The following is a 113,799-nucleotide window of genomic DNA, read 5'->3' on the forward strand; positions in this document are numbered from 1 at the left end:
GCCGAGCGATGCCCGCGACTGGCCCTGGCCGCTGGACGACTATCGGGTCGCCCGCGCCTTCGGCCAGGACAGCCGCGGCACCCTGCAACCCATGCTGCTGGCCACCGACCAGGGCGCCCGCGCCAAGTCCGTGGCCGACGGCGAGGTCCGCTTCGCCGACAGCATGCGTCAGCTCGGCCGGGTGGTGATCGTGCACCATGCGGACAACCTGCAGAGCGTCTACGCCATGTGCGACAGCCTGCTGGTGGACAGCGGCACCCGGGTCAGCCAGGGCACGCCGCTGTGCACCGTGAGCCGACATGCCTCCACCGGGCGCTATGACCTGCTGTTCGACATGCGTCACGGCGGCAAGCCCATCGACCCCCGCACCGTGCTGCGTTGACTTGGTCGAAAGCCGCGACGACTGTCATCGCGGCGTCATGACGATGTCGCGGTGCTGTCACCCCGCCCGGCCATCCTGAATCGTCAACGGGGCCACTCCGGCCACCGACGTCACGAGGATGGACATGCGCATCTGCCTGGTCAGCGAAACCTGGACGCCGGACATCAACGGCGTGGCCCACACCCTGGCCCAGCTCAGCGGCCAGCTGCGGGAACGCGGCTTCTCGTTGCAGCTGGTGCGTCCGCGCCCCGCCAACGGCGAGCATCGCGCCGAGGGCATGGACAGCGAACTCCAGGTGCGCGGCGCCTCCGTGCCGGGCTATCGCGAGGTGCGCCTCGGCTTTCCCTCCGGCGGCCGCATCCGTCGGCTGTGGCAGGCCGAGCGCCCCGACGTCGTCTACGTGGCCACCGAGGGCCCGCTCGGCTGGTCGGCGCTGACCGCCGCCGAGAAGCTGGGCATTCCCGTGGTCAGCGGCTGGCACACCAACTTCGATCACTACTGCCGGGACTACGGCGTCGACTGGCTGCGCCCGCTGGTCACCCAGCGCCTGCGCCGCTTCCACAACCGCTGCGGCGCCACTCTGGTGCCGACCCACGCCCAGGCCCGCGACCTCGGCCAGCGCGGCTTCGAGCGGGTCAAGGTGATGGCGCGCGGCATCGACGGCGAACGCTTCTCCCCGGCCCATCGCGACCCGGCCCTGCGCGAGCAATGGGGCGCCGACGAGCACCGCCCGGTGGCGCTGTACGTGGGCCGACTGGCGCCGGAGAAGAACCTCGACCTGCTGCGCGACACCTTCGCCGCCATGCTCGACGCCCATCCCGGCCTCACGCTGGTGGTGGTCGGCGACGGCCCCGGCCGCGCCAACCTCGAGCGCGCCCTGCCCCAGGCCCACTTCGCCGGCTTCGTCTCGCCGGACGACCTGATCCGCTACTACGCCAGCGCCGACCTGTTCGTCTTCCCGTCGATCTCCGAGACCTGGGGCAACGTGCTGCTCGAGGCCATGGCCAGCGGCCTGGCGACCGTCGCCTTCCGCCACGCCGCCGGCGCGGAGCTGATCGAGGACGACGTCAACGGCGTGCATCTGGCGGTCGGCGACGAGGCCGGCTTCCGCGACGCCGCGGTGGCGCTGTGCCAGCAGCCGGCCCGCTACGGCCGCCTCGGCCGCGCCGCCCGCCAGCGCGCCCTTGGCTACCGCTGGCCCGCCATCACCGATGACTTTCTCGCCGCCCTGACCCACGCCCGGGAGATGTCCGATGAAACCTCGCGCCCCTGCCGTGTTTGACCGCCTGGATACGCTCGAATGGCACCTCTGCCAGCGCCTGGCCGGGTTCAGCATCCACCGCCCCTGGCTGTGGTCGCTGCGCCTGGCCAGCAAGGCCGGCGACTGGCCGATCTGGGTGGCGCTGATCGCCGGCCAACCCTGGCTGCACGGCCGCGACGAGGGCTGGCGACTGACCTTCCACTACACCCTGACCGCGCTGGTGGCGATCGCCTTCTACCGGCTGGTGAAGACGCGGCTGTGCCGCGAGCGCCCCTTCATCACCTTCTCGAGCATCGCCTGCCAGGAGCCGGCCCGGGATCGCTACAGCTTTCCCAGCGGCCATACCATGCACGCGGTGATGTTCTGCACCCTGGTCGCGGCGCACTCGCCCTGGCTGCTGCCGGCGCTGATCCCGGTCGCCGCCCTGATCGCGATCTCCCGGGTCGGCCTCGGCCTGCACTACATCAGCGATGTCATCGCCGGCGCCGCCATCGGCTATGCCATGGCGCTGGCAAGCCTGGCGCTGATTGCCTGACTACCGGGCTGCACCCTCCGGATATGAACTTCTCTTAGGGGTCAGACCCCTCAATCTGCTTAGAGCAGTCTGCCCCCTCAATTGCCAGATCTACTGGCAATGGTTTCCTGACACCTGGGCTGGCACCCTAAGGGGATGGATCTGTTTTCTCCCTCCGCCGATGACGGCGAGCGGCTGCTCGAGCGTCCACCGCTGCATCGCTTCGCCCGTCTGCTGGGCAGCGATGCCGCCGACGCGGCGCTGGCCCGGCTCGACGCCGAACTGGACTGGCAGCGCCCGACGCTGCACCTCTACGGCCGCGATCACCCGATTCCCCGCCGCCAGGTGTGGATGGGCGACGCCGACTACCGCTACTCGGGCCAGCACTTCGCGCCGACGCCCTGGCATCCCGTCGCGCTGGCGATTCGTGACGCCGCCGTGGCGCGACTGGCTCGCACCGGCATCGAGACCCATTTCAACAGCGTGCTGCTCAACCGCTATGCCGACGGCGACGAGCGCATGGGCTGGCACAGCGACGACGAGCCGGAGCTCGGCGAGGCGCCGCTGATCGCCGCCGTCAGCCTCGGCGCCGACCGCGCGCTGCGTTTTCGCTGGAAGGATCGCCGCGCCCCGGCCTTCAACGTCGACCAGCCCCACGACAGCCTGCTGCTGATGGGACCCGGCACACAGGCCGACCTGGAGCATGCCCTGCTGCCGAGGCGCGCTCACGGCCTGCGGATCAGCCTGACGTTTCGCTGGGTGCGGGACGACTGACGCTCCCTCTCCTTGGCCGCTCAGCCCTGGCCCATTCTCCACACACCATCCGCACGACGCGCACAAAAAACGGCCACCCCTTCGGGATGGCCGTCTCTGACTCGACGCACCTGCGAAACACGGCTTCGTCGATGCACTCAGTCCAGGAGGCTGAGATAACGGTATAACATCAGCCTCGATGGTAGCCCGGGGTAACGAAGGGCATCTTGCTGACCACCATCGGCAGGCGCTTGCCGCGCACCTCGGCGAAGACCGTGGTGCCGGCCTCGGCCCGGTCGATGGTCACGTAGCCCATCGCCACCGGCTTGCCGACGCTGGGGCCGAAGCCGCCGGAGGTCACCACGCCCACGGCATTGCCCTGGTCGTCGAACAGCTCGGCGCCCTCGCGCACCGGAGCACGCCCCTCGCCGAGCAGGCCCACACGCTTGCGGCGATGATCCTTCTCGGCCACCTGATGCAGGATCAGATCAGCGCCGGGGAAGCCGCCGGCCCGCTCGCCGCCGCGGCGGCGCGGCTTGCCGATGGCCCAGATCAGGCCGCCCTCCACCGGGGTGGTCGCGGTGTCGATATCGTGGCCGTAGAGACACAGCCCGGCCTCGAGGCGCAGCGAATCGCGCGCCCCCAACCCGATCGGCTCGACCTCCTCCTCGGCCAGCAGGCGACGCGCCAGGGCCTCGGTGTCCTCGGCGGCCACCGAGATCTCGAAGCCGTCCTCCCCGGTGTAGCCGCTGCGGCTGACCCAGGTCTCGATGCCGTCGAGGGTGAAGCGGCCGTGTTGCATGAACACCATCTCGCAGGCCTCGGGACACAGGCGCGCCATGACGTCGGCCGCCTTCGGCCCCTGCAGCGCCAGCAGGCCACGATCCAGCACCTCGACCTCGTGACCGGCCAGGCCACGACGCAGGTGAGCGATGTCCTGTTCCTTGCAGGCCGCATTGACGACCAGATAGAGGTGATCGCCGCCATTGACGATCATCAGGTCGTCGAGGATGCCCCCCTCCTCGGAGGTGAACAGCCCATAGCGCTGCTGCCCCTCGGCCAGGCCGACCAGGTCGGCGGGGACCAGGGTCTCCAGCGCCTGGGCCGGCTCGGGGCCACGTACCAGCACCTGCCCCATGTGCGAGACATCGAACAGGCCGCAGGCCTGACGGGTATGCTCGTGCTCCTTCTTGACGCCCAGCGCGTACTGCACCGGCATGCTGTAGCCGGCGAAGGGCACCATCTTGGCACCGAGTTCGAGATGGAGATCGTGAAGCGGCGTCTGGCGTTGTTCGTTCATCGCGGTCGTATCACTCCCATGAAAGCGAGGGCGCGGGCCGGAGAACGGTCCCGCGCCGCATGTTGTTTACTTGTTGAGGTCTTCGCCCGGCAGCACTTCCTTGCCGTCGAAGTAGTCGCGGGTCAGCTTGAACACCACCGGCGACAGCAGCGCCAGGGCAATCAGGTTCGGGATCGCCATCATGGCGTTGAACACGCTGGCCAGCAGCCACACGAAGCCGAGCGGCAGCACCGAGCCGACAAAGATGGCCAGGATGTAGATCACCCGGTAGTACTTGATGGCGCCCACGCCGAACAGGTACTCGAAGCACTTCTCACCGTAGAAGGCCCAGCCGAGGATGGTGGTGAAGGCAAACACCGCCAGGGCGAAGGACACCACGTACTGGCCGATGCCCGGCAGCGCCTCGTTGAACGACAGCGTGGTCAGGGCCGCGCCGGTCTCGCCGGAGGTCCAGGCGGTGGTGAGGATCGCCAGCGCGGTGATCGAGCACACCACGATGGTGTCGATGAAGGTGCCGAGCATGGCGATCAGACCCTGGCGGACCGGGTTCTTGGTCTGCGCCGCGGCGTGGGCGATCGGCGCGCTGCCGAGGCCGGCCTCGTTGGAGAACACGCCGCGGGCGACGCCGAACTGGATCGCCTTGGCCACGGCCGCACCGGCGAAGCCGCCCGCCGCGGAGATCGGCGTGAAGGCATGGCCGAAGATCAGGCCCAGGGCGTGGCCGATCTGGTCGGCGTTGATGATCAGCACCAGCAGCCCGCAGACGATGTAGGCCACGGCCATGATCGGCACCAGCTTGCCCGCCACCTTGGCGATGCGCTTGATGCCGCCGAGGATGACCGCGCCGGCCAGCACCATGATCACCAGGCCGGTGATCCAGTGCGGCAGGCCGAGGGATTCGCCCAGGCCGTCGGCCACCGAGTTGGACTGCACGGTGTTGCCGATGCCGAAGGCTGCCACGGCGCCGAACAGCGCGAAGGCGCCGCCCATCCAGGCCCACTTCTGACCCAGGCCGTTGCGGATGTAGTACATCGGACCGCCGACGTGATCGCCGGCCTCGTCGACCTGGCGATAGCGCACGGCCAGCACCGCCTCGGAGAACTTGGTGGCCATGCCCACCAGGGCGGTGATCCACATCCAGAACACCGCGCCGGGACCGCCGAGGAAGATGGCGGTCGCCACACCGGCGATGTTACCGGTGCCGATGGTCGCGGACAGTGAGGTCATCAGCGCATTGAACGGCGAGACCTCGCCTTCGCCCTCTTCACCCTTCTCGGTGCTGCGCCCTTTCCACAGCAGCTTGAAGCCCGTGCCCAGCTTGCGGATGGGCATCGCCTTCAGGCCGGCCTGCAGATAGAGGCCGACCCCCAGCAGCAGCACCAGCATCAAGGGGCCCCACACGACCCCTTCGATGGCCGATAGAAAATTGGTCAAGGTTTCCACGTCTTGTCTCCCTAAAGCTTGTTGTTATGCACCAACGTGCAATGTCTTGCGGGCGAGTGATACCAACGATGATACGAACTCGCGTACCATAGCGGATCATTCCGTTGGTGCTCTAGTCTCCTATAGGAAAATACGGCAATTTCGCCAGCTCACAGCATGAAGCATAGCCGAGATCGCATCTGACACCGGACGCACCGGCGCCAGCGCGGCCACACCCGCCGCACTCGGAGAAACTTGTTTCTTATCGGAAACAGGCGCCACTCTAGCCGCCTGCCACCAGGGGAGCAAGCCCGGCTCCGTTACGGCCCGCACACTCGGCATACGGCGCCGAGCAGGCTCACGCCATGACAAACGAGCAGGAATCCCCGGCCCGGCCTACGCTGGGAGGGGCGTTCACGCATCCCCCCCGCAATGCCCCATGGCGTCCGGGGCTCGCCAAACGCCGCCGGGGGCGTTAGGATGCCCCCACACCAGAAACCTTTTTCGTATAGGAAAACGTCATGAGTGCTATCCCCGCCAACCTGCGCTACGCCGAAAGCCACGAGTGGATCCTCGACAACGGCGACGGCACGGTGACCATCGGCATCACCGACCACGCCCAGCAGTCCCTCGGCGACGTGGTCTTCGTCGAGCTGCCCGAGGTGGGTGCCGCCCTGGCCAAGGGCGACGAGTTCGGCGTGGTCGAGTCGGTCAAGGCCGCCTCCGATCTCTACGCCCCGCTGTCCGGCGAGGTCGTCGCGGTCAACGAGGAACTCGAGGACGCGCCCGAGACCCTGAACGAATCGCCCTATGAAGACGGCTGGATCCTGAAGCTGCGCCTCGAGGAAACCAGCGCTCTCGACGACCTGCTCGACGCCGACGCTTACCAGGCGCTGGCCGACGCCGAGGACTGATCCGACCCCGTCGGTCCCGGCGGCGGGGCATGGCCGCCCAGGGCACCCCTGGCGCCGTGCCCCGCGTTCCCCTCTTCCCTTTATTCCTGCCCGCATCGGGCGCGACCGCAATAGGGTATTCCATGGCTTTCGAACAACGCCGCCTGGCCGAACTGGCCAACCATGACGCCTTCCTCCGTCGCCACAACGGCCCGGAGGCCTCCGACGTGGCCACCATGCTGGACACTCTGGGCATGGACAGCCTGGCCAGCCTGCTCGAGCGCACCCTGCCGGCCGGCATCCGCCTGGGCCGCGAGCTGGACCTGGACCCGCCGCGCAGCGAAGCCGAAGCCCTGGACTACCTTCATCGCCTGGCTCGCCAGAACCGCGTGGCCCGGAGCTACATCGGGCAGGGGTACTACGACACCCACCTGCCGGCGGTCATCCAGCGCAACGTGCTGGAGAACCCCGGCTGGTACACCGCCTATACCCCGTATCAGCCGGAGATCTCCCAGGGGCGCCTGGAAGGCCTGCTCAACTTCCAGCAGATGGTCATGGACCTCACCGGCATGAGCCTGGCCAACGCCTCGCTGCTGGATGAGGCCACCGCCGCCGCCGAAGCCATGGCGCTGTGCCGTCGCGCCAACAAGAAGGCCAAGACCAACGCCTTCTTCGTCGCCGACGACGTCTTCCCGCAGACCCTCGACGTGGTGCGCACCCGCGCCCACTACTTCGACTTCGAGCTGATCGTCGCCCCGGCCGCGGAAGTCGCCGAGCACGATGTCTTCGGCGCTCTGCTGCAGTACCCGGGCGACGGCGGCCGCGTTCACGACCTGGCACCGCTGCTCAAAGCCGCCAAGGGCAAGGGCATCATGACCTGCGTGGCCGCCGACATCCTGTCGCTGGTGCTGCTCAAGGAACCGGGCGCGATGGGCGCCGACATGGTGGTCGGCTCCGCCCAGCGCTTCGGCGTGCCGATGGGCTTCGGCGGCCCGCATGCCGCCTTCTTCGCCACCACCGACAAGCTCAAGCGCTCGATCCCGGGTCGCATCATCGGCGTCTCGCAGGACAGCCGCGGCGAGACCGCGCTGCGCATGGCCATGCAGACCCGCGAGCAGCATATCCGCCGCGAGAAGGCCACCTCCAACATCTGCACCGCCCAGGCGCTGCTGGCCAACATCGCCGGTTTCTATGCCGTCTACCACGGCGCCGAAGGCCTGCGCACCATCGCCGGCCGCGTGCATCGCCTGACCACCATCCTCGCCGAGGGCCTGACCCGCGGCGGCGTGAGCCTGGCCCACGACAGCTGGTTCGACACCCTGCGCCTGACAGGCGTGGATGCGCGCAAGATCCACGGCCGCGCCATGGCCCATGACGTCAACCTGCGCTACTTCGACAACGGCGACATCGGCGTCAGCCTCGACGAGACCACCACCGCCCACGATCTGGACTTGCTGTTCGACGTGCTGCTCGACGCCGAGCACGGCCAGGCGGTGTCGGTGCTCGATGCCGAGGTCGTCGAGGCCGGCAGGAGCGGCATCCCGGCGGGCAGCCAGCGCGAGTCCGAGTTCCTGACGCATCCGACCTTCCGGCGCTATCACAGCGAGACGGAGATGCTGCGCTACCTCAAGCGCCTCGAGAACAAGGACCTGTCGCTGGCCCATGCCATGATCCCGCTGGGCTCATGCACCATGAAGCTCAACGCCACCAGCGAGATGATCCCCATCACCTGGCCGGAACTGGCGCGTATCCACCCCTTCGCGCCCAAGGACCAGGTGGCCGGCTACCAGCAGATCATCGACGAGCTGGCCGACTTCCTGGTGGAGATCACCGGCTACGACCACATCTCCATGCAGCCGAACTCCGGCGCCCAGGGTGAGTACGCCGGCCTGGTGGCGATCCGCCGCTACCAGCAGGCCGAAGGCCAGGGGCACCGCGACGTCTGTCTGATCCCGAGCTCCGCCCACGGCACCAACCCGGCGTCCGCGGCCATGGCGCACATGAAGGTCGTGGTAGTGGAGTGCGACGACGACGGCAACATCGATCTCGCCGACCTGCGTGACAAGGCCGAACAGCACGCCGAGTCGCTGTCGGCGATCATGCTCACCTACCCCTCCACCCATGGCGTGTTCGAGGAAGGCGTGCGCGAGGCCTGCGACATCGTCCACGGCCACGGCGGCCAGGTGTACATCGACGGCGCCAACATGAACGCCCAGGTCGGTCTGGCCCGCCCCGGCGACTTCGGCGGCGACGTCAGCCACCTGAACCTGCACAAGACCTTCTGCATTCCCCACGGTGGTGGCGGCCCGGGCATGGGCCCGATCGGCGTCAAGTCGCACCTGGCACCCTACGTGTCCAACCACGTGGTGCGTCCGCTGGACGGCGTCGAGGCCGGCAGCGGCGCGGTGGCGGCTGCGCCCTTCGGCAGCGCCTCGATCCTCCCCATCTCCTGGGCCTACATCAAGATGATGGGCGCCCGCGGCCTGCGCGAGGCCACCGAGCTCGCCATCCTAGGCGCCAACTACATCGCCGCCCGCCTGGGCGAGCACTATCCGGTGCTCTACAAGGGCGCCAACGACACCGTGGCCCACGAGTGCATCATCGACATCCGCCCGCTCAAGGCCGACTCCGGCATCAGCGAGGAAGACATCGCCAAGCGCCTGATGGACTACGGCTTCCATGCGCCGACCATGTCCTTCCCGGTGCCCGGCACGCTGATGATCGAGCCGACGGAGTCCGAGTCGCTGTACGAGCTCGACCGCTTCTGCGACGCCATGATCGCGATCCGCGAGGAGGTGGCCCGAGTCGAGGCCGGCGAATGGCCTGCCGACAACAATCCGCTGGTCAACGCGCCGCACACCATGGCCGACCTGATGGACGCCGACTGGGAGCGCCCCTACTCGCGCGAGCTGGGCGCCTTCCCCTCCGAGGCGGTGAAGGCGGCCAAGTACTGGCCGACCGTCAACCGGGTCGACAACGTGCTCGGCGACCGCCAGCTGATCTGCTCCTGCCCGAGCATCGACGCCTACCGGGAGTGATCCCGCGCGTCCGACGCCACGCAAGCAAGCGCCCCGCCATTCGGCGGGGCGCTGTCGTTTCGGGATCAGAATGGTGCGGTGAGCGACCTGGGCCGCCGGGACTCAGCCGTGCGGGCCGCCGGCGCCCGGCACCTCGCCGAGATCGGCAAGGCCGGGCTCGCCGTGGCCATAGCGTTCGTGGTGACGATGCTCTCGGAACGCCTCGAGCAGACGTGTATAGCGCCGCGGCATGCGCATGCCGCGCCGGGTGACCAGGTAGAGCGTTTCCTGCACCGGATTCGGCAACGACAGCTCGCGCACCTGGCGCTGCCAGGGCGAGGTCTCGAGCACCAGCCGCGAGACCACGGTGAAGCCCAGCCCCCGGGCCACGGCGTCGAGCACCATGCTGGCCTCGTTGGTGAAGCCCTGGCGCGGGAAGTGGCTCATCGAGCGAAACTCGCCGGGGAAGTTCTGGCGCAACACCCCGCCGGCGCGGTTGACGCCATCGGCATAGCCGATGAAGCCCAGCGCCATCAGGTCGGCCAGGCCGGTGCCGGTGAAGTCCGCCGGCACCACCAGGCACAGCGGCTCCTGGTGCCAGGCCTCGCAGTCGATCTCGGGGTGGCGCACCGCCTCGGTGACGATGCCCAAGTCATGCCGGCCGGCCTGCACGTCGGTGACGATCTCGTGGTTGAAGGCGAAGCTGTAGCTCACCGTCAGCCCCGGATGCATCTGCTGCTGGCCGAGGATGAAGGGATAGAACATCAGCCCCACGCTGCCCGGCGAGGCGATGCGGCACTCGCCGCTGTCGAGGCTCTCGTCGTCCAGGGAGTGGCGAAACTGCTCGTGTTCGGCGAACAGCTTGAGGGCGTAGTCATAGGCCCGCCGACCGGCTTCTGTCAGCACGAAACGACGCCCCTGGCGGTCGAGCAGCGACTTGTCGAGGTAGCGCTCCAGCTTGCGGATGTGCTGGCTGACGCCGGGCTGGGTCATCTCCAGGCGCTGGGCGGTCCGGGTGAAGCTGCCGGTCTCGACGAGCGTGATGAAGGTACGGAAATACAGGGCGTTGAACATGACGGAAGGCATCTTGACCAGAAGGACCGGGCCTGAAGATTCTACCAGTTCCCCCCGAGGCGCGCAGCGCTGCGCCTTCGCCGGGGGCGTGGTAGCATCGAAGGAGACGGCCGCGAGCCGTCATCCAGGCGCGATCCGACGCGCCGGCAAGCGAAGGCCAGGCACGATCGGACACCGCCGCTCCCTTTCCAGTGACACGGACGCGCTGCATGGCCAATACCATTTCCAGCACCATCTCCCCGGAAGGCAGCCTCGAGATCCTCTCCCAGCACGAGGTCAACCGGCTGCATGACACCTCCCGCAGCGGGCTCCATGAGCTGCTGCGCAGCTGCGCCCTGGCGGTGCTGAATTCCGGCAACCCGACCGACGATGGCCTGGCCCTGATGGAGACCTATCCCGATTTCGACATCGAGGTCATCCAGCAGGACCGCGGGGTTCGCCTCAAGCTGACGAACGCCCCCGCAGAGGCCTTCGTCGACGGCAAGATGATCCGCGGCATCCGCGAGCACCTCTCCTCGGTGCTGCGCGACATCGTTTACGTCTACAACGAGATCCAGACCCACCAGCGCTTCGATCTGACCACCGGCGAAGGCACCACCAACGCCGTCTTTCATATCCTGCGCAAGGCCGGCACCCTGCACCCCAGCCGCGACCCGAGCATGGTGGTGTGCTGGGGCGGCCATTCGATCTCCCGCGAGGAATACGACTACACCAAGCACGTCGGCTACCAGCTGGGGCTGCGCGAGCTGGATATCTGCACCGGCTGCGGCCCCGGCGCCATGAAGGGGCCGATGAAGGGTGCCAACGTGGCCCACGCCAAGCAGCGCCGCGCCGAAGGCCGCTACCTGGGCGTCTCCGAGCCTGGCATCATCGCCGCCGAGGCGCCCAACCCCATCGTCAACGAGCTGGTGGTGATGCCGGACATCGAGAAGCGCCTGGAGGCCTTCGTGCGCCTGGGCCACGGCATCATCGTGTTCCCCGGCGGGGTCGGCACCGCCGAGGAGATCCTCTACCTGCTCGGCATCCTGCTCCACCCGGACAACGCCGACATGCAGCTGCCGGTGATTCTCACCGGTCCCGCCGATTCCGCCGACTACTTCAAGCGCATCGAAGAGTTCCTGGTCTACACCCTGGGCGACTCCGTGCGCGAGCTCTACGACATCATCATCGACGACCCGGTCGAGGTGGCACGCACCATGCGCAAGGGCATCGACGGCGTCACCGAGTATCGCCGCCGGCGCCAGGACGCCTTCTACTACAACTGGCGCCTGACCGTGGCCCGCGACTTCCAGGCGCCCTTCGATCCGACCCACGAGACCATGGCCAATCTCGCCCTGCATCGCGAACAGCCGGTGCACGAACTGGCCGCCAACCTGCGCCGCGCCTTCTCCGGCATCGTGGCCGGCAACGTCAAGGAACGCGGCATCCGGCTGATCGAGGCCCACGGCCCCTTCCGCCTCAACGCCGAGCCCGAACTCATGGCCCGACTCGACGAGCTGCTGAACTCCTTCGTCGCCCAGGGCCGCATGAAGCTGGCCGGCGAATACGAGCCCTGCTACACGCTGAACTGAGCGCCGGAGAAGCCGCCAACGAAAAGCCCCGCCGGCATCCGCCGGCGGGGCTTCTTCGTCTGGCATGGGCAGGCGCTCAGTCGCGCAGGGGCTTGAGCCAGATAGCGATCGCATGCAGCAGCAGCCCCAGGGTCGTGCCGTGGGAAGCCAGCAGCGCCCAGCCGCTCCAGCCGGCGACGAGGCCCTGCCAGGCCGCCATCGCCACCAGCCCCGCCGCCAGGAAGACCACCAGCCGGCGCAGCAGTACCGGCAGCCTGGGACGGGCCTCGGCGGCCAGCAGCCGCCACTGGGCCAGCGCCACGCCAAGCACCGCGACGATCGCGAACGTCAGCAGGATCAGGCGCGTCTGATAGCCACCGATCAGATAGCGCGGCAGGGTCGCCGCCATCATCACCGCCAGCCCGACCAGCAGACTGAGCCGCTCGGGGCTCGAGGTCGCGCCCATCAGGCCACCTTCAGCTGCTGGGTGGCGATCCACTCCTCGACCCAGGGTATCGCGGCATCATCGGCCATGAAGGTCTCCATGGCGTCGATCTCGAGGCGCTCGCCCAGACGCGTGGCGCCCTGCCCCTGAAGCCGCTCGTCGAGGGAGCGCCCGGCGCCGCAGAAAGAATCGACGTAGGAACCGTCGCCCAGGGCGATCATGCCGTAGCGCAGCTCGGTGAGCCCGGGGCTACGGGCATCCAGCTCGCGCACGAAGGGCACCATATTGCCGGGCACGTCGCCGCTGCCGGTGGTGGAGACGCAGAACAGCGCCAGATCGGTGGGCGTGTCGGTCAGGTCGGCCAGGGTCGGCTGGTCGAAGATCTCGACCTCATAGCCGGCGTCCTCGAACAGCGGCTGAACCTGCTCGGCCACATCCAGGGCGCCGCCATACATGGTGCCGACGAATATCTTGAGCTTGGGCATGTCATGGATTTGCCTGAGAAATTTGATCGGATGTTAACACGGCCGCCGGCATGACCGCACCCTCGCCCCACTGCGGACCAGGGCGCCAGACCGTATACTGGCCACCCCGCCCACCTCATCTCCGGGAGCCCTCATGACCCACACCTTCGAAGCCTGGATCACCCCCCTGATGATCGGCGGCCTGATGCTGTTCATGTGCTTCATCATCTGGGACCTGGCCAGGCAGTCGAAGGCCGGGCGCTTCGGCACCCTGATGCTGTTCGTGGTTCTCGGCGCCGGCATGCTGGGCTATGTGCTCAAGGTGGTGATCACCTGGTGGCTGGAGAGGGGCGCACTCTAGCGGCAGCTTCGACAGGCACAAAAAAGCCGACGCCACCCCGGAGGGTGGCGTCGGCATATCGCATGAAGGAGGCCTGGTCAGCCTTCCTCGGGATGGTACTCCTCGACCTGCGTCTTGAGCTTCTGGCCCGGCCGGAAGGTCACCACACGCCGGGCGGAGATCGGAATCTCCTCCCCCGTCTTGGGGTTACGGCCCGGCCGCTCGCTCTTGTCCCTGAGGTCGAAGTTCCCGAAGCCCGACAGCTTGACCTGCTCGTTCTCACGCAGGCAGGCGCGGATCTCCTCGAAGAAGGCTTCCACCATGGACTTGGCCTCACGCTTGGAGAGACCGAGGTCGGCGTGCAGATGTTCGGCCAGTTCGGCCTTGGTCAACGCCCCCATGTCGCTTCCCTCTCGCTGCTGGTCGAGCCCGGAATCCCTCATGCGCGAAGCTCGGCGCCCAGATGCAGCCGCGACTCCTCGACGATGGCATCGACCAAGTGGTTGATTTCCTCGTCATTTAGCGTGCGCGAAGGATGCTGCCAGGTCAAGCCCAGGGCGACGCTCTTGCGACCCTCGGCCACGCCCTTGCCCTGATAGACGTCGAACAGGCGCACATCCACCAGCCATTCGCCGGCCTGGGCGTGGACGGTGTCGAGCAGCGCCTGGACCGGGCGCTCGGCGTCGACCAGGAAGGCCAGGTCACGACGCACCTCGGGATAGCGCGACAGCGGCGCGAAGGCCGGCACCTGGCCCTGGGTCAGCGCCTCGAGACGCACCTCGAACATCACCGCATCGACCTTCAGGCCCAGCTCGGCGCGTACCGCCGGATGCAGGGTGCCGATCCAGCCGGTCTCCTCGCCGCGGTACAGCACCCGCGCGCACTGGCCGGGATGCAGGGCCGGATGCTCGGCCGGCTCGAAGCGCCAGGCCTCGGGCTCGCCGCCCATGGCCAGCAGGGTCTCCAGGTCGCCCTTCAGGTCGAAGAAGTCGACCTTGTCCTTGCCGCCGTTCCAGCCTTCCGGATCGCGGGCGCCGCAGACCAGGGCACCGAGCATCGGCACCTGATGCAGGCCGTCCAGCTCGCCGCGGAACACCAGGCCGGTCTCGAACAGCCGCACCCGGGTCTGCTGGCGATTGAGGTTGTGCTGCAGCGCACGCACCAGGCCCGGAAACAGGCTCGCCCGCATCACCGACAGGTCGCTGGAGATCGGGTTGGCCAGCGTCGGGGATACCGATTCCGGCAGCAGCGTGGACTGCAGCTCCGGCGCCACGAAGCTGTAGGTCACCGCCTCGAAGTAGCCGCGCGCGACCATCTGGTTGCGCAGGCGGGACAGCGGCGTGCGCGCCTCGTGATCGGGCTCGAGGCCCAGGCGGGCCTGGGGACGACGCACCGGCAGGCGGTTGTAGCCATGGATGCGCGCTACTTCCTCGATCAGGTCTTCCTCGATGGCCAGATCGAAGCGCCAGCTCGGAATGCGCGCCTGCCAGCCCGCCTCGACGCTCTCGACCGCGAGGCCGAGACGCTCGAGGATCTCGCCGACCTCTTCGCCGTCGAGTACCTTGTCCAGGGCCTGATCCAGACGCTCGCGACGCAGCAGCACCTCACGGTCGCCGGGCAGGCGCTCGGCGTCGACCACCTCGACCAGCGGGCCGGGCTCGCCGCCGACGATCTCCAGCAGCAGCGCGGTGGCGCGCTCGGCGGCCTCGCGGGCCAGCGCCGGGTCCACGCCGCGCTCGAAGCGGTGGGAGGCGTCGGTGTGCAGACCGTAGGAGCGCGCCTGACCGGCCACCGCCAGCGGCGAGAAGTGCGCCGCCTCGAGGAAGATGTCGCGGGTCTCGGCGCTGACGCCGGAGTGCTCACCGCCCATCACGCCGGCGATGGCCAGGGGGCCGCGCTCGTCGGCGATCACCAGGGTGCCGTCGCCCAGGGTGATCTCCTGACCGTCGAGCAGCACCAGCCGCTCGCCCTCACGGGCGCGACGCACCACCACGGCTTCACTGAGGTTGGCGCGATCGAAGGCGTGCAGCGGCTGGCCGAGCTCGAGCATCACGTAGTTGGTGACGTCGACCACCGGGTCGATGGTACGAATGCCGCTGCGACGCAGGCGCTCGACCATCCACAGCGGCGTCTCGGCGGTCACGTCGACGCCCTTGATCACCCGCCCCAGATAGCGCGGACAGCCGTCGGCGTCCTCGACGCGCACCGGGAAGGTCTCGTCGTGGCTCGCCGCCACCGGCGCGATGGCCGGGCCTTCGACCGGCAGGCGGTTGAGCACGCCGACCTCGCGGGCCATGCCCTTGACGCTCAGGCAGTCGCCGCGGTTCGGGGTCAGGTCGACCTCGATGGTGTGGTCGTCCAGGCCCAGGTAGTCGCGCACGCCCTCGCCCACCGGCGCGTCGACCGGCAGCACCAGGATGCCCGGCGACGCCTCTTCCTCGAGACCGAGCTCGGAGGAGGCGCAGATCATGCCGCGAGACTCGACGCCGCGCAGCTTGGCCTTCTTGATCTTGAAGTCGCCGGGCAGCACCGCGCCGACCCGGGCGAAGGGCACCTTCTGGCCGACGTCGACGTTGGGCGCGCCGCAGACGACCTGGACGCGCTCGCCGCTGCCGTCCTCGACCTGGCAGACGTTGAGCTTGTCGGCGTCGGGATGCTGTTCGCGGGCGACGACCTCGGCCACCACCACGTCGGTGAACTCGGCCGCCACCGGCTCGATGGCATCGACCTCGAGGCCGGCCATGGTGACCTGGTCGGCCAGTGCCTGGGTCGCCAGCGCCGGGGAGACCCATTCACGCAGCCACTGTTCGGAAAATTTCATGTCAGTTCCTGTTTCCGCGTAGTCGGTGGTCGATCAGGCGAACTGCTTGAGGAAGCGCAGGTCGTTGTCGAAGAACAGCCGCAGGTCGTTGACGCCGTAGCGCAGCATGGCCAGGCGCTCGGCGCCCATGCCGAAGGCGAAGCCCTTGTATCGCTCGCTGTCGATGCCGGCGTGGCGGAACACCTCGGGGTGCACCATGCCGCAGCCCATCACCTCGAGCCAGCCGGTGTGCGAGCACACGCGGCAGCCGTCGCCGCTGCACATCACGCACTCGATGTCGACCTCGGCGGAGGGCTCGGTGAACGGGAAGTAGGACGGGCGGAAACGGACCGAGAGGTCGTCACGCTCGAAGAAGGCGTGCAGGAAGTCCTCGACGGTGCCCTTGAGGTCGGAGAACCGTACGTCCTCGTCGACCAGCAACCCTTCCACCTGGTGGAACATGGGCGTGTGGGTCAGGTCCGAGTCGCTGCGATAGACGCGGCCCGGGCAGACGATGCGGATCGGCGGCTCCTGGTCCTTCATGGTGCGCACCTGGACCGGCGAGGTGTGGGTACGCAGCAGCCGGGTGGCGTCGAAATAGAAGGTATCGGCCATGCCCCGCGCCGGGTGATGGGCGGGAATGTTGAGGGCCTCGAAGTTGTGGTAGTCGTCCTCGATTTCCGGACCGACCGCCACGTCGAAGCCGACGCGGGTGAACAGTCCCTCGATGCGCTCCAGGGTGCGAGTCACCGGGTGCAGGCCGCCGCTGGGCTGGCCACGGCCGGGCAGGGTCACGTCGAGGCGCTCGGCGGCCAGACGCGCTTCCAGTGCGGCCTTCTCCAGGGCCTGGCGGCGAGCATCGATCTCCTGGGACAGCGCCTGCTTGGCCTCGTTGATGCGCTCGCCGGCCGCCGGGCGCTCCTCGGGGGGCAGCTTGCCGAGGCCCTTGAGCAGCGCGGTGATCTCGCCCTTCTTGCCGAGGTAGCGCACTCGCAGCTCGTCCAGGGCGGCCATGCTCTCGGCGGCCTGAACGGCGTCGCGGGCCTCGGCGACCAGAGTGGGAAGGTGGTCCATCCGTTGTGCTCCGATGTCTTGATCAGGGGGGTCACATGCCAAAAAAACAGGGGAAGAGCGGCTGCTCTTCCCCTGCGACGATCCGTGGCATGGCGCGCTCACGAGAAGCCCACCATGCCGTCACGAGATCACTTACTGGGCAGCCTTGGCCTTCTCGACGATAGCGGCAAAGGCAGCCTTTTCGTTGACGGCCAGATCGGCCAGGACCTTGCGGTCGATCTCGATGCCGGCCTTCTTCAGGCCACCGACGAAGCGGCTGTAGGACAGACCGTGCTGACGGGCACCGGCGTTGATACGCTGGATCCACAGGGCACGGAACTGACGCTTGCGCTGGCGACGGTCACGGTAGGCGTACTGACCGGCCTTGATGACGGCCTGCTTGGCAACGCGGAAGACGCGTGAACGGGCACCGTAGTAACCCTTGGCCTGGCTGAGAATCTTCTTGTGACGACGACGTGCGACGACACCACGCTTGACGCGAGTCATGGCTTACTCCTGACGTTTAAAAATGGTCTACCAAGGATTACAGGTTCGGCAGCATGCGCTGCACGAGCTGCTTGTCGGCGTCGTGGACCTGCTGCATACCACGCAGCTGACGCTTACGCTTGGTGGACTTCTTGGTCAGGATGTGGCTACGGAACGACTGCTTGTGCTTGAAGCCGTTGGCCGTCTTCTTGAAGCGCTTGGCAGCGCCGCTGTTGCTCTTGATTTTCGGCATGAGAATACACTCCGCTCGAGGTTTTTGAGAAAATCCGGGGCCAATGGCCGGCTATACGCCGGCCATCCGTTTGACGGGCCGTCGGATCACTTCTTCTTGGGGGCAATGATCATGATCATCTGCCGCCCTTCCATCTTCGGGAAGGACTCCACGGTGCCGAGATCTTCGAGATCGGCGGCGATCCGTTCCATCAGTTTACGACCGAGGTCCTGATGGGCCATTTCGCGCCCGCGGAAGCGCAGCGTGACCTTGCCCTTGTCGCCACCTTCGAGGAAACGTGTCAGGTTCTTCATCTTGACCTGATAGTCGCCCTCGTCGGTGCCAGGCCGGAACTTGACTTCCTTGACCTGAATCTGCTTCTGCTTCTTCTTCTGTGCCGCCTTCTGCTTCTTCTGCTCAAAGACGAACTTGCCGTAATCCATGATCTTGCAGACGATCGGATCGGCATTGGAAATCTGGACCAGGTCCATACCGGCGGCTTCCGCGCGCTCCAGGGCATCGCGAGTCGGCATGACGCCGAGCTGCTCGCCGTCGCTGTCGATCAGGCGAACCTCATCTACGGTAATCCGCTCGTTCATCGGGGGCCGCTTGTCCTGCGGACGCCCTCTGGGGTTGCTTCGCTTGATGGTTCCGTCTCCACTTTAGTCTTGGAAGATGTCGTTATAACCGTTCGGCCAGCACCTTGTCGATGAAGGTCTCCACCGTCATGGTGCCGAGGTCTTCGCCGGTGCGGGTGCGCACCGCGATGGAATCGGCTTCGACTTCCTTATCTCCCACCACCAGGAGATAGGGGACCTTCTGCAACGTATGCTCGCGAATTTTAAAGCCGATCTTCTCGTTCCTCAAGTCCGCCTTGACGCGCATGCCGATTTTCTGCAAGCGGCGTTCGAGATTTTCGACGAAATCCCGCTGCGAATCGGTGATGTTGAGGATCACGGCCTGCTCCGGCGCGAGCCACAGCGGCATGGCCCCGGCGTAGTGCTCGATGAGGATGCCGAGGAAGCGCTCGAAGGACCCAAGGATAGCACGGTGCAGCATCACCGGCGTCTTGCGATCGCCGTGCTCGTCGACGAACTGGGCGCCCAGGCGGCCCGGCAGGTTGAAGTCGAGCTGCAGGGTGCCGCACTGCCAGACGCGGTTCAGGCAGTCACGCAGCGAGAACTCGATCTTGGGCCCGTAGAAGGCGCCCTCGCCGGGCTGCAGGTCCCAGTCCAGGCCAGTGCTGTTCAGCGCGGCCTCGAGACCGGCCTCGGCGCGATCCCACAGCTCGGCCTCGCCCATGAAGTCATCCGGACGGGTGGACAGCTTGAGCTCGACGTCCTCGAAGCCCAGCTCCTTGTAGACCTGCAGCGTCAGCGCGATGAAGGCCTCGGCCTCGGACTGGATCTGCCCCTCGGTGCAGAAGATGTGCGCATCGTCCTGGGTGAAGCCACGCACGCGCATCAGGCCGTGCAGCGAGCCGGAGGGCTCATTGCGGTGGCAGCTGCCGAACTCGGCCAGGCGCAGCGGCAGATCGCGGTAGCTCTTCAGGCCCTGGTTGAACACCTGCACATGGCAGGGGCAGTTCATCGGCTTGACCGCGTATTCGCGCTTTTCCGACTCGGTGGTGAACATCAGGTCGCTGTAGTGACCCCAGTGACCGGACGCCTTCCACAGCGAGAGATCGACCACCTGGGGCGTCTTGATCTCCTGATAGCCGTGCTCGATCTGCACCCGACGCATGTACTGCTCCAGCGCCTGGTACATGGTCCAGCCGTTGGGGTGCCAGAAGACCATGCCCGGGGCCTCTTCCTGCAAGTGGAAGAGATCCATCTTCTTGGCCAGCTTGCGATGATCGCGCTTCTCGGCTTCCTCGAGACGCTTGAGGTAAGCCTTGAGCTGCTTCTTGTCGCCCCAGGCGGTGCCGTAGATGCGGGTCAGCATCGGGCGCTCGGCGTCACCGCGCCAGTAGGCACCGGCCAGCTTGGTGAGCTTGAAGGCCTTGAGGTGACGCGTGTTCGGCACGTGCGGGCCGCGGCACATGTCGGTGTATTCCTGGTGATGGTAGAGACGAATGGTCTCGCCATCGGGAATCTCGCGCACGATCTCCTGCTTGTAGGGCTCGTCACGATGCAGGAAGGTCAGCATGGCCTTGTCGCGGTCGACGTACTCGCGCACCACGTCGTAGCCGGTGTCGATCAGCGCCTTCATGCGCTGCTCGATGGCCTCGAGGTCCTCGGGAGTCGCCGAGCGGCCGAAGTCGACGTCATAGTAGAAGCCGTCGTCGATCACCGGACCGATCGCCATCTTGGCATCGGGATAGAGCTGCTTTACCGCATGCCCGATCAGGTGGGCGCAGGAGTGGCGGATGATCTCCAGGCCGGCCTCGTCGCGCGCGGTGATGATGGCCACCTCGGCGTCACGGTCGATGACGTCCGCGGCGTCCACCAGCTCGCCGTCGATGCGGCCGGCCACGCAGGCCTTGGCCAGGCCGGTGCCGATGCTCTCGGCCACCTGCATCACGGTGAGCGGTTCGTCGTAGGTTCTCTGGCTGCCGTCCGGCAGGGTCACGATGGGCATGATGAAGAATTTCCTTGTGCGCAGTGGTGATCCATACCAGGGATCACATGCCGCCAGAAGAAGAATGGTCGTCGGAAGCGCTTACGAAAGCGCGACTAGCCTAGCAGACGGCGCCGGCACGAGGCCATGCCGTCGCGGCGAAACATGTTGCCACAACGAAAAGAGGCGCCCGAAGGCGCCTCTTTCACTCTCGAGATGCCCCGGCAGGCCGGGGCGAGGGCTCAGTCGGAGATCACTCCCACTCGCCCAGCTCGACGCGACGGTTCTCGGCACGGCCGGCGTCGGTCTCGTTGGAGGCAACCGGCTGGGACTCGCCGTAGCCGATGGTACGCATGCGGTTGCGATCGACGCCCTGGGATGCCAGGTAGTCGGCCACGGAATCCGCACGGCGCTGAGACAGGTCCTGGTTGTAGGCTGCACTGCCCACGGCGTCGGTGTGACCTTCGATGCGAACGCGGACGTTCTCGTTGGCCACCAGCTTGTCGGCGACGTCGTCGAGGATGCCCTCGGCGCCCATGGTCAGGGTCGCGGAGTCGAACTCGAAGTTGACGTCACGCAGCACCAGGTCTTCCACGCAGCCCAGGGCGTTGACTTCGGCACCCGCGGGGGTACCCGGGCACTGGTCCTGGTAGTCCGGCACGCCGTCACCATCGGAGTCCAGCGGGCAGCCCACGGCATCCACGGCCACGCCGGCCGGAGTGCCCGGGCACTGATCGTTGGCGTCGATCACGCCGTCACCGTCGGTGTCACGGGGTGCCGGCTCGGCCGCCTTGTTGGGCTCGGCGCACAGCAGGGCGCCGATGGTGGCGCCGGCAGTGCCGCCCAGGGCCGCACCGGTGTCCTCGTCGGATTCACTGGAGGAGGCATAGCCGATACCGCCACCGATCAGACCACCGGCCAGACCGCAAACCGCCGGATGCTGGTACCAGGCACGATCGGAAGAGGCGCTGTCGCCCATGCCGGAAGATTGAGAAGCCGAGCTCGCGCAGCCGGAGAGGCCAACGACGAGAGCGGAACCGAGCAGCAAGCCAGTCGTAGATTTTTTCATGTAAGACTCCTTCTTCACACAAATCTGCATGGCCATCGTGGGGACGCCATCCAGGAGGTCCGATGGTACATAGCCAGCGGCAGCGAACAGCGTTCGCCTACATCGTTAAGAAAGCACGAAAATGTGGTTTCAGCCAGCAGAGACCGTGATATGACGCTGGCATCCTTCCGCATATGAGCCATTCACGGTGCGATGACAAGCTTGCCGAAGCTGACCGCGGGATGCAAACCATACGTTGTCAGCGATCGCCTACAAGATACGCCTCAGTGAAGCGAACCGGGCCAGTCTCGGCGGAACTGCAGCACGGCGCCAGCCGCCTCGAGCACGGCCTCGCGCATCTCGTCCTCCACGGCCAGGCGCTCACGGTCCTCCTGGAAACGCGCCTTCGGCGTCAGTGCCTGGCGCGCGGAGTGCGTATGCAGGTGGCGGGTACGACCATGCACCTCACCGAAGGCGCGAAACTCCGGGCGCTCGACCAGGCTCGGGTCGAGGATGTCGAGCAGCGTCTTGCAGCGCCAGGCACCCTCGGTGATATCGACCTGCTTCTGCTGCAGGGCCGCAGCCACCAGCTCCAGGTTCTCCAGGCAGTTCTCATGAGCGCGACGCAGCTCATCCTCGCGGAAGGCCCGGCGGCGGCGCACCTCGCGCCACAGTGTCACGGCATAGGCTGCCAGGCCGGCCACGATGGCCAGGGCAATGCCCAGCAGGATCAGCGCGGTAGTAAGGGACATGCAGACTCCCGGAAACATCGAAGGGTAAGGACACGCATTTTATACTCTGCCCCGCACGGCCCCAATCCCCCCAGGGCCTTCACGGCAAGGAGCCAGGCATGAGCGATTCGGAAAGTCCCCCCACCACCGCGGCCCGCATCGGGCTGATCCTCGGCCCGCTGTGGCTGTTGATGACGCTGACACTGCCGCCGCCTGGCGGCATGAACGAGAGCGCCTGGGCCTGCGCCGGGCTGGCGCTGCTGATGGCCACCTGGTGGTCGACCGAGGCGATCCCGATTCCCGCCACCTCGCTGGTGCCGCTGGTGCTGATCCCGGCCCTGGGTCTCGGCGACATCAAGCAGGCCGCCGCGAGCTACGCCAACCCGATCATCTATCTGTTCCTGGGCGGTTTCCTGCTCGGCATCGCCATGCAGCGCTGGAACCTGCATCGACGCATCGCATTGCACGTGCTGCGCGTGGTTGGCCACGAGCCACGCCGCCAGATCGGCGGCTTCATGCTGGCCACCGGCTTTCTCAGCATGTGGGTCTCCAATACCGCCACGGCGATCATGATGCTGCCCATCGGCATGTCGGTGATCAGCCTGCTGGACGACAGCGACCCCGACGAGCTCGCCCGCTACGCGACCGCCCTGCTGCTGGCCATCGCCTACTCCGCCAGCATCGGCGGCATCGCCACCCTGATCGGCACCCCGCCCAACGCGCTGCTGGCCGGCTATCTGGCCGACAGCCGCGGCATCGACCTCGGCTTCGCCCAGTGGATGCTGGTCGGCCTGCCGGTCAGCGTGACGATGATGGCATGCGCCTGGTGGTGGCTGACACGCCGCCGCTTCCATCTGGCGGGCGGCGAAGACAGCGCCGGCATGGTGCGCCGCGAGCTGGCGAAGCTTGGCCGCACCAGCGCCGCCGAGCGTCGGGTCGGCCTGATCTTCCTGCTGGCCGCCCTCGCCTGGGTGTGTCGCCCGCTGCTCAACCAAGCCGGCCTCGACTGGCTGTCGGACACCGGCATTGCCATCGCCGCCGGCATCGCGCTGTTTCTGGCGCCCTCGGGTGACGGCAGCGGCGAGCGGCTGATGACCTGGGACGCGGCCCAGTCGCTGCCCTGGGGCATCCTGCTGCTGTTCGGCGGCGGCCTGACCCTGGCCGGCGCCATCAGCCGCTCGGGACTCGCCGAGTGGATCGCCCAGCGCCTCGAGATCTTCGGCGCCTTTCCGCTGCTGGTCCTGATCGGGGTGGTGGTGCTGGTCATCATCTTCCTCACCGAGGTGACCTCCAACACCGCCACCGCGGCCGCCTTCCTGCCGCTGCTCGGCGCGCTGGCCGTGTCGCTGGGTATCTCGCCGCTGCTGATCACCGTGCCCGCCGCCATCGCCGCGAGCTGCGCCTTCATGATGCCGGTGGCCACGCCACCCAACGCCATCGTGTTCGCCACCGGGCACCTGCGCATCCAGTCGATGATCCGCGCCGGCTTCGCCCTCAACCTGATCGGCACCCTGCTGGTCAGCCTGCTGGCCTATCCGCTGCTGATGCTGTTCTGGTAGACGCCCTCCGCGATGAAGAGACAAGGGCCCCGCGGGGCCCTTGTCTCACCTGTTCCATGACCTCATCGTCGCGCGGTGTCACACCCGAACCCAGGCCCTGTCGTGCCGACCGCTCGTCGCCGGCGCCAACGACGGCCAGCGCCAGCGCCACGCCGCCAGCGCCAGGCTGACCACCAGACAGGCGGCCCCCGCCGTATGCAGCAGCGCCAGCCACAGCGGCAGCCACAGCAGCACGTTGGCCACGCCCAGCGCCGCCTGACCGAGCCCGGTGGCGACCGCCAGCGCCAGCCAGGGCCGCATCGCCCGTTCGCGGCCATAGCGCCAGCCCAGCATCAACAGGCAGGCCAGCAATGCGCCGGCCCCCAGCCGATGGCCGACCTGAATTGCGCTGCGCGCCTCGGCGTGCAGCTGACCGTAGAGATAGCTGGGACCCACCGCCTGGGTCAGGTGAAATCCCTCGCCCCAGTCCAGCGACTCGACCCAGCGGCCGTTACAGGAAGGAAAGCCCTGACAGGCGATACCGGCGTAGTTGCTCGAGGTCCAGCCGCCCAGCGCCAGCTGCAGCACCAGCGCCAGCAGCGTCGCCCGCCACAGCATCGTCATCCGGCGCGGACGCTGGAGCACGGGCTCTCCCGCCGCCAGGCGCCGCAGCCGCAGGTGCAGCCACAGGAACATCGCCATCACCGAGAGCCCGCCCAGCAGATGCAGCGTCACCACCTGGGGCCATAGCTTGAAGGTCACGGTAAAGGCGCCGAAGGCGCCCTGCACCGCCAGAGCCGCCAGCAGCCCCAGCGTCAGCCGCCAGGGGTAACCGTCGTGGCGGCGGCGCAGGCCAAGCCCGCGCCATGCCAGCAGCAGCGCCATGATCACCAGCGCCGCCGCCAGATAGCGATGCCCCATTTCCATCCACGCCTTGGTGGCCTCGAACGGGAGATGGGGACTATGCGCCAGGGCATGATCGGCATCGGGCACCAGCGGCGCGCCGTAGCACCCCGGCCAATCGGGGCAGCCGAGGCCGGCATCCATCAACCGGGTCGCCGCCCCGACCAGCACCACCAGCGCACAGAGCCCGGTACCGACGAGACTGAGCCGCAGCACGCTGCGCCATGCAGGAGACGCCTGGGAAAGTCGCATCGCCATCCTCCTCTCTCCATCCCGCCGTCACTCGTTCCCCGCTGCCATGCCATCACTTCTTGTGGATCATTCCCTGTTCGTGATCACTCTGCCTGAAGGCGCGCCATGGGCGGCTCCGGATTGCGTTCGAGCAGCAGCTCGAGGTCCTCGAGCACCTGTGCCGTCTCGACATCCGGCGCATAGGCCAGCACCGCCCGCCCCTCGGGGTCGAACACCCACAGCCGGCCCGGCGAACGCCACGGCGCCGCCCCCGTCCACGCCACCGCCGCGGCGCCGGGCAGCGCCTCGCCACCGCCACCGAGACGCAGCCGGCTGATGCGATGAGCCTCGCGCCCCAGCGCCCGATGCAGGCGCCACCAGCGATCGGCCTGCTCGTCGCAGGCGGCCGGGCAGTCGAAGGCCAGCACCCAGTCGTCGGCGCCCTGCTTGTCCATGCCGGCGAGCGGCCATTCCGCCAGCGCGGGCACCTCCGGCGTCAGCTGGCCATGGGCGGTGCGGCCCTCGGGAATGCCCAGCCGCCACTCGACCATGCCCCAGGCCACCGCCATGGGCAGAAGGAACACCGCGAACAGCGCCAGCAGCTTGAAACGCGACGAGACGGAAGAAACGGGAGACTCGACGGACATCGCATCACTCCTCGTGGTCAGGCCTGACATTGACAGATGACAAGCGACGATCGCGGGCCAGCCGGCGGCCGCCCAGCACCATCACCACCAGGGCGGCGAGGGCCAGCCCCCACCACTGGAAGGCGTAGCCCAGATGGCGCTCCGGCGGTAGCACCGCGGGCGTCCACCAGGAATCGAGGTGGCCTGGCCCGTCTTCCAGATGCAGCCAGCCGGCATGGGCGAAGCCCTCCAGCTCCGGCCAGGCGGACAGCGCGATGCGCTGCAGGCGCTTGCCCTCGCGATTGGGGCCGAACAGCGGAGCGCTGTCGCCTGCGACCTGCCAGCGTCCGGACAGCGTCACCTTGCCCCCGGGCGTGGTCACCGTCGGCGTCTCCCGGCGGGTGCCGGTGGGCAGAAATCCACGCTCCACCAGCCACAGCCGCCCATCGTCGCCGCGCAGCGGGGTCAGTGCCGCCACGCCCAGGCGCCCCGCGTGGGTACGGTTGTCGAGAAACAGCGTCTCGGCGGCCAGATACTCGCCGTGCAGGGTCAGCCGGGCGCCTCCCGGCGGCGCGGCGGCGGGGGCCTCCAGGCTGGGCGCCGTCTCGAAGCGTGCCAGCAGCTCGCGCTTGTCGGCGGCCCGCTGCCACTGCCATAGTCCCAGTGCCAGCCCGAGCGCCACCACCAGGCTCCAGCACAGCAACCAGAGCCCCAGGCGGCGGCCCCCGCGTCGTGCGGCGCCCGCGCCAGTGGCGTCCTTCGTGGAGTGAGAGATGCTACTCAAGACTCTGATTGCCCTCGTCTTCCTGGCCATGGTGGCGAGCCTTGCCGCCGGCGCCGGTTATCTGATCAGAGATGGCGGCCGCTCGCGGCGGGTGCTCGTCTTGCTCAAGCTGCGCGTCGCCCTGGCGGCGCTGCTGCTGGCCCTGCTTATCTATGGCTTCACCGTCGGCGATCTCGGCGGCTGAGGCGTTCAGAACACACGCGCTTAGAACACATAGACGAAGGTGAACAGCCCGATCCACACCACGTCGACGAAGTGCCAGTACCAGGCCGCCGCCTCGAAGCCGAAATGGTCGTCACGTGAGAAGTGGCCGCGCACCACCCGCCCCAGGATGGCGATCAGGATGATGGTGCCGATGATCACGTGCAGGCCGTGAAAGCCGGTCATCAGGAAGAAGGTGGCGCCGTAGATGCCCGCCTGAAGGGTGATGCCGTAGTGGGCGTAGGCCTCGTAGTACTCGAAGCCCTGGATGGTGATGAAGCACAGCCCCAGCAGCACGGTGCCGGCCAGCCAGTGTCGCGCCGTGGTGCGATAGCCTTCCTTGAGTGCTTCGTGGGCCACCGTCAGGGTGATGCTGGAACCGACCAGGATCAGGGTATTCACCAGCGGCAACTGCCAGGGCGACAGCACCGCACGGGGCCCTTCGATGCCCTCGCCGGGGGGCTCGAGCAACGGCCAGGAGGCGGTGAAGTCGGGCCACAGCAGGGCTGCCACGCCCTTGGCGCCCTCCCCGTCCAGCCATGGCAGCGCGAAGGTGCGTACGTAGAACAACGTGCCGAAGAAGGCCGCGAAGAACATCACCTCCGAGAAGATGAACCAGCCCATGCCCCAGCGGAAGGAGCGATCCATCTGGGCGTCGTATAACCCGCTGCGCGACTCGCGAATGACGTCCCGGAACCACAGCGTCATCACCCCCAGCACGGCCAGCAGGCCGACCACCATCACCGGCATGCCGGCCACCCCGAAGACCAGCAGGGTGCCGGTGCCGACCATCATCGCGCCGAGTGCCAGCGACGCCAGCACCGGCCACTTGCTCGACGCGGGCACGTAGTAGCTTCCACCGCTCATGTTCGACCTCCTCCGCCGGAGCCGGCTCAGTGACGCCGCGGCTCGAAATCGGGTGGCGTCTCGAAGGTGTGCAGCGGCGCCGGACTCGGCACCGTCCATTCCAGGTCCTCGGCGCCATCCCAGGCGCAGGCCGGCGCCTTCTCGCCGCCGCGCACGCACATCGTTACCACCACCACGAACAGCAGCTGGGACAGCCCGAACAGGAAGGCGCCGATGCTGGTGATCATGTTGAAGTCGGCGAACTGCAGCGCGTAGTCGGGGATCCGTCTCGGCATCCCGGCCAGCCCGGCGAAATGCATGGGGAAGAAGGTCAGGTTGACGCCGATCACCGAGAGCCAGAAGTGCCACTGGGACAGCCGCAGGTGCGGATAGTGGCCGGTCCACTTGGGCAGCCAGTAGTAGACGCCGGCCATGATCGCGAACACCGCGCCGGGCACCAGCACGTAGTGGAAATGCGCGACCACGAAGTAGGTGTCGTGATACTGGAAGTCCGCCGGGGAGATCGCCAGCATCAGCCCCGAGAAGCCGCCGATGGTGAACAGCACCACGAAGGCCAGGGCGAACAGCATCGGCGGCTCGAAGGTGATCGAGCCGCGGAACAGCGTGGTCACCCAGTTGAAGACCTTCACCCCGGTCGGCACCGCGATCAGCATGGTGCTGTACATGAAGAACAGCTCGGCCACCAGCGGCAGGCCCACCGTGAACATGTGGTGCGCCCAGACCAGGAACGACAGGATGGCGATGGAGGCCGTGGCATAGACCATGGAGGCGTAGCCGAACAGCGGCTTGCGCGCGAAGGTCGGGATGATCACCGAGACGATACCGAAGGCCGGGAGGATCATGATGTAGACCTCCGGATGGCCGAAGAACCAGAACAGGTGCTGGAACAGCACCGGGTCGCCACCGCCGGCGGCATCGAAGAAGCTGGTGCCGAAGTTGATGTCCAGCAGCATCATGGTGATCACCCCGGCCAGCACCGGCATCACCGCGATCAGCAGGAAGGCGGTGATCAGCCAGGTCCACACGAACAGCGACATGTCCATCAGCCGCATGCCCGGCGCTCGCAGATTGAGAATGGTGGCGATGATGTTGATCGCCCCGAGGATCGAGCTGATGCCCGCCAGGTGCAGCGAGAGGATGAAGAAGGTGGTGGACGGCGGCGAATAGGTGGTGGACAGCGGCGCGTAGGAGGTCCAGCCGAAGTTGGGCGCCCCGCCGGGCATGAAGAAGGTCGACAGCAGCAGTGAGAAGGCCACCGGCAGCAGCCAGAAGCTGAAGTTGTTGAGCCGCGGCAGCGCCATGTCCGGTGCGCCGATCTGCAACGGCACCATCCAGTTGGCCAGCCCGACAAAGGCCGGCATCACCGCGCCGAAGATCATGATCAGCCCGTGCATGGTGGTCATCTGGTTGAAGAACTCGGGTTCGACCAGTTGCAGCCCCGGCTGGAACAGCTCGGCGCGGACGACCATGGCGAACAGGCCGCCGATGAAGAACATCGCCAGCGACAGCAGCATGTAGAGCGTGCCGATGTCCTTGTGGTTGGTGGTCAGCAGCCAGCGCTTGAGCCCCCCCGGCGGCGAGTGCGGCTCGGCGGCCACCCCCGCGGAGGCGGGCTGGCCGTGCTGCGTGGTCGACTTGGGAGGCAGGTGCGAAGCCATCGTGGTTCCCCCTGGTTGGCGCCCCGAGGACGCGCCCGTCGAAAGAAGTACCGCCACCGTGTCTAGTCGGCGAGCCGCTCGGCGATCGCCGAGGGCTGAACGCTGTCGCCGGCCTCGTTGCCCCAGGCGTTGCGCTCGTAGGTGATCACGGCGGCGATCTCCGCCGGATCCAGCGTGTTGGCAAAGCCCGGCATGGCGCTGCCCGCGATGCCATCGATCACCGTCTCGATGTGTCGCTCACGGTCATCCAGCAGCGCCTGGTTGCCGGCCAGGGCCGGGAACACCGGTGGGTTGCCACTCCCATCGGGCTGGTGACAGGACGCGCAGATGGTGCCGTAGACCTGCTCGCCGCGCGCCATCAGTTCCTCCATGGCCCACTCCCGATCGAGCCCCATGGCGGCCTCGGCGGCCTCTGCCTGGCGCTCGGCCAGCCAGGCATCGAAACGTTCGGGCTCCACCGCCTCGACGACGACCGGCATGAAACCGTGGTCGCGGCCACATAGCTCGGCGCACTGGCCGCGGTAGATACCCGGCTCGTTGATGCGTACCCAGTTCTCGTTGACGAAGCCCGGAATGGCATCCTGCTTGACGCCGAGTTCCGGGACCCACCAGGAATGGATCACGTCATCGGAGGTCAGCAGCAGGCGCACCTTGCGGTCGACCGGCAGTACCAGCGGCCGGTCGACCTCGAGCAGATAGTGCTCGCCCTTGGCCTGCTGGCCGGCGATCTGCTCGCGCGGAGTCGCCAGGCTGGAGAGGAAGGCAACCTCCTCGTCGCGGTATTCGTAGCGCCAGCGCCACTGCTGGCCGGTAATCATCACCTCCATGTCGGCCTCGGAGGCGTCGTACATCGACTTGAGCGTGGCCGTCGCAGGCACCGCCATCGCCACCAGGATCAGCAGTGGCACGACCGTCCAGATCACCTCGACCGTGGTGTGCTCGTGGAAACGCGCGGGTTGGGCGCCGCGGGAGCGGCGATAGCGAAAGAGCGAATAGAAGAGCGCTCCGAAGACAACGATGCCGATGACCACGCATATCCAGAAGATGGCCATGTGCAGACCATGGATATCACGGCTCAGATCGGTGACCCCGACTGGCATGTTCCAGCCGTTGGCCAACGCCGCCGTGGCCGGCATGACCAGGACGGCCCCGCTCATCGTCCAAACGAGCCGCTTGCGCATCCGCATCGCCCCCTCCTGAACGTCGACGTGCATCCACCACGCCTGGATCGAGTATAGGTTCCCGCTGCTCGCTGACCGCGAGGCCAGTGCCCTGTTCACCAACGAGCCCTTCAACGCAGCCGGGATCCCTCAGCGAGCCGCCAGCATCGCCACCACGGCGATCAGCACCACCAGCGCGGCGGCAAGCAGCACACCCGCGACGATAAAGGGCCCCGCCCCGCCACGGGAGAAATCTTCCTTGCGCCTCGCCTCCTTCTGTACACCGAAGAAGGCTGCCAGTACCGATGAGATGACGCGCCACATGGACATGCCCTCCGATCGACTCGTCCCTAGACCGTAGACCAGGGATCGCCGATATGCGCACTCCCTGATCCGCATCAAGTGGAAAAAGGAAAGCCCGGCCATGAACCTCGACCGGGCCAGGAGCGCCTATACTTCGAACATGGCAGCGACTGTCGCGGACGGCGCTGCACCATCCTGTCACCGTGCGATTCGGGAGGTTCGAGATGACCCAGTCAACGGGAGACACCCCCCATGTGTTCCCGCCCGCCAGCGAGGCCATGCTGCAGTGGTGGAACCCGCAGCTGATCCAGGGCCCGATGCCCCTGGTACGGATGCAGTTCGCCTGGCTGGAGAGTCTGGCGGAGGCCATGCAGTTCGAGGCCAAGTGCCTGCGCGCCCTGGCCGAGAGCGGCGAGCGCATGACCGGCTGCTACTGCGAAGAGGCGGATCCCCAGGCGCTGCAGGCGTGCTATCAGCGGCTCATGCAGGACGTTGCCCGGACACATTGGCAGCGGCTCGAGAAAGTCGCCGAACTCTCCGAGGACTTCCGCAAGCGCCTGTGGGAAGAGATTTGAACGGCCAGCCGAACGGGCACCCCTCCGGTGCCCGTGTCTTTTGGCTCAGCCCAGCCCCAGCAGATGCACCAGCGGCGGCAGCAGGAAGGCCGTCAGCAACCCGGTGATCCCCATCGCCAGCCCCGAGAAAGCACCGGCCACCGCGCCGAGGCGAGCAAACGCCTGGGCGGTGCCGAACCCATGTGCTGACAGCCCCATGGCGAAGCCCTGTATCGCCGGGTCCTGGATACGCAACAAGCGGAAGATTACCGGTCCCAACGCACAGCCGATGGCGCCGGTCAGCAGCACCAGTCCGGCCGCCAGTGACGGGATGCCGCCAATCTGCTCGGCGATGCCCATGGCGATGGGCGACGTCACCGACCGCGGCGCGAGCGACATCAGGGTCTCATGTCGGGCCCCCAGCACCAGCGCCAGTCCCAGGGTGCTGGCGACCGCGGTCACGATGCCGGTCACACAGGCCAACACCAGCGGCACCAGCAGGCGACGGACGCGCTCGCGATGGTCATAAAGCGGGATGGCCAGCGCTACCGTCGCCGGCCCCAGCAGGAAGTGGATGAACTGCGCACCCTCGAAATAGGTGGCGTAATCCATGTCGAGCAGCAGCAGGCTGCCGATCAGCAGGACGATCGACAGCATCACCGGATGCAACAGCGGCGTGCCACCCAGCGCCTTGTTGATCCTCACCGCGAGGGCGAAAGCCACCAGGGTCAGCAACAGCGACAGCAGCGGATTGCCGGACAGATAGACCCACAGCTGGTCCAGACGCGCGACGTTCATCCGCGACCTCCCTTGCCGAGCCGCCCCTGGAGGCGCGACAGCACCCAGGCCGTGACGCCCAGCGTCAGTGCGGTGGAGACGACCAGCGTCAGCAGAATCGGCAGGATGTCCCGACCGATCAGCGCCCCGTGCACCATCACCCCGACGCCGGCCGGCACGAACAGCAGCGTCAGGTAACGCAGCAGGCCCTCGCCGGAGGTTCGCAGGCTATCGGGCACCTTGCCACGCACCAGCAGGGCCACCAGCAGGATCACCATGCCAAGCACGGGCCCGGGGATCGGTACCGCCAGCCCCCGCGCCAGCAGCTCACCCAACATCTGGCACGCCAGCAGCATGCTCATCCCCAATATCAGCGGCATCGTCGTTCTCCCTGTCCGTATCCCCCTATTCTACAAAGCGCGTGGCGCGAGGGCAGTTCTCCAAGCGGGGAGCCAACCTTTTGAAAAAAAGCGCAAAAAGGACTTTTCATTTCCGGGGGAGCGAGGTAATATACGCCTCGTTCTCGGGGGACGCGCCCAACGGCGACAAGCCCAAACGAGAACGTCGGAGCGTGGCGCAGCTTGGTAGCGCGTTGCAATGGGGTTGCAAAGGTCGCTGGTTCGAATCCAGTCGCTCCGACCATGAACATCAGGAGAAACGGTCACTTAGCTCATCAGAGCGGTGGCCGTTTTTTCGTTGCTGGGCATCCAAGTGTAACCGCGCGGCGCCTTTGGCATTTTATTGCGCCCTAATTGGCACTGGCGGAAAAAGAGAAGCAGAAGCGGCATAGCGCCACCTTTGGCACAAGCAGCTAAACCACCATAGGTCCTCGCCTACTGGATGGCGGGCGCTTCTTTTTGCCCGCGAGGTACTTGCAAGAAGGACACCTGTACCAGTACTCGTCCTCAGTCATGACTGAAACGCGTTTGTCTTCCTTGCACACGGGGCAGATGACGTGCGCGGGCTCGTCGCTGGTGATGTGCTCATCTTTGAGAGGCATGACTATGTCACCAGTTGGGGTGCGCTCTAGACGTAAGCGCTCGAACCGCGCTTCCTTAGCCAACTCCTCCTTCAATTGCCTGTTCTTCCTCCACCAGTTCCTGCTGCTGGACGACCATCGATAGCAGGTCTGTCTGTACAGTGGTCAGCTTTTCCATGATCTCGCTTACCGCCGCGTCGAGCTGTGCCTGGCTATGAACATCCTTGGCCGCTCTGGCGGCGTCGAGCGCCGTTTTGATGGCTGTAACAGCTGCTCCGACTTCCATCCCCACCTCCTAGTCTCGGGTCAGTGCCTTCCCATTCTACCTGTCGGCTCCCACCACGACGCCCCGGTGGCATTTCCCGACAGCATGCGAATCCTCGATGCCACGCTCACCCGACGCACACTCCGGCGACATCCTCGGCCCTAGCCAACGGGTCGATGTGATGACGGCCCTCAAGGCGATGACGATCTGGCCCGCCTGGCAGCAGTTCGAGGAGGCCGACAAGGGCAGTATCGTCCCCGGCAAGCGTGCCGATTTCGTGATCCTCTCCGGCGACCGACTGCCGTCGATCCCGAGACCCTCGATCAGCTGCAGGTACTGGCGACCATCAATGACGGCGACGTCATCTACGAGGCACCGCAAGACGAGAGCCTTGCGAGGCCCTACCGGCCGCGCTGTCGACCGATCAGGGAACCGCCGAGCGGCTCCTGCATGCCATGAGCGAGGGGTTCGGCGCCGAGGCGAGCCGGTGACGTGCGGCATGCCCCGCCACTGAGGCGTCAGCGGCGGCCGAGCGCCACCCTGTACAGGCGCCGCGTCAGGCGTCTGGGGCCTGGTCGGCGATCAGACGGTCGACGGACGAGGTGACATCCGAAGCGCCTCGCCGAATCTCGCCGACCAGTCGCTCGATGTCCGTCACATGGGCATGGATCTGCTGGCTCTTGTCCACGGCCGACCGCATCTGCTCGCTTGCCTGGGCCACCATGGCGGCGTTGTCGGCGAGCACGTCGTCGATCCGCCCCACCGATTCGCTCGCCCGATGGGCCAGCTGGCGAACCTCGCCCGCCACCACAGCGAAGCCCCTGCCGTGCTCTCCCGCATGAGCCGCTTCGATGGTGGCGTTCAGCGACAGCAGATTGGTCTGCTCGGCGATTCGCGCGATCTCCGAGGTGATGCCGTTGATGCGTTCCGCCTGGGCCACGAGTGCCTGCACGGCCTCCCGGGCGCTTCCCATCTCGTCGACGGACGCCATGCACTCGCGAACGATATCCTGCAGCTGCGCCATGCCACTGGCCGTGATCTGCTCCGTCTGGGCCGATGTCTCCCGGGCCGAGACGACGGCAGCACGGGTGGCCTCGGCGGCCTGCACGTCGGCCGTGACATCGGTGGCGAACTTCACGACCCGTACCACCCTGCCATCGGCATCGAAGACCGGGTTGTAGGTGGCCTCCAGCCACAGCGGCTCTCCGAAGGCCGTGACCCGTTCGAACTTGCCCTGACGGAACTCGCCCTGGGCCAGACGCTGCCAGAAGTCCGGATGCTGCTCGTAGAAGGCCTCGTGGCAGAACAGGCGGTGGTGCTGGCCCAGGACCTGTTCACGCTCATAGCCGGTCGCGGCCAGGAAGTTGGGGTTGGCATCGAGCACGACACCCTCCGGCGTGAACTCGATCACGGCCATGGACTGACCGAGTGCCTCGACCAGTGCCGCGCGCGACATCGCCGCCTGGTGCTTTTCGGTGACATCGCTGGCGATCTTGATCACATGGTCGACATGCTTGCCGCTCCGATTCATCACCGGCAGATAAGTGGCCTCGATCCAGACCTCGCGCCCCCGCTTGTCGAGGCGTCGGAAGGTGCCGGCCCGGTGCTCGCCTCGGGCCAGGGCCGCCCAGAACTCTCCGTATTCCCGGCCGTTCACCGTTTCCGGGTCGCAGAACATCCGATGGTGGCGGCCCAGCACCTCCGAGGCCTGATAGCCGAGAACCGACAGGAAAGCCCGGCTCGCCTGACGGATGATGCCCTCGGGGGTGAACGTCACCGTGGCCGTATGCCGGTGCAGGGCAGCGGCCAGGGGCGACCGGGGCTTGCGCGATTCGAGCGCGGGGGACGAGAGAAGCGTGACGAGGGAAGCCAGCATGGCGTTTCGATCTCCAGCCAGGAAAATATTGCACAGAAAGTTATACTATATGTTCTTTTTGTACAAATATTGTATCTAGTATGGCACCTCCTCCATGGCTGGCCCCAGGCTGGGCGATCAGGGGAAGCCAACAGGAACGACAGGAAGAACGACAGGGGGAAGAGATACCAAAACGAAAACCGGGAGCCCCATGGGGCTCCCGGTTCACATGCTCGATGGCGAGTGTCGGCCTGGCCTGTCTGACCTCGGCCGAGATCGCCTCAACCCATGTAATGGGCAATGGCCTTCTCGGCCTCGTTCTTGGCGGCCGCCACGGCGGTCCAGTGATCGAGCACTTCGGGGGTCAGGGAAGTGGGCATGTCAGACTCCTGTTTCAAACGCATGACTCGACGCACAAGATTACCCACGGCGCCTGCAAGGCACCATTCGCCTTTCGGCTAGCCGCTTGCAATACTGCAGGAAGTCCAGCCATGCGAGGATCCAACGTGCGCCACTACGAACAGACCCACATCGGCTTCGACGAGCACGGCAACGAGTACGTCATCGACGAGTACCACGACCTGCCCGACCTGGAGGACTTACAGCATGGAGGCGCCATCAGCCGTGGCCTGCCGAACTTCAAGACCCGTGACGGTCACGAGGTGGAGCGTCTCGGCCCGGGAGAATTCTCGGTCCGTGTGCCCGGTGAAGAACGCGGCGTCTCGGTGTGGACCCACGATCCCGAGCATGTCTGATAGGCTGGGCGCTCCTCAGAAGGAGCCCGACATGCCACGACGCGTCCCAACCGCCCTGCTCTGCCTCGCCCTGCTGGCCACCCTCGGCGGCTGCACCACCTACACCTGGCCCGATGGCCACCGCGAGACGGTGTGGGGCGTGCCCGCCGAAGACGAGACCAAGACCGACCAGCAAAGGCGCACCGAAGGCGTGCAGTATCGCCAGCCGGGCGAAGTACCCGAATAACGCCGTTGGCACGGCCGGGGCGTCACCCGCCTGCCACGACGCCCTGACTCACGCCTCCTACGCCAGCCCCTTTCTCCATACCAGGCAGAGGTTGTTGGCCGGCATCTCGACCAGGCGCTCGAGCCAGAGGCCGTATCGCTCTGCCTCCGCGCTCACGTCCGCCAGATCGCGGATCCCCCAGCGCGGGTCCCGCGACCGCAGATCGGCGTCGAATGCCAGGTTGCTGGCCGCGGTCGGTTGATCCACGCGCAGGTAGGGGCCGTAAAGCAGCAACGTACCGCCTTCCTCGAGACGCTCTCCGGCCCGCGCCATCAGGGCCTCGGTCACCGCCCAGGGCGAGATATGGATCAGGTTGATGGCCACGATCGCCTCGAAGCGGCCCGCTGGCCAGTCACCGGTAGCATCCAGCGCCAGCGGCGACCGCAGGTTGGGCAGCTCGACCACCTCACGCCAGGCCGCGATGGAAGCCCGAGCCTCCGGGGTCGGGTCGCTGGGCTGCCAGTCCCAGTCAGGCCGGGCCGCGGCGAAGTGGCAGGCATGCTCGCCGCTCCCGGAGGCCAGCTCGAGCACCCGGGCCGGGCCGGGCAGTGCCTCGGCCAGCACCTCGAGAATCGGCTGGCGGTTGCGGGCCGCGGCAGGGCTGTAACGTCGAGCATCGGTCATGGCGTGCCTCTGGCGAAAGCGTGAACAAATGAAACCGCGCCGATGATAGCCCCATCGCCCCTCGCGCCTCCAGGCCGTATGCCCTCAGAGCGCCGTGTCTCGTGTCATCGGCGAAGCGTTGAGCAGCCGATGCAGCACCGCCATCGCCACCAGGGTGACGACCATCGCCACGCTCATGGAACTGAACCGGTACAGGGCGGCATAGACGAAATCCTGATTCGGGCCCAGGTACTGGCCATAGAGGATGCCCAGGGTGGTCAGGGCACCGAAGCCGACGCCCGATCCTCCGCCCTCGAGCAGATGGATGCGCGCGAAGAGCATCAATCCGACCCAGTAGCTGAGCATCACCAGCAGCAGATGGTCGGCCTGGGTGAACAGCAGCAGCTGCATCAGGATCGCCATGTTGCAGCCCAGCAGCGCCCCGACCCCGCGCTTGACCGCCGACACCCTGGCGTTGGGGTAACCCAGCGCGAAGAGGATCAGGATGGTGGCCATCTGCGCCGACAGCGAGTCCCTCAGGTCCAGGATCTGAAAGACCGCGAAGGACAGCGTGGCGATGATGGCGCCGATCAGCGTCTGGTGTCGCACCAGGGAAGCCGGCTTGTCGACCGTCGGCGGCGGCCGGCGCGCCTCTCGATCGGGAAACAGCAGGTGCATCAACGCCGCCAGGCACACGGCCAGCACGCTGGCCACCACGTTATGGGTCAGCAGATCGAAGAGATCGACCTCGGGATAGCTGGCGAAGTGCAACAGCACGCTGAGCGTCAGCACGCCGTTGGCGCCGAACAGGAACAGCGGCCCCTTCGCCATCAGCCGGAAACGCGAATAGAACAGCAGGAACGCCAGTCCCGTCATTACCACCGGCATGTGCTGGGTCAACCCGACCACCAGCGACACCTCGACCACGTTGAGGCAGGCGTTGCCCAGGAACTGGCGCACCACGTGCGCATTGAAGACCGGTATCATGCCGACCAGGAACATGGGATAGACGGTGAAGAAGACCCCATAGTCCCAGTGCATGAAGTGGCTGATGGCGAAGCCGATCATGCCCGCAAAAGCCACGCGCAGGCACTGCCGCATGTCGTTGGACGAAAAGCGAGACTCCCCGGCTTCCTGCTCCTCCGGGCCATGACCGCGATGCGGCAGCACCAGTCCTGCGGAGCGCAGCAGCAGCCGTCTCACCCGATGCACCAGCTCGCGCCACGTTTCCGATGCCGTAGGGTCGTCGCCCTGCCCAGGCCGATCTGGCCGATCAATAGACATAGTGCAGCCAGGACATCAGCCGGATCTGCAGGCCGCCGAACAGGGTCGCCAGTGGATTCGCCTCGGGCAGCAGCTGCACGGTGGCCCGCGCGCCGCTGACGGGCAGCGGCTCGGGCGGATCCTCCACCTCGAGGTGGAGGCGAACGCGCTGGGCGTCGCGTACCCAGCGGTCGGTCGCCGGAATGTCCGCCAGCGTGCCGTCCGCGGCCAGCTGACCATCCTGCACGCCGGCATCCCGCGAGGCCACGCGCGCCTCGAACACCCTTCCCGGGAGGGCGTCGAAGACCACCCGGGCCGATTCCCCTTCGCGCACGTGTCGAAGGCTCTTCTCGCGCAGGTCGGCGACCAGATCGAGCCCCTCGCCCACCACCGCCAGCGCCGGCTGTCCGCGGGTGACGTAATCGCCCTGGCGCAGCTGAAGGTTGGTCACCACGCCGTCGCGCTCGGCGCGCACCAGAGTGTGCGACAGGTCGAGCTCGGCCTGGTCGATGGCGTTATCCGCCTGGCGCAGCTGCAGGTTGCCGTCGCCGCGTTCGCCGAGCTGCACCTCCAGCTGACGGATGCGGGCCTGGGCCGCCGCCACCGAGGAACGCGCCTGGCGCTCCTCGGCCACGATGCTGTCGACCCGCTGCCGGGAGATGCTGTGGCGACTGAGCATCGTCTCGGCTCGACGGCGCTCCCCGGCCAGCTCGTCGGCGGAGGCCCGGGCCGCATCGAGATCGGCATGCGCCTCGGCGAGATCGGCCTCGAGCAGCGCGTTGTCGCGGACCGCCGCCTCTCGGGCAAGCCGGGCCTGGTGCAGCGCCAGTTCGAAGGGCGCGCGATCGAGCGAGAACAGCACGTCGCCGCGTTCGACCCGTTGATTGTTGGTCACGGCCACCGCCTCGACGCGGGCCGACACCTCCGGCGCGACCCGCACCACGGGGCGTAGCACCCGGGCCTGGGGGGTCATCGGCATGAAGGTGTCGGCGATGATGAAGTAGACGAACAGCACGCCGAAGGCCGCCAGCGCGACCCGGACCCAGCGCGCGAAACTCTGATCTGGAGTCATGGACTCGCTCCCGTCGATGCCACCGGCCAGGACGACCGGATGGGGCAAAAGGCCGAGATGATAGCAATTCTTTTAGCAAGCTAAAAGATGCCATGCAATCGTAACTGTCCCCTCGCCCCGCCACTCTCGGGCCCTCGATGGCCCGATCGGCGCGGCATGCCTGGCATCGCCAGCCGAGATGACTACAATGGGCGGCTTGATTTTCCGCCCATTCCTCCGACGCTCCCGCAAGGAACCCTCATGAACGCCATCGTGCTTGCCATCCTGGTCATGGTCACCCTGAGCCTGATGCGGGTGTCCGTGGTCTTCGCGCTGATCGCCGCCACCCTGGTCGGCGGCCTCTATGCCGGCATGCCGATCGGCGAGATCATGGACGCCTTCAACGACGGCCTGGGCAACGGGGCCACCGTGGCCATCTCCTACGCCGTGCTCGGCGCCTTCGCGGTGGCCCTGTCACGCTCGGGCATCACCCAGCTCCTGTCCCAGAAGGCCATCGCCGGTCTCCGGCTGGACCAGGGAATCCCCCACCGCCGCACCATCGTCTATGTGCTGCTCGGCGTGCTGCTGGCCTTCTCGGTCAGCTCGCAGAACCTGATCCCGGTGCACATCGCCTTCATCCCGGTGCTGGTGCCGCCACTGCTCAAGCTGATGAACCACCTGAAGCTCGACCGTCGCGCCGTGGCCTGCGTGATCACCTTCGGTATCACCGCACCGTACATGCTGCTGCCGGTAGGCTTCGGCTCGATCTTTCTCCACGACATCCTGCTGACCAACCTCAACGACAACGGCCTCGACGTGACCGCCGCCATGGTGCCCACGGCGATGATCGTGCCGATCGGCGGCATGGCGATCGGCCTGGTCGTGGCGATCCTGTTCAGCTATCGCGGCAAGCGCAGCTACGAAGACCGCGACCTGGCCCACGGCGACGAGACACCCGCCGAGGCCGCCGGCCACCTCAAGCCCTGGCAGATCGCCGTGCTCGGCCTGTCGCTGGTCGGCACCGTGGTGGTACAGCTGGTCAGCGGTTCCATGGTGCTCGGCGGCCTGTTCGGCTTCGCCGTACTCTCCGTCAGCGGCGTGTTCCACTGGCACGAGCAGGACGACATCTTCACCGAAGGCATGCGCATGATGGCGCTGGTCGGCTTCATCATGATCGCGGCCGCCGGCTTCGCCAGCGTCATGCAGGCCAGCGGCCAGGTCGAGAGCCTGGTGGAAAGCTCCACCGCCCTGATCGGCGACCACAAGGGCTTGGCCGCCCTGGTCATGCTGCTGGTGGGCCTGTTCATCACCATGGGCATCGGCTCGTCGTTCTCGACCATCCCGATCATCGCCTCGATCTACGTGCCGCTGGCGATCGGCTTCGGCTTCTCGCCGATGGCCACCATCGCCCTGGTCGGCACCGCCGCCGCCCTGGGCGACGCCGGCTCACCGGCCTCGGACTCCACCCTCGGCCCGACCGCCGGCCTCAACGCCGACGGCCAGCACGACCACATCTGGGACAGCGTGGTGCCGACCTTCCTGCACTACAATATCCCGCTGATCGGCTTCGGCTGGCTCGCCGCCATGATGCTCTGAACCCGGGCGGTGCCCGGGAGCGGCAAGCCGAAAGCTTGAAGCTAAAAGACACAACAGCCCCGCCGGCATATACCGGCGGGGCTGTTGTATTTCATGCCGGCCATCCGGCCAACAGGGGGATTAGCCTCGAACGCAGCAGGCCTTGCCCTTCTTCCCGCTCCCACACGGGCAGGGATCGTTGCGCCCCGGCTTGAGCCGGGTCACCGAGGGCTCGCCGTCCACGTAGACCCAGCGGCCCGCCTCGCGCCGAAAGCGCGACCGCTCCTCCAGAGCGCCCCAGCGGCGCCCCTCACGGAAGGTGGCGCGAAAGTGCACCCTGCCGGTATCGCCGTCCTCGCCGTGATCGAGGATCTCGAGGTGCACCCACTGGGTCGGATCGTCGTCCGGCAAGGCCGTCGGACGCGTCTCGGGCGCCCAGCTCTCCAGCAGATAGTCGTTCAGGCCCAGGGCGAAGGCGCTGTAGCGCGAGCGCATCAGCGCCTCGGGCGTCGGCGCCGGCTCTCCGTCATGGTAGCGGCCACAGCAGGCCGTAAGCGGCAGGCCAGTGCCGCAGGGGCAGGGTTCGGCGTCTTTCATGGCATTGATCCAGGTCAAGGGGTGAACCGGACATGATAGCGAATCGTGTCCGCCACTTGCCGCCTCCGCTGCGCTGCAGCATTCTCATCACACGCCCTCGCCACGGAGGCCAAGGCATGGACGTCGCCTATCACTCCCCGACCACATCCTGGCACGCCCTGAGTGCCGAAGAGGCCCTCGATCGCCAACAGAGCCATCCGCGCGGCCTGACCGACGAGGCCGTCGCCGAGCGCCAGCGACGCTTCGGTCCCAACCGCCTGCCCCAGGCACGCCCTCGCTCCGCCTGGCGCAGGCTGGCGTCACAGTTCGCGAACCTGCTGATCGTCATTCTGATCGTCGCGGCCCTCGGCAGCCTGGCCCTTGGCGCCATCGTGGATGCCATTGCCATCCTCTCCGTGGTCGCCATCATCGCACTGGTCGGCTACGTCCAGGAAGGCCGTGCCGAGCAGGCGCTGGCCCGCATTCGCGACCTGCTCGCCCCAAGCGCCCAGGTACTGCGCGGCGGCCGCCGCCAGGAAGTGCCTGCCGAGGCACTGGTGCCGGGAGACATCGTCCTGCTGGAGAGCGGCGATCGAGTGCCTGCCGACCTGCGCCTGCTGGAGGCACGTCGGCTGCGACACCAGGAGGCCACACTGACCGGCGAGTCGTTACCCGTGGACAAGGGCACCGCAGCGGTGGCGGAAAACGCCGAGCTCGGCGATCGCAGCAGCATGGCCTATGCCGGCACCCTGGTGGCGCAGGGCAGCGCCCGGGGGCTGGTGGTGGCGATCGGAGCGGACACCGAACTCGGCCGCATCTCCGCGCTGCTGGGCAGGGTCGAGCCACTGCGCACGCCGCTGCTGCGCCAGCTCGACCGCGCCGGACGGGTACTGGCAACGCTGATCCTGGCATGCGCGATCGCCACGGCGCTGGTCGGCGTGCTGCTGCACGGGAGTCCCTGGCCGACGATGTTCATGGCCGCGGTAGGCCTCGCGGTCGCGGCCATCCCGGAGGGGCTGCCGGCCATCGTCACCATCGGCCTGGCGCTGGGAGTTCAGGCCATGGCCCGCTCGCGAGCCATCATCCGCCGTCTTCCCGCGGTGGAGACCCTGGGGTCAGTATCGACGATCTGCTCGGACAAGACCGGCACCCTGACCCGCAACGAGATGACCGCCCAGGCGATCTGGCTGCCCGAAGGCGAGTTTCACCTCGACGGCATCGGCTTCGCCCCCGAGGGCGCATTCCACCGCGTCGACGACGGCAAGACCAGCCCGGCCCCGCTCGACCTCGATGACCAGCATGCCCTGCGTCACTTCCTGAACGTCGGCGTACTGTGCAACGACGCCGAGCTGGTCCACGAAGACGAGACATGGCGCATCCATGGCGACCCTACCGAGGGGGCGCTGGTGGTGGCCGCCGCCAAGGCCGGCCTGCCGGTGGTGCAGACGCGCCGTCATCATATCCGACACGACGCCATCCCCTTCGACGCCGGACGTCAGTACATGGCCACCCTCCACGACATGGAAGGGAGTCCCCGCCTGCTGGTCAAGGGCGCGCCGGACAGGCTGCTGGCGATGTGTCACCGGGTGCGCACCGACCGGGGCGAGGACTCACTGGAACTTTCTCTCTGGGAGCAACGCCTCCATGCCCTGTCCGACAGGGGCCTGCGTGTGCTGGCCCTGGCCGAGAAACCGCTGTCCTCACGCCTGAAGCTGACCGACGAGCACGCCGAGTCGGAACTGGTACTGCTGGGTCTGGTGGGCATGCTCGACCCGCCCCGGGAGGAAGCCATCGCCGCGGTGGCCGAGTGCCGGGCCGCGGGCATTCGTCCGGTCATGATCACCGGCGACCACGGCGTCACCGCGCGCGCCATCGCCGAGCGGCTGGGCTTCGCCAACACGGGCCGGGTGATCAGCGGCCACGAGATCGAGAGCATGTCCGAGGCGGCGCTGATCGACAGCGTCATGACGGTAGACGTCTTCGCAAGAGCCACCCCCGAGCACAAGCTACGGCTGATCGAGGCCCTGCAGTCATGCGGTGAGGTCTGCGCGATGACCGGCGATGGCGTCAACGACGGCCCGGCCCTCAAGCGCGCCGACGTGGGCGTAGCCATGGGGCGACAGGGCACGGCGGCGGCTCAGGAGGCCGCGGAGATGGTCCTGGCCGACGACAACTTCGCCACCATCGTCGCCGCCATCCGCGAGGGCCGTAAGGTCTACGACAACATCCGCAAGACCATCACCTTCCTGCTGCCCACCAACGGCGCCCAGGGCCTGGCCATCATGGTCGCGGTGCTGTGCGGGGCGCTGCTGCCGGTGAGCCCGCTCCAGGCGCTGTGGGTCAACATGGCCGTGGCGGTGACCCTGGGCCTCGCCCTGGCCTTCGAACCCGGCGAACACGACCTGATGCGACGCCCACCAAGGAAACCGGACGCCGCCCTGCTGGACCTCTTCCTGCTGTGGCGGGTGATCTTCGTCTCGACGCTGCTGCTGCTGGCCACCTATGGCATTTTCACCTGGATCCACGACATGCAAGGCGGCGCGCTCGAGCAGGCCAGATCCGGTGCGGTCAACATGCTGGTCGCGGGCTCCGCCGCCTACCTGGTCAACAGCCGCTACCTGATCCAGGGGGTGCTCTCATGGCGGGGCCTGTTCGGCAGTCGTCCGGTATGGGTGGCCATCGGCCTGATTGCCGTCATCCAGCTGGCCTGGACCTACGTGCCCGTCCTGCAACGCCTGTTCGGCGCCGCAGGCCTGGCGCCGATGCACTGGGTCGTGATCCTGGCCACTGCGCTGGCCGTACTGCTGATCGTCGAGGGGGAAAAGGCGCTGTGGCGCCGTCGAGCCTGACCCCGGGGACGACTCAGCTTCGCCGCTTGGTCCGTGCGCTGGCTTGGGCCGACCACGGATCCTCCGGCCAGGGATGCTTGGGATAGCGACCGCGCATGTCCTTGCGCACCTCGGCGTAGCCGTTGGCCCAGAAGCTCGTCAGGTCTGCGGTGACCTGCAGCAGGCGCCGCGCCGGCGACAGCAGATGCAGCAGCGGCGCGACCCGGCCGTCGACCAGACGCGGCGCGGCCTCCCAGCCGAACACCTCCTGCAGCTTCACCGCCAGCACCGGCGTCTCGCCGCGATAGTCCAGCGCCACCCGCGAGCCGCTGGGCACCGTCAGGTGGGTCGGCGCCAGGGCGTCGATCCGTGCCGACTGGCCGCCGGCCAGGCCGTCTCTGAGGATGCGCGCGAACGGCAGCGCCTCGACCTCGTCGAGGCGCGACAGCCCGGCCAGGTAGGGGCCGAGCCAGGCGTCCAGGTCGTCGAGCAGCGCCTCGTCGGACCAGTCCGGCCAGTCGTCGCCCAGGGTGCGGCGCAGCAGCGCGACCCGGGCGCGCAGCTGCTCGGTGGCCTCGTCGAACGGCAACCCGCGCCGGCGTACCGCCTCGAGCAGCGCCTGCTGGGCGGCCTCCGGCGGCAGCGACGTCAGTGGCCGGCGCTCGAGCACCACGGCACCGAGCCCACGGCGGCGTTCGCCGACCAGCCGCCCGCGCTCGTCGGACCATTCGAGATGATCGCGCCACTGGCCGGCCTCGGGATGCAGCGCCGTCAGCCGCGCCTCGTCCAGAGCCGCGGCGCGGAAGATCCGCCCGCCGCCGCCCTCGCCGTCCAGGGCCACCGCCACCAGCAGCTCGGCGTGGGCCAGCGGGTGCGACTCGGGCAGCGTGCCCTGCCCGCCGCCGGCCAGCCGGAAGCGCCCCGGCGAGAGCCGCTGGGCGATGCGCTCGGGCCAGGCCAGCGCCAGCAGCTCGCCGAGCGCCTCGAACCGCGGCGACGACAGCCGGCAGCCCATCAGGCTCGCCAGGCGTTTGGCATCGCGCTGCCAGGCGCGATCCTCGCCGGGGCTGGCGAAGCGTTTCTCCAGTGCCGCGGCCAGGTCGCGCTCGTCGTCGGCACCGCGACCCTCGAGCAGCGCCGCCAGGCCGCAGGCCAGGGCCGCCGCGTCGAGCTCGGACGCGCGCTGAAGCATCACCGCCAGCCGTGGGTGGGTCGGCCAGCGCGCGCAGGCGCGGCCCAGCGCCGTCAGGCGATGGGCATCGTCCAGCACGCCGAGGCCGCGCAGCAGCTCGCGCCCGGCGGAAAGCGCCCCCGCCGGCGGCGGCGTGATCCAGGACAGCGACTGCGGCTCGGTGATGCCCCAGCGCGCCAGCTCGAAGGCCAGCGGGGCCAGGTCGGCCTGGCGGATCTCCGGCTCGCGGTCCGGCACCAGTGGCTGCTCCTCGGCCCACAGCCGGTAGCAGACGCCGGGGCCCTGGCGGCCGGCGCGGCCGCGGCGCTGATCGGCGCTGGCCCGGTTAAGCCGGCGGGTCTCGAGGCGCGTCAGGCCGGTGCGCGGCTGGAACACCGGCAGCCGCTCCAGCCCGGCGTCGATCACCAGCCGCACGCCGGGCACGGTGACGCTCGACTCGGCAATGGCGGTCGCCAGCACCACCCGGCGGCGGCCTTCGGCGTCGGGGGCCAGCGCGCGACGCTGGGCGTCCAGCGGCAGCCGGCCGTGAAGCTCGTGGATCGCGGCATCGGGCAGCCGATCGGACAGTGCCCGCGCCAGCCGGCGGATCTCGCCGACGCCCGGCAGGATCACCAGGGCATCGCCTTCGTCGGCCGCCAGCGCCTCGGCGACCACCGCCGCCTGATGGCGCGCGGCCTCGTCATGGGGCTTGAGCGAGCGATTCGGCGGCCGGTGATGGGTGGCGACCGGGAACTGACGCCCCTCGCACTCGATCACCGGCGTTGCCTCGCCGAGCACGGCGGTCAGCGAGGCCACGTCCAGGGTCGCCGACATCACCAGCAGGCGCAGGTCGTCGCGCACCGACTGGGCGTCGAGGGTCAGCGCCAGCCCGAGGTCGGCCTCGAGGCTGCGCTCGTGGAACTCGTCGAAGATCACCCCGGCCACGCCCTCGAGCAGCGGGTCCTCCTGGAGCATGCGCGTCAGCACGCCCTGGGTGACCACCTCGAGACGCGTCTCGGTCCCGACGCGGGACTCGCCGCGCATCCGGTAGCCCACCGTCTGCCCCACGGCTTCGCCCAGGGCGTCGGCCATGTGGCCCGCCGCCAGCCGGGCGGCCACGCGGCGGGGTTCGAGCAGCAGCAGGCGCTGCCCGCGGCACCAGTCGGCCTCGAGCAGCGCCAGCGGCACCCGGGTGGTCTTGCCGGCGCCGGGCTCGGCCACCAGCAGGGCGCGGGCATGCCCGGCCAGTGCGGCCTGGATGTCATCAAGCCTCGCCTCGATGGGCAGGCCGGTCGGAGAAGCGTCATTCACGCCTGTGGTCATGCTCGTCTCTTGTCGTCTCGTCTGTCGTCGCTCTTGCCTTCCGCCGCGGGGCGCGCGGTTCACGACGCCCCGGGCATATGACGCGTTGACCGGGTGCCGCCGGCCCGACGCTTGCACGCCGGCGAACCAGCGGCTAGCCTTGGTTTTCGCTGATCTTGACCAAAAGGTCAGAAAAAATCTGCCTCACACCACCCACAACAACAACAGGGTATCGGCATGCAACAGACTTCCCCCCGCGCCGACGGGGCACTCCACGCGGACGCACCCTCGCGGCAGGCCAGCCTGCCTCTCCTCGATCGGTGGTTCGGCGTCACCCGCCGCGGCTCGACGCTGAAGACCGAGATCCTGGCCGGCATCGCCACCTTCCTGGCCGGGATGTACATCATCGTGGTCAACCCCGCCGTGCTCTCGGACGCCGGCATTCCCTTCTCCGCGGCGCTCTCCGCCACCGTGCTGATCAGCTTCATGAGCAGCCTGGCGATGGGCCTCTACGCCCGCAACCCCATCCTGGTCGCCCCGGGCATGGGCATGAACGCGCTGTTCACCTACACCCTGGTGCTGGGCGCCGGCCTCAGCTGGGAAGTCGCGCTGGGCTGCGTGTTCTGGTCGGGGATGCTGTTCGCCCTGCTGGCGGTGTTCAACGTCCGCCGCGCCATCATCGAGGCCATACCCGCCTCGCTGCGCTATGCCATCACCTGCGGCATCGGGCTGTTCATCACCTTCATCGGGCTGCAGAACGCCGGCTTCATCGTCGGCAGCGACGCCACCCTGGTATCGCTCGGCACCATGGACGCCCATCTCGCCACCTTCTTCCTCGGCCTGGTGGCCACCGCGGTGTTCGTGATCCTGCGCTTCAACGGCGCGCTGATCATGGGCATCGCCCTGACCACGCTGCTGGCCGCGCCCATGGGACGGCTGTGGGGCGACGAGGTGATGGTGGCCTGGAACGGCCTGGCCGCCTGGCCGGACTTCAGCGCCGTGATGCAGGTCGACATCCTCGGCGCGCTGAAGGTCGCCTACCTGCCGTTCATCTTCGTGATGCTGTTCACCAACTTCTTCGACGCCCTGTCGTGCTTCATGGCGCTGTCGGAATCGGCGGACCTCAAGGACGAGGACGGCAATCCGCGCAACCTCAAGCGCTCGATGACGGTGGACGCCTTCGCCTCGATGATCGCCGCACCGCTGGGCACCAGCGCCGCCCAGACCTTCATCGAGTCCGGCGCCGGCGTCGCCCAGGGCGGCCGCACCGGCCTGGTGGCGGTGGTGATCGCGCTGCTGTTCCTGCCTTTCCTGTTCCTCTCGCCGCTGCTGTCGCTGGTCCCCGGCATTGCCACCGCCCCGGCGCTGGTGCTGGTCGGCCTGTTCATGATGGCCCCCATCGGAAAGATCGACTGGCAGCGCTTCGACCAGGCCTTCCCCGCCTTCCTGGCCATCATCCTGATGCCGTTGACCTACTCGATCACCCTGGGCATCGCCTTCGGCTTCATGAGCTTCGTGCTGATCAAGGTGGCCACCGGACGCCTAGCGGACATCCGCCCGGCGATGTGGGTGTCGGCGGCGCTGTCGGTGCTGCTGCTGGTCACCGCTCAGTAAGCGGTGCCTCGTCGGCCGGTGCACGGTCGGCGGGGTGCTTCACCCCGCAGCCCTTGATCACCACCTGGGTCAGGAACTCGGTGATGCGCTCGATATCCTCGTCGGAGAGCGCCTCGCTTCCGGTGATGCCGGTGACCTGGGCCTCGAAGTCGGCGTAGTGCTGGGTCGAGGACCAGATCAGGAAGATCAGCCACACCGGGTCGACCGGGTCCATCAGGCCCCGCTCGGCCCACTGGCGGAACACCGCCGCGCGGCTGTGCACCCAGTCGCGCAGCTCGCCGCTCAGATACTCCTGCAGGAAGGGCGCGCCGCCGATGATCTCGCTGGCGAACAGCCGCGAGCCCTCGGGGTGCCGGCGTGACATCCACATCTTCGAGCGAATGAAAGCCGACAGCACCTCGGCCGGATCGTCATCGGCCGAGATGTCGTCGAGCATGGCGTTCCAGCGCTCCATCACCTGTTCCAGCAGGCGCACGTAGAGCCTGCGCTTGCTGCCCATGTAATAGAGGACGTTGGACTTGGGCAGCCCCGCCTGCTCGGCGATCTCCTGCACGCTGGCCCCGCGATAGCCGTGCCGGGCGAAGACCCGCTCCGCCGCCGCCAGGATCGCCTGCTCGTTGCGCCGGCGGATGGCGCCGCCTTCCTGTTCACTGCCGTTGTCTGCCTTGGCCATGGGCCCTCGCTGTCGGTACCGATCTGGGGCCAAAGAGTGCCTCAGAGCCCGGCACCAAGGCAATTCGGCATCACCGCCAACGCGCGATCGGCGTATAAAAAGTGGAGAGAGGCGCCGCGGCACTTGCCAAAGCTGACCACATGGTCAAGAATTAAGTCATTCCACGATTCCCGGCCACTACAACCACAATCGGAGCCGACACCCATGATCGACTTCTACCTCAACGGCAGGCGCCAGCGCTGTCGCGACGTCAGCGCGGACACCAGCACCCTCGAGCTGCTGCGCGACCGGCTCGGCCAGACCGGCACCAAGGAAGGCTGCGCCTCCGGCGACTGCGGCGCCTGCACCGTGGCGATCGGCGAGCCCGGCGACGACGGCGAGCTGGTCTATCACAACGCCAACGCCTGCCTGACCCCGGCCCACCAGCTCGACGGCTGCCACCTGGTCACCGTCGAGGGGCTGGCCGCCGACGAGCGTCTTCACCCCGCCCAGGCGGCGATGGTCGACTGCCACGGCAGCCAGTGCGGCTTCTGCACCCCGGGCATCGTGATGTCGCTGTTCACCCTCTACGAGGATCAGCGTCGCCGGCCTGCCCCGCTCACCCAGGCGCGCCTGGAAGAGGCCCTGGGCGGCAACCTGTGCCGCTGCACCGGCTACCGCCCGATCCGTGACGCCGCCCTCGGCATGGGCGACTACCCCGCGGCCAATCCCGCCTGGGCCGAGGACGCCGGGCTTGCCGGCAACGTCGCCTGGCTGCGCCAGCCCCGCGACGGCGAGCCCGCCGCCGAGGGCCACGACGTCAGCCATTACGTCACGCCCCAGGACATCGCCGCCCTGCGCTCCCTCAAGGCCGAGCGCCCCGACGCCAGGCTGGTGGCCGGCGGCACCGACCTGTGGCTCGAGGCCACCCAGCAGCTCAAGGCGCTGGACGATCTGATCGACGTGCGCCAGGTCGCCGAATTGAATGCCATCGAGGAAGTGGATAGCGGCTGGTGGATCGGCGCCTCGGTCACCCTGGCCCGGCTGACGCCGCTGCTGGATGCGCCCTACCCGGCCTTCGCACACCTGATGCACCGCTTCGCCTCCTCGCAGATCCGAAACCGCGCCACGCTCGGCGGCAACATCGCCAACGCCTCGCCGATCGGCGACACTCCGCCGGTGCTGCTGGCCCTGGACGCCCGGCTGCGTCTCGACGGCCCCCGCGGCCCCCGCGAGCTGCCGCTGTCCGACTTCTTCCTCGGCTACCGCAAGACAGCGCTGGCCGAGGACGAATTCATCGGCGCCGTCTTCCTGCCGCGCCCCGGCGCGGCGCAGAATCTCAAGGTCTGGAAGCTGTCGAAACGACGTGAGGACGACATTTCCGCGGTGCTGGCCGCCTTCGCCTGGCGCCTGGAGGACGGCGTGATGCGCGACGTGCGGCTGGCCTTCGGCGGCATGGCGGCCGTGCCCCGCCGCGCGCCCGCTGCCGAGGCCGCCCTGGAGGGCCGCGCCCCGGAGGCCGAGGCCTTCGCCGCCGCCCGCGCCGCGCTCGGCGAGGAGCTCGCGCCGATGTCCGACGTCCGCGGCAGCGCCGATTACCGGCGCCTGGCCGCCGGCAACCTGCTCGAGCGGCTGCGGCTGATGATCGCCGCCGAACAGGCCGCCAACGACAACAACGATTCCGCGACCAAGGTGACTCTCGATGCGTACGCTCACTAGGCTTTCCAACTCGCCCGAAGCCGCTCGTGCTTCAGAGACGTCTACGGCCAGCGCTTCCCGGGAGGCGTCCGGCCATGCCCGCGCCCACGAGAGCGCCGTCAAGCACGTGACCGGCCGCGCGCCCTATATCGACGACATCGCCACGCCGGCCAACGCCCTGCACGTGGCGGTGGGCTTCTCGCCGGTGGCCCACGGCCGCCTGACCCGGCTCGACCTGGAAAAGGTACGCCAAGCGCCGGGCGTGGTGGACGTGATCACCCTGGCCGACGTGCCCGGCCATACCGACATCGGCCCGGTGTTCCCGGGCGACCCGATCTTCGCCGACGACGAGATCAGCTACCTCGGCCAGAGCCTGTTCGCGGTGGCGGCAGAAAGCCACCGCGAGGCCCGGCTGGCGGTCAAGGAGGCGATCGTCGAGATCGACGAGCAGCCGGCGTCGCTGGACCCGGTGGCCGCCGCCGAGCGCGAGGAGTTCGTGCGCCCCACCCACGTGCACGAGCGCGGCGACTGGCAGACGGCCCTCGAGCGGGCGCCCCACGTGCTGGAGGGCGAGCAGTTCGTCGGCGGTCAGGAGCACTTCTACCTCGAGGGCCAGGCCTGCCTGGTGGTGCCCTCCGAGGACGAGGGCGTGATGGTCTACACCTCCAACCAGCACCCCAGCGAGAGCCAGAAGCTGGTCGCCGAGGTACTCGGCGTGCCCTTCCACGCGGTGACCATGGAGATGCGCCGCATGGGCGGCGGCTTCGGCGGCAAGGAGACCCAGGCCTCGCCCTGGGCCTGCATCGCCGCGCTGATCGCCCGGCGCACCAACCGCCCGGCCAAGCTGCGCCTGCCCCGCGCCGAGGACCTGCGCGCCACCGGCAAGCGCCACCCCTTCCACAACCGCTATCGGCTCGGCTTCGACGAGCACGGCGTGCTCGCCGGCGGCGACATCACCGTGATCGGCGACTGCGGCTATTCGCCGGACCTGTCCGAGGCGATCGTCGACCGCGCCATGTTCCACGCCGACAACGCCTACTCGCTGGGCGAGGCCCGGGTGACCGGCCAGCGCGCCCGCACCCACAAGGCGTCCAACACCGCCTTCCGCGGCTTCGGCGGCCCCCAGGGCATGATGATCATCGAGCGCGCCATGGACGACATCGCCCGCCATCTCGGCGAGGACCCGCTGACCGTGCGCAAGCGCAACCTCTACCGCGCCAAGGGCGAGGACGGCACGCCGCTGGACGTGACCCGCGATATCACCCACTACGGCCAGCGCGTCGAGCAGCTCACCCTGCTGCACGACCTGATCGGCCAGCTCGAACAGAGCAGCGACTACTGGGTCCGGCGCCGCGAGATCACCGCCTTCAACGCGGCAAGCCCGATCATCAAGCGCGGCCTGGCGCTGACGCCGGTGAAGTTCGGTATCTCCTTCACCGCCCAGCACCTCAATCAGGCCGGCGCGCTGCTGCACGTCTATACCGACGGCAGCGTGCTGATCAACCACGGCGGCACCGAGATGGGCCAGGGCCTGCACACCAAGGTGTGCCAGGTGGTGGCCCGGGAGCTGGGCCTCGACCTGGAACGCGTGCGCATCAGCGCCACCCGCACCGACAAGGTGCCCAACACCTCGCCCACCGCCGCTTCCAGCGGCGCCGACCTCAACGGCCAGGCGGCCCGCGACGCGGCGAGCAAGCTGCGCGAGCGGCTGTTCGACTTCGCCGCCGGCCACTTCGACCAGGAGGCGGGCGGGCTCGACCGCGAGACCATGCGCCTGGAGGACGGCCAGCTGGTGGCCGGGCTCGGCGAGGCCGAGACGCGTATCCCCTGGGGCGAGCTGGTCCAGGCCGCCTATATCGGCCGCGTCTCGCTCTCCGAGAAGGGCTTCTACGCCACGCCCCTGATCCACTACGACCGCGCCACCGGCCGCGGCCGCCCCTTCTACTACTACGCCTTTGGGGCCGCCGTGGCCGAGGTCGAGGTCGACACGCTCTCCGGCGAGTACCGCGTCAGCCGCGCCGACATCCTCCACGACGTGGGCGATTCGCTGAACCCGGCCATCGACATCGGCCAGATCGAGGGCGGCTTCATTCAGGGCATGGGCTGGCTGACCAGCGAGGAGCTGGTCTGGAACGAGGCCGGCCGGCTGGTCTCCGACGGCCCGGCCACCTACAAGATTCCGGCCTTCGGCGACCTGCCCGAGACCTTCAACGTCGAGCTGATGCAGGGCCATCCCAACTCCCAGGCCAGCATCTACCGCTCCAAGGCCGTGGGCGAGCCGCCCTTCATGCTCGGCATCTCGGTGTGGTCGGCGCTGCGCGACGCCCTGGCGAGCCTCGCCGACTACCGCGTCAGCCCGGCGCTGGACACGCCCGCCACCCCGGAGCGGGTACTGATGGCCGCCGAGGCCCTGCGAAAGGCCCACACCACCGCCGATGCCGACCTGGATGCCGATCGTGACGAGAGGCCTGACCATGCACCCGCCTGAACCCTGGTACGCGGCGCTCGCCCGCCTGCAGCGCGAGGCGCGCCCTCACGCCCTGGCCAGCGTGGTGGGCGTGGCCGGCTCCACCCCGCGGGAGCCCGGCGCCAAGATGGTGATCACCGCCGACGACGTCCATGACACCCTGGGCGGCGGTCACTTCGAGCAGCAGGTGATCGAGGCCGCCCGCGAGGCGCTGGCCAGCGGCCGCACCGACACCCGGCTGGAGGCCTTCCCGCTGGGCGGACGATCCGGCCAGTGCTGCGGCGGCTACGTGCACGTGCTGATCGAGCCGTTCGCCGGCGCCGAGATGGACATCGCGCTGTTCGGCGCTGGCCACGTCGGCCGGGCGCTGGTCCAGGCGCTGGCGCCGCTGCCTTGGCGCGTGTGGTGGTTCGACAGCCGCGAGCACGCCTTCCCCGACGACGCTCGCGACCGCGACCGACTGCATCTCATGCAGCCGGCAGCCGGCGCCGAGGGCGCGGACGTAGAGGCCGCGGTGGCCTCGCTGCCGGCCGGCTGCCACGCCCTGGTGATGACCCACGATCACGCCGAGGATCGCGCCCTGGTCGACGCCCTGCTCCGACGCGGCGACTTCGCCTCGATCGGCATGATCGGCTCCGACAGCAAATGGGCGAGCTTCAGGAGCCGGCTGCGCGACGCCGGCCACGACGAGACAGCACTGGCAACGGTACGCTGCCCGATCGGCGTGCCCGGTGCCCACGGCAAGCGGCCCTGCGAGATCGCCCTGGCGGTGGCCGCCGAGCTGCTGACGCTCAAGCCCGACACTGCGCGCGACGACCGCCGCGGCGTCGCCCCGGAGACGCTGCGCCAGGCGTTTCCCTCGGATGGCTAAGCGCCACCTCTATCGCAGATAGACGAGCTTTTCTGGCGACATGCTATCGCGAGGCGCTGTGAACCCATCCCTGGGCGCTACTTTTGCCCTGCGGTGCTCTCGCATCCTGCTTCGCTTGCAGGACCGGTGCTGGCCATCCATGGCCAACCCGTTCGGCGAGGATCGCCTCACCCATGGCAAAAACCCTCGCTCCTGCATGCCCCCAGCGCTCGTCTTCTATCGACGCCCGAACATATCGCGCTACCCTCATGATGCGCTCACTGGAGAAATTGATGACGACCTCAAGTGCCTCGATGCGCCTGCTGCGCGGCCCGCTGCTGAGCTTCGACGCCGACCCGGGCGAAGGCGACACCCCGGCCGCGGGCAGCGTGCGCCATCTGGAAGACGGCGCCGTCTGGCTGGTCGATGGCCACATCCACGCCGTGGCCGACCACGCCGAGCTGGCCCCCCGCCTGCCGCCGGACATCGAGACGGTGGACTACGGCGACAAGCTGATGATGCCGGGCTTCATCGACAGCCACGTGCACTATGCCCAGCTCGACATCATGGCCTCCTACGGCCGCCAGCTGCTCGACTGGCTCAACGACTACACCTTCCCCGAGGAGTGTCGCTTCGCCGAGCGCGCCCACGCCGAGGCGGTGGCCGAGGCCTTCCTCGACGAGACCCTGCGCGCCGGCACCACCACCGCCCAGGTGTTCTGCACCTCGCACCCCGGCTCGGTGGATGCCTTCTTCGGCGCCGCGAAGGCGCGCGGCCTGCGGATGCTGGCCGGCAAGGTGCTTATGGATCGCCACGCCCCCGAGGCGCTGGTCGACGATCCCCTCGGGGGGCTGGCCGACAGCGAGCGGCTGATCGGCGACTGGCACGGCCGGGACCGCCTCGGCTACAGCCTGACCCCGCGCTTCGCGCCCACCTCGAGCCGCGAACAGCTCGAAGCCACCGGCGCGGTGCTGCGCAATGCCCCGGACCTGCACCTGCAGACCCATCTGTCGGAGAACGAGGGCGAGATCGCCTGGGTCGCCGAGCTGTTTCCCGAGTGCCAGGACTACCTGGGCGTCTACGAGCGCTACGGGCTGGTGGGCCCGCGCAGCACCTTCGCCCACGGCATCCATCTCGACCAACCGATGCGCCGCCGGCTGGCAGTGGCCGGCGCCAACGTCGCCTTCTGCCCGACCTCCAACCTGTTCCTCGGCAGCGGGCTGTTCGACCGCCTGGCCTGCCGCGAGGCGGGGCTCGCCACCACACTCGCCAGCGACGTGGGCGCCGGCACCGATCTCTCGGGGCTCGCCACGCTCAAGGCCGCCTACCAGGTCGGCCAGCTGCGCGGCCAGCCGCTCACCGCCTGGCAGGGCTTCTACCGGCTGACGCTGGGCAACGCCCGGGCCCTGCATCTGGACGATCGCATCGGCCGCCTGCGCCAGGGTGGAGAGGCCGATATCGTGGTGCTCGACCCGCAGGCCACGCCGCTGCTGGCCCGGCGCACCGCACGCTGCCGCACGCTGGCCGAGACGCTGTTCGCGCTGATGATGCTGGGCGACGACCGCACCGTGTACGCCACCTGGGCCAACGGCCGCCGAGTCCATCAGCGAGACGCCTGATCGCGCTTCCAGGCACGCATCAGGTGCAAGGCAGGTACGAAAAGGGCGGCTCCTCGGAGCCGCCCTTTTCTCATGGATTACCGCCGAGATCAGCCGCAGGCCGCCAGCCGCTGACGCAGCTCCGCGCGGCGCGCCTCGCTCATGAAGGCCGCCTCGATGGCGTTGCCGGCGAGCCGGGCGAAGGTCTCGCGGGACCAGCCGAAGGCGCGCTGGCAGGCGAGGAAGTTCTCCAGCATGCCGCCGCCGAAGTAGGCCGGATCGTCGGAGTTCAGCGTCAGGTTGAGCCCGGCCTCGAGCATCGCCGGCAGCGGATGCGCCTCCATGCGCTCGACCACCTTGAGCCGCAGGTTCGAGAGCGGGCACACGGTCAGCACCATGGCCTCGTCGCGCAGCCGCGCGACCAGCGCCTCGTCTTCCAGGCAGCGCACGCCGTGATCGATGCGGCAGACGTCGAGCACGTCCAGCGCCTCATGAATATAGGCCGGCGGCCCCTCCTCGCCGGCGTGGGCGACCCGCGCCAGGCCGAGCTCGGCGGCGCGGCGGAACGCCTGAGTGAACTTGCTCGGCGGATGGCCGACCTCGGCGCTGTCGAGGCCCACGGCATCGACCCGGTCGAGATAGGGCGCGGCCTGCTCCAGCAGCGCCTCGGCCTCCTCGGCAGGCCGGTCGCGCAGGAAGGCGAGGATCATCGCCGTGGACAGGTCCAGCTCGTCCTCGGCGCGACGGCGGGCGCGCTCGAGCCCCTCCATCACCGCCTCCAGCGCCACGCCCCGCGACAGATGCGCCTGGGGATCGACGTGCATCTCCACGTGCACCACGCCCTCGGCGGCGGCGCGCTGGAAGTAGTCCATCGCCAGATCCTCGAAGTCCCGGGCGGTGAGCAGCACGCTCATGCCCTGGAAATAGAGGTCCAGGAAGGACTGCAGATCGGCGAAGTCGTAGGCGGCGCGCACCTCCTCCACCGAGGCGTAGGGCAGCGTCACGCCGTTGCGCTCGGCGAGCGCCATCATCAGTTCGGGTTCCAGGGTGCCCTCGATGTGCAAATGCAGCTCGGCCTTGGGCAGGGCCTTCAGGAAATCCCGCATGAATCACCTCGTATCAATGCTTTGCCCTATCCTGAAAGATTCCGCGCGGCGGCGCAAAGTCCTTCTCCGGCAGCAGGCTCAGGGCCTGCCAGCGATCGACGCCGGGCAGCGCCGTCTGTTCGGCCCGCTCGTGCACCAGATAGAGCACGCTGCGCCCGGCGAGCCAGCCATCGAGACGCTCGGCGATGCGCACGGCCAGCGCCGGATCGAGGCCGGCGAAGGGCTCGTCGAGGATCACCAGGCCGGGGTCGCGCAGCAGCAGCCGGGCCAGTGCCACCCGACGCGCCTGGCCGCCGGAGAGCCGGCGACCGCCCTCGCCCACCCGGGTGTCGAGCCCGCGGGGCAGCGCTTCCGCCCAGTCGGCCAGCTCCACCGTCTCGAGCACGGCCCACAGCCGCGCGTCATCGGCCTCGGGCGCGGCCAGAAGCAGGTTCGCCGCCAGGCTGTCGTCGAACAACTCGGTATGCTGGGTCAGGCAGGCGACCCGCTCGGCCAGCGCCTCAGGAGCGATCTCGCCGACCGGCGCCTCGTTCAGCCGCACGCGGCCCGCGTCGGGCGCGAGCTGGCCGGTGACCAGCGCCGCCAGGCTCGACTTGCCGCTGCCGGAGACGCCGTGCACGGCCAGCCGCTCCCCGGGTGCCAGCGCCAGCGAGAAGCCGTCGAACACCGGCGTCAGGGCCCCGGGATAGCGCAGCGCGACCTCTTCGAAGGCGAGCGCCAGGGCGCCGGAGCTCAGCAATGCCACGCTCACGCCGGCATCGTCGCGACGGGCGTCCTCCAGCGCATTGAGCCGCTCGGCGGCGGCCAGGGTGGCGCCGAACTGGGTGAAGGCCATGGGCAGCGCGGCCAGCGCCTCGCTCATTGCCATCACCGCCAGCGGCATCATCACCATCAGCGGGCCGGACAGCGTCCCGGCCTGCCAGGCCAGCGCCGCCAGCCACAGCGCCGAGAGCCAGCCGAGCCCGACGGCCAGCCCGGCCACCGCCGTGCCCAGGGCCGAGAACCGCCCCAGGCGGCGCTGATCGGCGTAGAGCCGCTCCTCGATGGCCTCGAGGCGCCGCCGCTGGCCGGCCAGGGTGCCGTAGGTCTCGAGCTCGGCGAGCCCCTGGAGCTGTTCGATCAGCCGGCCGCGCAGGCGCTCCAGCTCATCGACCCGTTGCCGGCTGGCGGCGAGCCCCAGGCGCGCCTGGCCCAGCGTCAGCCAGCCCCAGGCGGCGCCGAGCAGCCCCGCCACCGCCAGGGCCGCCGCCGGCGACCAGATCGCCAGCAAGCCGGCCAGGGCGAGGATCGCCAGCAGCGCCACCGCCGCCGGCGCCAGCAGGCGCAGGAACAGGCTGTCCAGGGTGTCGATGTCGGCGGTCAGCCGGTTCAGCCAGTCGCTGGCCCGGCGCCGCGACAGCGTCTGGGCGTCGAGGCCGGCCAGCACCGCGAACATCCGCCCGCGCAGGTCGGCCAGCAGGCGCAGCACCGTGTCGTGGTTGTAGAGCCGCTCGACGTAGCGCGCCACGGTGCGGGTCACGGCGAAGCCGCGGATGCCGCTGCCGGGCACGTAGACGTCCAGGGTCATGGCCGCCCCGGCGGCCAGGGCGATGCCGGCCAGGCCGGTGGCGGTGATGAACCAGCCGGACAGCGCCAGCAGGCCGATCGCCGAGGCCAGCGCCAGCGCCATCAGCGCGGCGCCGGCCAACAGGCGGCCGCGGCGGTGGCCGAGCAGGCGCAGCCAGGGCGCGAGGGTCGCGATCACGCCGCGTCGCTCAGTCATGGGTCACCTCCTCCAGACGGCCGTCGCGCAGCGTCAGGTGCCGATCGGCGCAGGCCAGCGGCGCGGCCCGATGGCTGGCGATGACCAGGCTGCGTCCCTCGGCGGCCAGGGCCAGCAGCGCCTCGATGACGACCACCTCGCTCTCGGCATCGAGACTGGCGGTGGGCTCGTCGAGCAGCACCAGCCGCGCCTCGGAGAGGAACACCCGCGCCAGCGCCAGACGCTGGGCCTGGCCGCCGGAGAGGCCCACCCCGCGCTCGCCGAGCCGGGTGTCGAGGCCGTCAGGCAGGCCGGCCACCAGCTCGCCCAGCCCGGCGGCCGTGAGCGCCCGGTGCAGGGCCGCATCATCGGCTTCCGGTGCCGACAGGCGCAGATTGTCGGCCAGGCTGCCATGCACCAGCAGCGGGCGCTGGTCCATCCAGGCCACATGAAGCGACGCGGCGAGGCGACGCTCGCCGGCGTCCGGATCGAGGAACCCCGCCAGCAGCTGCAGCAGGGTCGACTTGCCGACGCCGGAGGGTCCGCTGATCGCCAGCACCTCGCCCGGCGCCAGCGCCAGGTCCAGCGGCCCCAGCACCCGCCCTCGCTCGGGATGCGACACCGCGACCGCCTCCAGCTCGGCCACCGCACGAGCGGTATGGGGCGCGGCCGGCGTCAGGCCGCTGCGGCGCGGCGTCTCGTCGAGCAGCGCCACCATGCCCTCGGCCGCCCCCAGGGCCGAGGCCCGGTCATGATAGTGCTGGGCCAGGCTTCTCAGCGGCTGGAAGAACTCCGGCGCCAGCAGCAGCACCAGCAGCCCCGAGAACAGCGTCAGCTGATCGGACGGCCCATAGGTGATGTAGCCGAGCAGGCCGAAGCCCACGTAGATCGCCACCACGGCGATCGACACGGCGGCGAAGAACTCCAGCACCGCCGAGGAAAGAAAGGCCAGCCGCAGCGGACGCAGGGTACGCCGCCGATAGTCGTCGGCGGCGGCCTGCACCTCCCCGGTGGCCGCCGCGGTGCGACCGAACAGCTGCAGGGTGGTGATGCCGCGGACCCGGTCGATGAAGTGGCGCGACAGCCGCGCCACGGCATCGAACTGCTCCTCGTTCAGTCGCTCGGCGCCCATGCCCACCAGGGCCATGAACAGCGGGATCAGCGGCGCCGCCAGCAGCAGGAAGACGGCCGCCAGCCAGTCGAGCCAGGCCACCACCGCCAGGATCACCAGCGGCAGCAGCACGGCAAGATAGCGCTGCGGCAGGAAGCGGGCCACATAGCCGTCCAGCGCCTCGACCTGATCCACCGCCCGCTGCGCCAGGCTGGCGCTGTGATGGCCGGTGAGGCCCACCGGCCCGAGCCGTTCCAGGTGATCGAGCAACTCGCGCCGAGCCCGGCGGCGCAGCCGCAGGCTGGCGGCCAGGCCCAGGGTCTCCTGGCCCCACTGGGCCAGGGCGCGCAGCCCCATCAGCCCCGCCAGGACAGCGAAGGCCGGAAACAGCGTGGAGGGCGCGCGGCCCTCCACCAGGAGTGATGTCACCAGCCAGGCCAGCAGCACCAGCTGAGCGACGGTGGCGAGGCCGGCGACCAGGCCGCAGCCCACGGCCAGCCCCAATCGTCCTCGTTCGGCGCGCGCCAGGCCGGCGAGCCAGGCGCGCGATGTCGATGCCTGCGTCATCGTCTCAGTGGTACCCCTCGCCCACGCGGACCTTGCCGCGGAACACCCAGTAGCTCCAGGCGGTGTAGGCCAGCACGATGGGGATCACGAACAGCACCCCGAGCAGCAGGAACAGCTGGGACTCCGGCGCCGAGGCCACGTCCCAGAGGGTGTAGTTCGGCGGCACGATCACCGGCCACTTGCTGACCACCAGCCCCAGGTAGGTGAAGACGAACAGCCCCAGGGTGGCGATGAACGGCTGGCCCTCGCGGCGCGCCTGCACCGAGCGCCACAGCCAGAAGGCACACAGCAGGGCCAGCGCCGGGAACACCCACAGCAGGTGCAGGTGGCCGAACCAGCGCTCGCGCACCGCGTCGTCCACGAAGGGGGTCCACAGGCTGATGATGGCGAACACCGCCAGCACCGCGACCAGCAGGCGCGGCGCCAGGCGGTAGGCCCAGGCCTGGGTGTGTCCCTCGCTCTTCATGATCAGCCAGGTGGCGCCGAGCAGCGCATAGCCGGCCACCAAACCGATGCCGGTCAGCACCGAGAACGGGGTCAGCCAGTCCAGGGCACCGCCGACATAGACGAAGTCCTCGACCGGGAAGCCCTGGATGTAGGCGCCGACCACGGCCCCCTGGGCGAAGGCCGCCACGGTGGAGCCCCAGCTGAAGGCCCGGTTCCACCAGTGGCGATTGCGATGCGACTTGAAGCGGAACTCGAAGGCGATGCCGCGGAAGATCAGCCCCGCCAGCATCAGGAAGACGCCAATGTAGAGCGCCGGCAGGAACACCGAGTAGACCACCGGGAAGGCCGCCAGCAACCCGGCCCCACCGAGTACCAGCCAGGTTTCGTTGCCGTCCCAGATCGGTGCCACCGAGTTCATCAGCACGTCGCGGCTGTCCTCGTCCGGGGCGAACGGAAAGAGAATGCCCACGCCCAGGTCGAAGCCATCCATCAGCACGTACATGATCACACCGAAGCCGATGATGCCGGCCCAGATCAGTGTCAGATCGAACATTTCCATGGTTCAGCTCCTTCCCGGCTGGTTGGCGGCATCTTCGAAGGGCACGTGGGCGGCGGACAGCGGACGCTTGGGTCGCTCCACCTCGTCGTCGTGGGGCGGCTCGGGGAGCATGCCCTGACGCACGACCCGGGTCAGATACAGAGTGCCGGCGTAGAAGACCACGGCGTAGACCAGGACATAGCCGATCAGGGTGAACAGCGCCATGCCACCGGTCAGCGACGGCGTCACCGCCTCTTCCTGGGTCATGAGACCGTACACCAGCCAGGGCGCGCGACCGATCTCGGTGACGAACCAGCCGGCCAGGACCGCCAGGAAGGGGGCGATCGTCATCACTCGCATGAACTGCAGGTAGCCGCGACTCTCATAGAGCCGCCCCCGCGCGCGCAGCCAGGCGCCGATCAGCGCCGCGACGATCATCGCCAGGCCCATGGCGACCATCACGCGGAACGACCAGAACACCCACCACACCGGCGGCTGCTCCTCCGGCGGCACCGCGCTGACGCCCGGTACCTCGCCGTCCAGATCATGGGTCAGGATCAGGCTGGCGAGCCCCGGAATGCCGATCTCGAGGTGGTTCTCCTGGGCCTGCTGGTCGGGCCAGGCGAACAGCAGCAGCGGCGTCCGCGACTGGGTCTCCCAGTTGCCCTCCATGGCCGCCACCTTGGTGGGCTGGTGTTCCAGGGTGTTCAGGCCATGCTCGTCGCCGATCCAGGCCTGGGCCGGCGCCAGCACCAGCAGCATCCACAGGCACATGGAGAAGGCCTTGCGATTGGCCTCGACGTCACGGCCGATCAGCAGATACCAGGCGCTGACGCCGGCCACCACGAAGCCGCCGGTCAGGAAGGACGCCATCACGAAGTGCACGAAGCGATACGGGAAGGAGGCGGTGAAGATCGCCTCGCTCCAGTCGGTGACGTGGAAGCGCCCGTCGATCAGCTCGGTGCCGGCCGGCGTCTGCATCCAGCTGTTGGACACCAGGATCCAGAATGCCGAGATGAAGGTCCCCAACGCCACCATGATCGAGGCGAACAGGTGCACGCCCTGGGGCACCTTGCCGCGCCCGAACAGCAGCACGCCGAGGAAGGCCGCCTCGAGGAAGAAGGCGGTCACCACTTCGTAGCTCAGCATCGGGCCGAGCAGGTTGGAGGCCGCCAGCGAGAAGTTGCTCCAGTTGGTGCCGAACTGGAAGGCCATGACGATGCCGGAGACCACCCCCATGCCGAAGACCACGGCGAACACCCGGGCCCAGAAGTTAGCCAGGCGTTCCCAGGCGGGATTGGCGGTGCGATAGAAGAGACCGTTGAGCACGGCCAGATAGGATGCCAATCCGATCGTGAAGACCGGAAAGATGGCATGGAAGGACACCACGAAGGCGAACTGCAGCCGAGACAGCAGCAGAGGATCCAGTTCCATGAGGTACACCTCGTTCCTGCGGATCGATGAACGTGATGCGAAGGCACTCTCCGTGCTCTTGATCGTCGGGCGCGACGCGCCCTGCCGCATTCTTCCCTTGCCCGTCCCAGCCTAGCCGAATCCCCGGCCGCTGGAACAGGCAACGAAGTCATCTTATCGCGCCGAGATGTCGCTCGTGTGTGTCGCGATGTCGCAGTGCATCATGCGCCGCCGGCGTCTACCACCAGATGCACCATGAAGCCGATATAAGCCACGTACATGGCCAGCAGCACGCCACCCTCGAGGCGGTTGATGCGCCCCTGGCGACCGCGGCGCCCCAGGGCGAAGACCAGCATCAGCATGGTCATCGCCGCCATCATGCTCCAGTCGCGCAGCAGCACCTCGCGCCCCGTCTCGATCGGCGCGATCACCGCGGCCAGCCCGACCACGCCGAGGGTATTGAAGAGGTTGGAGCCCACCACGTTGCCCAGCACCAGGTCATGCTCGCCTCGACGCAGGGCACTGATCGCCGACGCCAGTTCGGGCAGCGAGGTGCCCACCGCCACCACCGTCAGGCCGATCACCAGGTCGCTGACGCCGAGACTCTGGGCGATGTCCACCGCGCCCCACACCAGCAGCCGCGAACTGGCCACCAGCAGCACCAGACCCAGCAGCGTCCACCCCAGGGCGGCCTTCAGCGACATCGGATGCGTGGCCAGCTCGGCCTCGGTGTCCGCCGACAGCGGATCGGTGCCATCGCGCAGGCCGCGAATCACGCTATAGGCCATGAAGGCCACCAGCACCAGCAGCAGCAGCGCGCCCTCGAGGCGCACCACGCCACCCAGCAGCAATACCGCCGACAATGCCGTCGCGCCGCCCAGCACCGGCAGCTCGCGCCGCACCATGCCGGAATGCACCGCCAGCGGTGCGATCAGCGCCACCAGGCCCAGGATCAGGCCGATATTGGCGATGTTCGAGCCGAAGGCGTTGCCCAGCGCCAGGCCGGGATTGCCCTGCCCGGCGGCGATGGCCGAGACCACCAGCTCCGGTGCCGAGGTGCCGAAGCCGATCACCAGCATGCCGATCAGCAAGGGGGATAGACCGAGTCGGGCGGACGTGGCCGCCGCGCCGTCAACGAAGCGCTCGGCGCTCCAGACCAGCAGGATCAGGCCTGCCACCACCGCCAGGGCGGGAAGCATCATGGTGTCTCCATCGGAACAAATGAGACGCGCATGGTTGACTATGGTGCCCCCCGCGTCAACGTGACACACTTCAGGTCAAGCCGCTGGATCGTCAGGAGGACGCCATCGCCGTGCCAAGGCCGGCCTTTCGCCATCTCGCCCTGCCCACCCAGGCGCCCTACGTCGACCGCATGCCGCCGGAGGCCCGCGCCACCCGGCGACGCCTGCGCGCCTGCCACGAATGCGACTGGCTGATGGCGCTGCCGCCGTTGCATTCCGGCGAGCAGGCGGTATGCCCTCGCTGCGGCCACGCCGAGGTGCGCCGCCATCGCTATCCGGCCCAGCGCAGCCTGGCGCTGGCGATCGCCGCGCTGGCATGCCTGGCGATCGCCGCGTCCTTCCCTTTCCTGGCGTTCAGCGTGCGCGGCGTGGGCCACGGCATCGACCTGCCCCAGACCGCCACCGACCTGATCGCGCACCATGCTCCCCTGGTAGCCATGGTGGTGCTGCTGACCATCCTGGTGCTGCCGGTCCTCTACCTGCTGGCCGTGGTGTGGCTGCAGATCGGCCTGCTGGGCGGCAGGCCGCTGCCGGCCAGCCGCAGCGCGGCTCGTGCCCTGGCCCACCTGCAGCCCTGGATGATGGCCGACGTGTTCCTGATCGGCACCCTGGTCAGCCTGATCAAGATCGTCGGGCTCGCCCAGATCGCGCTCGGGCCGGCCTTCTGGGCCTTCGGCGCCTTCGCGCTGCTGCTGCTGGCGACCAACCAGTCCGTGGACCGCGACTGGCTGTGGTTCGCGCTGGCCGGCGAACCGCCGGCGCCGGAGGGCAGCCAGACCGGCCGCCCCGCCGCCCCCCAGGGACTCACCGGCTGTCACACCTGCGGCCTGGTGGGCCGTCTGGATGCCGCCGGCCATGGCCAGTGCCGGCGCTGCGGCGAGCCGCTGCATGCGCGCCGCCCCCACAGCCTGCAACGTACCTGGGCGCTGCTGGCCGCGGCGGCGGTGCTCTACGTGCCGGCCAACGTCTATCCGATCATGACCACCGTCAGCCTGGGGCGGGCCAGCCCCAGCACCATCATCGGCGGCATCGTCGAGCTGATCGAGATGGGCTCCTGGCCGGTGGCCCTGGTGATCCTGGTCGCCAGCGTGATCGTGCCCATCGGCAAGCTGCTGGCGCTGGTCTGGCTATGCCTGGTGGCGCCGCGCGCCCGCGGCGACCGCTCCCTGACGCGTACCCGCATGTATCGCCTGACCGAGTTCATCGGCCGCTGGTCGATGGTCGACATCTTCGTGGTCGCGATCCTGGTGGCGCTGATCCGCGCCGGCAACCTGATGGCGGTCGAGCCCGGCCCCGCGGCCGTGGCCTTCGGCGGCGTGGTGGTGCTCACCATGCTCGCCGCCATGAGCTTCGACCCCCGGTTGATCTGGGACACGCCCACTTCCACAGCGGATGAGGAAGCCCCGCAATGAACGACACGCCCCCTGACGCCGCGCCCGATAACGAGCACCGCGCCCGGGCCACCCGCCAGGCACCGCTGTCGCCGATCTGGATCGTGCCCATCGTGGCGCTGCTGATCGGTGCCTGGCTGGTCTACGACAGCTACCTGAGCCGCGGGCCCCTGATCACCCTGACCATGGAGAGCGCCGACGGCATCGAGGCCGGCAGCACCCTGATCAAGACCCGCAACGTCGAGATCGGCCAGGTGACCTCGGTGAACCTGTCCGAGGACCTGTCCGAGGTGGTGCTGACCGCTCGCATGACGCCCGAGGCTGCGCCAATGCTGGTCGAGGACAGTACTTTCTGGGTGGTCAAGCCTCGCATCGGTCGCGAGGGCATCAGCGGGCTCAATACCGTGCTGTCAGGGGCCTACCTGCAGCTCGAACCCGGCCAGAGCGAGGAGGAGGCGGAGCGGTTCACGGTCAGCGAACAGCCGCCGGTGGCACCCCCCGGGGCCGAGGGGCTGCGCATCAACCTGCTCAGCGAGGCGGGCAACGGCCTCACCGTCGGCGATCCGGTGACCTACCAGGGCTTCACCGTGGGCCGGGTCGAGGAGTCCGAGTTCGACGTCGAGACCCGGCGCATGCGCCACCGCATCTTCATCGAGAGCCCCTATCACCGACTGGTCACCGACAACACCCGCTTCTGGGGCTCCAGCGGCGTCGACCTGCGGCTCGACTCCGAGGGCGTGCGCGTCAGGCTCGACTCGCTGGAGGCCATGGTCAGCGGCGGCGTCACCTTCGGCGTCCCGGAGGACCTGCCGCGTGGCCTTCAGGCCGAGCCCGACAGCACCTTCACCCTCTACGCCGACGAGGACAGCGCGCGCGAGGGCACCTTCGACCGCTACCTGGAGTACGTGCTGCTCATCGAGGACACGGTGCGCGGCCTGTCCCGGGGCGCCCCGGTGGAATTCCGCGGTGTGCGCATCGGTACCGTGGCCAGCGTGCCCTGGAACTTCACCTCGCCCCAGCCCGAGCGCGATGCCCGCCTGGCCATCCCGGTGCTGATCCGTATCGAACCCCAGCGGCTCGGCATCGACAGCCAGACCCTCGACATGGACGAGTGGCGAGCGCGTTTCGAACGGCTGTTCCAGCGCGGCCTGCGGGCCTCGCTCAAGAGCGGCAACCTGCTCACCGGGGCGCTGTTCGTCGACCTCGGCCTGGACGCCGAGCGAGCCGACGACTACACCCCCGAGACCTTCGCCGAGCGCACCGTCTTCCCCACCACTTCCGGCGGGCTGGCACAGATCCAGGCCCAGGTCACCGCGCTGCTCGACAAGTTCAACGACCTGGAGCTCGAACCGATCCTCGCGGGCCTGGAGACCAACCTGGCCACGTCGGAAGCCACCCTGGAGCAGGTACGTCAGCTCACCGCCGGCGTCCAGTCGCTGCTCGACGATCCCGAGACCCGCGCCCTGCCCGGCGAACTCAACAGCACCCTGTCGGCGCTGCGCGGCACCCTCGAGGGCGTCTCCCCCGGGGCTCCCGCCTACCGGGATATCACCGAGACCCTGGACCAGCTCGAGCGCCTGCTGCGAGACCTCCAGCCGGCCGCCCGCCGCCTCGGCGACAATCCCGGCGCCCTGCTGTTCGACAGCCTGGACGCCGACGATCCCATGCCCCGCGCCCCGACCGACAGGAGTTCACCATGACCGCGCCGCGCGCCCTGCTGGCCCTGCTGGCCCTGCTCTGGCTCACCGGCTGTGCCCTGGGGGGCACACCGGCGACCCGCTACACCCTGCCCGATGCCGACGCGCCGGCCGCCGCCGGGTCGAACGCCACGCATGCCCTGGTGCTGCGGCCGCTACGCCTGGCGCCGCTGCTGGACGCAGAGGGCATCGTCGTTCAGCTCGACGATATCACCCTGCGCGAGGCCGGCGGCCACCGCTGGGCCGAGCCGCTGGGCCGTCAGCTCGAGCGCGGCCTGCGCGATCGCCTGACCGGTGCCTTGCCCGATACCCGAGTGCTGCTCGACACCGAGGCCGGCATCTCCACCGACCCGCTGCAGCTGAGGGTCACGGTGGACCGCTTCCAGGGGCGCCCCGACGGCCAGGCCCTGGCGGCCGGACGCTGGCAGCTGCTCGACGCCGATCAGTCGCTGCTGGATGCGGCGACCTTCCGCGTCACCACGCCCCTGGCCGAGGACGGCTACCCCGCCCTGGTCCGGGCCCTGGGCCGCAGCTGGGACGCCGCCGCCGAGCAGATCGCGTCGGCGGTCGCGCGCCAGCAGCGCCGCGCGACACCCTGACACGCCCCCGCGCCGGCTGCGCCGCTTTCAGCGCTATGGCATACTGACGCCTCTCGCGGCCGCCTCCCGCCGCCGCGATTCACCTCATTCCCTCGTTCCGTCTCGATCCGACCGCCCCGCGCGACGGATCGGGCGGGACGTTGCCGCGGAGACTGCATGACCTTTTCCGACCTTGGCCTGTGCCCCGAGCTGCTGCGCGCCATCGACGCCCAGGGCTATACCACCCCGACTCCTATCCAGAGCCAGGCCATCCCCGCCGTCCTCGGCGGCGGCGACCTGCTGGGCAGCGCCCAGACCGGTACCGGCAAGACTGCCGGCTTCACCCTGCCCATGCTGCAGCGCCTCAAGGACGGCCGTCGCCCGGCCAAGCGCGGCGTGCGCGCCCTGGTGCTGACCCCGACCCGCGAGCTGGCCGCCCAGGTCGGCGACAGCGTGCGCGACTACGGACAACACCTGCCGCTGACCTCCCACGTGATCTTCGGCGGCGTCGGCCAGCAGCCCCAGGTGGATGCCATCCGCCCGGGCCTGGACATTCTGGTGGCCACCCCCGGCCGTCTGCTCGACCTGCAGCAGCAGGGCCACGTCGACCTCTCCGGGGTCGAGATCCTGGTGCTGGACGAAGCCGACCGCATGCTCGACATGGGCTTCATCCACGACATCAAGAAGGTGCTGAAGCTGCTCCCCGAGCAGCGCCAGAACCTGCTGTTCTCGGCGACCTTCTCCAAGGAGATCCAGGCGCTGGCCAACAAGCTGCTCGACGATCCGACGCTGATCGAGGTGGCGCGCCGCAACACTCCCGCCGAGACCGTGGACCAGGCCGTCTACCGGGTCGACCGCGAACGCAAGCGTGATCTGCTCACCCACCTGATCAGCAGCCGCCAGTGGTTCCAGGTGCTGGTCTTCACCCGTACCAAGCACGGCGCCAACCGCCTGGCCGAGCACCTCGACAAGCGTGACATCTCGGCCATGGCGATCCACGGCAACAAGAGCCAGTCGGCCCGCACCCGCGCGCTGACCGCCTTCAAATCCGGCGACCTGCAGGTGCTGGTGGCCACCGACATCGCCGCCCGCGGCCTGGACATCGACGAGCTGCCCCACGTGGTCAACTTCGAGCTGCCCAACGTGGCCGAAGATTACGTGCACCGCATCGGCCGCACCGGTCGCGCCGGTCACGACGGCCAGGCCGTATCGCTGGTGTGCGTCGACGAGCATGGTCTGCTCGGCAACATCGAGAAGCTGATGAAGCGCGACCTGACCAAGCACGTCGAGCCCGGCTTCGAGCCCGACCCCAACGCCAAGCCCGAGCCGATCGAGAACGGCCGCAATCGTGGCCGTGGCGGCAATGGCCGTGGTGGCAACGGTCGCGGCAACGGCGGCGGTGGTCGCAGCGGTAACGGTGGCAACCGCAGCAGCGCCGGCGGTAACCATGGCGGAAACGGCGGCGACCGCGACGGCCAGTCACCGGGGCGGCGCCGGCGTCGGCGCGGCGGACAGGATCGCCAGCGCACTGGCAATTGATATCCGATAATGCGAATGTATTCGCCTTATCGGCCGACACGACGCCTGCAAGGATGCCCATGGACACGCGAGAGCTGATCAACGACTACCGACTCTGGCAGCGCTTTCAGCGCCAGGCACAACTCGACCGCGAGCATCGCGCGGCCTGGCAGCAGCTGGAATCCGCCGGGGTCTCGGCCCAGCGCACCACCGAAGCCTACCGCAGCATGGCCGACAAGGCCGCGACCCAGGGGGCCTGCTATCGCACCCTCTTCCAGCGTGAGCTCGAATCGGGGGAGCGGCTGGCCTGCGAGGGCTGGCTGTTCGTGCGCCGGGTCCTCGCCGAGGGCGGCGCCACCCGCGTACGCGCCGCCCTGCTGCCGAGCTTCACCCTGACCGACGGCACCCTGCCGCCGGCAGAGGCCGGCGTCGAATCCATCACGCTGGAGATCTTCGACCAGCTGCTGGTCGATCGCAGCCTGGCCAGCATGGCGCGGGTCGATCGCATCGATGCCAGCGGCGACAGCCACTTCATCACCCTGATCGACAGTGTGAGAGGCGACCTGCGTCAACATATGAGCTGAACCATGTGGAAGCGACTGTTCGGCAAGCCCCCGATTCGCGTCTGGGTCATCAAGCAGGTCGACGGCGACCTGCTGCACTTGTGCGGCGAGGGCAGGATCACTCCCGAGGGCAAGCGGGCCCGTGACGACATGCTCAGCGCCCTGAAGCGGGGCGAGTACCAGGGCCCCGTGGAAATGATCGACAACGGCCTGGTGCTCAACGCCCGTCTGTTCGCGGCCCTGCTGCCGGACGACGCCTTCCGGCTCGACGCCGACGGCATCGCCCACTGGCAGGGCCAGCGGTGGCACGTCTCCAAGGTTCCCCAGCGCTGCTGGACCTACGACGGGCCGCTGGTCGCGCACACCATGACCCACGGCGACTTCGATCTGGTCAGCAGCGAGGACGTCAGCGGCATCCGCCAGCGTGCCAACAGCGACGCCCAGTCCGACGGGCGGCACCTGCAGTTCGGCGCGGCCGATGAGCTCGAGGGTGAGGCCGAATTCGCCGCACGCTGGCAGCGCCGTCGACAGACGGAGGAGCCGGATGGCGATCACTGACGGCGCGCGCCGACGGGCCGCGCCTTCCTCCCTGGCATTCATCGCCCTGATGGTGCTGGTCGGGCTCAACCTGCGGCCGGCACTATCGTCACTGGCCCCACTGCTCCCTCGCATCGAAGCCGACAGCGGCCTGCCGGTGCTGGCCATCGGCGCCCTGACCACCCTGCCCGTACTCTGCCTCGGACTCTTCGCCCCCTTGGCGCCCTGGCTGTCAGGACGCCTGGGCCCCGAGCGCACCCTGTCGCTGGCCTTGCTGATCCTGGCCGTCGGCCTCGCCCTGCGCGGACTGGCCGCACCGGCGTGGCTGTTCGGCGGTACCCTGCTGGTGGGCGCCGCCATCGGCGTCGCCGGCACGCTGCTGCCCGGGCTGGTCAAGCGAGAGCTTCCCGACAGCGCCGACCTGATGACCGGTGTCTACACCATGGCGCTGTGCCTGGGAGGCGCCCTGGGTGCCGGCCTCAGCATCCCCCTGGCCGAGACGCTGGACGGCTGGGCGCCGGCGCTCACCAGCTGGGCGGCGCTCGCGGCGATCAGCCTGATCGCCTGGCAGACGCTGATGCCGGCATCACCGCCACCGCGGAGGCAAGCCTCGGCCCGCGGCGATACCGGCGCGCTGCTGCGCCAGCCACTGGCCTGGCAGGTCACCCTCTACATGGGCTGTCAGTCCTCGCTGGCCTACATCGTCTTCGGCTGGCTGCCGACCCTGCTGGTGGAACGCGGCTACGACGACGCCGAGGCCGGCTGGATGACCGGCGCCTCGGTGATGCTGCAGCTGGGCGCGGCGCTGTCCGCCCCCTGGCTGGCCCGCCTCGGCCGCGACCAGCGACCGGCGCTGATGCTGGTGCTGAGCCTGATCGCCGGCGGTTTCTGGGTACTGCTGCAGGGACCGATCGAGTGGCGCTGGGCCGGCGTGGCGCTGCTCGGCTTCGGCCAGGGTGGCGGCTTCAGCCTGGCGCTGTCGCTCATCGTGCTGCGTACCGCGGATGCCCGACTGGCCGGCAAGCTCTCCGGCATGGTGCAGGGCGTGGGCTACGCCCTGGCCTCGCTGGGCCCGCTGGGCATCGGCGTGATGCTCGAGCTAGACCTGGGGCTGCCAGGCATCACCCTGGCGTTGACGGCCGTGACTGCCGCCGCCATGGTCTTCGCCCTGCTGGCCGGACGCGATCGTCGCCTGGCCAGCGACGAGACCGGCCACCTCGTGGTGCGCTGACCCCGCCCCACCCCAGGCCCTCTTGTGTGCCGGCGCCGGCGCCCTATCATGGTGGGTGTCTTCCGCCTGGAGCTCCCATGACGTCAACCGCTTCTTCCCTGCTGGTGATCTACACCGGTGGCACGTTCGGCATGGTGGACAGTCCCTACGGACTGATCCCCGGCCACGACATCGAGTCGCGCCTGCGTCGCACCCTGGCGACCCTGCCCCCGGCGCGCCAGGCCGGACTGGCCGACTTCCGACTCATCGCCACGCCGACGCCCATCGACTCGAGCGCCGCCACCCCCGCGGACTGGCAGCGCCTGGCCGGGCTGATCGCCGAACACTACGCCGACCATGCCGGCATTGTGGTGATCCACGGCACCGATACTCTGGCCTGGACCGCCGCCAGCCTGGCCTATCAGCTGCAGGGGCTGGACCGCCCGGTGGTGATCACCGGCGCCATGCAGCCGCTGGAAGCGCCCGGCAGCGATGCGCTGACCAACGTCGAGGCGGCGCTGCGCTTCGCCGCCGATCCGCGGCTGCAGGAGGTGGCGATCTGCTTCGCCGGCCGCCTGCTGCGCGGTGCACGCAGCCGCAAGTGGCAGGCTCGCGAGGCCGACGCCTTCGTCAGCCCCAACCACCCGCCGCTCGGCGAATGGGTCGACGACGACGCCGTGCTCTACCCCGGCCGCGGCCTGGAGCGTGCCCAGCGCGGCGCGCCACGCTTCGAACTGCCCGACTATGCGCCGCTGGCCGCCGGCGCGGTGCCGCGCATCGTGCTGTGGCCGGGGCTCGCCGCCTGGCAGCTCGAGGCCTGGCTGCTGGACGATCGCGTCAAGGGCGCGCTGTTGGAGGTCTGGGGCGGCGGCAACGTGCCCGACGATCCGCGCCTGGCCGGCGTACTGGCCCAGGCCGTCGGCGAGGGCAAGCTGCTCGCCGCCATCAGCCAGTGCCCCCACGGGGCGGTGGCCATCGGCCACTACGCCGCCGGTCAGGCGCTGTCCGATGCCGGCGTGCTGTCCGGCGACGACATGACGCCGGAAGCCGCCGTGGCCAAGCTGGTCCACCTGCTGGCCCAGCCGCTCCCCGATGAGGAACGGCGCCGGCGCTTCCTGACCCCGCTGGTCGGCGAGCGTGCCGCCCCCTGAGGCGGAACGGGGGACCGAGCGTTGAAGACGCCTCGACCGCACCATCGCCATGACGGGGCCCGAACGGCTAGAGTGGAGACACACGTCCGCCCGCACAGGTGCCCTGCCATGGAACATCCCGATCATCCGTTCAGCGAACTCTTCGAACAGCTCGGCCTGGCCTCGGAGCCGGCGGCCATCCAGCGCTTCATCGAGCGCCACTCGCCGCTGCCCGAGAACGTGGAACTGCCCGACGCGCCTTGCTGGAACGAAGGCCAGGCGGAGTTCCTGCGCGAGGCGCTCGAAGCCGACGCCGACTGGGCCGAGGTGGTCGACCATCTCAATGCCTCGCTGCGCAAGGGCTGACCAGGCAGCGCCGGAAAGTGCCTGGAACAAAGCAAAGCCACCAAACGAGAACGCCGCCCGGATGGGCGGCGTTCTCGCTTTCGGATCACGCTATAGTCTGGCCGCGACGCGGTCGAGAATCTGCTGGCTGACGCGATTGACCAACGGTGTCACCGCGCGCTTGACCGCCTTTTCGACCAGCCGGTTATGAATCTCGTACTCCAGGGTCAGCGCCACCTCGGTGCCTTCGGGCACCGGCGTCAGCCGATAGCGGCCTCGGTTCCACACCCCGCTGAGCGATTCCCAGGCCAGCACCTCGGGCGGCTGATGCTCGGTGATCGCCACCTCGAAGGTCCAGTCCATGCGCACCGCGTGCACGTGCCAGCGATAGCGCCCCTCGCCCAGCGGCTCGATGCGCTCGATCAGGTCCGAATAGTCGACGAAGTCCTCGACCCGCTCGAGCAGGGCGAAGACACGCTCGGGCGGCGCCTCGAGAATGGCGCGATGTTCGATGGTGGCCATGCCGGTTCCTTGTGCTGGGGGCCTGTGCTGCCGTGTCAGCTTCACCGAAGGTCCCGGGTGGTGTCCAGCCCGGCACGGCCTCAGGCGAGGTCGCGCATCAGCAGGCCATACGCGAGACGCTCTGGCGCGATGGCGTCGCCCGGCACGGGGATGCGCACCACGTGACCCGATCCCGGGGCCACGCCCACCGCTTCGCCGCGCTTGTTCTCGATGCGTTCGAGGGCGAAACGGCGGTTGCCGCCAGGCAGCATCAGCTCCATGCCGTCACCGACCTCGAAGCGGTTCTTGACGTCGACCTCCAGCACGCCGAGGTCGGGATCGTAACCCAGCACCTCGCCGACGTACTGCTGGTGCACGCCCATCGAGTGGCCCTGCTCGTAGTTCTGGTACAGGTCGTGGACATGGCGGCGATAGAAGCCTTCGGTGTAGCCACGGTTGGCCAGGTTCTCGAGTTCGTCCATCAGGCGCATGTCGAAGGCTCGACCGGCCACGGCATCGTCGATGGCGCGACGATAGACCTGGGCGGTGCGCGCCACATAGTAGGGTGACTTGGTGCGCCCCTCGATCTTCAGCGAGGCCACGCCCATCTCGGCAAGCCTCGGGACGTGCTGAACGGCGCGCAGGTCCTTGGAGTTCATGATGTAGGTGCCGTGCTCATCCTCATGGACCGGCATCAGCTCGCCCGGGCGCGAGCGGTCCTCGATCAGCGCCGTGAGCGTGTCCTGGCCCTCCCTGCCACCGGCGGAGGCGATCATGCCGCCGTCCTGCCTCCTGTCTTGACCCGGTGTCCAGATGCCGCTGGCGTCGTGGGCGGCATTGGCCGGCACCAGGTCGCCGGTCTCGTCCTCGGCGGCCGTCACCTTGCGGTACTTCCAGCGGCAGGCGTTGGTGCAGGTGCCCTGGTTCGGGTCGCGGCGGTTAAAGTACCCGGAGAGCAGGCAGCGCCCGGAGTAGGCGATGCACAGCGCGCCGTGCACGAAGGTCTCGATCTCGAGGTCGGGGCACTCGGCGCGGATCTGGCCGATCTCCTGCAGCGACAGCTCGCGGGACAGGATGATGCGGCGGATGCCCTGCTGCTGCCAGAACGTCGCCGCCGCATAGTTGACGACGTTGGACTGCACCGACAGGTGGATCACCTGATCGGGCCAGCGCTCGCGAATCATCATGATCAGCCCGGGATCCGACATGATCAGGGCGTCGGGACCGGCCTCGATCACCGGCTCCATGTCGCGCAGGTAGGTCCTGAGCTTGCTGTTGTGCGGCGCGGTGTTGGAGGCCACATAGAACGCCTTGCCCCGCTCGTGGGCATAGGCGATGCCCTCGTGCAGGTTGTCGACTCTGAAATCGTTGTTGCGCACGCGCAGCGAGTAGCGCGGCTGCCCGGCATAAACCGCATCGGCGCCGTAGGCGAAGGCGTAGCGCATGTTCTTGACGGTGCCGGCGGGCGACAGCAGTTCGGGGGCTTCCATGAGGCTCACATCACCGGCGGCAAAGGGGCGAAGTCTAGCAACGTCGCCTGTCCACGCTGAATGACATGGATCAGCGTCCTTGGCGCCTGTCCCGTTGGTCAAGTACACTGTGCGCCCCTGCCGGACCGGACCCCGGCCAAGGTCCCGCCGCGCCCGTGACGCGCGCCGGGCAGACAAATTCTCCGCCCCACAGGTATCCCATGTCAGAATCCGCCGCACCGGCCACCGTGGTGATCTACTCCGGTGGCATGGACTCCTTTACCGTGCTGCATCGCGCCCTGCGCGAAGGCCGCGAGGTCCACGCCCTGTCCTTCGACTACGGCCAGCGTCATGCCCGCGAGCTCGCGGTCGCCCGCGAGGTCTGCCGCGAGCTGGGCGTGCCCCACCAGGTGGTCGACATCACCGCCATCCATGGCCTGATCGACGCCTCGGCGCTCACCGACTCCAGCCAGGAGCTGCCCGACGCCGACTACGCCGAGGCCAACCTCAAGGCCACCGTGGTCCCCAACCGCAACATGATCCTGCTGTCGCTGGCGATCGCCAAGGCGGTCAACATCGGCGCCGATCGGGTCGACTACGGCGCCCATGGCGGCGATCACGTGCTCTACCCGGACTGCCGCCCCGAGTTCGTCGAGGCCATGAACGACGTCGCCGGCATCGCCAACTTCGAGCCGGTGACCCTGCACGCGCCCTACCTGCGCGCCGGCAAGGACGAGATCCTCGCCGAGGGCCTGGCCATGGGGCTCGACTACGCCAGGACCTGGACCTGCTACCGTGGTGAAGCCCTGGCCTGCGGCCGCTGCGGCAGCTGCCGCGAACGGCTTTCGGCCTTCGCCGCCAACGGCGCCGTCGACCCCATCGCTTATGACACCACCGGCGACGAGGCCGACGTCTCTTCACAGCGGCCCGATGCCGCCGCCGACGCCGCCGAAGGGTCCGACCATGTATAGCGTCAAGGAAGCCTTCTACTCGCTGCAGGGCGAAGGCGGCCAGGCCGGACGCGCCAGCGTGTTCTGCCGCTTCAGCGGCTGCAACCTGTGGTCCGGGCGCGAGGCCGATCGCGCCGCCGCGGCCTGCCGCTTCTGCGATACCGACATCCGCGGCACCGACGGCCAGCACGGCGGACGCTTCCATGATGCCGAGGCCCTGGTCGATCATCTGACCGCGCTGTGGCCGGATGCCCCGGGCACCGCCACGCCCCAGGTGATCTTCACCGGCGGCGAGCCGCTGTTGCAGCTCGACGAGCCCCTGATCGCCGCCATGCACGAGCGCGGCTTCGACGTCGCCGTGGAGACCAACGGCACCCTGCCGGCCCCGCCGGGCATCGACTGGCTGTGCGTCAGCCCCAAGGGCGAGAGCGTGCTGGCCCAGACCTCCGGCGACGAGCTCAAGCTGGTCTATCCGCAGAGCGACGCCCCGCCCGAGCGCTTCACCGACCTGGACTTCCATCATTTCTTCCTTCAGCCGATGGACACCGCAGCGGTCGGCGGCGGTGACGTCACGGCCGAGACCGTGGCCTACTGCCTGAGCCATCCGCAGTGGCGGCTCTCACTGCAGACCCACAAGATCACGGGGATCGACTGATGACGCTGTTCGTCAACCGCCTCACCCATCTCGACGCCTCCCTGTGGTGCCCCGAACGCGGGCTGATCGGCGCCAGCTGGCGGGTCGACGCCGAACTCGACGGCGAGCTCGGCGAGGACGGCATGCTGTTCGACTTCGGCGAGGTCAAGCCGTGGATCAAGTCGCGCATCGACCAGGGCCCCGATCACACCCTGCTGGTGCCCACCGAGGCGCCCGGCATCAGCGTCCATGAGTGCGCCGAGGGCGTGTGCGTGCGCGCCGAGTCGCCCTACCCGTTCGAGGTCCGCGGCCCGCGCCAGGCTTTCGCCCTGCTGCCCTGGCCGGCCATCACCGCCGAGCGCCTGGCCGAGCACCTGTCGGCCTCGCTCAGCCGCCAGCCGCCGGCCCGGGTCGAGGCGATCCGCCTGACGCTGACCGACGAGGCCATCGACGGCGCCGCCTACACCTACAGCCACGGCCTCAAGCGCCACGCCGGCAACTGCCAGCGCATCGCCCACGGCCACCGCTCGCGGCTGCACGTGTGGCAGGACGGCGAACGGTGCCCGGCGCTCGAGACCGAGTGGGCCGAACGCCTCGCGGATCGCTACCTGGTGGACGAGGCCGACGTGGTCGAGGGCCTGGATGCCGCCTTCACCGGCCGCCTGACCACGCGCTACACGGCCGAACAGGGGCGTTTCGCCCTGACCCTGCCGCGGGAGCGCTGCATCCCGATGCCGACGCCGACCACGGTGGAACATATCGCCGCCTGGCTGGCCGGCGAGATCGCCCGCGAGACCGGCCGCGCCACCCGCGTGCAGGCCTTCGAGGGCATCGACAAGGGGGCGCTGGCGGAGGCCGAGGCGTGAGCTCGCGCCCGGCCATGAGCGAAGAACAGGACGCCGGCGGCTGCCGCCCCGGCTGCGGCGCCTGCTGCATCGCGCCGTCGATCAGCTCGCCGATCCCCGGCATGCCGGACGGCAAGCCCGCCGGGGTGCGCTGCGCCCAGCTCGACGACGACAACCTGTGCCGGCTGTTCGGCCGGCCCGAGCGGCCAGCGGTCTGCGCCCGCTTCGATTACGACCGCGAACTGTGCGGCGACCACCGCGATCAGGCGCTGGCGCGGATCGCCGCGCTGGAAGTCGCCACCTGAGCCTCGACGCCTCGCGCTTCCAAAGGTTCTCTCACACGACCTCCCGCACGACACAAAACGCCCGGCGACGCTCGTCTCTCGAGCCTCGCCGGGCGTTTTGCTTCTTCCATGGCACCTCAGGCGTGTGCGCCGTCAGTCCTCCAGGTCGGCGGTATGCGGCAGCCGCTTGTCGAGCAGGGTCCGCCAGCGCACCAGCACCGGGGCATCGCTGTGACTAACCTCGCCCAGCAGGCCCCGGAAGGCCATGCGCGCGTCCTCATCCTCCGGATCGACCATCGTCAGCCAGGCTTCCAGGGCGCACAGCTGCTGGTGCAGGTTGCCGTCGCCGCGTGCCTGCTCGAGCGCCTGCTCGATCAGACCGCGCACTTCCTCGGCGGGATGCCCCAGGCGGTGGCGCACCTTCGCCAGGTGCACCGCCAGTTCGGCGACGAACAGCGTGGTCCGCTCACGGGCAATCAGCAGGCACTGGTCAAGATAGTCCTCGGCCCGGGCCAGCTCGCCCAGCGACGTACAGGCGTCCACCCACCACAGCGAGGGCCGCTGGTAGGGATCGCGACCGGTGACCTCGACGAACTCCTCCTGGGCCGCCTCGATGCGCTTGAGTCCTTCGCGATCGCCGGACAGCGCCCGCTGCCAGCCCAGCACCTGCCGCGCCGAGACCTGCCACAGCTGCAGGTCCGGCGTGCCGGTGATCTCGTAGGCGCGCTCGGCGCGCTGGGACGCCAGATGCTCGTGTCCCACCTGGCGATAGAGCGCCGCGGCATACATCAGCGCCATGGCCAGGCTGCCCGGGTGATTGATGCGCTCGGCCAGGCGGATCGCCGACTCCACCTGCTGCTGAGCGCGATGATAGTCGCCGCGCAGGCACAGCGCCCAGCTCTGGAAGCAGGTGGCCGCCACCTGGGGATGATCGGAGAACGGCAGCCACTCGATCATCATCGGCGAATTGAGCGGGTCGATCTCCTCGAGATGCTCGTAGGCCTGCTGGATGCGGCCGGCCCAGTACTCGCAGCTGGCCCGGGCGAAATCGGCCAGGCGCCGGTAGCGCGGGTCCTCGAGCCGCGCGGCCAGGTCCGCCAACCGCGAGGCCAGCAGGAAGGCATCGGCGTGGGCGTTGCGCTGGCTGCAGCCGACCCACAGGCCCCACTTGACCAGAAACACCTGCTCCAGGTCCTCGCTGTCTTCCGGCACCTCATCGGTACAGGTCAGCAGCTCTCGGGCACGCACGAAGCTCTCGTGGGCGGTGGGTGAGGCGTGCCCTTCCAGAGCGAAGGCGGCCTGGCCACGCACCGTGTGCAGGCTGACCTCGCGTTCTTCCTGGCCTTCCACGTGACGCAGGCTGGCCAGCCCGAAGTCGGCCATGCGCAGCGCGGTGCGGTTGGCGCTGACCTTGAGCGCCTCGCGGGCGGCAAGCTCGAAGTAGCGCGCCCCGCGGGCATGGTGGCCGCTGCGCCGCAGATGGACGGCGAAATCGCCCGGGTGGCGGCTGATCCACACCGGAAAGCGCTCCTCGATCAGCGACACGACCTGGCGATGCAGGGCCACACGCACGTCCCGCGGGCAGGACAGGTAGGCCGCTTCCTGCAGCAGCTGATGGGTGAACTGATACTCGCGCCCCTCTTCCGTCTCGTCGACCGGCTCGACGATCTCCAGGCGGATCATCTGCTCCAGCGCCGCATTCAGCTGCGGCATCTCCCGGTCGCTGCACTCGGCGAGGAAATCGAGCCGGAAGCGGCGGCCGAGCACGGCCGCCACGTGGGCGACCTCGCGGTCGGCGTCGAGCTGGTCGATGCGGCTGGCCAGCAGCCCCAGCAGGCCCCGCGGCAGCTCGTCGAGGTCGACCTGGCGCCCCTCGCGGCGATCCAGGTCGACGCGGCGGCAGATTTCCTGCAGGTACAGCGGCACGCCGTCGCAGCGCTCGACGATCTGGCTGCGCAGGCGCGGGCTGAGCTGCAGCCGATAGCGCCGGGCCAGCTGGGTGAGCAGCCGGGACGACTGCATGGGGTCGAGCCGGCCGAGGGTGATCTGCTGATCCCAGTCGAGCGAGGTCGGCAGCGCTTCGCGGCCGTGGTGGCTGGCCACCATCAGGAAAGGACAGTTGATCGGCAGGCGCGCCTGGAGGCCGGCCAGCACCTTGAAGGAGGGCTCGTCGAGCCATTGCAGGTCGTCGACCATCAGCACCAGGGTGCGCGACTCGGTGAGACGTTCGATCAGGCGCTGCAGCACCCCGACCACCAGCTCCACGGCCTCGCCGTTCTGGGTGAGCATGGCCACCTCGCGGGGCTCGCAGACGCCGAGCGCTTCCTCCAGCAGCAGCCGCGACTCGTCGCCGAGGTCTTCCGGCATCAGCGACGCCAGTCGCTCGGCATCGACGTCATCGCCGAAGTGCCAGTGCAGCAGCTGCCGAGCCACGCCATAGGGCTCCTGGATCGACAGCCGGGTGGTGGGCTGCCAGCAGATCGCCGCCTCGCGGCTCTGTTCGAGATGGCGGAAGCCGACCAGCAGCGCCGACTTGCCGAGCCCCGAAGGGCCCCGAACCAGCACGCTCTGGCGCAGCCCGATGCCGGCCCGGGCCAGGGCATCGCGCAGCGTGCGCAGCGCCCCCTCGCGACCGATCAGGCTCGGCGGCAGCGCCTCGCGCCCACCTTCATTCGCCCCGAGGACCAGCGCCCGCAGCCACACACGGCCGTCGCTGGCCACCAACCGCGAGGAAAGCCGCGGCTGAAGGTCGAGCGCCGGCGGCATGTGCTGGCTGGCCTGCTGGGAAATCACCAGCTCGCTGCCCTGGGAGGCGGCCATCAGTTCCAGCGCGCCCTGGGTCACCTCGCCCAGCGGGTCGACCAGGTGGCGCTCCGGCAGGTAGACCACCTGGCCGCTGTTGAGGCCGGCGGCGAGGCAGATGCCCGGCGGCTCGCCCTCCCCGCTCCAGTGACGGACGCACTCGTCTGAGAGCGAGCGCTGGCAGTGTTCGTAGAGCGCCACCAGCTCGGCGAGCTGGTGGGCCGGACCGTGGGTGCCGAAGCAGGCCAGCCCGATGCCGCCGGCGGCACCGGGCAGCCAGAAGCCGCCCAGGTGATGGCACTGCTGCTCGAGCCAGCGCATCAGCTCGATCTGCAGGGTTAGGCAGGCCCGGGTCTCACCGCGGGTGGAAAGATCCGCGTCCAGCTCCAGGCGAATCGCCATCACCGACAGCTGACGCATCTCGATCTCGTCGTCGCGCAGCGGCGCGCTGTCCGCGGCCAGGGTACGCGAGAAGCCGACGCCGGGGGCGTTGGCCTCGTCGGGGACGCCATCCGACCAGTAGCGCGCCAGCTGAAGGAAGGCGGGGTCCGGCTGCTGGCCGGTCAGCGCCAGCAGCTGAAGGTAGGCGTTGTACTGCTCGTGGGCGGCGGCCAGCTGGCCCTGCTCGGCGAGCTGGCGCACCAGCCGCTCGTGAAAGGGCCCGTAGCCGGAGAAACGGCTGACCAAGGTTTCCAGCAGCGAATCGGGCAGCGGCTCGGACTGTTCCAGCACCGCCTCGGCGTAGCGGATCACGCGCTGACGCCACTCGTTGCGGACCTGGACCAGCCAGCGCTGGAACTCGGCGCAGGCGGCGAGCTGCAGCTCCTCCACCAGGTCACCCTGGTAGCACTCCAGGATGTCTTCCAGGGTCGCCACCTCGGCGGGTGCCTCGAGCATCGACTGGAGCTCGTGGAGGTCGAACCGCCACGCCTCGGGCAGCTCGAAGGCGATGGTCTGGCGGGATACCGACAGCACCTCCTCGGCCTGCTCACCGAGCGACTGACGCAGGCAGTGCAAGGCATGCCGCAGGTTGGTCCGCCCCGAGGAGAGGCCCTGGTCGGGCCACAGCAGTTCGGCGAGGGTCGCGCGGTTGACCGGCTGCTCGTGCAGCAGCAGGTAGACCAGCAGCGCCTTGACCTTGTCGTAACTGAAATGGGTCAGCGCATCGTCGCCTAGGGTCAGCGAAAAATGACCGAATAACGCCAGGCGATCTTGTTCTTCACGGGTTACGGCGTCGGAAGCATCCCGCATGATTGTTAGGCCCTGCTGGGCGGCGCCCCGAACTCAGGCGGGAACACCGCTGTGAAAACGAAATGCCGTATCCGGCATGGTGATCAGCTCGGCTTCTCGCGCGGCGAGGAAGGCGATGCGATCGTCGATGGCCTCCGGGGCGGCCCGGCGGGCCAGCATCAGGTAATCCTCATAGTGACGCCCTTCCGACTTAACCAGACTGCGATAGAACTTGGCAAGCTCATCGTCAAGGTGAGGAATCAAACGGGCGAAGCGCTCGCAGCTGCGGGCCTCGATCAGCGCGCCCACGATCAGGATATCGATCAGCCGCTCGGGATCTTCAGTGCGCACATGGCGCCGCAGCCCCTCGGCATAGCGCGAGGCCGACAGGTGACGATAGACGATGCCACGTTCCTCCATCAGCTTGACCACCTGCTCGAAGTGCAGCAGCTCCTCGCGGGCCAGCTGGCACATCTTGGTCAGCAGCAGCGGGTGATCCACGTAGCGGTAGAGCAGGCTCATGGCCGTGGAGGCGGCCTTCTTCTCGCACTGGGCGTGGTCGATCAGCAGCAGCTCGGGGTTGTCGAGGGCCCAGTCGATCCAGGCATCGGGGGTCGGGCAGTGAAGAAAGGCGAGCAGCCCCTCGGGCAACAGGTCAACGGGGGATGGAGCGTCGGCAATGGCGGTCATCGAAGGGTCCGGCGGTTCGTGTCTGAAAGCATCAGGAGTGCGAGGCTCTGGCCTCGCGGCGCGCCTCGGCGGCGGCCATCAGATCGGCGGCGAGACGGGCGTGCAGGGTCGTGGCATCGAGCGGCTCGAGCGGCGCCAGGCCGTAACGCGACAGGTCGCGGATACGGTCGCGTCCGACGCGCAGCAGCTCCACCGCCCGGGACAGCGGCGGTTGCTCCGCGCGAAAGCGAATCCGGTGGCGCACCAGCTGGGCTTCCAGGGCGTCGGCATCGACCACGCTCAGATGACGCCCGGCCACGTCGACGCGCAGGGCATCCAGCTCGGCCATGCGCTGCTCCCGCTCGTCGCCGCCCAGGGCCGGCCAGTCGCGAATCTCGTCGTCGATGCGTTGACAGCCGCGGCAGACGCGATCGCCCACCGTCGTCGAACACAGGCCCACACAGGGGGAAGCAACACGCCCCGCCATCGGCACTCCTCTGCGTTGATGAAAGTCGCACCATGGTAACGCGACGCCCGCACACTGGCACCCCGAAGGCGCTCGGACATGACCAGAGACCAAAGTTCGACCCCCGCCATGGCCGGGATTCTTAACATTGTCGACAGTTTCTCCTAGAATAGCGCCACCGTTGACCGTGCTGATTCCGACGAGCCGAGCGACTCGCCGCGGCGTCATCGCCGCCGCAGGACGCTCGGCCACTACCAACCAATGAGGGCCACCACGTGCTTGAAGCCTATCGCCAACATGTCGAGGAGCGCGCCCAGGCGGGCGTTCCGCCGAAGCCGCTGAACGCCGAGCAGACGGCTGCCCTGGTCGAACTGCTGAAGAATCCGCCCGCCGGCGAGGAAGAGGCCATCCTCGACCTGCTGACCAACCGCGTGCCGCCGGGCGTCGACGAGGCCGCCTACGTCAAGGCCGGCTTCCTGACCGCCATCGCCAAGGGCGAGGCCGAGTCCCCGCTGATCGACCGGATCCACGCCGTCAAGCTGCTGGGCACCATGCAGGGCGGCTACAACATCGCCTCGCTGGTCGAGCTGCTGGACGACGACTCGCTGGCCAAGGAAGTGGGCGAGCAGCTCAAGCACACCCTGCTGATGTTCGACGCCTTCCACGACGTGGAAGAGCGCGCCAAGGCCGGTAACGCCGTGGCCAAGGAGATCATCGAGTCCTGGGCCGAGGCCGAGTGGTTCCTCGCAAAGCCCAAGCTGGCCGACAAGATCACCCTGACCGTGTTCAAGGTGCCCGGCGAGACCAACACCGACGACCTCTCCCCGGCCCCGGATGCCTGGTCGCGCCCGGACATCCCGCTGCATGCCAACGCCATGCTCAAGAACCCGCGCGACGGCATCGAGCCGGTCGAGCCCGGCGTCACCGGTCCGCTCAAGCAGATCGAGGAAGTGAAGGCCAAGGGTCACCAGGTGGTCTACGTCGGCGACGTGGTCGGCACCGGCTCCTCGCGCAAGTCCGCCACCAACTCCGTGCTGTGGTTCTTCGGCGACGACATCCCCAACGTGCCGAACAAGCGCGCCGGCGGCTTCTGCTTCGGCGGCAAGATCGCGCCGATCTTCTTCAACACCATGGAAGATTCCGGCGCCCTGCCGGTCGAGATGGACGTCGAGAACCTCGAGATGGGTGACGTCATCGACGTCTACCCGTATGAAGGCAAGGTCTGCAAGCACGGCACCGACGAGGTGCTGACCACCTTCGAGCTCAAGACCCAGCTGCTGCTCGACGAGGCGCGCGCCGGCGGCCGTATCCCGCTGATCATCGGCCGCGGCCTGACCGCCAAGGCCCGCGAATCCCTGGGCCTGGCCCCGTCCGACGTCTTCCGCCTGTCCGAGCAGCCGGCCGACACCGGCAAGGGCTTCACCCTGGCCCAGAAGATGGTCGGCAAGGCCTGCGGCATGGAAGGCGTGCGCCCGGGCATGTACTGCGAGCCGAAGATGACCACCGTGGGCTCCCAGGACACCACCGGTCCGATGACCCGCGACGAGCTCAAGGACCTGGCCTGCCTCGGTTTCCAGGCCGACCTGGTGATGCAGTCCTTCTGCCACACCAGCGCCTATCCGAAGCCGGTCGACGTGGAGACCCACCACACCCTGCCCGACTTCATCATGAACCGCGGCGGCGTCTCGCTGCGCCCGGGCGACGGCATCATCCACAGTTGGCTCAACCGCATGCTGCTGCCCGACACCGTGGGCACCGGCGGCGACTCCCACACCCGCTTCCCGATGGGCATATCCTTCCCTGCCGGCTCCGGCCTGGTGGCCTTCGCCGCCGCCACCGGCGTGATGCCGCTGGACATGCCGGAATCGGTGCTGGTGCGCTTCAAGGGCCAGCGTCAACCCGGCGTCACCCTGCGTGACCTGGTCCACGCCATCCCCTACTACGCCATCCAGCAGGGGCTGCTGACCGTCGAGAAGTCCGGCAAGAAGAACGCCTTCTCCGGCCGCGTGCTGGAAATCGAGGGCCTCGAGGACCTCACCGTCGAGCAGGCCTTCGAACTCTCCGACGCCTCCGCCGAGCGTTCCGCCGCCGGCTGCACCATCACCCTCTCCGAGGACAGCGTCAGCGAGTACCTGAAGTCCAACATCACCCTGCTCAAGTGGATGATCGCCAACGGCTATGGCGACGCGCGCACCATCGAGCGCCGCATCAAGGGCATGGAAGAGTGGCTCGAGAACCCGAGCCTGATGCGCGCCGACAAGGACGCCGAGTACGCCGAGGTGATCGAGATCGACCTCGACCAGCTCGACCAGCCGGTGCTGTGCGCCCCGAACGACCCGGACGACGCCCGCCTGCTCTCCGACGTGGCCGGCCAGTCCATCGACGAGGTGTTCATCGGCTCTTGCATGACCAACATCGGCCACTTCCGCGCCGCCGGCAAGCTGCTCGAGAAGCAGCCCGCAGGCAGCCTGAAGACCAAGCTGTGGCTGGCACCGCCGACCAAGATGGACCAGCACCAGCTGACCGAGGAAGGCTACTACGGCATCTACGGCCGCGCCGGCGCACGCATGGAAATGCCGGGCTGCTCGCTGTGCATGGGTAACCAGGCCCGCGTCGCCGCCAAGAGCACCGTGGTCTCCACCTCCACGCGCAACTTCCCCAACCGCCTGGGCGACGGCGCCGACGTCTTCCTGGCGTCCGCCGAGCTGGCCGCCGTGGCCGCGGTCGAGGGTCGCCTGCCGAGCGTCAGCGAATATCGCCGCTACATGAGCGAGTTCGACGCCATGGCCGGCGAGATCTATCGTTACATGAACTTCCACGAAATCGAGGAATTCCAGAAGGCCGCCTCGAACGTGATCCCGGTGAGCCAGGAAGCCTGATCACCGCCATCGTCACCGATGCTCGCAACATCGCAGGCCCGCCGTCCGGCGGGCCGTCGACGACCGAAGCGCCCCGCCCCGTGCAGGGCGCTTTTTTGTGCGCCCTGCCCGCGTCGCGATTCCTCTCAAGGGGGACTTTCCTCATCGCCTGACTGTGGCATCATCGAGGGTACATCGACCGAGGAGACACCCCGTCATGCCTGCCATCGTCACCCCCGATCTGTGCGACGCCTATCCCGAAGTGGCCGTGCTCGAGCCGATGTTCGTCAACTTCGGCGGCCATGAGGCCTTCTTCGGCCCGGTGCGCACCGTCAAGTGCTTCGAGGACAACTCGCTGGTGCGACAGACCGTCAACGAGCCCGGCGACGGCGCCGTGCTGGTGGTCGACGCCGGCGGTTCCACCCGCTGCGCCATGCTCGGCGACCGTCTCGCCGAACAGGCCGCCGGCAACGGCTGGGCGGGCGTGGTGATGTACGGCTGCGTGCGCGACGTGGACGAGCTGGCCGAGACCGAGCTCGGCATCCAGGCCCTGGCCGCCCATCCGCGCAAGAGCGAGAAGCACGGCGAGGGCCAGCGGGACATTCCGGTCAGCTTCGGCGGTGCGACCATCGAACCGGGCCAGTGGCTCTACGCCGACAACAACGGCATCCTGATCGCCGACGACCGCCTCGTGCTGGACTGACCCCCCGGTGGACACGGTCCGGCGGCTTGCCGCCCGACTGACTCGGCTGGCAGGGTGAGAGCATGCTCCACGACATGCCACCATCATGCTGACCACGCCTCGCCTGAGCGGCGATGTGCTGCGCAGCCTCAAGCACCATCTGCGTCCGCTGATCGCCTTTCACGCCTTCTTCACCCTGCTCGCCTCCAGCCTGCTGCTGCCGGCGGCGGGCTGGGGCCTGGCCCGGATGCTGGGGCGCCTCGACCGCCCGCTGATCACCCTCGAGGCCCTGTTCGCGGTGCTGGGGACACCGGGCGGTATGGCCTGGCTGCTGGCCACGCTGGCCGTCACCTTCCTGATCCTCTACCTGCAGCAGGCCGGCATGACGCTGGTCGCGGTGCGTCCCCGTGACAACCATCTTCGCCTGGCCGCCGAGGCGCTATGGCAGAGCCTGCGACGGCTGCCTGCGCTGTCCGGCCTGGCCCTGCTCCAGGTCGGCACGCAGCTGCTGCTGATACTGCCCGTGGCCGGCATCGTGGTGACGCTCCACGGCCGCCTGCTTGGCGACCTTGATCCCTATTATGTCCAGCAGGTGCGCCCCCCGGTACTGTGGGCCTTCCTCGCCACGATCGGCCCGGTGGTGCTGGGCTGGGCCGCCCTGGCCGCCACCCTCTACACCCGCTGGCATCTGGCCCTGCCGGCGCTGATCCTGGAAGGCGTCGGCCCGCTTCGCGCCCTGAAGCGCAGCGCCCGGCTGACCCACGGCTGCCGCACCGGCATCGCGACATCGATCCTGGTGCTGCTGGCGGCGATCCTGCTACTGCCCCTTGGGGTCGGGGCCCTCTTCAACGCCCTCTTCACCCCGCTGCTGGGCCATCTCCCCGAGCGTCGCGAGATACTGCTACCCGCCATGCTCGGCTATGTCACCGCCTACGGCCTGGTGACCCTGGCCGCGGTCTTCGTCGGCATCGCCGCCAACGCCTTGCTGGGAAGCTGCCTCTACCTGCGCCTGGCGCACCGCGAGCCTCGTCCGCCGGCGCCGGCAGCCGCACACCCCGGGCGCCTGGCCTGGGGCGTGGAGTTCGGCGTTCTCGCCTTCGCCATCGCCCAGGCCTGGTGGGTCGTCCAGGACACCACGATCCGCGAGGAGGTCGACAACATCGCCCACCGCGGCAGCTCGATGGCAGCCCCGGAGAACACCCTGCCGGCCATCGAACAGGCGATCCATGACGGCGCCGACCTGATCGAGGTCGATGCCCGGCTCACCGCCGAGGCCGAGGTGGTGCTCTACCACGACGCCACCCTGTCCCGCCTGGCCGGCGACAAGCGCCGCATCTCCGACCTCGATCGCGGCTTCCTCGACGACGTGGACGCGGGCGGGTGGTTCGGCGACCCCTTCGTGGGCACGCGGATTCCCGGCCTGAAGGAGACCCTGGAGAGGGTCAGGGGGCGTGCGGGGCTGGTGATAGAGCTCAAGCCGGACCCGGGCCGCCGCCAGCGGCTCGTGAGCCGGGTAGTGGCGATACTGGAGGCCGAGGCACGGGCACGGCGAGACTGCCGGAACCGCGCGCCGGACGGTGTCCGCCGCGCGGCCTGCGGCGAGCCCGACCTGAGCTCGAGAATATGGCTGGCCGCCCAGTCCTATGAGCTGCTCGACGAGGTCGCCCGCCAGGCGCCCGCGATGCACCGCATCCTGCTGGCCCAGCTGACGCTAAGGGGCGCCCTTCCCCGGCGCGGCTACGATGCCCTGGCGCTGCGTCACAACCGCATCGACGACCGCGAGGTGAGGCTCGCTCACCGTCACGGCTACGCCCTGATGGCCTGGACCGTCAACGACCCGGCCCGCATGTCCCGACTGATCGACCTCGGCGTGGATGGCATCATCACCGATCGCCCGGCCGCGCTGCGCCGGCTGCTCACCGAGCGCCGTTCGCTGGGCGACGGCGCCCTGCTGCTGCTGAAACTGCGTCACTGGCTGCGTGATTAGGCGTGACGCCGACAGCGCCAGCTCGCCAACAGGCCGACCAGCGCGACACCGACCAACGCCATCGCGCCCCAGCCCACGGCCTCGACCAGCTGGCGAAAGACATCGGGGGCGTGCTGGGGCCGGGCCACCATGCCATGGGCGACCAGCCGCCCGCCGCCGTACAACGCGGCGAGCAGCACGGCCAGGGGCCAGGCGCCGCGCAGCGGTGCCAGCGCCATGGTCAGCCGCCACGGCGGCGACGGCTCCGCCTTCTTGTCGCGGCGCGCGGCATCCTTTCCAGCGGCGGCGGCGTCACGGCGTGACGACGACGCTCGCCCCTTTTCCTTGGACGGTGCCTTGCTTGACGCCCTGGCCGACGCCTTGGCGGCCGCCTGCCTGCCCTGCGACGCCCTGGCAGCCGTCTTCTTCTTTCTTCCGGCCGGCGCACGGCGCCCCAGACGCGCGAAGGCCCAGCGCAGCATCCGCCAGACGATCCATCCGAAGGTGAAGCACACGGTCAGGGCCAGCCCGCCCATTACCAGAAAATACGCCATCGGGCGGCTCCTCGAGACAATCAACCGCCCATGATGCCAAAAGCCGCGCCCTCTGTGGGGCTTCAGGGCAGCACGATCACCGGAATCGTCGGCCGCGACAGCCAGTCGGCGTCCTCCGCCAGCAGCGCCCGCAGCGTCTCCCGGCGCATCAGCAGCGCACCACCGCGACAGGTCGCCAGCCGACGCGACAGCGCGGCCGCGCCCTCGAACCTCAGCGGCATGGCCTCGCCGAACAGAGCCCGCAGCGGATCGGGCACGCACGGAGACTCACCGGCCACGGACGCCACCAGCAGCGGCCCCGCGGCCGCCTCGTGCCAGACCAGCACCGGGCAGGGCGCCGACAGCATCAGCGCGAGACCGCTCGCCCCGAGCCATGCCGTCGACGCGCCCGTCTCGCCGGCCCGGTTCAGCAGCAGCAGGTCGCCGGGCACGGCCAGCGCCAGCGTCTCCTCGAGCACCCGGCCACGCCGCACCTGAAGCGAATGCGGCAGCTGCCGCCCCGCCACCGCACGGGCCAGGGCCTGGCGCACCCGCTCGCCCTGGCGGGCCAGCCCGGCCTCGAGCGCGGCGACGCTGAGCCGGCGCACTCGACCGGAATGGCCCCCGACCTCCCGGGCGAAGGGAAAGGCCGCGCTGTGCAGCAGGTCCTGATCCTCGACGACCAGCACCACCAGCTCGCGCCCCTGCCGCTCGGCGAGACGCACCGCCGCGGCGAGCGCCGCCTGAGCAGGACCGGCAGCATCGTGCAGCGCAAGCACCCTCGCCGGTGTCTCGGGCACCGCCTCCAGGGCGGGACCGGCGTCGTCAGGCTCACTCATCGCCCTTGTCCTCATCTTGCCGGCCGCCGTCGTCATCGCGATGACGCACCGCCTGGCGGAAGCTCGCCAGCCGCTCGGCGACCCGCGCCTCCAGATCGAGGTCCGGCTCGCCGGCGGTCAGCAGCGCCAGCGCCTCCTCCACCCGACGAATCGCATAGAGCCGAAAGCGGCCATCGGCCACGGCCTCGCGCACCTCGGCGTCGAGCATCAGGTGCTCGACGTTGGCCTCGGGCAGGATCACCGCCCGCCCCTCGAGCTCGCCCCGCGCCCGGCACACGGCGAAGAAGCCCTCGATCTTCTCGTTGACGCCGCCCACCGCCTGCACCTCGCCGTACTGGTTGATCGAGCCGGTCACGGCGAAGCGCTGGTCCAGCGGCACCCGGGCAATGGCGGACACCAGCGCACAGGCCTCGGCCACCGAGGCGCTGTCACCCTCGACGCCGCCGTAGGACTGCTCGAAGGCCAGACTGGCCGACAGCGACATCGGCGCGTCCGGGGCATAGCGGCCGGCCAGCCAGCGCGACAGGATCATCACCGCCTTGGCGTGGATCGGACCGCCGAGCTTGGCCTCGCGCTCGATGTCGACCACCTGGCCGTGGCCCGGACGCGCGGTGGCGGTGATGCGGATCGGCTGGCCGAAGCCATGGTCGGTCAGGCGCATCACGGTCAGGCCGTTGACCTGGCCGATCCGCCGGCCGTCGGTGGCGATCATCAGGGTGCCGCGCAAGATCTGCTCGTGACTGCGCTCGCGAATCCGGTCGGCGCGACGGCGCTGCTCGGCCACGGTGCGTTCCACGGCGGCCCGATCGATCGCCGCCTCGCCGGCGGCCTCCGCCCAGTGATCGGCCTCCACCAGCAGATCGTGCAGGTCGCGATGGCGCGCGGTGAGCCGCTGCTGGTCGTCGGCCAGGCGACCGGCCCGCTCGATCACCGCCGCCACCCCCTCGGCGGTCAGCGGCCGGAGATCGGCCTCGGTCGCCAGCCTCGCCACCATGCGCGCATAGTCCTCGAGCCCGGCGGGCGTGCGATCCAGCGTGTCGTCCATGTCGGCCTGAACCTTGAACAGCTCCAGGAAGTCGGGGTCGTGCTCGCAAAGCAGGTAATAGAGCAGCCGGTCGCCGAGCAGCACCACCTTGACGTCCAGCGGCACCGGTTCCGGCTCCAGGGACAGGGTGCTGATCAGCCCGTAGGCCTGCTCGAGGGACTCGGTGCGGATGCGCCCGGTCGACAGCACCCGCTTGAGGGTCTCCCAGGCCCCGGGCTGGCTGAGCAGGCCGCGCACGTCGAGCACCAGATAGCCGCCGTTGGCATGGTGCAGCGCGCCGGGGCGAATCAGCATGAAGTCGGTCAGCAGGGTGCCGTTCTGCACCTGATGCTCGATCCGGCCCACCAGATGCTGGTGGCTGGGCAGATCCAGAAGGATCACCGGCGCCCCGCTGGCGTCGGCGCTGTCGACCAGCAGGTTGAGCCGGAAGCGGCTGAACACCGCCTCCGGCGGGATCTCGGGATCGTCCTCGCGGAAGCTCTCGACGTGGAACAGCAGCGCCTCGCGTATCGCGATGAAATGCGCCAGTACGGCCTCCTGCGCGTCGTAGCGGGCCTCGAGCTCCTCCAGCGGCGCATCGATGGCGTCCCGGAGCATCTCCTCGTTGAGCGCGCCGACCTGCTCGCGCAGGGTCTTGGCCAGCCGGGGCAGCTGGCGGATGGCCTGGGCGAGCTTGGTCTGCAAGATCTCGACGGTGCGCTCGATGCGCTCGCGCTCGGCCTGATCGAGCTGCTGGTAGGCGTCGGGCGAGAGCATCTCGCCCTCGGCATCGGCCGGCGCGAAGGTGAAGCCGCTGGGCGTGGACAGCAGCAGGATGTCGTGCTCGCGGGCCTCGCGGCGCACCGCCTCCACCGCATCGCGCTGCCGCTCGCCCATGGCCTGCTCGAGCTCGTGGAGTCGATTCTGGTATTCGTCGCTCTCGAACACCGCGGGAATGGCGGCGGAGAGCTCCTCGATCAGCCGCTCGATATCGCCGCGCAGCTGGCGCCCGAGCCCCGGCGGCAGGCGCAACAGCAGCGGCACGCTGGGATCGTCGAAATTGTAGCGATAGCAGAGATCGGGCGGCGGCGGCGCCGATGCCGCCTGCCGCTCCAGAAAGCGGGTCACCAGGCCTTGCAGGCCGTGGTCGGGAGGCCCCAGCACGTAGAGGTTGAAGCCGTCATGGCGAATCGCCGTGCCCAGCGTCAGGGCGTCCCGCGCCCGGGGCTGGCCTTCGATCATGTCCAGCGGCGCCAGCTCGCTGGTCAGAGCGAAGTCGAAGTGCTCGCTCGGGCAGCGCCGGAACACCGCCTCCACCTCGAGGGGTTCCACCATGGTCCGTCTCCCTTGTCGTCGGAGACAGTATGGTGGATGCCCGGGAAGGCGGCTCTATGCGGATCAGTCGAGCACGTCGCGGATCACGTCGTAGATGATGTCGTTGGTGATATCGACCAGCACCGCATCGACACCGACGCGGCGCCATTCGTAGCCGTCGTAGTGCGGCAGGTCGCGACGGATGTCGTCGTCGAACCGCTTGCCGATGCCGGGAGGCATGGGCTTGCCGCGGGCCAGGTTCTGCCGCACCCCCGGGGGAATCGAGGCGCGATCCTCACGGGCATAGCGATCGCGATGCCCGTAAAAGATATCGCGGATCAGCGCTTCTTCGAGGCTGGGGCCGTCACGGCCATAGCGGTCGCGGTCACGATCCCAGTCCCGATCATCGAAGCGGCGCTCCTCGTGTCGCTCGCGATCCCGGTCGGTCGCGTCCCGGTGCAGCCGTTCCGATGGCCCCTGACTGCCCTGTCCTCCCTGTCCGCCCTTGGCACGCTCCGGCGGTCCGCCGCCGTTGCCGGGATTGGCCAGCGCCGGCAGCGCCACGAGGCCGAGGATCAGGGCGCCGGTCGGCGCCAGGCGATGGAATCGACGTCTCTGTGAGGGCATGACGGGCATTCTTCCTTTGCCTGAGTGATGCCTGCATTCTAGCCACTCGCGCGCCATCGAGCGTGCAAAGGGCGTGCAGAAACGACGACACCCGGGCCTTGGCCCGGGTGTCGTGATGTCCGACTCAGCGATCTCGGGCGATCAGCCCAGGGTTTCGCCGGCCAGCATGAACCAGGTTTCCAGTACCGCGTCCGGGTTCAGGGACACGGAGTCGATGCCCTGCTCCATCAGCCACTTGGCGAGGTCGGGGTGGTCGGACGGGCCCTGGCCGCAGATGCCCACGTACTTGCCCTGGGTCTTGCAGGCCTGGATGGCCATGGACAGCAGCTTCTTGACCGCCGGATTACGCTCCTCGAAGAGGCCGGCGACGATGCCGGAGTCGCGGTCGAGGCCCAGGGTCAGCTGGGTCAGGTCGTTGGAGCCGATGGAGAAGCCGTCGAAGTACTCGAGGAACTCGTCGGCCAGCAGGGCGTTGGCCGGCAGCTCGCACATCATGATGACCTTGAGGCCGTTGTCGCCGCGCTTCAGGCCGTTGGCGGCCAGCAGGTCGATGACGCCGCTCGCTTCCTCGGTGGTACGCACGAAGGGCACCATGATCTCGACGTTGTCGAGGCCCATCTCGTCGCGCACGCGCTTGATCGCCCGGCACTCCAGCTCGAAGCAGGCCTGGAAGTCCTCGGAGAGGTAGCGCGAGGCGCCGCGGAAGCCGAGCATCGGGTTCTCTTCACCCGGCTCGTAGAGCTTGCCGCCGATCAGGTTCTCGTACTCGTTGGACTTGAAGTCCGAGAGGCGCACGATGACCCGCTGCGGGTAGAAGGAGGCCGCCAGGGTGGAGACGCCTTCGACCAGCTTGTCGACGTAGAAGCTGACCGGGTCGTCGTAGCCGGCGGTACGCACGTCGATGGTCTGCTGCAGATCCGGCGACAGGGTCTCGTAGTCGAGCAGCGCCTTGGGGTGCACGCCGATCATGCGGTTGATGATGAACTCCAGGCGCGCCAGGCCGACACCGGCGTTGGGCAGGCCGGCGAAGCTGAAGGCGCGGTCCGGGTTGCCGACGTTCATCATGATCTTGAACGGGATTTCCGGCATGGCGTCGACGCTGGTGACGTTGCGCTCGAAGGCCAGCTGGCCGTCGTAGACGTGACCGGTGTCGCCCTCGGCGCAGGACACGGTGACCTCGCGGCCGTCCTCGAGCACCTCGGTGGCGTCGCCGCAGCCGACCACGGCCGGGATGCCCAGCTCGCGGGCGATGATCGCCGCGTGGCAGGTACGGCCGCCGCGGTTGGTGACGATGGCCGAGGCGCGCTTCATCACCGGCTCCCAGTCGGGGTCGGTCATGTCGGTGACCAGCACGTCGCCGGCATGGATCTTGTCCATGTCCTCGGGGGTCTCGACGACCTTGACCGCGCCGCTGCCGATGCGCTGACCGATGGCCCGGCCGGTCACCAGAGTGCGGCCTTTTTCCTTGAGCTGGAAACGCTCGAGCTTGCCGCCTTCCTGCTGGGAGACCACGGTTTCGGGGCGCGCCTGGACGATGTAGAGCTTGCCGTCGTCGCCGTCCATGGCCCACTCGATGTCCATCGGGCGGCCGTAGTGCTGCTCGATGATCACCGCCTGGCGAGCCAGTGCCATGACCTGCTCGTCGTCGACGCAGAAGCGCGCGCGGTCGGCCAGCGGGACGTCCACGGTCTCGACCGACTTGCCGGCGCTGGCATCCTCGGTGTAGACCATCTTGATCAGCTTGGAGCCCAGGTTGCGACGCAGCACGGCCGGGCGGCCGGCGGCCAGGGTCGGCTTGTGGACGTAGAACTCGTCGGGGTTCACCGCACCCTGCACCACGGTCTCGCCCAGGCCCCAGGAGGCGGTGACGAAGACCGCATCGCGGTAGCCGGACTCGGTGTCCAGGGTGAACATCACGCCGGAGGCGCCGGTCTCGGAGCGCACCATCTTCTGGATGCCGGCGGACAGCGCCACGTTCTCGTGGGCGTAGCCGCGGTGCACGCGGTAGGAGATGGCGCGGTCGTTGAACAGCGAGGCGAACACCTCGTGCACGGCACGCTTGATGTTGTCGAAGCCTTCGATGTTGAGGAAGGTCTCCTGCTGGCCGGCGAAGGACGCGTCCGGCAGGTCCTCGGCGGTGGCGGAGCTGCGCACCGCGACCTTGAGGTTGGGGTGCATGGCGGCGAGCTTGTCGTAGCTCTCGCGCAGGGCGGCCTCGAAGGTCGGGGGCAGCGGCGTGTCGATCACCCACTGGCGGATCTGGGCACCGACGCGGGCCAGCTCGGCGACGTCATCGACGTCCAGCGTGGACAGCGCCTGGTTGATGCGCTCGTTGAGGCCTTCGTGGGACAGGAACTCGCGGTAGGCGTGGGCGGTGGTAGCGAAACCGCCGGGCACGGTCACGCCGGCCTCGGCCAGGTTGGAGATCATCTCGCCGAGCGAGGCATTCTTGCCGCCGACGCGCTCGACGTCGTTCATGCCCAGCTGATCGAACCACTGAATGTAATCGTCCACGAAACCCCCTTAGGATTGGAAACCGACACCGGAAAGTGCATGACGCAGCGTCATGGGTGGATGCGAACGACTCTATCAACGGCCTTCCATATTCGCCATTGGTCTAACAGCTAAGTCACTGAAGGTTTTTTACAACAATTCGCCGATCCTGGCGTTTCCTGTAGTCGCGCTTGTCTGGCCCCGCGCGAGACTCGACAATGAGGCCATTCTCCCCCGCCCGAGCGAGCCCCATGACACGCACCGCCTTCTTCATTTCCGACGGCACCGGCATCACCGCCGAGAGCCTGGGTCGCAGCCTGCTGGCCCAGTTCGAGAACGTCGAGATCCGCATGCTGACCAAGCCCTACATCGACAGCGTCGAAAAGGCCAAGCGCCTGGTCGAGGTGATCCAGGCCACCGCAGTCAAGGACGGCAACACGCCGATCATCATCGACACCATCGTCGACCAGGACGTGCGCGCCGTGATCCGCGACGCCGAGGGCTTCCAGGTCGACATCTTCTCGACCTTCCTCGAGCCGCTGGAGCAGGAGCTGGCCACCCACTCCTCCTACAGCGTGGGCCGTACCCACGCCATCGGCAGCGACGATGTCTACATGGACCGCATCCAGTCGGTGCACTTCGCCCTGGACAACGACGACGGTGCCCGCACTCACCAGTACGACAAGGCGGACATCATCCTGGTCGGGGTGTCACGCTGCGGCAAGACGCCGAGCTCGCTGTACCTGGCGCTGCAGTTCGGCATCCGCGCCGCCAACTACCCGCTGACCGAAGACGACCAGGACGAGAACGGCAGCCTCAAGCTGCCGCCGGTGCTGGCCAAGCATCGCCACAAGCTGTTCGGCCTGACCATCGATCCGCGCCGGCTGGCGGCGATCCGCCACGAACGACGTCCCAACAGCCGCTACAGCTCCATGGATCAGTGCGTGCAGGAAGTGGCCGAGGCCGAGGCGCTGTATCGTCGCATGCACATCCCCTACATCGATACCACGCGCTTCTCGGTGGAGGAGATCTCGACACGGATGATCGCCGAGACCGGCATCAGCCGACGCTTCTCGCCGCGCTGACCAGGCCTCAGGGAACACCGGGCCCAGGTCACGAAGCGCCTCAACGCACGATATTCAGCCGCCGCAGCCGCGCGATTGCCTCGGCGTCGAGGCCCAGCTCGGCGAGCACGGCATCGCTGTCCTGGCCAAGGCCCGGCGGCGGGCACTCGGAGGTGGCGCTCTCGCCGTCGAAGCGCAGCGGATTGGCCATCTGCGGCACCGACCCGCCGTCGCGACCTTCGAGCGTGCGGCACAGGCCGCGGTGGCGGACCTGGGGATCGTCGAAGGCCTCGGTCAGGGTGTTGATCGGCCCGGCGGGAATGCCGAGGCCTTCCAGGTCGGCCAGCCAGGCGTCGCGCCCTCGTGTCAGGAGCGCCTCGGCGATCCGCGGCACCAGCGACTCGCGGTGGGCAACCCGAGCGGCGTTGGTGGCGAAGGCGGGATCGCCGGACCACTCGGGATGACCCAGCAGCTCGGCCAGGCGCGCGAACTGGGCATCGTTGCCCACCGTCAGCACCAGGTAGCCGTCGGCGCAGGCGAAGGCCTGGTAGGGCACGATATTGGGATGGGCGTTGCCGTGGCGCGCGGGGTTCTCGCCCGTCACCCGGGCGTTGAGCGCCTGATTGGCCAGGGTCGCCAGCTGGACGTCGAGCAGCGCCACGTCGATATGACGCCCCTCGGAGGGTGATGACCCCTTGCCCTGCTGCCGCTCGTACAGCGCCGCCAGCACGCCGATAGCGGCATAGAGGCCGGTCATCACGTCGGTGATCGCCACCCCGGTCTTCATCGGCATGCCGTCGGGCTCGCCGGTCAGGCTCATCAGCCCGCCCAGGGCCTGGATCATGAAGTCATAGCCGGCGCGATGGGCGTAGGGGCCATCCTGGCCGAAGCCGGTGATCGAGCAGCCGATCAGGCCGGGGTTCACTGCCTTGAGACTCTGATGATCGAGCCCGTAGCGGGCCAGACCGCCGACCTTGAAGTTCTCCAGCACCACGTCGGCGCCGGCGGCGAGCCGACGCACCAGCGCCTGGCCCGCCTCGGTGGCGATATCCACGGCCAGCGACTGCTTGCCGCGATTGGCGCAAAGGTAATAGGCCGCCAGACGCTCGGCGCCCTCCTCGCTGCCGTCCTCTCCGCTAACCTCGCCCTCCAGCCAGGGCGGCCCCCAGCCGCGGGTGTCGTCACCGCGCTCGGGATGCTCGACCTTGATCACCCGAGCGCCCAGGTCGGCCAGCAGCTGCCCCGCCCAGGGCCCGGCCAGCACCCGGGACAGGTCCAGCACCACCACGCCTTCCAGCGGTCCGCTCATTGAGTTCCCCCTCCTTTCGGAGCTGCTCCGGCGTCAAGCCATCGAGGAGGCGCTGTGAATACCTCCCTGTACGCTACCGACGCCTTCCTTGGCGTAGGACCTCCTCTCAGGCTTGCCCCCGGCGCTCCTCGCTCGTCGATATAAGCGTTATCCGGTGAAGGCCTGAATGCCGGTCTGCGCCCGGCCGAGTATCAGCGCATGAATATCGTGGGTGCCCTCGTAGGTGTTGACCGCCTCGAGATTCATGACGTGGCGGATCACCGGATACTCGTCGCTGATGCCGTTGCCGCCGTGCATGTCCCGCGCCTGACGGGCGATGTCCAGGGCCTTGCCGCAGTTGTTACGCTTGATCAGCGAGATGGTCTCGGGCACCAGCTGGCCGTCGTCGATCATCCGCCCCACCCGCAGCGCGGCTTGCAGCCCCAGCGCGATCTCGGTCTGCATGTCGGCGAGCTTCTTCTGGATCAGCTGATTGGCGGCCAGGGGGCGACCGAACTGCTGCCGGTCGAGGGTGTACTGACGGGCGGCGTGCCAGCAGGCCTCGGCGGCGCCCATGCTGCCCCAGGCGATGCCGAAGCGGGCACGGTTGAGGCACGAGAAGGGCCCCTTGAGGCCGGTGACGCCGGGCAGACGGGCGTCGTCCGAGACCTCCACGTCCTGCATCACGATCTGACCGGTGGTCGAGGCACGCAGGCTGAACTTGCCGTCGATCCTGGGGGCCGACAGTCCCGTCATGCCCTGCTCCAGCACGAAACCGCGGATCGTGCCCTCCTCGTCCCGGGCCCAGACCACGAAGACGTCGGCGATCGGCGCGTTGGTGATCCAGGTCTTGGTGCCGCTGAGCCGCCAGCCACCGCCGGTGCGCCGGGCACGGGTCGACATGGCGCCGGGATCGGAGCCGTGATCCGGCTCGGTGAGACCGAAGGCGCCGACCCACTCGCCGCTGGCGAGCTTCGGCAGGTAGCGATCCTTCTGGGCCTCGCTGCCGAAGGCGTGAATCGGGTACATGACCAGGCTCGACTGCACGCTCATGGCGCTGCGATAGCCGGAGTCGACCCGCTCGACCTCGCGGGCGATCAGCCCGTAGCTGACATAGTTCATCCCGGCGCAGCCGAAGCCGTCGATGGTCGCCCCGAGCAGGCCGAGCTCGCCCATCTCGGTCATGATCTCGCGATCGAAGCGCTCCAGGCGGTTGGCCTCGCGCACCCGGGGCAGCAGCTGCTCCTGGCAGTAGTCGTGGGCGGTCTGCTGGGCCAGGCGTTCGTCGCCGTCCAGCTGATCGATGAGGCGGAAGGGGTCATCCCAGGTCATGGGAGTGATCTGGCTCATGAAGGCGCTCCGGATAATTTCTACATTTTATAAAAATATAGACCCGAGAAGCCTCCTTGCCAAGCCAGACCAAGGGAGGAGAACACACAGGAAGGAACAAGAAAGGCCGCCGGCGCTGTCACGGCCGCGACAGCGCCGGCGGCGAGGCCTTATTCCTCTTCGGCGCGCGGCAGGATGGCGTTGAGCAGGATACCCACCAGCGCGGCGAGGCCGACGCCCTGCAGCGTGAACTGGCCACCGCCGAGCTGCATGCCGCCGATGCCGAAGACCAGGATCAGCGACACCACCACCAGGTTGCGCGGTGCGGTCAGCGGCTTGCCGGCACGCACCAGGGTGTTCATGCCGACCACCGCGATGGAGCCGAACAGCAGGGTCATGATGCCGCCCATCACCGGGCCGGGAATGGTCTGCAGCACGGCACCGAGTTTGCCGAGGAACGACAGCAGCACGGCGATCACCGCGGTGACCACCATGATCCGCGGATTGAAGGCGCGAGTCAGGGTCACGGCACCGGTGACCTCGGAGTAGGTGGTATTGGGCGGGCCGCCGAACAGCGAGGCCGTGCAGGTCGCCAGACCGTCGCCCAGCAGGGTGCGGTGCAGGCCGGGCTTGTCCAGGTAGTTGCGACGCGTCACCGAGCCGATGGCGATCATGTCACCGATGTGCTCCACCGCCGGGGCGATGGCCACCGGGATCATGAACAGCACCGCCGCCCAGTGGAAGCTTGGCGCCACGAACTCGGGCATCGCCAGCCAGGCCGCCTCGCGCACCGGCGTGTAGTCGACCACGCCCATCAGCGCGGCCAGCACATAGCCGGTGACGATGCCGCCGAGGATCGGGATCAGGCGGATCAGGCCGCGGCCGAACACCGCCAGCACCAGGGTCACCAGCAGGCTGGCCATGGACAGCACCATCGCTCGGCCGTAGCCGATGGCATCGCTGGTGCCACCGGTGGCCATGTCCACCGCGACCGGCGCCAGAGCCAGGCCGATCACCATGATCACCGGGCCCACCACCACCGGCGGCAACAGGTGATGCAGCCAGACGGTGCCCTTGAGGCGTACGATCTGAGAGATCACGATGTAGACCACGCCGGCGGCCAGCAGCCCGCCGAGGGTCGCGGACACGCCGAAGCTCGCCACCGAGCCCTGGATCGGCGCGATGAAGGCGAAGGACGAGGCCAGAAACACCGGCACGCTGTTGCGGGTCACGGCGTGGAACACCAGGGTGCCGATGCCGGCGGTGAACAGCGCCACGTTGGGATCGAGACCGGTCAGCAGCGGCACCAGCACCAGCGAGCCGAAGGCCACGAACAGCATCTGGGCGCCGACGATCAGCGTACGCAGCGGGGATTCGACCGTCGGGGCGGTCGAGGAAGCGGTACTTTCCGTCATCCGAAATCTCCGTAAGAGCCAGGCAGAAAAACGCCCCAGAAGAAGGGGCGTCATAGCAAAGAATCTATTGTTGAGCGGGCACCACGGCGAGCGACGACCAGACAAGGCAAGAAGCGAGGAAAGAGCGGAGTTTACTGAAGTAAATGAGCATCTTGATCGGACTCGCGTGCGAGGCGCTTCTTGTCAATGGTTCGAGCGCAGCCAGGTGCCGGTCAACAATCAGCGGGTGCCGAAGATCTTGTCCCCGGCATCCCCCAGCCCGGGGACGATGTAGCCGTGCTCGTCCAGGCGCTCATCCACCGCGGCGGTGTAGATCTCGATGTCCGGGTAGGATGCCTGCACGCGCTCGATGCCCTCGGGCGAGGCCACCAGCACGATCACCTTCATGTGCTGGCAGCCGCGCTCGCGCAGCATGTCCAGCGTCGCGACCATGGTGCCGCCGGTGGCCAGCATCGGATCGATGACGATGGCCATGCGCTCGTCCATCTCGCCAGCGAACTTGGAGAAGTACGGCACCGGCTCGAGGGTCTCCTCGTCGCGGTAGAGGCCGACCACGCTGATCCGCGCACTGGGAATCAGATCGGTGACGCCGTCGAGCATGCCGAGACCGGCACGCAGGATCGGCACGATAGTGGTCTTCTTGCCCTTGAGCTGCTGGACGGGAATCTTGTTGCCGCTCCAGCCGTCGAGCTCGGTGGTTTCCAGCTCCAGATCCTGGGTCGCCTCGTAGGTCAGCAGCTTGGCCACCTCGCCGGCCAGTTCTCGGAAACTCTTGGTGCTGATACCGGCCTCGCGCATCAGTCCCAGCTTGTGCTGGACCAGGGGATGCTGGATGGCATGGACACTCATGGGGCGGACCTCTTCGGGCGTGGGGATTCGTCGGCAAGCTTAGTCGCACACGGGGCGTGCGCAAAATCGCGCGCCATTCTACCCGCAAGCCGGCCCAAGGTTAAGGCGACCGTTGACAGCGGAACGACACGACTCGATCGTCGTGGAACAGGCGTTGAACGACGCGAAATCAGCGACGGAAACGGCCGTTCCCGGGCGAGTCGCCACTCCCGGGAACGGCGGTCCGTCACTCCGGCGTGGCCGGCAGCTGCCAGTCGACCGGCTCACGGCCGTGCTCGGCGAAGAAGGCATTGGCTCGCGAGAAGTGGTGGTTACCGAAGAAGCCGCGGTGCGCCGACAGCGGCGACGGGTGCGGCGACTCCAGCACCAGATGGCGCGAGGTGTCGATCAACGCCTTCTTCTGGCGCGCGTGGCTACCCCACAGCAGGAAGACCGTGGGCTCGGCGTGCTCGCTGACCGTGGCGATGGCGCGATCGGTGAACGTCTCCCAGCCCTTGCCGCGATGGGAGCCGGCGTTGCCCTGCTCCACCGTCAGCGAGGTGTTCAGCAGCAGCACGCCCTGGCGCGCCCAGTGCTCCAGGTTGCCGTGGTCGACGGGCACGAAGTCGACGTCGGTGGCCAGCTCCTTGTAGACGTTGACCAGCGACGGCGGAATGCGTACCCCGGGACGCACCGAGAAGCACAGGCCGTGGGCCTGGCCCGGCCCGTGGTAAGGGTCCTGGCCGAGGATCACCACCTTGACCCGATCCAGTGGCGTCAGCTCGAAGGCGCGAAACCAGTCGGAGGAATGCGGGTAGATGACCTTGCGGGCGGCCTTCTCGGCCGCCAGGAAGTCACGCAGCGCCTGCATGTAGGGCGCGGCGAACTCGTCGCCGAGCCAGCGCTGCCAGCTGTCGGGTAACGGGCTATTCATGCGTCAGCGCTTGATCCGGTCGGCCAGGGGTTCGACATAGGTCACCCCCATGTCCCAGGGGAACTGGATCCAGCAGTCCTGGGCCACCTCGGTGAGGTACTGGTCAACCAGCGGGCGCCCCTCCGGCTTGGCATAGACGGTGACGAAGTGTGCGCGAGGCAGCATCTCGCGTACCTTGCGCGCCGTCTTGCCGGTATCGACGAGATCGTCCACCAGCAGCCAGCCGTCGCCGTCTTGGTCGACGCCCTTCATCACCTCGAGCGCCCCCTGGTCCTGCCCCTCGTAGCTCTTGATACAGACGGTGTCGATCAGTCGCACATTGAGCTCGCGGGCGATCAGCGCCGCCGGAATCAGGCCGCCGCGGGTGATGGCGACGATGCCCTGGAAGTCGCGCTCGACCAGTCGATGGCAAAGCTCGCGCACGTCCCGGTGCAGCTGGTCCCAGGACACGGTGAAGTGCTGGTGATAGCGATGACTCATGATGGCGTCACTCGTCCTCGGTGAAGGAACAGACCGCGAAGACGTTGAAACCGGCCTCGCGAATACGATCGGCGCCACCCAGGTCCGGGAGGTCTACGATGGTGGACGTCTCCACCACATGGCCGCCGCTGCGGGTGATCAGCTTGGCCGCGGCCAGCATGGTGCCACCGGTGGCGATCAGGTCGTCGACCACCAGGATGCGGTCGCCCTCGCGGAAGGCGTCGCTGTGCAGCTCGACCTCGGCTTCGCCGTATTCCAGCGTATAGGTCTCGCTGATGGTCTTGAACGGCAGCTTGCCCTTCTTGCGCACCGGCACGAAGCTGCAGCCCAGCTCGTAGGCCAGCGGCGCGCCGACGATGAAGCCGCGCGCGTCGATGGCGGCGATGGCGTCGAGCTCCAGGTCCTGGTAGCGGTGCACGAAGCTGTCGATCAGCTTGCGGAAGGCCGAGCTGTTCTGCAGCAGCGGCGTGATGTCACGGAAGTTGACGCCCGGCTGCGGCCAGTCGGGTACGGTGCGGATGACGGACTTGATGTAGTCGCCGTAGATGCTCATCACGATTCTCGTCGGTCGGTGTCAGTCGAGGAACAGCAGCTTGGCGCTGAAGACCAGCGCCAGCACCACCACGGCCGGATTCAGGTCGCGGAAGCGACCGGACAGGGCCTTGATGGCGGCGTAGCTGACGAAGCCCAGGGCGATGCCCTCGGCAATGGAAAAGGTCAGCGGCATGGCGAGTGCCGCAATCAGCACCGGCGCCGCCTCGGTGGCGTCGTTCCAGTCGGCGTGGGCCAGGCTGCCCGCCATCAGCACCGCCACGTAGAGCAGCGCGCCGGCGGTGGCGAAGGCCGGGATGGAGCCCGCCAGCGGCGAGAAGAACAGGCTGATCAAGAACAGCACGCCGACCACCACGGCGGTCAGACCGGTGCGTCCGCCGGAGATGATGCCGGCGGTGGACTCGATGTAGCTGGTGGTGGTCGAGGTACCGAGCGCGGCACCGGCCATGGAGGCGCCGCTGTCGGCCATCATGGCGCGGCCGATACGCGGCAGCTTGCCGTCCTTGTCGAGCAGGCCGCCCCGATGGGCGACGCCGATCAGGGTGCCGGAGGTATCGAACAGGTCGACGAACAGGAAGGCGAACACCACGCTGAGCATGGCCACATCCAGGGCACCGGCCAGGTCGAGCTGCATCAGGGTCGGCGCGATGGAGGGCGGCATGGAGACGATGCCGCCGAACTCGTTATGGCCGAGCAGCATCGACAGCGCGGTGATGCCGAGGATGCCGATCATCACCGCGCCGGTGACGCGCAGGTGTGCCAGCGCCGTGATCACGAAGAAGCCGAGCAGCGCGTAGAGCGCCGCGGGCTCGGACAGATCGCCGAGAGCCACGTAGGTTGCCTCGTTGGCCACCACGATGCCGGAATTCTGCAGCGCGATCATGGCCAGGAACAGGCCGATACCGGCGGCGATCCCCAGGCGCAGCGACATGGGAATCGAGTTGATGATCCACTCGCGGATGCGGAACACGCTAAGCAGGAAGAAGGTGAAACCGGACAGGAAGACCGCGCCCAGCGCCGCTTCCCAGCTGTAGCCCATCCCCATCACCACGCCATAGGTGAAGAAGGCGTTGAGACCCATACCGGGCGCCAGGGCGATGGGATAGTTGGCCCACAGCCCCATGATGAGACAGCCCACCGCGGAGGCCAGACAGGTGGCCACGAACACCGCACCGTAGTCCATGCCGGATTCGGAGAGGATGCTCGGATTGACGAAGATGATGTAGGCCATCGTCAGGAAGGTGGTGATCCCGGCGATGATCTCGGTCTTCGCGTTCGTGCCGTGTTCGGCGAGCTTGAAGTGACGTTCGATCAGGCTTTTCTGCATGGAGAATTCGTCCTGTGCGGCGCTTGGCGTCCTGCTGGGTGCGAGAAAAGCCGCACATGGTAGCGGATGGCGTCCCGGGAATCGAGGCGCCATCCGCTACCGGCGATGCGGCACGGCTTCCTGATATATAAGGGATGCTTGGAACGCTGGCCAGCCGACTGGCCAACGCACGCTGAACGCCTCAGGCGTCGCGAGAGGCCATCACCCGCTCCACCGTCTCGACGATGGCCTGGGTCTGGGGATCGATCTCGATGTTGACGCGGTCGCCCGGCACCCGGTCGGCAAGCACGGTGCGCGCCAGGGTCTCGGGGATCAGATCGACGCAGAAGCGCGGGGCGTGCTCGGCAGTGGCCGGCCGCGCCTCGCCGATGGTCAGGCTGGCGCCGTCGACGCCGATGTAGCCCTTGTCGAACACGAAGCGGCCCAGAGACTCCGGCAGCTCGAACCACAGCCGGCGGTTGTTGGGCGCCTCGTCGAGGGACACCAGCTCGGCGGTGGCGATCACGTGGCCTGACATGGCGTGGCCGCCGATCTCGTCACCGAAGAGCGCCGCGCGCTCGACGTTGACCCGGTCGCCGACGGCCAGCTCGCCGAGGTTGGTGACGCGCAGCGTCTCGCGCATCAGGTCGAAGCTGACGCGCTCGCCCTCGATCTCGGTGACGGTCAGGCAGACCCCGTTGTGGGCCACCGAGGCGCCGATCTCGAGCCCCTCGCCCAGCGCCCCCGGCAGGCGCACTACATGAGTGCGGAAGGCTTCCGCCTCCTCGATGGCCACTACCTCGGCGATGCCCTGCACGATGCCTGTGAACATGTGCTGATCTTCCTCTCGTGTCATGCCGCCCGGACGGGCGCAAAGGCGATCAGTGTAGGGAAAGGCAACACCTGGCGTCCATGGCGGCACCGGTGAGGCGCGGGAGCGACCGGATGCCCCTCCCTGCCCCTTACGCCAGACGTTTTTCCTGTCTCAGGCGTTTTTCTGGGTATTCTCACCATCAGCCCGGCTAGCGAACACCAACTTGGACCAAATGGTTTGACATACGCCCGTTCGAACCCTAGGATACGCGCACATTTTGACGGCGCCGATTTGGACCCGGATTGCGGGCGCCGCTGACGCATGGTTTTCGAGCCGTGCGGCAGGAAGTGCAGCTAAAAGGGTGTGTCCAGCGTTGATGGCCACCCGTCAGGGTGGCCTTTTTTTTGGCCGCTCGCCGGCTGACGGCCCGCCCCTCCCCCGGCGCCACCCCGGTGGCCCAGATGATTCGACTCCAGAACGTATCCAAGACCTACTTCACCAAGGGCAAGCGCGACGGCGTCGAAGCGCTCAAGCCCGTTGACCTGCACGTGCCCCAGGGGCAGATCCACGGCGTGATCGGCCTGTCCGGCGCCGGCAAGTCGACCCTGATCCGCTGCGTGAACCTGCTCGAGCGCCCCACCACGGGCACCGTCACGGTGGACGGCCAGGAACTCACCGGCCTGTCCCGCGACGCGCTCAACCAGGCGCGCCATCGCATCGGCATGATCTTCCAGCATTTCAACCTGCTGACCTCGCGCACCGTCTTCGACAACGTCGCGCTGCCGCTGGAGCTGATGGGCGTGAAGAAAGCGGAAATCCGCGAGCGCGTCACGCCACTGCTGGAGCTCGTCGGCCTGGCCGACAAGGCCAGCCACTACCCGGCCCAGCTCTCCGGCGGCCAGAAGCAGCGCGTGGCCATCGCCCGGGCGCTGGCCAGCCGTCCGCGGGTGCTGCTGTGCGACGAGGCCACCTCGGCGCTCGACCCGCATACCACCGGCGCGATCCTGGAGCTGCTGCAGGACATCAACCAGAAGCTCGGGCTGACCATCCTGCTGATCACTCACGAGATGGAGGTGGTCAAGACCATCTGCCATCGCGTCAGCCTGATCTCCGGCGGCGAGCTGGTCGAGGAAGCCGACGTCGGCGACTTCTTCACCGCCCCCGGCACCCGGCTTGGGCGCGACTTCCTCAACGACTTCCTCGAGCTCGAGCCGCCACGCACGCTGGTCGAACGCCTTGAGGAGTCGCCCGGTGCGAAGACGCATCCGGTGGTACGCCTGGCCTTCTCCGGCGACGCCGTCTCCACGCCGCTGATCTCGCGGCTGGCCCGTGAGTGCGGCGTCGACGTCAGCATTCTTCAGGCCAAGGTGGAGTCGATCCAGGATCGCACCCTGGGCCTGATGATCGCCGAACTGATGGGCGACGCGGACGAGACGCGTCGCGCCATCGCCTACCTGGAAACCCATGACCTGAAGGTGGAGGTGCTCGGCCATGTCCAGCGCGATGATTGAACTGATCCTCGAAGCCACCCTAGACACCCTCTACATGGTGGCGATCTCCGGACTGATCTCCGCCGCGGTGGGCATCCCGCTAGGCGTGCTGCTCAACGTCACCCGACCCCGCCAGGTACTGGCCCAGCCGGCGCTCAACGGCGTGCTGGGCATCATCACCAACGTCGGCCGCTCGGTGCCCTTCATCATACTGATGGTGGCCATCATCCCCTTCACCCGCACCCTGGTCGGCTCCTCCATCGGCACCAACGCCGCGGTGGTGCCGCTGACCATCGCCGCCATCCCGTTCGTGGCACGCCTGGTCGAAGGCGCGCTGAACGAGATCCCGCCGGGCCTGGTGGAAGCCGCCCAGTCCATGGGCGCCACGCCCTGGCAGATCATCACCCGAGTGCTGCTTCCCGAAGCCCGCGGCGGTATCTTCACCGCCCTGACCGTGACCGTCGTGACCCTGATCAGCTACTCCGCCATGGCCGGCGCGGTAGGCGGCGGCGGCCTGGGCGATCTAGGCATCCGCTACGGCTACAATCGCTTCAACCCCACCATCATGCTCATCACCGTGGTGATCCTGGTGGTCATGGTGCAGGGCTTCCAGAGCCTGGGGGACTATCTAGTGCGCAAGAGCGATCACAAGTGAGGGCCGACACTGATTGACTGCTGCGCTCGACATCCTGGCCGCCGGCGGTGCTCGCTCTCCTCATGTAGCAGGCTACACTCCGGGAGCTGCGCTCCGGCGGCAACCAGCCTGTCTTCGCTCGCGACGTCAATCAGCGCCACCCTTCGAGATGGCATCTGGCAAATAACGAAAAGATATTTAAATTACCCTGCTTATTCCTTTAGTATCAAAGCAATACGATAGGAGGTTTAATATATGCGCAGCATCCTGATCGGCGGCCTCGCCGCTTCCGCCCTGGCCCTCGCGATCGGCCAGGCCAACGCCGACGAGCACGGCATCAAGGTCGGCACCGTGGCCGGCCCCGAGACCGACGTCATGCAGGTCGCCGCCGACGTCGCCGAGCGCGAGTACGGCCTGGACGTCGAGATCGTCGAGTTCACCGATTACGTCACGCCCAACGCCGCGCTGGCCGACGGCAGCCTGGATGCCAACGCCTACCAGCACGAGCCGTACATGCAGTCGATGATCGACGACCGCGGCTACGACTTCGCCATCGCCGGCCGCACCTTCGTCTATCCGATCGGCGCCTACTCCGAGAAGTTCGACAGCATCGACGCGCTGCCGGACGGCGCCACCATCGCCCTGCCCAACGACCCGACCAACGAGGGCCGCTCGCTGATCCTGATGCACGAGCTGGGCCTGATCACCCTGGACGATCCGGCGAACCTCGAGGCCACCCCGCTGAACGTGGTCGAGAACCCGCACGACTTCGACTTCCGCGAGATCGAGGCCGCCCAGCTGCCCCGCGTGCTGCCCGATGTGGACATGGCCTTCATCAATAACACCTTCGCCCAGCCGGCCGGCCTGAGCCTGGACGATGCCCTGATCAAGGAAGGCCCGGACTCCCCCTACGTCAACCTGATCGCCGTGCGCGCCGGTGACGAGGACCGCGAGGCGATCCAGCAGCTGGTCGACGCTTACCAGAGCGACGAAGTGGCCGCCAAGGCCGAGGAGCTGTTCGACGGCGCCGCCGTGCCCGGCTGGATCGACGAACCGGAACAGGCCGAGTAAACCGAAGAACCAGACCAGCGCGATCGCAGATCACGCTACCGATGGGGCCGGCCGCTGAGCCGGCCCCTGTCGTTGAAGGAGAGACCATGACCGATTACGCCCTGCTCGCCCGCCAGCTCGACGCCCTGCTGGACACCCGTGACTGGCTGACCAACAGTGCCCAGACCTGCGCCTTCATCATGCAGCAGGTGCCCGAGTTGAACTGGGCCGGCTTCTACCTGCAGCGCCAGCCCGAGGTGCTGTCGCTCGGCCCCTTCCAGGGCCAGCCCGCCTGCCATCCGATTCCGTTCAGCAAGGGCGTGTGCGGCGCCGCGGCGCGCTCCCGCGAGACACAGCGCGTCGAGGACGTCCACGCTATCCCCGACCACATCGCCTGTGACGCCGCCTCCCGGGCCGAGCTGGTGATCCCGATCGTGGTCAACGACCGCCTGTGGGGCGTGCTCGACCTGGACAGCCCGACCCGCAGCCGCTTCGGCGCCGACGACCAGGCCGGCCTCGAGGCCCTGGTGAAGGTGTTCATCGAGCGCAGCGATCTCGGCTAGGGACTTGCTCCGCCCGGCGGCCGCAAATGCCGCCGGGCGGAAGCGCATCGCCCCCCCCCCGCCCGAGCCATAGGCACAACGAAAAACGCCCCGAAGCGTAAGCCTCGGGGCGTTTTTGCGGAATCTGGTAGGACCAGGCGGATTTGAACCGCCGACCTCCACGATGTCAACGTGGCGCTCTAACCAACTGAGCTATGGTCCTGCTGTCGATGTCGCGGCGCGATGGTAGGACCAGGCGGATTTGAACCGCCGACCTCCACGATGTCAACGTGGCGCTCTAACCAACTGAGCTATGGTCCTGCTATCGATGTCGTGTCGCGTTGGTAGGACCAGGCGGATTTGAACCGCCGACCTCCACGATGTCAACGTGGCGCTCTAACCAACTGAGCTATGGTCCTACTGTCGCTGTTTCCGGCGATCTGTGCCGTGACAACGGATGCGTATTTTACGGACCCTGCGAAAATATGCAAGCGCTTTTTCCAGGCACGACACAAACAAGTCACGGTGGATCAGGAGCTTGGCGCTGCACCTTCAGGATCACAGCGCACGCGTTCCACCGCTTCCAGCCAACCGCTATAGAGGCGCTCGCGCTCGCCCTCCTCCATTGACGGGAAGAAGCTGCGCTCGCTCTGCCAGAGTGCCGCTATCTCCTCGAGATCCCGGTACCAGCCAAGTCGCAGACCGGCCAGATAAGCCGCCCCAAGCGCCGTGGTCTCGAGAATGCCCGGACGGTCCACCTGCACGCCCAGCATGTCGGCCAGAAACTGCATCACCCAGCCATTGACCACCATGCCGCCATCCACCCGAAGGGTGCCCGGCGGCGTGCGCATGTCGTCACTCATGCACACCTGCAGATCCCGCGTCTGATAGCAGACCGCCTGGAGGCCGGCGGCCACGATATCGGCAATGCCGGTGTCTCGGGTCAGCCCGAGGATCGCACCGCGGGCCTTGGGATCCCAGTGCGGCGCCCCCAACCCGGTAAAGGCCGGCACCAGGTACACGCTGTTACTACTCTTGGTCTCACGCGCCAGGGACTCGGTCTCGGACGCATCGGCGAACAGCTTCAGCCCGTCACGCAGCCATTGGACGGTCGCTCCAGCCACGAAGATACTGCCCTCCATGGCATAGGTCGGAACGCCATTCAGGCGATAACCCACTGTCGTGAGCAGGCGATTCCGCGAGACTTCCGCCCGCTCGCCGGTGTTGACGATCATGAAGCAGCCGGTGCCATAGGTGCTCTTGCCCATGCCGGGGCGAAAGCAAGCCTGGCCCACTAGGGCCGCCTGCTGGTCACCCGCCACCCCGGCAATGGGCAGCTCGCCGCCGAACCAATGGGCATCGGTGCGACCGAAGTCGTCACTGGAGTCCTTGACCTCGGGTAGCAGGCTGGCCGGGATATCGAACAGCGCCATCAGATCCGGGTCCCAGCGCTGCGAATGAATGTCGAACAGTGCTGTGCGCGACGCATTGGTCGCATCCGTCGCGTGCACCCGGCCACCGGTGAGACGCCAGATCAGGAAGGTATCCACCGTGCCGAATGCCAGCTCGCCACGCTCGGCTCGCTCCCGGGCACCCTCGACGTTATCCAGCAGCCAGGCCAGCTTGGTGGCCGAGAAATAGGGATCGATCAGAAGCCCGGTACGCGCCTGCACCAGCTCGGCATGCCCGGCGTCTCTAAGCCGCTGGCAGTGTTCGGCGGTACGCCGATCCTGCCATACGATCGCGTCGTGAAGCGGCTTGCCGGTTTCCCGATCCCACAGCAGCGTGGTCTCCCGCTGATTGGTGATGCCGATCCCGGCGATCTCCTCGATGGCCACTCCTTGCTCGGCGATCACCTCGCGACAGGTCGCCAGCACGCTCTCCCAGATGGCTTCGGGGTCGTGCTCGACCCATCCGTCGGCCGGAAACCGCTGAGGAAACTCGCTCTGGGCCATCGCGATGCCGCGACTCTCTCGATCGAAGAGTATCGCGCGCGAGCTGGTGGTCCCCTGGTCGATAGCAAGCAGGTAAGAAGCCATGAGAAAGCATCCTGAGATGGCTCGTTGTCACGGGAACACTTTCGCTTTTTCACCGAAAAATGTTCAATTATGATCAAAAGATTACGCTAGCGACTGATAGCACTCAATTGGCGATGCCGCCTCACGACTAAGACTTTCGGCGCCCCCACGGGCCGAGCATCAGCCTGCAGCGGCGTCCGGGTTGGCGCAGATAGCCAACCTTCAAGGAGTTAGCATGACCCCACAGCAGCGCCAGGACAGCATCGTCGAACTCGTTCGACGCCAGGGCTACGCCAGCATCGAGCAGCTCACCGAGCATTTCGCCGTCACCCCGCAGACGATCCGCCGCGATCTCAACCGACTGTCCGGGGAAGGCCAGCTCCGGCGTGTTCACGGCGGCGCCGGCCTCGAATCCAGCACGGTCAACACCGCCTATGCGATGCGCAAGAACCTGAACCTGGAAGCCAAGCAGCGCATCGCGCATCTGCTCGCCCAGCATATCCCCGATCACGCTTCGCTCTTCATCAACATCGGCACCAGCAACGAAGTCGTTGCCGAAGCCCTGCTCGATCACAGCGGCCTCGAGGTCATCACCAACAACCTCAACGTGGCCGCCATCCTCCAGCGCAAGGAAGATTTCAACGTTATCGTCGCCGGCGGCCAGGTCCGCTCGCGGGACGGCGGCATCATCGGCGAGGCGACCATCGACTTCATCCATCAGTTCAAGGTCGACTTCGGGATCATCGGCATCAGCGGCATCGACGAAGACGGCTCGCTGCTCGAGTTCGATTACCAGGAAGTCCGCGTGGCCCAGGCGATCATCCAGAACTCTCGTCAGGTCTTCCTGGCCGCCGACCATTCCAAGTTTCAGCGCAACCCCGTCGTGCGCCAGGGCAACCTCTCCCAGCTCGATGCGCTGTTCACCGACCGACCGCCTTCTGAGCGCATCCAGGAACTGCTTCGCCAGCACGACGTCGCCCTGCACCTCGCCTGAGCGCACCCTGCCCGCCCTCCGCCGCCGCCAGCCCCCTCGTTCGGGGCAACGCGGTTCGCATGACGCCCGCTTGATGTTCGCTTCCAAATACCCTATTTTCGCTTTCCAACATCACCGATATTTCACAAGGGCCTGCGCCCGACGGAGCATGATATGGCGACGTCTCCCGACATTCTGGATCTGTTCGTGATCGGCGGCGGCATCAATGGCGCCGGCATCGCCGCCGATGCGGCCGGGCGCGACCTCTCGGTCGGCCTTTGCGAACAATCGGACCTGGCAAGTGCCACCTCGTCCGCCAGCAGCAAACTGATCCATGGCGGACTGCGCTACCTGGAACATCACGAATTCCGACTGGTGCGCGAGGCGCTGCGCGAACGTGAGGTACTGCTCGCCAAGGCGCCCCACATCATCTGGCCACTGCGCTTCATCCTGCCCCACCGCTCCCATCTGCGTCCGGCCTGGATGCTCCGTGCCGGCCTGTTCCTGTATGACCATCTCGGCAGGCGTGAACGCCTGCCGGCGTCACAGGGGCTCCGCCTGACGCCGGAACTGGGACTGTCCACCGATCTGTCCCGAGGATTCGAGTATTCCGACTGCTGGGTAGACGACGCTCGACTCGTGGTCCTCAACGCCATCCAGGCGCGCGAACAAGGCGCCGAGATCATGGTCGGCACCCGATGCGTCAACGCTCGGGAGGTCGATGGCCACTGGGAAATCGAACTGGAGCACGCGGAAAGCGGCACGCGCTTCACGCGACACGCGCGCACGCTGATCAATGCGGCAGGCCCTTGGGTGGAAGGCGTCATTCGCGGCATGACACCGCGCACGTCGCGTTACGGCGTACGCATGATCCAGGGTAGCCACCTCATCGTCCCGCGGCGCAATCACGACGATCGCGCCTTCATTCTGCAGAACACCGACAAGCGCATCGTCTTCGTGCTGCCCTACGAGGAAGATTTCAGCCTGATCGGCACCACGGACCGGCGATACCAGGGCGATCCCGCCCGGGTCGAAGCCAGCGACGAGGAAATCGACTATCTGCTCGATGTCGTCAACGACCACTTCGAGACTCCCCTGACCCGCCACGATGTCATCCGCACCTTCGCCGGCGTGCGCCCGCTCTGCGATGACGAGTCCGCCGACCCGTCGGCCATGACCCGGGACTACACCCTGGACCTCGACACTCATGGCGCCCCGCTGCTGTCGGTCTTCGGTGGCAAGATCACCACCTACCGCAAGCTGGCCGAGGCGGCCCTCGAGATGCTTTCCCCCTTCCTGACCGGGATGCACCCTCCCTGGACTGCCGCGGCACCGCTGCCAGGGGGCGAGATCGACGACCCAACGAGCTTCGAGGCTCGTCTGCTCGTCGACTATCCCTATCTGGAAGCCCACCAGGCGCGTCGCTTCTCCCGCACCTACGGCACCTTGTGCCGAGCCTTCCTCGACGGCCGCGACAGTCAGGCGGCCCTGGGTGAGGCCTTCGGGGCCGGCCTGACCGCCGCCGAGGTCGACTATCTGGTCGAGCAGGAGTGGGCACGCAGCGCCGAGGACATTCTCTGGCGACGCACCAAGCTGGCGCTTCGAGTCACCGACACCGAGCGACAGCGATTGAGCGACTACCTCGAGGCCGCACTACCGTCCGCCACGCTCGGCCCCGAGACATCGGATGCGGGCGCCCGCCACCCCGCCTGAGCCCGGCCCCAGGCGCGTCGTTGTGGCGACGGCGAACTTATAGAGACGTGATGCTGGCCGGCGCCAGGGGCTCCCGCTCCCGGTGCAGGCTCAGCGCGCGCCCCTCCAGGGCGGTCAGCAGGATCTGCAGCGGATCGCCGTGGCTGACCAGCAGGATCGTCTCGTCGCGGTGGCGCGCCTCCATCTCGTCGATCACGGCGCGCATGCGCGCCGCCACCTCGGCCACGGCCTCGACGCCCCCTTGGCGCAGCGTCGGATCCTGAGCGTCGAGCGCCCAGACCTCGGCATAGCGCGCGTCGCTTTGCCCCTCGAGCTCGCCGAAATGACGCTCCCGCAGGCGCGGCTCGACGGTGAGCGCCAGGCCGAAATGCGTGGCGACGCGCTCGGCAGTCTCGGCGGTCCGCAGAAAGTCCGAGTGCAGGATGCGCCGGGGCCTGGCCCAGCGCCAGTCGGCCAGCAGTTGGTCGAGCTGAGCATGCCCCTGGGACGAGAGGCCGAACCCCGTCAGGCCGAGCGCGGGCGAGCTGATGATCCGCCCCTCCTGGTTGGCCTGGCTGTGCCCGTGACGCATCAGCAGGTAGCGGTTGCGCCAGGCGCCGTCGGCGCCGGGGAAAGTGTTTGACATGGTTTCGTAACAAACCCTAGATTGAAAGAGGTTATTCGGAATCAATCATCAGTGGCTCGCTGATGTCGATATCCGAACATGCAACACACCACATGCCCTAAAACAATAATCGTGAGGCACGCCATGATCTAC

The 113,799-nt window shown here is 68.3% G+C and carries 103 protein-coding genes and 4 tRNA genes (2 of these 107 running past the window's edge); 46 read left to right on the top strand and 61 right to left on the bottom strand.

Annotation, left to right across the window (positions count from 1 at the left end; genetic code table 11):
- From UN84_RS08195 to UN84_RS08210, 4 genes are all read left to right on the top strand, one after another.
- Positions 1–382: the 3' end of a LysM peptidoglycan-binding domain-containing protein gene (locus tag UN84_RS08195; RefSeq protein WP_237022385.1), read on the top strand. 545 nt of this gene lie to the left of the window's left edge; the window shows 382 of its 927 coding nt (coding positions 546–927); its start codon lies beyond the left edge, outside the window; it ends in the stop codon at positions 380–382.
- A 124-nt stretch (positions 383–506) separates the two neighbouring features.
- Positions 507–1,664 (top strand): glycosyltransferase family 4 protein, encoded by a 1,158-nt coding sequence (locus tag UN84_RS08200; protein ID WP_046078737.1) that lies wholly within the window; start codon positions 507–509, stop codon positions 1,662–1,664.
- Entirely contained in the window at positions 1,636–2,178 is a 543-nt protein-coding gene (locus tag UN84_RS08205) for a phosphatase PAP2 family protein (protein WP_046078738.1), read from the top strand. The genes UN84_RS08200 and UN84_RS08205 overlap by 29 nt, the downstream gene beginning before the upstream one ends.
- Positions 2,179–2,313: 135 nt before the next feature.
- Entirely contained in the window at positions 2,314–2,931 is a 618-nt protein-coding gene (locus tag UN84_RS08210; RefSeq protein WP_046078739.1) for an alpha-ketoglutarate-dependent dioxygenase AlkB family protein, read from the top strand.
- 169 nt (positions 2,932–3,100) lie between these two features.
- Here the strand turns inward: UN84_RS08210 and gcvT are convergent, their stop codons facing one another.
- Positions 3,101–4,210: a glycine cleavage system aminomethyltransferase GcvT gene (gcvT, locus tag UN84_RS08215; protein WP_035595863.1), complete on the bottom strand. Its 1,110-nt coding sequence runs from the start codon at positions 4,208–4,210 to the stop codon at positions 3,101–3,103.
- A gap of 66 nt (positions 4,211–4,276) precedes the next feature.
- Positions 4,277–5,653 carry an alanine/glycine:cation symporter family protein gene (locus tag UN84_RS08220; RefSeq protein WP_046078740.1) on the bottom strand — a complete coding sequence of 459 codons (1,377 nt, stop codon included), beginning with the start codon at positions 5,651–5,653 and terminating at the stop codon, positions 4,277–4,279.
- Between the two features lie 500 nt (positions 5,654–6,153).
- Here UN84_RS08220 and gcvH point away from each other — a divergent pair, with 500 nt between their 5' ends.
- Both gcvH and gcvP read left to right on the top strand, forming a co-directional pair.
- Entirely contained in the window at positions 6,154–6,546 is a 393-nt protein-coding gene (gene gcvH / locus UN84_RS08225; protein WP_016854840.1) for a glycine cleavage system protein GcvH, read from the top strand.
- A 122-nt stretch (positions 6,547–6,668) separates the two neighbouring features.
- Positions 6,669–9,563: an aminomethyl-transferring glycine dehydrogenase gene (gcvP, locus tag UN84_RS08230; RefSeq protein WP_046078741.1), complete on the top strand. Its 2,895-nt coding sequence runs from the start codon at positions 6,669–6,671 to the stop codon at positions 9,561–9,563.
- A 102-nt stretch (positions 9,564–9,665) separates the two neighbouring features.
- On the opposite strand, the gene UN84_RS08235 is transcribed toward gcvP, so the two are convergent.
- Positions 9,666–10,616, bottom strand: a complete 951-nt coding sequence (locus tag UN84_RS08235; RefSeq protein WP_035595855.1) for a LysR family transcriptional regulator — start codon at positions 10,614–10,616, stop codon at positions 9,666–9,668.
- Positions 10,617–10,825: 209 nt separating this feature from the next.
- Here UN84_RS08235 and ppnN point away from each other — a divergent pair, with 209 nt between their 5' ends.
- Entirely contained in the window at positions 10,826–12,187 is a 1,362-nt protein-coding gene (gene ppnN / locus UN84_RS08240) for a nucleotide 5'-monophosphate nucleosidase PpnN (protein ID WP_272899153.1), read from the top strand.
- Positions 12,188–12,263: 76 nt separating this feature from the next.
- Here ppnN and UN84_RS08245 read toward each other — a convergent pair whose 3' ends face one another.
- Positions 12,264–12,632 carry a hypothetical protein gene (locus UN84_RS08245; protein ID WP_046078742.1) on the bottom strand — a complete coding sequence of 123 codons (369 nt, stop codon included), beginning with the start codon at positions 12,630–12,632 and terminating at the stop codon, positions 12,264–12,266.
- The gene (locus tag UN84_RS08250) at positions 12,632–13,096 is read right to left on the bottom strand and encodes a flavodoxin domain-containing protein (protein ID WP_035595849.1); all 465 of its coding nucleotides are present in this window, start codon (positions 13,094–13,096) and stop codon (positions 12,632–12,634) included. Before UN84_RS08250 ends, UN84_RS08245 begins: the two co-directional genes overlap by 1 nt.
- A gap of 133 nt (positions 13,097–13,229) precedes the next feature.
- Here UN84_RS08250 and UN84_RS08255 point away from each other — a divergent pair, with 133 nt between their 5' ends.
- Positions 13,230–13,436 carry a DUF2788 domain-containing protein gene (locus UN84_RS08255; protein WP_016854834.1) on the top strand — a complete coding sequence of 69 codons (207 nt, stop codon included), beginning with the start codon at positions 13,230–13,232 and terminating at the stop codon, positions 13,434–13,436.
- Positions 13,437–13,513: 77 nt separating this feature from the next.
- Here UN84_RS08255 and UN84_RS08260 read toward each other — a convergent pair whose 3' ends face one another.
- The 9 genes from UN84_RS08260 to UN84_RS08300 form a co-directional block, all read right to left on the bottom strand.
- Positions 13,514–13,816, bottom strand: a complete 303-nt coding sequence (locus UN84_RS08260; RefSeq protein WP_016854833.1) for an integration host factor subunit alpha — start codon at positions 13,814–13,816, stop codon at positions 13,514–13,516.
- A 38-nt stretch (positions 13,817–13,854) separates the two neighbouring features.
- Positions 13,855–16,236 carry a phenylalanine--tRNA ligase subunit beta gene (gene pheT, locus UN84_RS08265; RefSeq protein ID WP_046078743.1) on the bottom strand — a complete coding sequence of 794 codons (2,382 nt, stop codon included), beginning with the start codon at positions 16,234–16,236 and terminating at the stop codon, positions 13,855–13,857.
- A 33-nt stretch (positions 16,237–16,269) separates the two neighbouring features.
- Positions 16,270–17,289 carry a phenylalanine--tRNA ligase subunit alpha gene (pheS, locus tag UN84_RS08270; RefSeq protein ID WP_035595842.1) on the bottom strand — a complete coding sequence of 340 codons (1,020 nt, stop codon included), beginning with the start codon at positions 17,287–17,289 and terminating at the stop codon, positions 16,270–16,272.
- Positions 17,290–17,421: 132 nt separating this feature from the next.
- Complete coding sequence (gene rplT, locus UN84_RS08275; protein ID WP_016854830.1) at positions 17,422–17,775, bottom strand: 50S ribosomal protein L20; 354 nt, start codon at positions 17,773–17,775, stop codon at positions 17,422–17,424.
- Positions 17,776–17,812: 37 nt separating this feature from the next.
- Complete coding sequence (gene rpmI / locus UN84_RS08280; protein WP_035595839.1) at positions 17,813–18,007, bottom strand: 50S ribosomal protein L35; 195 nt, start codon at positions 18,005–18,007, stop codon at positions 17,813–17,815.
- Positions 18,008–18,093: 86 nt separating this feature from the next.
- A complete protein-coding gene (infC, locus tag UN84_RS08285) occupies positions 18,094–18,633 on the bottom strand; it encodes a translation initiation factor IF-3 (protein WP_081945830.1) in 540 nt (179 codons plus the stop codon).
- A gap of 34 nt (positions 18,634–18,667) precedes the next feature.
- Complete coding sequence (thrS, locus tag UN84_RS08290; protein ID WP_046078744.1) at positions 18,668–20,566, bottom strand: threonine--tRNA ligase; 1,899 nt, start codon at positions 20,564–20,566, stop codon at positions 18,668–18,670.
- Positions 20,567–20,798: 232 nt separating this feature from the next.
- Positions 20,799–21,614, bottom strand: coding sequence for an OmpA family protein (locus UN84_RS08295; RefSeq protein WP_046078745.1), 816 nt, complete (start codon positions 21,612–21,614; stop codon positions 20,799–20,801).
- A 263-nt stretch (positions 21,615–21,877) separates the two neighbouring features.
- A complete protein-coding gene (locus UN84_RS08300; RefSeq protein ID WP_035595832.1) occupies positions 21,878–22,345 on the bottom strand; it encodes a DUF2489 domain-containing protein in 468 nt (155 codons plus the stop codon).
- 98 nt (positions 22,346–22,443) lie between these two features.
- Between UN84_RS08300 and UN84_RS08305 the strand changes: the two genes are divergently transcribed.
- The gene (locus UN84_RS08305; RefSeq protein WP_046078746.1) at positions 22,444–23,883 is read left to right on the top strand and encodes an SLC13 family permease; all 1,440 of its coding nucleotides are present in this window, start codon (positions 22,444–22,446) and stop codon (positions 23,881–23,883) included.
- A gap of 78 nt (positions 23,884–23,961) precedes the next feature.
- Here UN84_RS08305 and UN84_RS08310 read toward each other — a convergent pair whose 3' ends face one another.
- The 3 genes from UN84_RS08310 to UN84_RS08320 all read right to left on the bottom strand — a co-directional run bounded on the left by UN84_RS08310 (position 23,962) and on the right by UN84_RS08320 (position 26,406).
- Positions 23,962–25,017, bottom strand: coding sequence for a COX15/CtaA family protein (locus tag UN84_RS08310; RefSeq protein ID WP_046078782.1), 1,056 nt, complete (start codon positions 25,015–25,017; stop codon positions 23,962–23,964).
- An 83-nt stretch (positions 25,018–25,100) separates the two neighbouring features.
- Positions 25,101–25,643: a hypothetical protein gene (locus UN84_RS08315; RefSeq protein WP_046078747.1), complete on the bottom strand. Its 543-nt coding sequence runs from the start codon at positions 25,641–25,643 to the stop codon at positions 25,101–25,103.
- 4 nt (positions 25,644–25,647) lie between these two features.
- The gene (locus UN84_RS08320; RefSeq protein WP_336885280.1) at positions 25,648–26,406 is read right to left on the bottom strand and encodes an SURF1 family protein; all 759 of its coding nucleotides are present in this window, start codon (positions 26,404–26,406) and stop codon (positions 25,648–25,650) included.
- On the opposite strand from UN84_RS08320, the gene UN84_RS08325 reads away from it, so the two are divergent.
- Positions 26,396–26,590: a DUF2909 family protein gene (locus tag UN84_RS08325; protein WP_046078784.1), complete on the top strand. Its 195-nt coding sequence runs from the start codon at positions 26,396–26,398 to the stop codon at positions 26,588–26,590. The genes UN84_RS08320 and UN84_RS08325 overlap by 11 nt on opposite strands.
- Before the next feature lie 20 nt (positions 26,591–26,610).
- Here the strand turns inward: UN84_RS08325 and UN84_RS08330 are convergent, their stop codons facing one another.
- From UN84_RS08330 to UN84_RS08345, 4 genes are all read right to left on the bottom strand, one after another.
- Positions 26,611–27,474 (bottom strand): cytochrome c oxidase subunit 3, encoded by an 864-nt coding sequence (locus UN84_RS08330; RefSeq protein WP_046078748.1) that lies wholly within the window; start codon positions 27,472–27,474, stop codon positions 26,611–26,613.
- A 26-nt stretch (positions 27,475–27,500) separates the two neighbouring features.
- A complete protein-coding gene (gene ctaD / locus UN84_RS08335; RefSeq protein ID WP_046078749.1) occupies positions 27,501–29,132 on the bottom strand; it encodes a cytochrome c oxidase subunit I in 1,632 nt (543 codons plus the stop codon).
- Positions 29,133–29,194: 62 nt separating this feature from the next.
- Positions 29,195–30,289 carry a cytochrome c oxidase subunit II gene (gene coxB / locus UN84_RS08340; protein ID WP_237022386.1) on the bottom strand — a complete coding sequence of 365 codons (1,095 nt, stop codon included), beginning with the start codon at positions 30,287–30,289 and terminating at the stop codon, positions 29,195–29,197.
- A gap of 153 nt (positions 30,290–30,442) precedes the next feature.
- Complete coding sequence (locus tag UN84_RS08345; RefSeq protein ID WP_082090853.1) at positions 30,443–30,616, bottom strand: DUF2970 domain-containing protein; 174 nt, start codon at positions 30,614–30,616, stop codon at positions 30,443–30,445.
- Positions 30,617–30,819: 203 nt separating this feature from the next.
- Here UN84_RS08345 and UN84_RS08350 point away from each other — a divergent pair, with 203 nt between their 5' ends.
- Positions 30,820–31,170: a hypothetical protein gene (locus UN84_RS08350; protein WP_152662848.1), complete on the top strand. Its 351-nt coding sequence runs from the start codon at positions 30,820–30,822 to the stop codon at positions 31,168–31,170.
- Positions 31,171–31,215: 45 nt separating this feature from the next.
- Here UN84_RS08350 and UN84_RS08355 read toward each other — a convergent pair whose 3' ends face one another.
- A complete protein-coding gene (locus tag UN84_RS08355; RefSeq protein WP_046078751.1) occupies positions 31,216–31,947 on the bottom strand; it encodes an LrgB family protein in 732 nt (243 codons plus the stop codon).
- Entirely contained in the window at positions 31,944–32,306 is a 363-nt protein-coding gene (locus UN84_RS08360) for a CidA/LrgA family protein (RefSeq protein WP_035595812.1), read from the bottom strand. The genes UN84_RS08355 and UN84_RS08360 overlap by 4 nt, the downstream gene beginning before the upstream one ends.
- Before the next feature lie 185 nt (positions 32,307–32,491).
- Here UN84_RS08360 and UN84_RS08365 point away from each other — a divergent pair.
- Positions 32,492–32,568, top strand: a tRNA-Pro gene (locus UN84_RS08365).
- Positions 32,569–32,981: 413 nt separating this feature from the next.
- On the opposite strand, the gene UN84_RS08370 is transcribed toward UN84_RS08365, so the two are convergent.
- Positions 32,982–33,191: a hypothetical protein gene (locus UN84_RS08370; RefSeq protein WP_046078752.1), complete on the bottom strand. Its 210-nt coding sequence runs from the start codon at positions 33,189–33,191 to the stop codon at positions 32,982–32,984.
- Positions 33,192–33,369: 178 nt separating this feature from the next.
- Here UN84_RS08370 and UN84_RS17395 point away from each other — a divergent pair, with 178 nt between their 5' ends.
- On the top strand, positions 33,370–33,684 hold the full coding sequence (locus UN84_RS17395; RefSeq protein ID WP_237022391.1) for an amidohydrolase family protein: 315 nt from the start codon (positions 33,370–33,372) through the stop codon (positions 33,682–33,684).
- A 42-nt stretch (positions 33,685–33,726) separates the two neighbouring features.
- Here UN84_RS17395 and UN84_RS08380 read toward each other — a convergent pair whose 3' ends face one another.
- On the bottom strand, positions 33,727–35,046 hold the full coding sequence (locus UN84_RS08380) for a methyl-accepting chemotaxis protein (RefSeq protein WP_046078754.1): 1,320 nt from the start codon (positions 35,044–35,046) through the stop codon (positions 33,727–33,729).
- A 470-nt stretch (positions 35,047–35,516) separates the two neighbouring features.
- On the opposite strand from UN84_RS08380, the gene UN84_RS08385 reads away from it, so the two are divergent.
- Positions 35,517–35,780, top strand: a complete 264-nt coding sequence (locus UN84_RS08385; protein WP_046078755.1) for a hypothetical protein — start codon at positions 35,517–35,519, stop codon at positions 35,778–35,780.
- Positions 35,781–35,811: 31 nt separating this feature from the next.
- Positions 35,812–36,006: a hypothetical protein gene (locus UN84_RS08390; protein ID WP_046078756.1), complete on the top strand. Its 195-nt coding sequence runs from the start codon at positions 35,812–35,814 to the stop codon at positions 36,004–36,006.
- A 57-nt stretch (positions 36,007–36,063) separates the two neighbouring features.
- On the opposite strand, the gene UN84_RS08395 is transcribed toward UN84_RS08390, so the two are convergent.
- The 3 genes from UN84_RS08395 to UN84_RS08405 form a co-directional block, all read right to left on the bottom strand.
- Positions 36,064–36,669, bottom strand: coding sequence for a DUF938 domain-containing protein (locus UN84_RS08395; protein WP_046078757.1), 606 nt, complete (start codon positions 36,667–36,669; stop codon positions 36,064–36,066).
- Positions 36,670–36,753: 84 nt separating this feature from the next.
- Positions 36,754–37,860, bottom strand: a complete 1,107-nt coding sequence (locus UN84_RS08400; protein WP_052719317.1) for a DUF2955 domain-containing protein — start codon at positions 37,858–37,860, stop codon at positions 36,754–36,756.
- 61 nt (positions 37,861–37,921) lie between these two features.
- A complete protein-coding gene (locus UN84_RS08405) occupies positions 37,922–38,983 on the bottom strand; it encodes an HlyD family secretion protein (RefSeq protein WP_046078758.1) in 1,062 nt (353 codons plus the stop codon).
- Positions 38,984–39,223: 240 nt separating this feature from the next.
- Between UN84_RS08405 and UN84_RS08410 the strand changes: the two genes are divergently transcribed.
- The gene (locus UN84_RS08410; protein WP_046078759.1) at positions 39,224–40,558 is read left to right on the top strand and encodes a Na+/H+ antiporter family protein; all 1,335 of its coding nucleotides are present in this window, start codon (positions 39,224–39,226) and stop codon (positions 40,556–40,558) included.
- A gap of 120 nt (positions 40,559–40,678) precedes the next feature.
- Here UN84_RS08410 and UN84_RS08415 read toward each other — a convergent pair whose 3' ends face one another.
- Complete coding sequence (locus tag UN84_RS08415; RefSeq protein WP_046078760.1) at positions 40,679–41,134, bottom strand: YchJ family protein; 456 nt, start codon at positions 41,132–41,134, stop codon at positions 40,679–40,681.
- A 116-nt stretch (positions 41,135–41,250) separates the two neighbouring features.
- Here UN84_RS08415 and UN84_RS08420 point away from each other — a divergent pair, with 116 nt between their 5' ends.
- The gene (locus tag UN84_RS08420; protein ID WP_046078761.1) at positions 41,251–43,962 is read left to right on the top strand and encodes a cation-translocating P-type ATPase; all 2,712 of its coding nucleotides are present in this window, start codon (positions 41,251–41,253) and stop codon (positions 43,960–43,962) included.
- Between the two features lie 13 nt (positions 43,963–43,975).
- Here UN84_RS08420 and hrpB read toward each other — a convergent pair whose 3' ends face one another.
- The gene (gene hrpB, locus UN84_RS08425; RefSeq protein WP_173834987.1) at positions 43,976–46,435 is read right to left on the bottom strand and encodes an ATP-dependent helicase HrpB; all 2,460 of its coding nucleotides are present in this window, start codon (positions 46,433–46,435) and stop codon (positions 43,976–43,978) included.
- A gap of 216 nt (positions 46,436–46,651) precedes the next feature.
- Between hrpB and UN84_RS08430 the strand changes: the two genes are divergently transcribed.
- Positions 46,652–48,028: an NCS2 family permease gene (locus UN84_RS08430; protein WP_046080319.1), complete on the top strand. Its 1,377-nt coding sequence runs from the start codon at positions 46,652–46,654 to the stop codon at positions 48,026–48,028.
- Here the strand turns inward: UN84_RS08430 and UN84_RS08435 are convergent.
- Entirely contained in the window at positions 48,015–48,701 is a 687-nt protein-coding gene (locus UN84_RS08435; RefSeq protein ID WP_046080318.1) for a TetR/AcrR family transcriptional regulator, read from the bottom strand. The two genes, UN84_RS08430 and UN84_RS08435, sit on opposite strands and share 14 nt — an antisense overlap.
- A 204-nt stretch (positions 48,702–48,905) precedes the next feature.
- On the opposite strand from UN84_RS08435, the gene xdhA reads away from it, so the two are divergent.
- The 4 genes from xdhA (at position 48,906) to guaD (ending at position 55,314) form a co-directional block, all read left to right on the top strand.
- A complete protein-coding gene (gene xdhA, locus UN84_RS08440; RefSeq protein WP_046080317.1) occupies positions 48,906–50,399 on the top strand; it encodes a xanthine dehydrogenase small subunit in 1,494 nt (497 codons plus the stop codon).
- Complete coding sequence (xdhB, locus tag UN84_RS08445; RefSeq protein ID WP_046080316.1) at positions 50,383–52,866, top strand: xanthine dehydrogenase molybdopterin binding subunit; 2,484 nt, start codon at positions 50,383–50,385, stop codon at positions 52,864–52,866. Before xdhA ends, xdhB begins: the two co-directional genes overlap by 17 nt.
- The gene (xdhC, locus tag UN84_RS08450) at positions 52,853–53,716 is read left to right on the top strand and encodes a xanthine dehydrogenase accessory protein XdhC (protein ID WP_046080315.1); all 864 of its coding nucleotides are present in this window, start codon (positions 52,853–52,855) and stop codon (positions 53,714–53,716) included. The genes xdhB and xdhC overlap by 14 nt, the downstream gene beginning before the upstream one ends.
- Before the next feature lie 272 nt (positions 53,717–53,988).
- Positions 53,989–55,314, top strand: a complete 1,326-nt coding sequence (guaD, locus tag UN84_RS08455; protein WP_046080314.1) for a guanine deaminase — start codon at positions 53,989–53,991, stop codon at positions 55,312–55,314.
- Positions 55,315–55,403: 89 nt separating this feature from the next.
- On the opposite strand, the gene UN84_RS08460 is transcribed toward guaD, so the two are convergent.
- The 6 genes from UN84_RS08460 to UN84_RS08485 form a co-directional block, all read right to left on the bottom strand.
- On the bottom strand, positions 55,404–56,399 hold the full coding sequence (locus tag UN84_RS08460) for an adenosine deaminase (protein ID WP_173834988.1): 996 nt from the start codon (positions 56,397–56,399) through the stop codon (positions 55,404–55,406).
- Between the two features lie 13 nt (positions 56,400–56,412).
- Entirely contained in the window at positions 56,413–58,161 is a 1,749-nt protein-coding gene (gene cydC, locus UN84_RS08465; protein WP_046080311.1) for a thiol reductant ABC exporter subunit CydC, read from the bottom strand.
- Positions 58,154–59,818 (bottom strand): thiol reductant ABC exporter subunit CydD, encoded by a 1,665-nt coding sequence (cydD, locus tag UN84_RS08470; RefSeq protein ID WP_046080310.1) that lies wholly within the window; start codon positions 59,816–59,818, stop codon positions 58,154–58,156. Before cydD ends, cydC begins: the two co-directional genes overlap by 8 nt.
- A gap of 4 nt (positions 59,819–59,822) precedes the next feature.
- The gene (gene cydB / locus UN84_RS08475) at positions 59,823–60,824 is read right to left on the bottom strand and encodes a cytochrome d ubiquinol oxidase subunit II (protein ID WP_046080309.1); all 1,002 of its coding nucleotides are present in this window, start codon (positions 60,822–60,824) and stop codon (positions 59,823–59,825) included.
- A 3-nt stretch (positions 60,825–60,827) separates the two neighbouring features.
- Positions 60,828–62,237, bottom strand: coding sequence for a cytochrome ubiquinol oxidase subunit I (locus UN84_RS08480; RefSeq protein ID WP_035598721.1), 1,410 nt, complete (start codon positions 62,235–62,237; stop codon positions 60,828–60,830).
- 200 nt (positions 62,238–62,437) lie between these two features.
- Entirely contained in the window at positions 62,438–63,418 is a 981-nt protein-coding gene (locus tag UN84_RS08485; protein WP_046080308.1) for a calcium/sodium antiporter, read from the bottom strand.
- A gap of 170 nt (positions 63,419–63,588) precedes the next feature.
- On the opposite strand from UN84_RS08485, the gene UN84_RS08490 reads away from it, so the two are divergent.
- From UN84_RS08490 to UN84_RS08530, 9 genes are all read left to right on the top strand, one after another.
- Positions 63,589–64,869 (top strand): paraquat-inducible protein A, encoded by a 1,281-nt coding sequence (locus UN84_RS08490; protein WP_046080531.1) that lies wholly within the window; start codon positions 63,589–63,591, stop codon positions 64,867–64,869.
- Positions 64,866–66,548, top strand: a complete 1,683-nt coding sequence (gene pqiB, locus UN84_RS08495; protein ID WP_046080307.1) for an intermembrane transport protein PqiB — start codon at positions 64,866–64,868, stop codon at positions 66,546–66,548. Before UN84_RS08490 ends, pqiB begins: the two co-directional genes overlap by 4 nt.
- Positions 66,545–67,144, top strand: coding sequence for a PqiC family protein (locus UN84_RS08500; protein WP_046080306.1), 600 nt, complete (start codon positions 66,545–66,547; stop codon positions 67,142–67,144). Before pqiB ends, UN84_RS08500 begins: the two co-directional genes overlap by 4 nt.
- 156 nt (positions 67,145–67,300) lie before the next feature.
- The gene (locus tag UN84_RS08505) at positions 67,301–68,662 is read left to right on the top strand and encodes a DEAD/DEAH box helicase (RefSeq protein ID WP_046080305.1); all 1,362 of its coding nucleotides are present in this window, start codon (positions 67,301–67,303) and stop codon (positions 68,660–68,662) included.
- Positions 68,663–68,721: 59 nt separating this feature from the next.
- A complete protein-coding gene (locus UN84_RS08510; RefSeq protein WP_046080304.1) occupies positions 68,722–69,225 on the top strand; it encodes a hypothetical protein in 504 nt (167 codons plus the stop codon).
- A 3-nt stretch (positions 69,226–69,228) separates the two neighbouring features.
- The gene (locus tag UN84_RS08515; protein ID WP_046080303.1) at positions 69,229–69,762 is read left to right on the top strand and encodes a hypothetical protein; all 534 of its coding nucleotides are present in this window, start codon (positions 69,229–69,231) and stop codon (positions 69,760–69,762) included.
- Complete coding sequence (locus UN84_RS08520; RefSeq protein WP_046080302.1) at positions 69,749–70,972, top strand: MFS transporter; 1,224 nt, start codon at positions 69,749–69,751, stop codon at positions 70,970–70,972. Before UN84_RS08515 ends, UN84_RS08520 begins: the two co-directional genes overlap by 14 nt.
- A 77-nt stretch (positions 70,973–71,049) precedes the next feature.
- Complete coding sequence (locus tag UN84_RS08525) at positions 71,050–72,102, top strand: asparaginase (protein ID WP_046080301.1); 1,053 nt, start codon at positions 71,050–71,052, stop codon at positions 72,100–72,102.
- A 108-nt stretch (positions 72,103–72,210) separates the two neighbouring features.
- Complete coding sequence (locus UN84_RS08530; RefSeq protein WP_046080300.1) at positions 72,211–72,447, top strand: DUF2789 domain-containing protein; 237 nt, start codon at positions 72,211–72,213, stop codon at positions 72,445–72,447.
- 90 nt (positions 72,448–72,537) lie between these two features.
- On the opposite strand, the gene UN84_RS08535 is transcribed toward UN84_RS08530, so the two are convergent.
- Together UN84_RS08535 and trhP are read right to left on the bottom strand one after the other, a co-directional pair.
- Complete coding sequence (locus tag UN84_RS08535; protein ID WP_035598695.1) at positions 72,538–72,948, bottom strand: SRPBCC family protein; 411 nt, start codon at positions 72,946–72,948, stop codon at positions 72,538–72,540.
- 80 nt (positions 72,949–73,028) lie between these two features.
- Positions 73,029–74,417 carry a prephenate-dependent tRNA uridine(34) hydroxylase TrhP gene (gene trhP, locus UN84_RS08540; RefSeq protein ID WP_046080299.1) on the bottom strand — a complete coding sequence of 463 codons (1,389 nt, stop codon included), beginning with the start codon at positions 74,415–74,417 and terminating at the stop codon, positions 73,029–73,031.
- A 200-nt stretch (positions 74,418–74,617) separates the two neighbouring features.
- Between trhP and queC the strand changes: the two genes are divergently transcribed.
- Genes queC through UN84_RS08560 form a run of 4 tightly spaced genes read left to right on the top strand, consistent with a single transcriptional unit; the run spans position 74,618 to position 77,130 of the window.
- Positions 74,618–75,367 carry a 7-cyano-7-deazaguanine synthase QueC gene (gene queC, locus UN84_RS08545; RefSeq protein WP_046080298.1) on the top strand — a complete coding sequence of 250 codons (750 nt, stop codon included), beginning with the start codon at positions 74,618–74,620 and terminating at the stop codon, positions 75,365–75,367.
- Positions 75,360–76,001, top strand: coding sequence for a 7-carboxy-7-deazaguanine synthase (gene queE / locus UN84_RS08550; RefSeq protein WP_046080530.1), 642 nt, complete (start codon positions 75,360–75,362; stop codon positions 75,999–76,001). Before queC ends, queE begins: the two co-directional genes overlap by 8 nt.
- On the top strand, positions 76,001–76,846 hold the full coding sequence (locus UN84_RS08555) for a 6-carboxytetrahydropterin synthase (protein ID WP_046080297.1): 846 nt from the start codon (positions 76,001–76,003) through the stop codon (positions 76,844–76,846). Before queE ends, UN84_RS08555 begins: the two co-directional genes overlap by 1 nt.
- 14 nt (positions 76,847–76,860) lie before the next feature.
- The gene (locus UN84_RS08560; protein WP_106487772.1) at positions 76,861–77,130 is read left to right on the top strand and encodes a YkgJ family cysteine cluster protein; all 270 of its coding nucleotides are present in this window, start codon (positions 76,861–76,863) and stop codon (positions 77,128–77,130) included.
- Positions 77,131–77,262: 132 nt separating this feature from the next.
- Here UN84_RS08560 and UN84_RS08565 read toward each other — a convergent pair whose 3' ends face one another.
- The 3 genes from UN84_RS08565 to UN84_RS08575 are packed head-to-tail and all read right to left on the bottom strand — an operon-like array spanning position 77,263 to position 82,297.
- Complete coding sequence (locus UN84_RS08565; RefSeq protein ID WP_046080296.1) at positions 77,263–81,162, bottom strand: AAA family ATPase; 3,900 nt, start codon at positions 81,160–81,162, stop codon at positions 77,263–77,265.
- Positions 81,163–81,195: 33 nt separating this feature from the next.
- Positions 81,196–81,831, bottom strand: a complete 636-nt coding sequence (locus UN84_RS08570; protein WP_046080295.1) for a tRNA-(ms[2]io[6]A)-hydroxylase — start codon at positions 81,829–81,831, stop codon at positions 81,196–81,198.
- A 31-nt stretch (positions 81,832–81,862) separates the two neighbouring features.
- Positions 81,863–82,297 carry a DUF1289 domain-containing protein gene (locus tag UN84_RS08575; RefSeq protein WP_046080294.1) on the bottom strand — a complete coding sequence of 145 codons (435 nt, stop codon included), beginning with the start codon at positions 82,295–82,297 and terminating at the stop codon, positions 81,863–81,865.
- Between the two features lie 254 nt (positions 82,298–82,551).
- Between UN84_RS08575 and acnB the strand changes: the two genes are divergently transcribed.
- From acnB to UN84_RS08590, 3 genes are all read left to right on the top strand, one after another.
- Positions 82,552–85,155 (top strand): bifunctional aconitate hydratase 2/2-methylisocitrate dehydratase, encoded by a 2,604-nt coding sequence (acnB, locus tag UN84_RS08580; protein WP_046080293.1) that lies wholly within the window; start codon positions 82,552–82,554, stop codon positions 85,153–85,155.
- Positions 85,156–85,351: 196 nt separating this feature from the next.
- Complete coding sequence (gene rraA, locus UN84_RS08585) at positions 85,352–85,837, top strand: ribonuclease E activity regulator RraA (protein WP_107181994.1); 486 nt, start codon at positions 85,352–85,354, stop codon at positions 85,835–85,837.
- 85 nt (positions 85,838–85,922) lie between these two features.
- On the top strand, positions 85,923–87,803 hold the full coding sequence (locus UN84_RS08590) for a glycerophosphodiester phosphodiesterase family protein (RefSeq protein WP_046080290.1): 1,881 nt from the start codon (positions 85,923–85,925) through the stop codon (positions 87,801–87,803).
- Here the strand turns inward: UN84_RS08590 and UN84_RS08595 are convergent.
- The 5 genes from UN84_RS08595 to ppsA all read right to left on the bottom strand — a co-directional run bounded on the left by UN84_RS08595 (position 87,800) and on the right by ppsA (position 94,633).
- Positions 87,800–88,336: a hypothetical protein gene (locus UN84_RS08595; RefSeq protein ID WP_046080289.1), complete on the bottom strand. Its 537-nt coding sequence runs from the start codon at positions 88,334–88,336 to the stop codon at positions 87,800–87,802. The two genes, UN84_RS08590 and UN84_RS08595, sit on opposite strands and share 4 nt — an antisense overlap.
- Positions 88,337–88,398: 62 nt before the next feature.
- Entirely contained in the window at positions 88,399–89,154 is a 756-nt protein-coding gene (locus tag UN84_RS08600) for a hypothetical protein (RefSeq protein ID WP_052719407.1), read from the bottom strand.
- Positions 89,147–91,513, bottom strand: coding sequence for a Lon protease family protein (locus UN84_RS08605; RefSeq protein ID WP_046080288.1), 2,367 nt, complete (start codon positions 91,511–91,513; stop codon positions 89,147–89,149). Before UN84_RS08605 ends, UN84_RS08600 begins: the two co-directional genes overlap by 8 nt.
- Positions 91,514–91,576: 63 nt before the next feature.
- Positions 91,577–92,119 carry an anti-virulence regulator CigR family protein gene (locus tag UN84_RS08610; RefSeq protein WP_046080287.1) on the bottom strand — a complete coding sequence of 181 codons (543 nt, stop codon included), beginning with the start codon at positions 92,117–92,119 and terminating at the stop codon, positions 91,577–91,579.
- A 141-nt stretch (positions 92,120–92,260) separates the two neighbouring features.
- Positions 92,261–94,633: a phosphoenolpyruvate synthase gene (gene ppsA / locus UN84_RS08615; RefSeq protein WP_107182000.1), complete on the bottom strand. Its 2,373-nt coding sequence runs from the start codon at positions 94,631–94,633 to the stop codon at positions 92,261–92,263.
- 230 nt (positions 94,634–94,863) lie between these two features.
- Here ppsA and ppsR point away from each other — a divergent pair, with 230 nt between their 5' ends.
- Positions 94,864–95,697: a posphoenolpyruvate synthetase regulatory kinase/phosphorylase PpsR gene (gene ppsR, locus UN84_RS08620; protein WP_035598661.1), complete on the top strand. Its 834-nt coding sequence runs from the start codon at positions 94,864–94,866 to the stop codon at positions 95,695–95,697.
- Positions 95,698–95,737: 40 nt separating this feature from the next.
- On the opposite strand, the gene UN84_RS08625 is transcribed toward ppsR, so the two are convergent.
- From UN84_RS08625 to UN84_RS08665, 9 genes are all read right to left on the bottom strand, one after another.
- The gene (locus UN84_RS08625; RefSeq protein ID WP_046080284.1) at positions 95,738–96,985 is read right to left on the bottom strand and encodes a CaiB/BaiF CoA transferase family protein; all 1,248 of its coding nucleotides are present in this window, start codon (positions 96,983–96,985) and stop codon (positions 95,738–95,740) included.
- Positions 96,986–97,132: 147 nt separating this feature from the next.
- Positions 97,133–98,314 (bottom strand): acyl-CoA dehydrogenase, encoded by a 1,182-nt coding sequence (locus UN84_RS08630; RefSeq protein ID WP_046080283.1) that lies wholly within the window; start codon positions 98,312–98,314, stop codon positions 97,133–97,135.
- A 149-nt stretch (positions 98,315–98,463) separates the two neighbouring features.
- Positions 98,464–99,708, bottom strand: coding sequence for a uracil-xanthine permease family protein (locus UN84_RS08635; RefSeq protein ID WP_046080282.1), 1,245 nt, complete (start codon positions 99,706–99,708; stop codon positions 98,464–98,466).
- 219 nt (positions 99,709–99,927) lie between these two features.
- Positions 99,928–100,557 (bottom strand): uracil phosphoribosyltransferase, encoded by a 630-nt coding sequence (gene upp / locus UN84_RS08640; protein WP_046080281.1) that lies wholly within the window; start codon positions 100,555–100,557, stop codon positions 99,928–99,930.
- Between the two features lie 226 nt (positions 100,558–100,783).
- A complete protein-coding gene (gene ung, locus UN84_RS08645) occupies positions 100,784–101,470 on the bottom strand; it encodes a uracil-DNA glycosylase (protein WP_046080280.1) in 687 nt (228 codons plus the stop codon).
- Between the two features lie 3 nt (positions 101,471–101,473).
- Complete coding sequence (gene gpt, locus UN84_RS08650) at positions 101,474–101,953, bottom strand: xanthine phosphoribosyltransferase (RefSeq protein ID WP_046080528.1); 480 nt, start codon at positions 101,951–101,953, stop codon at positions 101,474–101,476.
- 4 nt (positions 101,954–101,957) lie between these two features.
- Positions 101,958–102,503: an adenine phosphoribosyltransferase gene (locus UN84_RS08655; protein WP_016854700.1), complete on the bottom strand. Its 546-nt coding sequence runs from the start codon at positions 102,501–102,503 to the stop codon at positions 101,958–101,960.
- A gap of 21 nt (positions 102,504–102,524) precedes the next feature.
- A complete protein-coding gene (locus UN84_RS08660; RefSeq protein WP_035598646.1) occupies positions 102,525–103,829 on the bottom strand; it encodes an NCS2 family permease in 1,305 nt (434 codons plus the stop codon).
- 181 nt (positions 103,830–104,010) lie between these two features.
- Positions 104,011–104,640, bottom strand: a complete 630-nt coding sequence (locus tag UN84_RS08665) for a riboflavin synthase (protein WP_046080279.1) — start codon at positions 104,638–104,640, stop codon at positions 104,011–104,013.
- Positions 104,641–105,083: 443 nt separating this feature from the next.
- Here UN84_RS08665 and UN84_RS08670 point away from each other — a divergent pair, with 443 nt between their 5' ends.
- From UN84_RS08670 to UN84_RS08685, 4 genes are all read left to right on the top strand, one after another.
- Positions 105,084–106,133, top strand: a complete 1,050-nt coding sequence (locus UN84_RS08670) for a methionine ABC transporter ATP-binding protein (protein ID WP_035598734.1) — start codon at positions 105,084–105,086, stop codon at positions 106,131–106,133.
- On the top strand, positions 106,114–106,767 hold the full coding sequence (locus UN84_RS08675) for a methionine ABC transporter permease (RefSeq protein ID WP_035598641.1): 654 nt from the start codon (positions 106,114–106,116) through the stop codon (positions 106,765–106,767). The genes UN84_RS08670 and UN84_RS08675 overlap by 20 nt, the downstream gene beginning before the upstream one ends.
- Before the next feature lie 234 nt (positions 106,768–107,001).
- Positions 107,002–107,817, top strand: a complete 816-nt coding sequence (locus UN84_RS08680) for a MetQ/NlpA family ABC transporter substrate-binding protein (RefSeq protein ID WP_046080278.1) — start codon at positions 107,002–107,004, stop codon at positions 107,815–107,817.
- An 86-nt stretch (positions 107,818–107,903) separates the two neighbouring features.
- On the top strand, positions 107,904–108,359 hold the full coding sequence (locus tag UN84_RS08685; protein WP_046080277.1) for a GAF domain-containing protein: 456 nt from the start codon (positions 107,904–107,906) through the stop codon (positions 108,357–108,359).
- 125 nt (positions 108,360–108,484) lie between these two features.
- Here UN84_RS08685 and UN84_RS08690 read toward each other — a convergent pair.
- The 4 genes from UN84_RS08690 to glpK form a co-directional block, all read right to left on the bottom strand.
- Positions 108,485–108,561, bottom strand: a tRNA-Val gene (locus UN84_RS08690).
- A 21-nt stretch (positions 108,562–108,582) separates the two neighbouring features.
- A tRNA-Val gene (locus tag UN84_RS08695) sits at positions 108,583–108,659 on the bottom strand.
- A 21-nt stretch (positions 108,660–108,680) separates the two neighbouring features.
- Positions 108,681–108,757 (bottom strand) — tRNA-Val (locus tag UN84_RS08700).
- A gap of 111 nt (positions 108,758–108,868) precedes the next feature.
- Positions 108,869–110,377: a glycerol kinase GlpK gene (gene glpK / locus UN84_RS08705; RefSeq protein WP_046080276.1), complete on the bottom strand. Its 1,509-nt coding sequence runs from the start codon at positions 110,375–110,377 to the stop codon at positions 108,869–108,871.
- A 214-nt stretch (positions 110,378–110,591) separates the two neighbouring features.
- Between glpK and UN84_RS08710 the strand changes: the two genes are divergently transcribed.
- Positions 110,592–111,350: a DeoR/GlpR family transcriptional regulator gene (locus tag UN84_RS08710; protein WP_035598632.1), complete on the top strand. Its 759-nt coding sequence runs from the start codon at positions 110,592–110,594 to the stop codon at positions 111,348–111,350.
- A 153-nt stretch (positions 111,351–111,503) separates the two neighbouring features.
- Entirely contained in the window at positions 111,504–113,042 is a 1,539-nt protein-coding gene (glpD, locus tag UN84_RS08715) for a glycerol-3-phosphate dehydrogenase (protein ID WP_046080275.1), read from the top strand.
- 37 nt (positions 113,043–113,079) lie between these two features.
- On the opposite strand, the gene UN84_RS08720 is transcribed toward glpD, so the two are convergent.
- Positions 113,080–113,667, bottom strand: coding sequence for a histidine phosphatase family protein (locus UN84_RS08720; RefSeq protein ID WP_046080274.1), 588 nt, complete (start codon positions 113,665–113,667; stop codon positions 113,080–113,082).
- 123 nt (positions 113,668–113,790) lie between these two features.
- On the opposite strand from UN84_RS08720, the gene phnD reads away from it, so the two are divergent.
- A protein-coding gene (phnD, locus tag UN84_RS08725) for a phosphate/phosphite/phosphonate ABC transporter substrate-binding protein (protein WP_082090964.1) crosses the window boundary here: on the top strand, positions 113,791–113,799 show its 5' end (the start). Its footprint extends 993 nt past the window's final position; the window shows 9 of its 1,002 coding nt (coding positions 1–9); it begins with the start codon at positions 113,791–113,793; the stop codon falls past the right edge of the window.

Origin of the sequence: Halomonas sp. HG01, assembly GCF_000968715.2 — a bacterium.
In the GTDB taxonomy this organism is placed as follows: Bacteria; Pseudomonadota; Gammaproteobacteria; order Pseudomonadales; family Halomonadaceae; genus Halomonas; species Halomonas halophila.

Coding starts and splice junctions, on each gene's coding strand:
- UN84_RS08200 (WP_046078737.1), top strand. CDS start 507: ATGCGCATCTGCCTGGTCAGCGAAACCTGGACGCCGGACATCAACGGC.
- UN84_RS08205 (WP_046078738.1), top strand. CDS start 1,636: ATGAAACCTCGCGCCCCTGCCGTGTTTGACCGCCTGGATACGCTCGAA.
- UN84_RS08210 (WP_046078739.1), top strand. CDS start 2,314: ATGGATCTGTTTTCTCCCTCCGCCGATGACGGCGAGCGGCTGCTCGAG.
- gcvT (WP_035595863.1), bottom strand. CDS start 4,210: ATGAACGAACAACGCCAGACGCCGCTTCACGATCTCCATCTCGAACTC.
- gcvH (WP_016854840.1), top strand. CDS start 6,154: ATGAGTGCTATCCCCGCCAACCTGCGCTACGCCGAAAGCCACGAGTGG.
- gcvP (WP_046078741.1), top strand. CDS start 6,669: ATGGCTTTCGAACAACGCCGCCTGGCCGAACTGGCCAACCATGACGCC.
- UN84_RS08235 (WP_035595855.1), bottom strand. CDS start 10,616: ATGTTCAACGCCCTGTATTTCCGTACCTTCATCACGCTCGTCGAGACC.
- ppnN (WP_272899153.1), top strand. CDS start 10,826: ATGGCCAATACCATTTCCAGCACCATCTCCCCGGAAGGCAGCCTCGAG.
- UN84_RS08245 (WP_046078742.1), bottom strand. CDS start 12,632: ATGGGCGCGACCTCGAGCCCCGAGCGGCTCAGTCTGCTGGTCGGGCTG.
- UN84_RS08250 (WP_035595849.1), bottom strand. CDS start 13,096: ATGCCCAAGCTCAAGATATTCGTCGGCACCATGTATGGCGGCGCCCTG.
- UN84_RS08255 (WP_016854834.1), top strand. CDS start 13,230: ATGACCCACACCTTCGAAGCCTGGATCACCCCCCTGATGATCGGCGGC.
- UN84_RS08260 (WP_016854833.1), bottom strand. CDS start 13,816: ATGGGGGCGTTGACCAAGGCCGAACTGGCCGAACATCTGCACGCCGAC.
- pheT (WP_046078743.1), bottom strand. CDS start 16,236: ATGAAATTTTCCGAACAGTGGCTGCGTGAATGGGTCTCCCCGGCGCTG.
- pheS (WP_035595842.1), bottom strand. CDS start 17,289: ATGGACCACCTTCCCACTCTGGTCGCCGAGGCCCGCGACGCCGTTCAG.
- rplT (WP_016854830.1), bottom strand. CDS start 17,775: ATGACTCGCGTCAAGCGTGGTGTCGTCGCACGTCGTCGTCACAAGAAG.
- rpmI (WP_035595839.1), bottom strand. CDS start 18,007: ATGCCGAAAATCAAGAGCAACAGCGGCGCTGCCAAGCGCTTCAAGAAG.
- thrS (WP_046078744.1), bottom strand. CDS start 20,566: ATGCCCATCGTGACCCTGCCGGACGGCAGCCAGAGAACCTACGACGAA.
- UN84_RS08295 (WP_046078745.1), bottom strand. CDS start 21,614: ATGAAAAAATCTACGACTGGCTTGCTGCTCGGTTCCGCTCTCGTCGTT.
- UN84_RS08300 (WP_035595832.1), bottom strand. CDS start 22,345: ATGTCCCTTACTACCGCGCTGATCCTGCTGGGCATTGCCCTGGCCATC.
- UN84_RS08305 (WP_046078746.1), top strand. CDS start 22,444: ATGAGCGATTCGGAAAGTCCCCCCACCACCGCGGCCCGCATCGGGCTG.
- UN84_RS08310 (WP_046078782.1), bottom strand. CDS start 25,017: ATGCGACTTTCCCAGGCGTCTCCTGCATGGCGCAGCGTGCTGCGGCTC.
- UN84_RS08315 (WP_046078747.1), bottom strand. CDS start 25,643: ATGTCCGTCGAGTCTCCCGTTTCTTCCGTCTCGTCGCGTTTCAAGCTG.
- UN84_RS08325 (WP_046078784.1), top strand. CDS start 26,396: ATGCTACTCAAGACTCTGATTGCCCTCGTCTTCCTGGCCATGGTGGCG.
- UN84_RS08330 (WP_046078748.1), bottom strand. CDS start 27,474: ATGAGCGGTGGAAGCTACTACGTGCCCGCGTCGAGCAAGTGGCCGGTG.
- ctaD (WP_046078749.1), bottom strand. CDS start 29,132: ATGGCTTCGCACCTGCCTCCCAAGTCGACCACGCAGCACGGCCAGCCC.
- coxB (WP_237022386.1), bottom strand. CDS start 30,289: ATGAGCGGGGCCGTCCTGGTCATGCCGGCCACGGCGGCGTTGGCCAAC.
- UN84_RS08345 (WP_082090853.1), bottom strand. CDS start 30,616: ATGTGGCGCGTCATCTCATCGGTACTGGCAGCCTTCTTCGGTGTACAG.
- UN84_RS08350 (WP_152662848.1), top strand. CDS start 30,820: ATGACCCAGTCAACGGGAGACACCCCCCATGTGTTCCCGCCCGCCAGC.
- UN84_RS08355 (WP_046078751.1), bottom strand. CDS start 31,947: ATGAACGTCGCGCGTCTGGACCAGCTGTGGGTCTATCTGTCCGGCAAT.
- UN84_RS08360 (WP_035595812.1), bottom strand. CDS start 32,306: ATGCCGCTGATATTGGGGATGAGCATGCTGCTGGCGTGCCAGATGTTG.
- UN84_RS08370 (WP_046078752.1), bottom strand. CDS start 33,191: ATGGAAGTCGGAGCAGCTGTTACAGCCATCAAAACGGCGCTCGACGCC.
- UN84_RS17395 (WP_237022391.1), top strand. CDS start 33,370: ATGACGATCTGGCCCGCCTGGCAGCAGTTCGAGGAGGCCGACAAGGGC.
- UN84_RS08380 (WP_046078754.1), bottom strand. CDS start 35,046: ATGCTGGCTTCCCTCGTCACGCTTCTCTCGTCCCCCGCGCTCGAATCG.
- UN84_RS08385 (WP_046078755.1), top strand. CDS start 35,517: ATGCGAGGATCCAACGTGCGCCACTACGAACAGACCCACATCGGCTTC.
- UN84_RS08390 (WP_046078756.1), top strand. CDS start 35,812: ATGCCACGACGCGTCCCAACCGCCCTGCTCTGCCTCGCCCTGCTGGCC.
- UN84_RS08395 (WP_046078757.1), bottom strand. CDS start 36,669: ATGACCGATGCTCGACGTTACAGCCCTGCCGCGGCCCGCAACCGCCAG.
- UN84_RS08405 (WP_046078758.1), bottom strand. CDS start 38,983: ATGACTCCAGATCAGAGTTTCGCGCGCTGGGTCCGGGTCGCGCTGGCG.
- UN84_RS08410 (WP_046078759.1), top strand. CDS start 39,224: ATGAACGCCATCGTGCTTGCCATCCTGGTCATGGTCACCCTGAGCCTG.
- UN84_RS08415 (WP_046078760.1), bottom strand. CDS start 41,134: ATGAAAGACGCCGAACCCTGCCCCTGCGGCACTGGCCTGCCGCTTACG.
- UN84_RS08420 (WP_046078761.1), top strand. CDS start 41,251: ATGGACGTCGCCTATCACTCCCCGACCACATCCTGGCACGCCCTGAGT.
- hrpB (WP_173834987.1), bottom strand. CDS start 46,435: ATGACCACAGGCGTGAATGACGCTTCTCCGACCGGCCTGCCCATCGAG.
- UN84_RS08430 (WP_046080319.1), top strand. CDS start 46,652: ATGCAACAGACTTCCCCCCGCGCCGACGGGGCACTCCACGCGGACGCA.
- UN84_RS08435 (WP_046080318.1), bottom strand. CDS start 48,701: ATGGCCAAGGCAGACAACGGCAGTGAACAGGAAGGCGGCGCCATCCGC.
- xdhA (WP_046080317.1), top strand. CDS start 48,906: ATGATCGACTTCTACCTCAACGGCAGGCGCCAGCGCTGTCGCGACGTC.
- xdhB (WP_046080316.1), top strand. CDS start 50,383: ATGCGTACGCTCACTAGGCTTTCCAACTCGCCCGAAGCCGCTCGTGCT.
- xdhC (WP_046080315.1), top strand. CDS start 52,853: ATGCACCCGCCTGAACCCTGGTACGCGGCGCTCGCCCGCCTGCAGCGC.
- guaD (WP_046080314.1), top strand. CDS start 53,989: ATGACGACCTCAAGTGCCTCGATGCGCCTGCTGCGCGGCCCGCTGCTG.
- UN84_RS08460 (WP_173834988.1), bottom strand. CDS start 56,399: ATGCGGGATTTCCTGAAGGCCCTGCCCAAGGCCGAGCTGCATTTGCAC.
- cydC (WP_046080311.1), bottom strand. CDS start 58,161: ATGACTGAGCGACGCGGCGTGATCGCGACCCTCGCGCCCTGGCTGCGC.
- cydD (WP_046080310.1), bottom strand. CDS start 59,818: ATGACGCAGGCATCGACATCGCGCGCCTGGCTCGCCGGCCTGGCGCGC.
- cydB (WP_046080309.1), bottom strand. CDS start 60,824: ATGGAAATGTTCGATCTGACACTGATCTGGGCCGGCATCATCGGCTTC.
- UN84_RS08480 (WP_035598721.1), bottom strand. CDS start 62,237: ATGGAACTGGATCCTCTGCTGCTGTCTCGGCTGCAGTTCGCCTTCGTG.
- UN84_RS08485 (WP_046080308.1), bottom strand. CDS start 63,418: ATGATGCTTCCCGCCCTGGCGGTGGTGGCAGGCCTGATCCTGCTGGTC.
- UN84_RS08490 (WP_046080531.1), top strand. CDS start 63,589: ATGCCGCCGGAGGCCCGCGCCACCCGGCGACGCCTGCGCGCCTGCCAC.
- pqiB (WP_046080307.1), top strand. CDS start 64,866: ATGAACGACACGCCCCCTGACGCCGCGCCCGATAACGAGCACCGCGCC.
- UN84_RS08500 (WP_046080306.1), top strand. CDS start 66,545: ATGACCGCGCCGCGCGCCCTGCTGGCCCTGCTGGCCCTGCTCTGGCTC.
- UN84_RS08505 (WP_046080305.1), top strand. CDS start 67,301: ATGACCTTTTCCGACCTTGGCCTGTGCCCCGAGCTGCTGCGCGCCATC.
- UN84_RS08510 (WP_046080304.1), top strand. CDS start 68,722: ATGGACACGCGAGAGCTGATCAACGACTACCGACTCTGGCAGCGCTTT.
- UN84_RS08515 (WP_046080303.1), top strand. CDS start 69,229: ATGTGGAAGCGACTGTTCGGCAAGCCCCCGATTCGCGTCTGGGTCATC.
- UN84_RS08520 (WP_046080302.1), top strand. CDS start 69,749: ATGGCGATCACTGACGGCGCGCGCCGACGGGCCGCGCCTTCCTCCCTG.
- UN84_RS08525 (WP_046080301.1), top strand. CDS start 71,050: ATGACGTCAACCGCTTCTTCCCTGCTGGTGATCTACACCGGTGGCACG.
- UN84_RS08530 (WP_046080300.1), top strand. CDS start 72,211: ATGGAACATCCCGATCATCCGTTCAGCGAACTCTTCGAACAGCTCGGC.
- UN84_RS08535 (WP_035598695.1), bottom strand. CDS start 72,948: ATGGCCACCATCGAACATCGCGCCATTCTCGAGGCGCCGCCCGAGCGT.
- trhP (WP_046080299.1), bottom strand. CDS start 74,417: ATGGAAGCCCCCGAACTGCTGTCGCCCGCCGGCACCGTCAAGAACATG.
- queC (WP_046080298.1), top strand. CDS start 74,618: ATGTCAGAATCCGCCGCACCGGCCACCGTGGTGATCTACTCCGGTGGC.
- queE (WP_046080530.1), top strand. CDS start 75,360: ATGTATAGCGTCAAGGAAGCCTTCTACTCGCTGCAGGGCGAAGGCGGC.
- UN84_RS08555 (WP_046080297.1), top strand. CDS start 76,001: ATGACGCTGTTCGTCAACCGCCTCACCCATCTCGACGCCTCCCTGTGG.
- UN84_RS08560 (WP_106487772.1), top strand. CDS start 76,861: ATGAGCGAAGAACAGGACGCCGGCGGCTGCCGCCCCGGCTGCGGCGCC.
- UN84_RS08565 (WP_046080296.1), bottom strand. CDS start 81,162: ATGCGGGATGCTTCCGACGCCGTAACCCGTGAAGAACAAGATCGCCTG.
- UN84_RS08570 (WP_046080295.1), bottom strand. CDS start 81,831: ATGACCGCCATTGCCGACGCTCCATCCCCCGTTGACCTGTTGCCCGAG.
- UN84_RS08575 (WP_046080294.1), bottom strand. CDS start 82,297: ATGGCGGGGCGTGTTGCTTCCCCCTGTGTGGGCCTGTGTTCGACGACG.
- rraA (WP_107181994.1), top strand. CDS start 85,352: ATGCCTGCCATCGTCACCCCCGATCTGTGCGACGCCTATCCCGAAGTG.
- UN84_RS08590 (WP_046080290.1), top strand. CDS start 85,923: ATGCTGACCACGCCTCGCCTGAGCGGCGATGTGCTGCGCAGCCTCAAG.
- UN84_RS08595 (WP_046080289.1), bottom strand. CDS start 88,336: ATGGCGTATTTTCTGGTAATGGGCGGGCTGGCCCTGACCGTGTGCTTC.
- UN84_RS08600 (WP_052719407.1), bottom strand. CDS start 89,154: ATGAGTGAGCCTGACGACGCCGGTCCCGCCCTGGAGGCGGTGCCCGAG.
- UN84_RS08605 (WP_046080288.1), bottom strand. CDS start 91,513: ATGGTGGAACCCCTCGAGGTGGAGGCGGTGTTCCGGCGCTGCCCGAGC.
- UN84_RS08610 (WP_046080287.1), bottom strand. CDS start 92,119: ATGCCCTCACAGAGACGTCGATTCCATCGCCTGGCGCCGACCGGCGCC.
- ppsR (WP_035598661.1), top strand. CDS start 94,864: ATGACACGCACCGCCTTCTTCATTTCCGACGGCACCGGCATCACCGCC.
- UN84_RS08625 (WP_046080284.1), bottom strand. CDS start 96,985: ATGAGCGGACCGCTGGAAGGCGTGGTGGTGCTGGACCTGTCCCGGGTG.
- UN84_RS08630 (WP_046080283.1), bottom strand. CDS start 98,314: ATGAGCCAGATCACTCCCATGACCTGGGATGACCCCTTCCGCCTCATC.
- UN84_RS08635 (WP_046080282.1), bottom strand. CDS start 99,708: ATGACGGAAAGTACCGCTTCCTCGACCGCCCCGACGGTCGAATCCCCG.
- upp (WP_046080281.1), bottom strand. CDS start 100,557: ATGAGTGTCCATGCCATCCAGCATCCCCTGGTCCAGCACAAGCTGGGA.
- ung (WP_046080280.1), bottom strand. CDS start 101,470: ATGAATAGCCCGTTACCCGACAGCTGGCAGCGCTGGCTCGGCGACGAG.
- UN84_RS08655 (WP_016854700.1), bottom strand. CDS start 102,503: ATGAGCATCTACGGCGACTACATCAAGTCCGTCATCCGCACCGTACCC.
- UN84_RS08660 (WP_035598646.1), bottom strand. CDS start 103,829: ATGCAGAAAAGCCTGATCGAACGTCACTTCAAGCTCGCCGAACACGGC.
- UN84_RS08665 (WP_046080279.1), bottom strand. CDS start 104,640: ATGTTCACAGGCATCGTGCAGGGCATCGCCGAGGTAGTGGCCATCGAG.
- UN84_RS08670 (WP_035598734.1), top strand. CDS start 105,084: ATGATTCGACTCCAGAACGTATCCAAGACCTACTTCACCAAGGGCAAG.
- UN84_RS08675 (WP_035598641.1), top strand. CDS start 106,114: ATGTCCAGCGCGATGATTGAACTGATCCTCGAAGCCACCCTAGACACC.
- UN84_RS08680 (WP_046080278.1), top strand. CDS start 107,002: ATGCGCAGCATCCTGATCGGCGGCCTCGCCGCTTCCGCCCTGGCCCTC.
- UN84_RS08685 (WP_046080277.1), top strand. CDS start 107,904: ATGACCGATTACGCCCTGCTCGCCCGCCAGCTCGACGCCCTGCTGGAC.
- glpK (WP_046080276.1), bottom strand. CDS start 110,377: ATGGCTTCTTACCTGCTTGCTATCGACCAGGGGACCACCAGCTCGCGC.
- UN84_RS08710 (WP_035598632.1), top strand. CDS start 110,592: ATGACCCCACAGCAGCGCCAGGACAGCATCGTCGAACTCGTTCGACGC.
- glpD (WP_046080275.1), top strand. CDS start 111,504: ATGGCGACGTCTCCCGACATTCTGGATCTGTTCGTGATCGGCGGCGGC.
- UN84_RS08720 (WP_046080274.1), bottom strand. CDS start 113,667: ATGTCAAACACTTTCCCCGGCGCCGACGGCGCCTGGCGCAACCGCTAC.